We start from the raw sequence: 115,343 nt of genomic DNA on the forward strand, positions 1-115,343 counted from the left end.
ACCCAAAGACAAAAAACGGTTCCTCTGTGAGGAACCGCTAACAATAAATAATATTATATTCTTATACGATTCTGGTTACATGCTCTGCCTTGGCATCTAACAAGTGAGCCGATGCAGCGATTGCCATGAAGTCATTCAAAGCAATTTCAATCTGCTGCTGGCTCCGCTCGACGTATTCCTCTACTTTTTTGGTGCCACCTGTAATATTACCAATTTCCTTGGTTATTCCAGTCACACTATCACGGATCTCATTGATCGAACTCTCTACCATTGCGGATAGTTTCTTGACTTCCTTCGCCACAATATCGAATCCTCGTCCGTATTCCCCAGCATGTGCAGCCTCAATGGCGGCATTTAATGCAAGCAACTGTGTCTGTGATGAAATCTCGCGTATGGTTCGCACCACGCCCTGAATCGATCCCGCTTGTTCCTGAAGATGAGTCAGTGTCGCACGGTTAGTGGCCGACACCTCTGAGATATAGGAAATACTGGACATTAATTCCTGGCTCCGTTCAATGCCTACATCTGCCTGCCCATTCAGCTCATGTGACATCGTTTTCAGCTCATTCACTACGACTGAGATGTTATTCTGACGGTTGGTGATGTTAGTGGCGATTTTGGAGACACCCAGTATCTTCTGATTCATCTCATCGTACACCGGCATATATGTCGCTTCAAGCCATACGGAATTCCCCTTTGCATCCTTGCGTTCAACCTTATCTTGGTAGCTGACACCATTTAATATACTATTCCAAAAAGCGTCATATTCCGGGGTATTTGCAAAATTGCCGAAGCATAGTTGCTGATGCTTCATTCCATACATTTCATCTACCGTATATCCCATGGTCTGGGCAAAAACTTCATTCACATAAGTTACCCGTCGATTCAGATCGAATCGAATAATAGCCAGACTTTTCTCCATCGCCTTGATGACTAGTGCATCGGTGACAACATCTTTCTTTTCCATAGCTAATATAGGCACTTGATAACCCCCACAGTTCATTCCATAATAGATAGCCTTTAACTAGCAAAACAACAATCACAACAACATATGTATCCATCAGGTTCTAATGACTCTACTATTGATACCCAATTTGCAGCATTTTGGATCACCTGTTGTCATTTATTTTTTTATAAAAGAAACTGCTGCACTATATCCGCTGACAACCACTTATTCCATCCGTAATATGTCTTTGTATCTACTTTTACGTATCGTAACATAAAGCAAAGCAGCATACACTTCTGTATTTCTAACATTTTTTCTGTTTTTTAGTAACTGCCTGGCCGTTATATACGAGGAAAACAGGACGATTCATCGCGCATCGCCCTGTTTCTTAATTATTCTCATCTTTATACTTTTTTTTGTGGTGTCCAGCGCTTCGCTTCACTGTGATGTGGATACTGTATACCTACTGGGTAGGAGATCAGCTCAATCAGCATCCCCCATGGCGCTCTTCCATACACAAACTCATTCCCTTCCCCGCCTTCAATATGCCCGGACAGCGCTCCAGGCTCTGTTAACAACACTCCTCCTGCTGCCTTGAAGCGTCGTGCAGCTTCCGGCATATCATCCACATACAACGCCATATGCTGTAATCCGTAATCCGATGCTCTGACTGGCTCTGATTGTACTGTATTTGCGTACTGAAATAACTCCATACTGGCGCTCTCCCCGAGCGATAACATTCGAATATGAATAACCTTTGCCCCTGAATGAAGTCCTAATTTACGCTCTGTCTCAGGCCCTTCCTGTGGCGGATCATCCGGCGTTATATGGTCATAGGCAAGTTGGGCTCCAAAAGCCTCTTGTAAAAATAGGGTCGCCTGCTCCATGTCCGGTACAGTTATTCCAATATGGTCGATACCTCTCGTAATCATGTTATCCCTTCTTTCCTTTGTGTCGCTATAATCATTACCCATTCCCCTACATGCGCCATCAAGGTCGACATCCCCAGGTGTGAAAAAATGACTAGCTCAAGCGGTAACGCTCAGCACATAAATGAACGATAGTGATCTGATAAATGATATGCAGTAACGTTTTGGACTTGCGGGACCTTCTGGCTACTCCAACGACCTTTTATAGAAAAGCCAAAGAAGAGCGCATGTTATTCATGGCTCTTCTTTGTAATGTTTTTTAGTTAGTTATAGTTACGTACCAATTGAGCCCCAAGGGTTCTCATCTCATCTAAAAATCATGTACCGTCACACATAGCTGAATCGCAATGCCAAACGGGTCCCGCACAATGCCATAACCTGGACTAAATTCATTTTGTTCGTAAGGTACCAGTACCTTCACACCCTCATGTTGCATCAGAGAATGATACAGTTGATCAATCGTATGTTTATCCTTGGATTGGATACATAATGAAGTGTTGTTCCCTAGCTGCCATGCTCTCTCCGTGTCCATTGCTTCTTCCGCAATCATGACTTTGTTAACCCCAATCTCAAGTACCGAATGTGTAATATACTCATCTTGACCAACAGGGTACTCGAAGCCCGGGTTCATCTCCTTCATCTCTTGATAACTTTTTTTGAATATGACTTTAGCGCCCAGAAACTCCTCATAAAAAGCAATGGCTGCCGCCGCATCCCCGTTCATCGACAAAAATGGTACCACTTCAAAGTTCATGTTATTGCCTCCTTGTTCCTATTGAATTACACTTATCACTATAACAACGAAAGGTGCCATACCATGGCACCATTAAGAGGGTTACATATGAAAAAATCAGAACGCATGAACCAGATGCTGCGCTATATTAATCAAAAACAACAGTTCACCCTGCAAGATCTTATGCAGGAGTTCCAGATTTCCAAACGAACAGCGATTAGAGATATCGCTTCATTGGAAGAGTTGGGTGCGCCCATCTATGTCGAATATGGACGCTACGGCGGATATCGACTGCTGCAACAGATGCAGCTGCCTCCCATTTCGTTCAATACGGGTGAGCTTCATGCCCTTTATTTTGCGATGCAGGCTCTCCGAAGCTTCTCCAGCTTACCCTTTGAGGTCTCTTTCCGTACCATTCATGAGAAATTTATGAGTGCGTTATCCGACAAGCAACGACAAAATATTGAGAATATCCAACACCGGGTTTCCTTCCGACATACGGAGCAGATCCGAGATAGTGCACATTTGGAGTTTCTGTTGATGGCTGCTGTGCAGAATATAGTGATTCAGGTTACTTACGCTAATCAGCGGATATCCCCTGATCATAGGCCATCCCCTGCGAATCTTGCAGAGTCTGAACAATCAGATCCATCATCCCGCACGTCCAACACCAGTATTCGCACCATTCAACCCATAGCACTCTATGCGAGGAAAGGCTACTGGTATTGCCAGGCTTATGATCTGCAAAAAGAAGCGTACCGGGTGTTCCGTTGTGACCGGATCATATCAGCCGAAGTGTCCGACATTGAACCTTTGGCTCACGTGATTGAGCTTCATGCACAGGATACCCATTTGTTATGGGAACCATCACCAGATGCTATTCCATTTCAATGTCGGATTGACGAAGCCGGGGTTGAACTTTTCCGGCAAGAACATTTTCCCTCTATGCAGATCATACACGTCAACGAATCGGGCAGTGAACAGGCACACATGCTTCTTGCAGGTTCGTATGAGCCTCACGAACTTAATTTCATAGTGAGATACCTCGCAGGATTCGGTAAATCCATTCGAATTATGGAACCCGACACGTTAAAAGAATCATTGCGACAGTATTATATGGACTTGTTAGATCATGTATAAAGACTATATTTTCTATACCCATTTTACTTCACATGACTTTTAGCTCCGCTTCTGGCCAACAACTTCCGTGCTCTTCTTATTGCCAATAGCTATTTGCACGATGATCTGCAGCACAATGATGATAGCCAAACCATAGAATGCTTGCACCAAGCTGCCTGTCAGGTCGTGAAGCCAACCAATTGCCAGCGGCCCAAGTGCTCCAAGAATATAACCACCAGACTGCGTCATGGCAGACCAGCTGCTGGCTTCCTGAGCATTGCTTGTCTCATCAATCGGCAGCATCAGTGCAATCGGGAATAACCCACCTGCACCAATCCCAAGAGGGATCGCCGCGAGCCACGGACTGACAGAGAGATTCAGCATCAGGACCCCTATCAATTCCAGCAACGCACATCCAACAAGCCAGAACACACGTCTTTGGTATCGGTGTACAAGCATGGGAATGAATAACGTTGAGGGCAGTGATATTAACGTAAATAACGTTTGGACGTTGCCAGCAGTCTCTTGGCTATATCCCAGACCCTGAATCGCTGGTGCAAGCCAAGCGGTTAATGAATAGAAGATCGCTGCCATCAGTCCGAAGAATAAGGTCAGCACCCATGCACGCTTGTTCTTCATTGGTAGTGGCGCATGAATGACAGACGGAGTTTGTCCGGATTGTCGATCTTTACGCGCAGACCAGGCTAACTTTAACCAGATCGGCAATGCAATGACTGCAAGTAATGTCCATGTGGCCAAAGACCCTCTCCAAGATCCACCCAGCATATGCTGGAGCGGAACGGATAATCCTACACTAATGCTGGCCCCCATCACCATCGCAGTAGAGTAGATGCCGACCATGGCTGCTACTCGGTTAGGAAAATACTGTTTAATGAAGCTGGACAACAGCGGCCCTGCCAATGCAATCCCTACACCGGACAAAAAAGAAGTAAACATCAGCAACGGAGTTGCACCCACGAACAATCGTAATCCTGTACCTATTCCAATAAAAATTAAAGCCAGTACAATAGCACCCTCGTTCCCCCACCTTCGACTTAATCTTACGGAGAACGGAGCGAATATGCCCATACATAATACCGGTAGTGTTGTTAACAGACTGGCCGTCATGCCACTCAAACCCAGATCATTCTGTATGGTACTCATCAGAGGAGATATGGAAGTAATCGGTGGTCTTAAGTTTAGTGAAGCCAGAATCAGTGCCAATACAATATAAAGTAGTTTCATTATGAATCACCTCATGGTAGTAATATCCTTACCCTCATCCAAAATCCAATTCATTAATGACATGATCTTCGAGTGGTATAAGATTAAGTATAGAATCATTAGAATGATTGAACAATACTATTATTTCTATTAAAATGATTACTAAAACCAATGATACGAGGTGATTCCCCATCGAAATTCGTCAGATGGAAAACTTTATTACCGTGTGCGAGGAGCTTCATTTTACTCGGGCGGCTGAGAAACTTGGCATATCTCAACCTACGTTGAGTCAACAAATACGTGGGTTGGAGGATGAACTTGGTGTTCCTTTGTTTGACCGTGTCGGCAAAAAAATTGTGATGACCCAGGCAGGTACCCTATTTCTGGAGCACTGTGTACAGATGATTCGGCATTTACAGAGTACCCAGGATGCGCTAGCAGAATTCCGCAATGATCAGCGGGGACGATTGGTTATCGGTGTTCTTCCATCCGATTTGGATTACCGTATCACTCCATTGCTCGTTGATTTTCATGCCCGGTTCCCCAAGGTGCAATTGAAGGTTATTTCTTCGATCTATGTCGTGAATCAAGTGTTGGAGAATGAAGTCGACATCGGTATAGAGATCACATCTGCCCCTGATGATCGGCTTGTACGCATTCCTTTGTGCAGTGAAGAATACGTACTTGTCGTTTCCGAGAATCATGATTGGGCTGACCGCAGCACGATTAAAATTCAGGAGTTACGTGATATTCAAACGGTGATGTTCCCCGAAGGATTTACCGGCAGGGAATTAGTCGATGACTATTGTCGTAAATATGGTTTTAGCCTTAATACCATCATGGAGACCAGTTCGGCAACCTCCATCATTAGTCTGGTCAAAGCCAACGTTGGAGGAACACTGCTGCCTTATCCTCTGATCCAAGCCATGAATGAACCCACGCTAAGATGCATTCGAATTACAGATGATCCACCATACCGACACTTTGAGATCATCCATCGGTCCGACCGTTACCTGACGCAATCGGCTAAGGCATTTATTGAGAAAACGATCGAGTATTTCAATCAATGATGAGTTTAGAAGGAGAGGTATTGAATTGAAAATAAGAGAAGTTAGTTTGTTGACACATCAGATCGAGGCCATGAGAGAGTTTTACGGTAGACTACTGGAGTTGGAGCTTGTGGAGGATGATACAACATTCGTTTCATTCCGTGCAGGAGACTCGGTCCTTGCATTCAAGAAGGCACCGGAGGAAGAGAATCCATACTATCATATAGCGTTTACGATTCCAACGAATACACTCGCTGATGCAAAAAAGTGGGCCCAAAACCGTAACATTCCGTTGCTTTCCAAGGATGGACAAGATCAATTTTATTTCCCCTACTGGGATGCAACAGCCTTCTATTTCTATGACCCAAGCGGCAACTTGATGGAATTCATCGCTCACCACTCACTCGATAATGCAGTCGATGAAGCTTTCGAAGCGAAGCATCTGATATGTATTAGTGAAATCGGTCTGCCTGTGGATGATGTTCCTGAGACGATGAGCACATTGAATGAGCATTATCACCTTGATCCCTTTGCGGGAGATGGAAAGAAATTCTCCCCCACAGGTAATGCAGAAGGCATGTTTATTGTGATTGATAAAAAGATGCCCTGGTTCCCAGACGGGCGGATGCCCGGTGTATTTGCCACTGAGGTGAAGGTGGAAGCTGGCAAGCCCGGTAATCTACATTTACAAAAGGGTCGGTACTCTATTGTTTCAATATGATGTAAAAATATACTGACTGAGAAGCTCAAGAGGTACGTCCCGCTCAGTACTTACCAAATCCATCCTCACACGTGATATCCGATTTAAGAAGCTCGTATAGAGTTTGTTTGGAATTCTCTAATTTTTTTTGCACCTCTTCAATTTCTGATATTCTCGCTTGGATGATGCTTGCCTGATCTTTACTTGAAAACCCATTTTTAGAGATCATCGATTGGATCTCATGAATCGTAAAGCCTACAGCCACACATTGTTTCACCACATCCAGATGCTGAATAATGCTCTGCGCATATTTCCGATAGTTATTTTGATCTCTAAGCACATGTTCATCCGTGATAATTCCTATTTTCTCATAGTACCGAATCGTGGAAATCGGAAGGTTTACACTGTTCGCTACTTCACTAATCTTCATCTAAATCGCCCCGTTTCTTCTTCTTGCTATAAAGTATACTTCATAGTTTACAATCCTCATAGTGAGACGGATGCAGATATAACCACCGATATCCTAATCTCACCAATATAGATATGAGGAGAGATCGATATGAATACAATTACCGGCCAATTCAACAAAACCAATGATTTTGATACCATCGTCTTAGAGCGCCATTCCGTTAAAGCTTACGACCCTGAAGTGAAAATCAGCCGCGAGGAGATGACCGAAATATTGGCGAAAGCTTCACGTGCCCCCTCGGCGATTAACATGCAACCGTGGCGTTTTCTTGTCATCGACAGTGCTGAAGGCAAAGAAAAGCTTGCACCACTGGCCTCTTTTAACCAGACACAGGCACTAACGTCTTCCGCTGTCATTGCCGTATTTTACGACGCTAACAATGTTGAGTACATGGAGGAGATTTTCAGCAAATCGGTGGAACTTGGATATATGCCACAAGACATCATGGATATGCAGATGCAGCAGGTACAACCTTATTATGCGAACATAACTCCAGCCGAACTGCGTGATATGAACCTCATTGACTCAGGCCTCATATCCATGCAACTCATGCTCGTTGCCCGTGCTCATGGCTATGATACGAATCCTATGGCCGGTTATGATAAAGCCCAGATTGCTGAGGCCTTCGGTCTGGATAAAGAGCGTTTCCAGCCCGTGATGTTGATTTCCATAGGTAAAGCAGCCAAAGATGGCTATCCTTCCTATCGTCTTCCGGTTGAAACGATTACGAGTTGGGCGTAACCCATAGCTTTACACATTCCTTCTTATCTAGACCACTGTTAATATAGAAAACGCGTACTTGTATTTAAATAAAAAAGAGGTCCTATGACCATATTTAATGTCATTAGGACCTCTTCTATATGCCTTCAATTTTATGTTAGTGATACAGAGATTTGCTCTTATTTAGAGATTTTATGTGGCGAGTTTTGTACGATCCGTTGTCCTACGATCCACCATCTATCCATTTCAAGAATCTATGGTTCCATATGTTTTCATAAAAAGAAATCGTTTCTTTTCCAGACATCCATGGATTATCCAAAGTGGAAGTGCCATTCTGTATCATATAGTTGTCGTATCCCAATCCATGAGCATATTTTATTGTAGCATCCATACAGTATTCAGTTTGGGCGCCACAGAACTCGATACGACTTACAGCTAATTGGTCCAATAGACTTTTCAAATTTGTTTCGTAGAACGAATTCGCATGCATTTTCTGCACAAAAAAATCTTGCTCTTGAACATCAAGATCGGCATGTATCGCCCATGGTTCTTCTCCTGGCACTAATACTTCATCACAGTGTTGAACAAATATAATCGGTTTATGTATTTCTCTATACAAAGCAATTCTTCTATTCACTCTATTCAGTAAGTTATTCAAATCATACAAATGATTTCCATCATAACAAACGCCATTTTGTAGATCAACCACGATCAACACATCCGCACATGTCTCCATCATTTTAACCTCTCTTCGTTTGCAATATGTTCATTCAACTTAGATCTATTGATGATGAAAATTCCTATAATCAGTATACTGGATAACAAAAAAAGATGATATGACCAGGTCATATCATCTTTTTAAATACCTATTTACTTGTGTTCAGTGACATTATAGTTGGTAAATGAAAAATCGTGTAATATCGCACTTTTTCAGCACTTTTACTTCAATTACAATGACATTATAGTTGGTAAATGAAATTATTCCATATTGAAAAGTTACATTATAGTTGGTAAACCCATAATAATACATTTTTTTAATAATTAAATACGCTAAATTAGGTGATTCATTGAGAAAAAAATTTGCTCATTACTCATTTAACGAAACAACATTTTAATCCGGTTTTTCGTTAAATGATACTTATAGGACATCCTTATGCGTTACTGATATAAAATATTTTACTTATTTTTAAACCAACAGGTAAGTTTACTGATATTACGTACTTGCTGTATCCTTACTCATACTCTTAAGTTCATCCCATACTCACTCAATAGCAATTCGTTCAACTCTGAAAAAGGCTCTAGTTTCCTCATCCTGAATTCTATAATCATTTGCTTCCTTTCATTTTCTTTTTTCCTTCTCCCCAAATATCTCAACATCACTATACAATTCTGGAAAGTTTACAGAGAAGTTGTCTCCTTCCTGAAGTGCTACTGAGTTTTCTAACCATTCAATTGTAGAATCAGTTGCAGCCAAGGCAGATTTTTCAAAAATATATTTTTTAGCCACACGCGCGTTGCTTCATCAATTCCACCGCAATATCCAGCCATTTCTTAACTTCTTCCGGGAATCCGTCTGTTGAATCCTTTCTATTTTCAAAGAAGAAATGACGTTTTGTGTGGAACCATTTTCATTGATCTTATTGGATTTTCCTTAGTTGGTGATAAACACGAAAAATAAATAGTCTGGAACCATTAATTAAACTAAAAAGAAAGTTGGAAACCATCTAAATAAAGTCAAAATACAGAGTTAGAAATGTCAACAATGACGATCATCGCTAGACAAGTCGTTAATTCATTTTTTTCTATTATTTTTCCTAGACTGTTTTTGTTGTTTTATCTTCTTTTTTCTTTTTCCTTTATAGGGCTGTATTCTTAAAGGATTAGCATTCTCTATACTAGTTGAGCTTTCTCGTACAGGCTTTACTTTTTTGTTCGAAAGATCAATCGGGTTACCTGTGAGAGAAAAATCTAGGAAACCTATTGGATGATTAGTATTATCGATTAACATTAATGATCTCAGATCGGGTTCTAAACTATCGTAAATATCTGCGATTGTATTAGGTTTTAGAAGGAATTCTTTGAATTCTGAAGGAGTGGGGTATTCCTTTTTCCAAAGGGAATACTCTCCTATTTTTTTTCTTGTTTCACTAATCTCAAATTGTTCCACAGTAGGGTTCACAAAATATTTAGTTAGGGAGGAGGCATCTGTGATAATAACACCATCCTTCTCTCTAGCTGTAAAATTGAAAATATTCAAACATACGACCTTAATTATCTTCATTGGGTCAGGTGGATGAATTGGTAAATCAATCGTAGCTACCTGTCTAATTTTATTCCAATCCTCTTGCAAGACCAATACTCGTCTTTTCACTTGCTCAATACCATAATTAACTTCGTGCTCAATTTGAAAAATTTCTTTAGGAGAATAAGGTCTGCGAAGACATTTCATCTCGATCAGTAGGATGTGGTCTCCAAAAGTCGCAATGAAGTCAAATTCAGCAGACTTACCATCAAAAGCATCCTCTATCTTTAATCCTCCAACGTTTACGTTAAGACTCGAATTAATTGAGAGTGCTATATTTATATAGTTTTCAAGTGCTTTACCTTTATAAGCATCATCTATTTTCCAAATACCGAATTGCTGTTCAATCATTCGAGGTAAGTTTAACTGTTTAATTAAAGCGGGTACAAAGATAATTTCCCTTTTCCCTATGTAAACTAAAGGTTGCGAAAATAAATCTGAATAATCATCTTTATTCTTTTTAGGCTGAAATATCAGCATATTGATTAGCTCACTTACGATTTCATGCTTTATACCAAACATTTCAGTGAAATTCGAAACAAATAATTCTTTTTCTATTCTAGGGGCAAGATATCTGTAACCTTCACGATTAAAATCATCAAAATTCTCATGAGTTTTCTCACTATATACAGATCCAAGTGCTTGAAGATAGGAAATAAGCAAAAAATAATTATCGAAACTTATGTTCCTATTTATACCGATAGTTTTTTGAACCCAAAAGTCTTCATCTATAAACTCAAAAGATTTAACAACGCTACTGTTTATCTTCTGATAAACTTCAACCAAACTCATTACCTTTTTAGCGTCTAAGCAAAACAAAGATCCGGGATTACTGAGATCAATGGATTTCGCAAGATCACTTTCCAAAGGGATAAGTTTATGTATCAAACTCTTATATCGGCTTTCTCTCTTAAAAAAATTCAGTTGATCCTTATAGCTATATCGAATCATCGCAGTTAATTCAAGTTTTGTATATTCTTCGTCCATTGGCTCGTAATACATATACTTTTCATCTTCAACGCTATGCTGCATAGAGTATCCCCACTCTCTATATTTCACCAACTCCCACAAGTGGTTCACCATCCCTCGATGTAACGCGAGTAGACTCATTTTTTCTATTTGTGGGATATCATATGGAGATACATCATCAACGAATTTCAAATCTTTTCCAAGTATCTTTTTTCCTTTATAGAATAAATAAGGAATGAGTGTGTTAGTCATTTCGATTCCTGCTTCAAGAGTAGACTCAATTGAGGATTTTCCATTCCCTGTATCAACGTGAGCAATATTCCGTGAGTAAAGATCAATATTATTTGACTCTTTTATAATTGCTGCATACTCAATTTCTGAAAGTCTTTGTTGATTTTCTAAAAAAACGCACAACATATGAATAGTTGTTGGTATAGGTAATTTGAGAAGCTCTGTATCCTCAAGTACTATTGTATTACTCTTGTTGTGTTTATATAGTTCAAAAATGGTTTGAATGGTGTCCATATACTGAACCATAAAACTTGTGCTATCATTATTGTTCTCATCTAGCATTTGCCCCACATGATGACATGCAGAAATAAATGTTTTTAGTATATCGTATTTATTATCAAAATCTCTTTGGAGTGGCTCTGGTAGACAATCAGCTAAAAGTATTGGTTTCATTACATTACTACTATGTTGAAGATATATTTCATAGATTATCTCTGCCGCAGTCTCAGAATCCCCACTGGTTAGAGCATTTTTTAGTATATCAAAGTCTATGTTCATAGTTCCTCCCGATAAAATAAATTCCATTACAGAACTTTTTTCCATGTAGCTAACTTTGTTTACACAATTGAAAAGTTATTCGGCATACCAACAAGAAATCGGGTCCACATTTGATTGATATAAAGACAAACCTCACCGATACAATGTCTACTCCAATTAATCCACTCAGTAAAGGTTTCTGTCGGGTGAGACAAGGTATCACGTAACCACAAGAAATAATCAATTCTATCCCTCTCCCACTGTGTCAAAGCTCCAATATGAACGGCATGGTTAGTCAGATTAGACTTAGAGCGAGGGAGTATCCATCCTTTAACCTTAACATTAAGAACATTTTGCTGATTAGACCATTTCAATATAGTATCTCTTGACGGTTCCAATTTAGCGCAAACAGAGGCTTCGTCTATTTTTCCCTCTACTACTACCGGATCTGATCCAAGCCAGGTATCATAGAGCAACCTCAATGAAGCTTCAAGCGACAATACCGCATAATGTACAGCCATAGTTAGAAATTCCCATTCGCTATAACCATGAACGTATAAGAGTCTTGCTCTCTGCATCACATCATTAATATTGGAAGGACATAAATTTGATAATTTAGAATAGTTCATCATGTCCTGAACCAGATCTTCAGACGTTAATGCTCTTGGCACATCGTAATCGTTATACATTCGAGAAGTAGCTTGTATTCGTATATCTGGTTCTCCTGTTGCCCTATTCAACTGGATAGAGTGGTAACCAATGTCATTTAAGGCTTCATCACGAATTTGCTGAAGCATCCTCATCTCATCAATAGCATAAGATTCGACTGCTTGTTCTAGTTTCGAATATGCATATCTTAGGTTGAAAAGTTCTGTCTTACTTACAACAATCCAGACAATTGATTGATGTTGATCAAACGTTTCATGCCATGTTTCACCTGCACCTTGAAGCTTTTGAAGAATAGATTCATTAGAAATCTGCGTCTCAAAGCTATAGTCTCCTTGGCCGAGCCTGAATTCCAATACAGAAAAATCATTTTGCAATTCAATAAGAATAACTGGACACGGAAATAATCTTTGAACTACTCTGTGTTTTGAAATGTTTTTTATAGATGCACTTCTATCTTTTTTTATTTTTGTTTTTATTTTTTTTAGCTCCCAATTTCTTATTTCACATAAAAATCCTTTAATATTAGAGCTTAATTTTTCACTATTAAAAAGGTTTAAATCGACCTCAGGCAGGTTTGTTTCCATTAAGACCTCCAATATTCTTATGTTTTGCGAACCCTCCACCTTAGAAGGATGCATCACTATAGAGATAATAGTGCTTCTACATAAGGGGTTCGTACTTCTGAATCGTATATATCCGCAGCCGCTCAACCAGATCTTTAGTGTATCGCGCTTGTCCAAATTTGAAGACCATAACCGAAAAGCCAATTCCTACAGATACAACAGTACCTGCACACCCTCCCCATAAGCCTTGGGCAATGATTGATAATACCAGAATCGTCAAGGAATAAGCAGCGGATCTTCCGACCCTGATTAGGCTCTCTTTGGTTCCATAACCCATTAGCTTTAGCTTGCAGAACTGGTACACTGAAAATAAGGTAATTGCCATCCCTCCCGTCACAGCCATTTTGCACATTCGGGACAGATTTTCTGTGACCATCAATCCTATATTTTTAGCTAAACCTTGAAGGGCACTCTTAGCTGCTTCGCCTATGCCTCTTACGAGAAGGTGGTTCATTACACCGAGGAATGCACTTTCTACTCCCGTCTTAGCTCCCGCTACTGCGGCAACTTTGACATTCTCAACTGAAAGTCCTGACTGTGCGAGTTTGACGGAAAACCCTATGGTAAATCCGACTCCCAGACCAATCGCAGCGGCAAGACCAATGCCTGACAACTCGTTTCTGGCCACTCGCTTTTGATTGATCATCTCTAATCGTCTGTTACGGTCAATAGGTTCACCCGTCGTCGGATTTCGGAAATCACCACCATGCATTTCTTGGTGCTCCCCCTTGCTCTTCGCAAAACGAATATTATCTGGATTTGCCTGGTCTTCCAAATGATTAGCCACATTGTTTATGTGGTGCCCTTCTGCACCGCGGACTTTACCTTCTATTAAAATCTCCTGCCTTTGTTCTTGCGACCAGTCTGTTGTCCCTTTGCCTCCCATTTGAAGCTCAGCTTTTTCGTAACTCCACGCAAAACCCACACCTTTTTGTCTTAGCGAGTCCTTAAAGGGAGAATCACTTGCCAACAGTTCATTGACCTGTTTCTGATAGTTCTGACGGCTGATGTTTAGCTCGTTAAAAATAGTATGAAACTGCTGGTTATACTCCCCGGTCGTTGTTATGGTTGAAAACGTCTGGACAGATTGAATGCCAGCAGTGAACAGACCGGTATTTACGTTGGGCAAACTTGAAAGCTGCCTGCCACCCGCGAGGGTCTGTCTGTCTAATCCCTTCCTTCCCAGGATCTGCATGATATGAACCCCCTTTACCGGAGCAATTTCTCCTTGTCGATGGAAATCTGCGTTAGCCTAAACTTGCCGTCCTCATCCAGTTTGCTGAAGATATATGAATAAATATGATTGTAGTAGACCAATGTCTCATTAAACAGACGAGCCGGATCAAATGCGAAGAGGCGGCTGGAAACCAATGTATACAACTGTTCTGTGCTCCGGGTATACATGCTTTCATTCTTCTGGAAAGAATCGAATGCAAATTTGAATTCTTTGACCGCAGTGCGGTTGTATTCGGTGTTAGATGCTATAGCCAACTTGGTCAGCTTGTCGCTGATAAGGGAAGAATATTCTTTAGTCATACGGTCATAGAGCGACTTTTGATCTCCAGTCAGTTCCTCCTTCACAAGCTGGTTCTCAATCTCAGTTAATGTGAGCAACGCTGTATCAAAGGCCTCTTGGTTACTAGCCCGCGAAAGCTCGCCTTTTAAATCAGCCAAATCCTTTAACGTAGCATTGTTTTTTGCTCGTGTCTCCCTTGCATATTTTTGCACAAGAGCGTTTTGTACAGCAGAAACCTCCCCGCGAATGATATCTAACCCCTCACGGCAAGCCTTAATAACAGCCAATTGCTTTGCATCTATGGTCGTATTTTCTGCATATACAATCAATGCGGTACTGGCCTCATCGAGAAAATAATTTCTAGTGTCCAGCTCAATGTCCCAAGCAGCAACCATACAGGCAAAGTTAAAATAACGATGGAAGAGCTCAGTATCTCCCACATTACGGTTATACAAATTTTTGATGACAGTGTGTGCATCCCAGATTTCATTGGAAGCCATCTTCTCTTCAAACAAGGTCATTTGCTCCAAACTAAACACATCCAGTCTAATCATATTCGATTCTTCTGTATTACGATTGAACCTCTCAAGTCCTCTACAACGGGATTTCATTCAAAAAAAGCTTAAACGCCTTATGTGCCTGGATGTTACGTTCGATATCACCGATATCGTCAGCTTTCACAATCTCCCGGAGCCGCGCCATATAGGCTGTCCATTCAGCATCTAAGGAGTCGGCTGCCTGATTGAAAGCCTCAGCCGTATCGTCCCAATATTTCTCGATGACCTCTTTATATTTAATTAATGCTTTCTTGGCATCGTACTCATTTACAATCTTTTTGGCTAGACTCTTCTCCCATCCGCCATTAATAAGTGAATATACCGACAAAGCTGTCAAGACGGCAATCGTAATTCCGATTAAAACAGGCCCACCAAACGCCGAAAGGGCGGTTGCTCCTACAGCTGTTCCTCCTACGGAGATTCCTAGCGCAGAGAGTAAGCTTACCCCTTGGGCAACAAGCATATAAGTCCCCAGATTACCTAAAGAGGTAGCCCACACAGCTAGCCCACCGAAATTGGTCATGCCGACCAATCCTGCGGCAAAGGACTTTGTAGCATCAAAATCGAAGTTGACATCATCCAGCCTAGCTTTCAAACGTCCACTTTTTACTTCATTCTGAAAGTACTCCAGATAGTCATTGATTTCTTTGGTCAGCTTTTCCGACTCTCCGGCCAACGTCTCATGCATCTGACTTTGCAGGGTTGATCCCAGATAACTGATTAGGATCTGGATATCCTCCTTCTTTTTCTTCAGTCCTTTGGATTTAATAATAGACACGATACTATCTGCGGAGATAAGAGCTCCGTACTTGTCAGCAAAAGTACGAATTGAAGAGGCATTGAGCGTATTAATTACTTTTAACACTTCCTGCCTACGGTTTTGATTGTCATTTGCCCTTTCTGGTTCTTTGGCCTCAATGTCGGAGAGCATCCGCTCATATCCTTCACGATGCTCAAGAATCTCCTCAAACTCATGTATCTTCAGATCGACCTCTTGGTCACATTTCTCGATTTCCGTGCGGATATACGCTTTCGCCTTTTCATTGATTACGTTAGGAATATGCTCAACGAGCGCACATAAATCATTTTCAAAAGCTTTTCTGAGCATCGGGATGTCCGTAGTATAGGTGAAGAACCTACTTCGAATAACCGATTCGTCATAATGGTGTCCTGTCGTTTCCTCCCTTTTCTCAAGAACTCTTTCAGGTAATGATTGCAATAACCGTTCGCAGCCTTTGTCGAGGACAACCGACAACGAATCGGGATTACCGCGGTCTACGGTATGAGCCTGCGAAGCAATAACAAACAAGTTAGCAAGTGGGTTGATGTCGTTCGTTGCAGCCTGCTCCACAGGTTGGAGGGACATAAGGGATTCCTTAAGGTAGTCTATATCTCCCTCACGCATGAAGCCGTTCGCAATAGACATATAGATGAGTATATCCGCATTCTTCTTGCCCTCGAAAGCCAGTATGTCGTCCTCTACACGGTCTCCAGTACCGAATCCCGGCAGGTCGACGATATCACAGTTCTTCAGAAAGTCAGAGTCCACGAATATTACGGCTGCATCGGCTTCTTGACGGCCATATTCCTCACCTTGGCGGGTACCATAATTCTTAAGAATTTCCGCGCTTCCTCCCGTTAGCTTCCATCCCCGACAATACCTTTCATCATGTAGACGGCGTTCGTCCCAGGGTGCGATATCACTATTCTCGGGGGCTGCACGGAATACCCATGCTTCTTCTTCCATATAGGACGGTCTGTCCTGAATATGCTTAATATGTACGTTTATTGCTGTTGTCGGGGTCCAGGATGTCGGCATCTTCTCAGTACCTAGAAGCGAGTTAATAAGACGGCTCTTTCCTACATCAGAGTGACCAACAATCGCTATGCGGGGCTTAGAAATAATATGGTCTATCTTCTTAAGTAGTTCTGCCATTTTGATATTGTATGTATCGCCCCACCGTCTGCGGTAGTCCGCCCCCCTCATTTCCAAATAGTCCACGATATTTCGCTTCGTGAATTCTGCTGTGCGCCAAGTGTTGTTAACTGTTAACGGCTCGGGATCTAAACGTTTAAAATTAACCAACTCATCGATCGTAGTTCCTGTGACATTTGCAATTTTGATCAGGATCTGAAGCGGTGTCTGTTCAGTCGATTGTTCCAAACGGGAGATATAATCCTGTCTAACATCGAGCAGTGTGGCAAACTCGGTCTGTGTCATCTTCAATGTGTTCTCTCGAAAACCTTTTAAGTCAAACAATCTTCCCACCCCTTGTATAAATTATAAGTATTTAAACTACCAATTAAGTAGCTAAGCTTATTATAAATTGTTTAGAAATTTTTTTACAACATAACTTTATGCATTTTCGCATATTAACATATATAAATATGCAAAATTGCATACTTTTTTAGCAAAACTACTTTGTTGTAACATGATCAAAAAGCACACTGGAAAATTACCAGTGTGCTTTGTCTATGCTCTGTTTGTGTTCTAACATTGATTGGAAGTATGTCGCTACATAATTTCTTCTTGCTTAGTCTAAGGCCATACTTACATGTATGAATCAGCTTTTAAGCTAGATTTTATCTATTAAATGCTTTTACTCTTAACATATACTTTTAAGTTCTTTCTTATACTCTTCCAATAACAACTGATTCAGCTGCGAAAAAGACTCTAATTTCTTAATCCTAGAATCTAAAATATTTCGCTTCGTGTCATTCTCATCTTGGTTCTCTCCCCAGACCAACTCTTTAAGGATTCGGGAGAAATTGTCGTCTTCCTGAATTACCATTGAATTCTCCAACCATTCAACAGTAGAATCATCAGTTGCAGCTAAGACAGATTGTTCAAACACATATTTTAACCATACGCGTGCTGCTTCATCTATTCCATCAGCAAGATCCAGCCACTTCTGAACTGCTTCAGGGACTTTGTCAGTCGTTTCCTTTCGATCTTCAAAGAAGAAGTGACGATCATTTTCAGGATCAAGATGTTCTAGTGTCCTAAGTATAGGCTCAAAATTTTCTAATGGTCTTGAACCACTAGGGAAAAATGATCTATGACTCCATAATTTTAATATCGATTCAAAGCAACGTTTTTCTGCCTCTTGCTTTTGAATACCTGAACTGGATTCGGCAATTTCAATTTGTTCCGCAATATAATGGGCAATCCAACGAGCCGCAGTATCTATACCAGGGTCTATATTAAGTTCTTTAACTATCGCTCTGCCTAAGTTCATAGTACGTTTCTGTATCTCTGAGTCTTCCATCGGCTGAGAAGACAAATAATTTGCTAACCGGTGGCTTATACGCATCAGACTCTCCCTCTCTCATATACGATTTACGTCTAAAGCTTCTTCCGATCTGAACCTCAATAATTAACTCACTTTGGAACACAGTACAAAGACTTTTTAGAAATAAGAGTGATGCTGTTAATCGGTTACCACGTCGTACAACCTCCTCATCACCATAATCATGGATAGGCGCCCAAATCTCGCAAATTAAGGCCGCTTCACTCTCATCAGCCAAAGTCCAATTTCTCTTCTCATAGTCAGAGGAAATACTCATTCTTTCGGTTACTAAATCTCCTATTTTATATGGTGGGTAGTCTACTCCGGCAGAATGTGGATCAAATTTATCTAGATACTTAAATCCTTCTTCTTGGTAGACCCAACCACTAAGTCTCAAAGTCCCCATGTCAATCTCCATTTCAGCTTCTTCAAAAGCAGGTAACTTAAAATCTTGAGGATTCGAACATGTGCTCAATGCATTTAAAAGTGATTGAGCCCCCTCCGATGAAACTAAAGAACTTGTAATATAGAAACTCTCCTCTCTATCCCTGTCTCCATCGATCCATGATCCGGAAACATTGAAACAAACTTCTTCATTCCTTACAGTCAATAAACCATCAAGGAAATCATCATTTGATATCTCTTCACTCCACTCAGGATTACTTAATTCATTTAGCCATTCCCTTCGATACAAAGGAAGAGGATCTCTGCGATCATACAACCAATACCCATCACTTCGAGTTAGGATGTGTCTGTTTAACCACGTATTCCACTCATTCTCAAACCGATCTGAACTATGATTAACAGGCATCCTTTCTAATAGCTTCGAAGCCACTGTGAGCATAGCATGGTACGAAATATAAAATTTATAATTGTCTATTTGCGGGTAACTCCCATGGCTATGATAAGTTCCTTCTCTTGAGGATCCCCACAACGAGTTTCGGGGGTCATTTATATATTTACCATCAAGTTCAATCTTCCATTCGTTAATAACAATATCGTTAGCAAGGTCTTCCACCTGCTTACCGGAAATCCCAAATACCCTTCCTAATGGTTCAAACCAGTAATTATCAAAATCATAACTATGACTAAAACTCAAATTTGTATTAATCATCTGGTTAGCATGCCAATAGCTATCTCTTGTATCCCAACGATTCTCTAATTTAATCGTTTTAAATTGACTTTTTCCAACCTTTCGAAGAGCTTCAACTTCTTCTTTTGAATATGTTCCCACATATGCATTTTCAATATTGTTAGCAACATCAGCAGCATATTTCTTTATAAGTATATGCTGTGAAGATCTCAAGGCATATTTATAGAAAATATTGCTACGCTTCGTTAGAATATGTGGGTGATCGATGGATACTCGAGCAAGTGAAATCAATAAATATAATGTTGCGTGTAAGTTATAGAAAGGGAACTTATTAGTCCCAAATGCACTAACGACATCACTTTCCATCCAGTCAATTAAGTTATCAATCTCTACCTCACAATGAGCTTCAGCAAGTCTACGGACACAATGAACCGCACGCCAACGAGTTGAAGATTTTGGAGAACCTAAAGCCGACCAAATAAAACCTGCAAATGCACTATTCATATTAACTGGCGGAATGAGGTTTTGTGACCATGTTCCATCACCATAATCAGAATTTATATGAAGTTCAAATCTTGATAAAGCGAAATCAAGTAAATTAGTTGCTTCCTCTGTTGAAACATGTTCCGTAGCAACTGCTACGAAACCAAAAAATGTAGATGTATGAGCCAAGTCACCCTGATTTGCTAAGCCTTCAATTATTCCCTTTTGAATAAAGGGTATATTTTCAATACCCAAATGTAGTTCATTAGTAAAATAATTGATTGATCCTCTTCCCAGTAGAAAAGGTGCGAATCTTTTACCAACTAATCGTAAAATATTAGACCACTCAGTTTGAATGCTTATTTTACGATGCCATTCTTTGGGTACTAACAAGAGTGCCTTCTTTATATCATAAATATCGGTTTCATCTAAATTTATAAGGACATATAAAAATGCCTTTGCTTCACTATCTGAGATTCGACTGTAGATTTCGTTCCATAATGAATCTCTATTTTGCAAAGTCCTTGGTAATCTTTTGTTTCTTTGGATAGCTTGTCTTAAGCCCATTGGTGAAACCAAGTTTAAATCATGCAGCAATTCGTACCAATTAATTGCTTCTTCATCAGATTCTTTACCGAACGAAGGACTGTATTCTTTATTCATAAAATCAATTTCTGTTGTAGTATTACTTCGATTACATGTGAGTATCTCATCTAACTGAGGACTCTCTAAAGAATACTTCGATGCTATATCAATAATTTTATTCCAAACCTCCCCTTCCACCCCATTTATTCTAAGTTCATTAATAACTGAATTAAAAATAAATTTCCGGCCATCACTGGACGTTTCCTTCTCTAGACAGAGTGTAGAAAAATCAACAATTTCGTACTCATTCATGAAGGATGATAGAGACCATGCCACCGTTGGCGCAACGTACCCTCTCGCTACAACTTCCTCAGAAAATGCTTATAGTTGATGTTCAAAACGTCCAATTTCCCTATCTCGCCACCTGCTTAGTGCAGCAATACCAGTTACAGGAGACAGTCGTATACAAGTCCTAATATATTCATCCCTGTCCCAATATTTTTCTTTACCCACATTTTCTCCGATCAGCTCAGCGCAACGTATAAATCTGTAAGCTAATTCGCTAGGTGCAAATTCCTCTACTTTTCTTTGATTAGCTAGGGACACAACGGCTTCCCATCTCTCGACGATTTCATCGCCAAATTTTGAAACAGCATCGATGGCAAAATTGAAGTAAACCGCTGAATCATCTCTATCTGAATTAAGTAGTGATCGCGCAAGATCAATGTAACAGTTTGCCCTTTCCTCTGATCCGATGTCAGAAGCAGAACGTATTACATCATAAGCATTATGCTCAAATTCTCTCTTTTGTTCAGTTAAATGGCTTAATCTATAAGCAGAACGAACTAATTTTAGATAGTCAGGAATAAACAGTTTGCTACTCTTTATATAATTTTCATAAAAGGATTTGGCTGACAATGGTTCTGGAAATTTATAAAACATTATAACATCGCAACATACTTTAGCTATTTCCGTAGATAGACTATCATACTCTCTATATCGAGCATTTGTTGCTAACCCTGACTTCTTATTCACTATCGCTACTTCATTTTCAAAATCAAGATCATGAATTGCCAAACAGCTTATTCGTAGCGTATACCAAGGTAATAATTTGTTAATAACCTTTTTTATTTCTTTTAATTCTTGTTCATCCTTGTATTCTTGACTCTCTTGAAGATTTACTGGGAGTACTTCATTAACATTAAACTCGAGTTTTGAGAGCAACATATTTTTTAATGCAAGGGCTCGCATAAAAACGGCTCGGTCTTTATTACTGTAATTGCTTGTAATAGACGATGAAATCTTTTGAGGAAAATAATGATTTAGAACTCTTACGATACTTTCTCTTGGTAGATTGTTTGCTGCGCAAGTTTCAAGAAAAGATATAAGAGATTGAAGAGCCGTGTCTTGATAAGTATTTTGTATATCTGGAATTCTAGCCCGTTTAGTGGTTAGCAAAACAAGGCAAGTACTAAGTAAATCCGAATCTGGGATATGTCCAATCTCTAAAAACTCATGTGTGAAAGCAATGATTAAATACTGATTACGTGAACCCAGTTTTGCTAACTCCTTTATAACAGTATATTCCCCAAGATCAATAAGACGTCTAAATAGTTGTCTAGAAACATGATAGATCACATTCTCCGGGTGCCATCTTGTAAGAACTTTAAAAGCTTGCTCGGCCCCATGTATATTTAAATGTGCATAAACAAGCTCCATAATTTCTTCAATTTTTAGTTCTTCATAATATGGACTATTTATTTTTTTCTTGTCTCTATTCTGGAAGTATAGTTTTAACCAATTCTCAGCAGCTCTAAGAAAGCTTCTGGCTTCTCCTTTGAAATTCTTGACTGTTGACAGCAATGCTGCGGAATATACATTCTCTGAACCTCTCCAGGAACCACCAAACAAACGACGAAAAGCAAATTCTTGTACACGTTGTTCATCTTGTAAAGGCGCAATAAGATCAATATTATTTTCAAGTAGTTCCAACTGTCGTTTATCACCAGCTACTTCTTCGCCTGCTCGCAAAGCTAATTTTATTCCCTCAACGTAGCTCTCTTTTTTCAACGCAGCCTTAAATGCAAATTGAAGACGGAATACTCGAACATTTCGCTTATCAATAGGATTGTCGGGGAGATACTGATCAGATAAAGCTAATTCGACAAGATCAGTATACTTTCCGGCTTGTAGTAACAGAGATGGCATAGCAGAAGCCACATATGAATACTCCATAGATAATGGTTTGATTTGATCAATAAAAAACTCTATTTGATCGTTCGATGCTGCATAAGTTTTTCTAAACCAAGTTTCCGTGGGCTCATCTCTAAACTGAACTGAAGAGTCAGAAAGCCATAAGGGACGACCCATATCTGCAACAAAACTTCTAATAGCTGATTCCTCCACATTAGCAGCTCTTGCTAGTATTTTCAGTGGAATAAATGGAGGTAATGTGGCAAGACCAGTACAGATAGAGTCAATTTGTTTTGTATAATTAACATGACTATCTCTTATTGAATCGATTGCAAACTTTAATTGTAACTCTATTTGTTCGTCAACAGTGGTTCCCATATACCCGAGTTTAGAGAATACTTCGGCAATCGTACTACAATTCAAGCTTAAAGCATTTGACTGTACACGTGGATTGCCACTGGTAAGCCTATGAAATTCTTCTCCATCGTCTATAGATACGTCAGCATAGTGGGACTTTAAATAAGCGATGGATTCTTCCATTGAAAATGGCTTTAACTCATGCATTTTGATATTACTAAAAGGCCGGAGTAAGTGTATACGCTCAGTTCTACAAAGCGACACGATTTTAACAGCATCAACCATCCGTTCACGGAGGAGTTCATGAACAAAGCAATGCTCGTTAAACTCTTCCGCAGCCATTTCAGCATTATCGGCTGCGTCTATTAGGATCGCAAGAACTGAATTACAGTTTGATTTCCTGATTTCCAAGGCTGCGTTTTCAATTCTTTCGAGGAACTTCCTGGATATATCTGTTTCGGAGGCTCCTGAACTCACTAGCATTGGATCACAGAGACCTTGTACAGCTAGTTCATTAACAATTTGAACAAAAGCTTGGCGATGGTGATGCCTAAATTCGCTACGGTTACGATATCGACCACCACCAAAGCAATCGTAGACAATACCCAAAGATCCAGCAGGTAGTGATTTAACTATTTGACGAGAAAAGGTCGTTTTCCCTACTCCTCCAGGAGCGTGTATGATCAAGGGAGCCGTTGATTCTAAAATGGCTTGCAACAACTCTTCATGTTGCTCTCTATGTACAATAGTTTCAAGCTCTTCAAACCCAGCTGGAGCAGGAAAAAGATCACGTTCAGAAGTTATGTTAAATTTCTCTAGTATTTCTTCACGTATAATCTCACCATTGTTACCTGGTAATGCCTTGTCACGAACTAAGCTCGTAATACTCTCTATTTCTGGATTATCAATGATTCCGGCAACCAACTGAGAAATTTCTACATGAAGTCTATACTTCTGAGTATTGTAGTCACCTTCTCCATCAATAAATTTTATACAAGAGCAAAATTTTATTAGATCTTTATCAGATAATTGAGTATATTTAGCTAGTGTATTTTTATATTTTAGACTGGCTTTTTCGCCATTAGAGATTTTCAAAACGCTATCTTTAAGATTGTGATTAATCGGTCTGTTTGTGACAATAGCAAAAATGACACCATCAATTTTTGCTGTGGAACCACTCATATCTAGGAATCTCTGAGCGAATCCTTCAAATGTTCCCTTAAGTCCACTAAGATCAAATGGATTATTTTTATGAACCGTAGTGTGTTTTAACTGATAGTATGCTACATCTTGAAATCCATCTTTCGTTAAAGAGCTAGAGTACTCAGCAACATCAATAACATACTCTCCTGCAAGTTTATTCTCCTTAGAACCCTCAACCACGATTCGATTGATTCGGGATTGGGGTGAGATTAATTGCAGACAACGACGGGCAGCCCATCGATAGTGAAAAACATCACCAGCTCTTGAGTATCTAACAAGTTCGTTCTCCATCAATTATTCCCCCGACTAAATGGTTTTTCTTCATCTAATACGTCCGAAACTTATGTGGGATCCCCTTTTGCCGTTTCACCTTCCAAAGAAAGTCACCATTTACAAAAATTCTCGCATTTTTGATATTTACAGAATATTTTTTCTCTCGTGCATCCACTAATAGAAGCTCAAATACGTATTCCTCAGCACATATTCCGTGTTCATCAATATTTAGTCTAAATGGGTCTGATGATTCAAAGCCCACCATTAAGTGTCCAACTTTTTCGGTTTTTGGTGATAACACTAATTTGAAGTCTGCACCTATAAATTTATCCAATCCATATACATGATGCCTTGAGAGTTCTATTCCTTGATCATTGCGGACATATAAGGTGCCACCAATTATCGTAATAGGCAATTCTGTTGTATTTGTTAATACAACTTCTATAGAAGCACAACCTTCTGTATCGTGTACGGCGTGTAGTGTCTGTTCAAGAAAACTTATTTCAAATTGTCCTTTGTTTAAATACATATAGTCGAAGTCACTTCGTTTAGCTATTGTATTCATACTTCCTTTACGAATTAAGCAAAGTCCCTCTTTCAATCCACTGAAGTTCTTTCTCATCATATATGGTTTATTGTCTGTTTCGTAAATTTTAAAAATACCTAACACTAGACCCTTATATTCGTATTTGAAATAATCAAACTGTATTTCGGGTTCGATATTATTTAAAACCAACTGCAAATAATTAGATGAGTCTATAAATTCTTTTGGATCAATTCCTTTTATCTCCTTGCCTTCTGGTCGATCCTTGACTCCAATAATAATGAATTTATCTCCATTATGCCGAGAATTGGCCATTGCCATTATATCCATGAGCAAATCCATACTTTTGTCTTTATGGTATTGCCTCTCTTTAAAGTCCAAGAATTCGCACTCATACCCTGATTCAATTAACTCAACAATCTTATCCATAGGCACCTCACTATACCTCTATGTACAACAAACTATATATTTACATCTTTACTGTAAAAATTCGACATCATGCAAGAAAATCCTACTTTATTCACAAAAATTCTCATGTGATAGAACTATAAAGTATATTGAAAAATTGAGAATTGATCTTGCTAATGTACTTATTCCTCTTCTCATTCACTAAGTAGTTAATAAATAATTTTCACTATTGTTCCCCCTGAAGAAAGAAATGTTCTACAGCTTTCGGGAATGTTCATTTCGATACTTTAATCTCTCTATGAATCATCACTTTATAACTCAATAAGACGTACAATGTATTTCAAAATTCAAAAAGGGGAGCCCAACTTAATGTCTCGGACTCCCTTTTTGAATATGTTGAAATTTTTAATTCAGTTGTAAAAATTTTAACCATTAAAAAGTAGGAATTTGAATATGAATTCATATGTATGTCTCGCCGGTTCAACTTCTTATCGTGGCATCAAAGACATATGAACTAACATGCTTGTTAAATTTAAAAGACAAATTCTCAGCCTGCTGATTAAAAAACTGTTTGGCGTCGTTGATTTGCATATCTGGAGTCGACTTGAGTCGGATATCAGTAGAATCCTTCCATCCATCACATAGAAACCACCCTATCAAGTACATACCGTAGTCACAATGTTGGTTCTCCATGTAACGGCTGACTAATTGTTTCTCCATTGCAGTCTTCAGTGAGCGGTTCCAGCAACCTTTTACTTCTATCATCAGCGAAATCGTTTCTTTTTGGGTCGTACACAAATCTACTTTAATATCGATCCGCTCTCCCCTTCTCCCCCCTTCGTAATCAGATCGACTTTGTTCCACTTCCCGATTGACGATGATTCCGTATTCGAGCAACTGTTCTGCTAATCGCGTTTTGATTAGATCGGAAAATTCATTTTCCGTTTTTGGAACTTGCTTGTCGTCAATTTTATTCCACATTGTGAAGATGAGCGGATTATCCGAGTGAAGCATTCTCTCGTAGTCCTCCAAAATGTCTTTGACGACTTCAATAAGTTGCTGCCCATTAATTATCGGCATTCTCTTTTTCCCGTGAACCGTCTTTATAATTGCTTCAGGCAGCGGAGGATTCCACGATTTTTTCAAGTAGTCATTGCGTATGAATGACCACACTGATTGCACATGTTCAGAATTCGGCAACTTCTTACTAAGAAATTTGATCTGTCTATAGGACTCCTCCGTTTTACGATCCTCCAACTCACGAAGTAACAGTGCCTTTAAATTATTAAATTTATAAGAGTAATCAATTTCGTTAACGTTTAGCCACTCAAACAGCTCGGCAATTGCTTCGGATGACCACCTGTCCTGAAAGGAATAGTTTCGGAATGTTGCTAAATAACGTTCGATGATGCTTTTGCCGTATTCCTTATCTTCTTGCAAGATTGGCCTCAGTAGTGCCCAACCTGCGTCTTCTGAGAAATCCATCATAATTGCCAGTGCCTCTGATGCACGTTCTCTTACTTCTACGTTGGAAGGGTTCCGTCCTTTGTCTACAAGTGACTCCACGATTTGCTTTATCGTAGGATGACGCTGCTCAAGTAAGATGCTGATGATAAGCCCGAAAGCTTCTAGATCGATCGTTTCGTCCTGCATTAGCGTTAGCACCCGCGAAGCAGTATCCTCGTCCCAACAGTTCACGAGTTGACTGATTACTGTATATCGAGCCCCCCATCCCCAAGATAACTGGCGTACGTAACGAAAAATACCGTTTAACGTCTCCACCCGGTGGAGACGATGAAACCACTTGAGGATCTCCATACCATCCATATATTGACTGATTTGTGGCTCGGTGACGGCATCTAAGCATTGATGCACAGCTTCTGGAGACAACGTTTCAAAAAACATCCTTTCATTCATAAAAACAAGCTGAATTGCATCAAGCATGTTCCTTGTGTACCCGTACTGATCTGAGTTTTCTATACTTGCAGAAGGAGTGATAATGAACTGCTTTGCTGCCAGCAGTATACGCGCCCTCAAATCCTCGTTGGCTTGTTTCCAACCTATGAATTGCGAGAAATCACTTGGATCAGAGCTGAATAAATTACTCCAATCACGAGGATTTAATTGTTTTATTAATGTGTCCCAGGCATTGGTTTGTCCACTTTCCATCCGATCTAATAGTTCCAGTGCTGCCTCTTGCTGAAAAACTGGCGGGGTAGGCGACCATTTTTCAGGTTTTTCAGTGAACTGTTCCATTTCAGGCTTACTCGCGCACTCCAGGAAATTGTTTTCTCTTAAGCTGTCCTCTAGCCTCACAATACGTTTCTTCAACTCTTCTTCGCTTTCGTCAAATTTACTCAGAAATACTTTGTACACTTCCAAATAGACAGAGGATGAATTTTTCCGATTCACATATTCCGGTGAATCAAGTATCGTATCACTAAGCGTTACTAGTTGTTCCGAGCATAATGATTGGACAATTGAACAAATATGCTCAGAAACAGTGTCTTCTCGAACGTATAAGTCGAGCATGTATTCCAACAATTCCATTAATGTCAGATGATTCGGATACAATCTTTTTAACAGGGGAAAGTACATATGATCGTACCGATAGGTATAGTTATCAAGAAAAAACTTCATCGGCCGCAACTGCTCATCTGGACATAATTTATACAGGACGGGGAATACGTCGTCTAGCAAGTCTCCATCCCAGTTGTGGAAACAATCAAGTATAGTACTTATCGTCTCGATCATATCGCTGTAATAGACAAAATTCAGAGCACATCTTTTAGCCAAATCCGAACTTGCCGGATCGCTAAGACAATTGTTTACGATATCTATGACTTCTGGAATCCTAAGCTCTTTAATGAAATCAATATCCCAATAATGCCTGGAGTAATCCGGATCCGACTTGTTGAACACCGACAAAACGAATTTTTTCTTTGTATCAACTGTTAACTGAAACCGATCGAAAAGAAACAGAAGTTCCGGCTGTTTGTCAACAAGTTCATTCAGAAAAGACTCATTAAATTCACCGAGCCAGGCGGCTGTTTGATGAAGTTGAGGAACGAATTGACCTTCAAAATCGCCGGGGTGCATAAAAAAATGTAGTAGTTGCTTTGTCTTCACTCCACTAGCATTCAAATAATAGGCGGCTAAAAACTCTTCATACGATTTGTGGGCCCACGTTAACTGCTCGGGTCCGTTATCGACGAATAGCCCTGTAGTCAGTACTTCATTCCAATCGGCTTCAGTAATCACTCTCGTGTCATATTCGCTCTGTACGTCCCGTAATTGGATGGTGCCGATCTGGTGCGCTCCTCCTTCCAAGCCAGTGTGAATGATATGTCGGTTCGTCAACATACAAACCGCTGCCAGCTTCGCTGCGTATTCCAGTTTTTGCGCCACGGATAGTCGCCCAGCAATAAACCTCTTTGCTCTTCGATCCGGGTTTACTTCCTCACAAAGCTTATAACAACCTCGATCGTATAGCTCCTTCTTGACTATCGGCTGATCGTTCCAGGTATTCAGAAGCATGTGCAGCGTAACTGGTCGGCTAGCTAACGCTTCAATTCGATGCTTTTTCACTTGAGAAACAAATGTTTGAGACGCATGCTCGTGATTAATGCTAGCTTCTTTCACGTCTTTCTCCCTGAGCGGCGCAAGTCTATAAAAATGGACGTTGCCTTTTGAGAACTTACACTCCAGATTATATTCCAAGCCACTCGGAAACGCCCCAGTTCTGCAAGCGATTCGGAGGTATAGTCTGGAAACGTCCAGTTGATCCAAAATGTCTTCCAACAAATTGCATAGAACTTGTAGTTGCATGAATCCTTCATCAAAGCTGTCAAACACCAAATATAATTTACTGTTCTGCTCTTGCTTCCACTCCGCATACTTTTCGTTGTTCATGATGCTGTTGTTTATGAATTGGTCGGTGGTAATCTTTTTTAGATCTACGAAAATTACGTATGAATTTGTATTTTCTAACTGATCTTTCATTTCAGCGAAAACGGTGCTTTTACCGCTGCCTGGCTCACCCAGCAAAATTAGACATTGCTGGTCCTGCAGTTCTGATAACGTCACCAGTTCAGGATGTTGCTGTGCCGTAAAGCTCTCATCTGGGTCAACTAGAAAACCGTCATGCAAAAAAGAGTTGGGATCTATTCCTCTTGGATAACAATAACGGGTCCAATTATATTGAGTCGTGCTCATAGTAACTCCTTTTTCATATCCATATTCTCAATCATTATGCTGAGTTTGTATTTCGACAAAAAAATGCTATCTACCTTCAAAAGACAACAAAAAGAAAACCTTGTTCCGCAAGGTTTCTTTTTGTTTAGTATGGTGAATCAAAAAGGAGCAAATGTGGGTGTATCTATAGGACTAATCCAAGTATTGAATTGAAATCAATGAAAGACATCGCTTATAAATATAATCATGGTGTCGAATTCTAAAAGTTATTTATGATTTAGTAATTTCGAAATATTCATTCTCAAATAGATCCTTATAATGAGCTTTTTGACCACTCATATCTCTAATAGTCTTACTTACCGGATGACTTATCGTGATCAGGACCATTATTTTGTTTTGACATTATTTATTTACTGATTCTTTTGATCTAACAGTTACCAATGTCACATATAAGTTATATTATAATTAAATCACTTCATTGCGCATCAATGTAAGCTTCACAACCATCACAAAGTCCGTCCTCTTCTTGGTTTAGAGTTTTATCGCATCTCATGCAAAACCCTAGTGTATTTACTTTTCCACAATTAAGGCATTCTCCGGTCTTATATCTTAACGTACTTTCTACGTCTGAATCCTCATCGCTGAAATAAACCGAATAGGATTCACAATAACGACAAGGTACACTAGCGATTTGATCTTCTGTGATTTCTGGAAAATCTGAAGATACCAAAGATGATATGTACTTTTCCATTTTAGATAATCCAGATGTGACCTCCCAGTGATCTTGAACTAAAGGCATATAAATTGTTTGCTCGTCATTATACTCTGCTTCTCCATTCGTATAATATATATCAAACATTTCCTCTTTATCATTCGTTATCACTTGAAAAGATATTGTACTTAGTTCCCCTGTAGATGAATTAATATCGGGAAAAACCCTCACTTTTATATCATCTCTTGTTATATTATGCTCAATTATGAAGATAGTGGCTTCCTCTTTAAGAGTAGTCTCAAAATATGAGATCTCCAAATCAGAGCGATAATAAAACATGTCTCTTAGGTGATCAAAAATGGTACTTAGATGTTCATGGAATTCAAAAATAATCTCACTCTCATCAAGAATACGAATACCAGTTGCTTCTTCTATATTATCTCTCCAATCATCAGCTTGTTGTCTTTCCATCACTTCTGCCTCAAATCTTATTTCTTCCATATAACTTGCTGCTTCGGTCTCCGTGTATGCATCAAACTTCTCCTCGGCTTCTGCAATCAATTTTTCGAGCTCATTCATGCTTTTATTGAACTTATCCCTTAATCTTAAATCTATAAGTTTATTATGAGCTACATGATTACGATCTGTCTTAAACTCGCTCCATAGACCACTAAATTTTCTGAAATCACACGAAAACCATGGAAGAAAATAATCTTCCCAAAAATTCTTATCTACTTCCATTTGTTCTTTCAATTCCCCTATTAATCTAGGATGTAATTTATCAATTGATTTAGTGTTAAAGAAGATACTGTTCATTAGGTTTTGGAAAATAAAAAGCCTTTCTTTTTCGTCTCGAGAAAAAACATTTATCGGTTCAACGGAATCTTCAAACGGATCCAAACTATCAGGATCGCGAAAGATGCTATTTTTCTTCATCTTATATGTCTTAAAACTCAAAATACTAATTAAATCACCTGTATCGATAGACATTAGGTTTGTATGTATATTGTCAAAACTAGGGGTTCGACGTCTATATTGGTCATTTCTTTCGTTATATTTATTGATCAAGTCAGCTGGCATATACTGCTCCCACCAGTCCCCACCGAGCTCAAAGAACATTATACTGTTTATTAGTCTTCTCAGAGAATTCTCTACATTATGTACTTTCTTATATAATTCTTCGGCAAAATGTTCAGATTGAGTATCCTCTAACCAAACACATTGCTCCCAGTCATCAATCATCTCATCTTTAATTTTTATTTTTAAATCATGTAATTCAAGATTCGATGAATCTTTAGATGGAAGAATAACATCTACTTTAAGTTGGATGGTTTCATAAGTAGCAAGGACAGTAAAGTTAACAAATAAATCCGTTTGCTTGTATTCAAAAGTCGCTTTACGTATTGTCTCTTTATTTGAATAGAACTCTAAACTATTTGAATCCAAATCTAATTTCACTTTTTCCATAATTTGTTCTGTATAGGAATAAAAATCAAAGCTCCTGCTGTTTTTCTTATTAATCATTACAAACTTTATCATCAGCTAGTTCTCCTTTTGAAAATATCCAAAATGATTATTTTAATCATCATCACAAAACTTTAATTTTCTCTTACAAACATCGCATTCTACTTGAATCACAAAACCAATGGCTGTGGGAATAAAAGTGTACGAGAACTTTGCCCCTGAAACATCAATAGGTTTACATGAATCCCATTTTTTAATTTGTTCTATCATATCATTTGTTATTTCGAATATCACGTAATTCACACTCCCAATATTGTTATTACCATCTGAGTTTAATTAAAAAACAGATCCAAAACAATACATACACTGCTCATTTAGATTGTTGTAGACTCATATTATCCCATCAAACGCTTACGCTCATGATACTGTTCCATTGTTTCGATTACCTGCTCAAGCTTCGCTCGGCTAAGAGGTAATTTTTCTCGTTTAGTGTGAATCATCGTCGTACAATGAAGCTTTTGTACTATTATTGAACGGGATATCCGACGATTGTATTTTGATTTCAATGTAGTAGCTGTTGTTTCAATATTCTGCGCTAAAATTTCATCTCTTTTTTTCCAATCTACACGCTGGTATGGCACTCTCTTATCATCATAATTTTCCCTTTGACGCTTAGGTTTGTGACGAATACTTCTTTTAGTACTTGAACAATTCTTAGCTGACTCTGAATAATTCAAGTATTTTTTGACGGTTCCGGGATCAACCCCCAATCTTCTCGCCTTTTCTCGTAAGCTCAAAACAGGATTGAAAGATAATTCATTTAACTTCTCCATCCAAACGGCACCTAGCTGCTTAATTCTTCCAACTCGGAAAATATCGTTTTCAGTTTGATCCGGCCCTCTACGTGAGTATATAAAACCACAGCTACACTGGAACGTACCAACAGGTTTGGAGGTATCCGAACACCTTGTCACACGGACAGACTCAATTACTTTGCTCCCAAAGTGGGATGCTGCTTTGTTTAAGCAGGGCCATGGACCATTACCAAAAGCATTAGCCTTACTGTACTGTTTCTTCTCCACTAGGTCCCTAGTATTCATATCTAAAAAATACTGCATTAGAATATGCCTTAAAGGATGTGTTGCATGCCGAGGTTTCCTCAACATTTTGTGCAGCCATGTACACTGGCTACCTATATCTAGAGGGCTGCCTAGATTTCTAAGATAAGTCGAACCATAGAAGGAGTTCAACTGGGGAATAAGATCCATAAATCTGATGTTTCCTCCAGTAGTTAGAAATCCCATCTCTTGAAGCTTGTATAAGTAGTATTTTCTGACTGCTCCAAGCCCCAGTGGCTTATAAGTCGTTGTAAGAAGATCAATAGATCTTTGAGCAATATTAACTTCCTTATTACTTCCCTCGAGAGCGAGCGGAATATTTTCTGGAAGTATAGATTGTAATGTTATAAACTCATGTTTCTTTCCTTTTTGTGCATAGTGAATCGAAGACTCTATAAGATAGCACTGATGTTCAACACATACCGAAACACCAGTTAGTTGATGAGAACGATGCCAGTAAGCAACACCAACCTTTAAACGATCCGCTGAAACACACTGACCACAGTACCTAAGAAAAAGAGGCCTTTCTACTCCGCTTGGAGGTAGTCCTAACCACATATAAATAGGTTGACAATTGGAGTGTACCAACGTGTAAAATATTCGATTAAATCGAGCTTCTTGAATAAAGGGACGATAATATGGAATTAGCGTGTGATGCTCCAATAAATACACAATAGGTATTGCCCTCCCTGGTATGTGATTGTTTAACGTATGAAGATAACCAGAGTAAGCAGTTGTAGCAGAAACATTTGAATTAGAAAATAGATCTAATAATGTTTTTCTATTATTTTCATTTCCAGAATTAACATGGTACCTAGCAAAAACGCTGTATAATAATTCATCCGGTAAAGGAGTGGGAAAATTTATCACTAATTTTATTCCTTTCTACATTTATTTAATTTGTTTTTCACTTCGGCTACAACCCAATCTTGAACCTTTTTTGAACAGTTTTTGTAAAGGGAAAATTTTTTTTGTATAATTTTAAGACTTGGCGTGTCATAATTTGATTGTTGTTCAAACCATTCAATAACTCTATCAATCATACGCAAACCATAATCATCCATTGTCTCTATATTAGATTCATAAAGATCCCTAGAACGAGGAAGAATCGATCTGTTATGCAAATAACGTTGGAATTTTTCTTTTGGAAGCTCTCGAAAGAATGCAGAACCGGATATTCGTGCATTTGGATTTTTACTATAAACTTTAGCTATAGCTTCCTTCAGTTCTTGGTAGATTTCGTCATCTAAAGTCTCCCTGTTTATCGTCTTAGGTAAGATTTTTCTTGCTGGGAGATGTTCTTCCATCCATTCTTTCTCTCTCTTCATAAGCCAATCATACCTGTGGATATTGTACTTTCGAATTTCTGGTCTTGTCGCCTCACGCCCTAACATTCTTATTGCTTCTAATACAGTGTCCTTACACAGTGTCATCTTATCTACTGAAGTAGCTGCGGCCTCGAAAAAGCCCATTTCTAAAACCAATTCCTCATGGATCCCCCCAGGGTAGCTGGATTTTCTTCGACGACCAGTATGCGGTCTAAGATATTTTTGCACTGTGTTTCGATTTGAAGATAGCTTTTCTCCAATTTCTCGAAGCGTCATCCCCATATCATAATATTCCTCTGCTTTCTGGATAAACAAAAATCCCCAAGTTTCAATGCTGTACCCTTCATTCTCTTCTCCATTTGGTATAGCTTTACGAGTGTAGATAAGACCACAATGAGAACAAGTAAATCTACCTGTTGCCCACTCGTGAACTCTACGTTTAATATCTGTTATAACAAGTTCATTATAGTACTGACAAATTGGATTAAGACAGAGCCAAGGACCGCAGCCGAAAGGCAGCTTTGTTGAATAACTGTCCTTGTTATTTAAAAATCTTTCTACAGAGCCTGATAAAAATCTCATTAGAAGGATGTACACAATGGTAAGACTGCCCATATATCTTTTATCAAACAATCTAGTTATGTTCTTAGTCTCCAGTATTTCATCTGTGAAAATACCTAATTGGGATAAATACAACTCACCATAAAATTTAATGAACTCACTTAGCAAGGTTCTTTTATAAATGTAGTCTCCACGAAAATGGATGTAATTGCGTTTCCCAATGTTAATCATAAATTTGAGGTGCAAAGTATCTATATCCAACTTCCGTTGACTCATTAGAGTGTTAATATCATCTAACAAATCATGATCCGCTTTGATTTTAATAGATTTCCTATCATTCAAAACATTTTGGTTACATTTGGGGCAGTCGAGATCAAATAGCATCCATGTTGCCTTTTTATCAACAAGAGTTGTTCCACATGCGTTACAAGACGTAAAAAGCTCACTTCCATGGACCATACATTGTTTTAAAAAAACGAACTGATGCATACGATGGAGATAAACGACTTGAAACTGACTAAAATCTTCTAACATACACTCGGGGCAGTATCTGCATTCATCACTAATAAACGAGTATAATGCATGTATTTTCAATTCGTTTTTCTCTGAATTTGATCCCATTCCTCTCCAAACACCCTCCTGTTTTTTTCTTGAGAGAAAGGGGCTTATAAATGGGTAAAAACTATGTTTAAGAATAATATGCTCTGCAAAATCATCCGATAATCCTAGATCTGTTAGTATACTTTCTAGGTTTTGAGGATAAATGATTCTATTAGGTACTGATTTACCTAAAAGTTCTTTTTTACTAAGCTCGAACGTTTTGGCCGATTGTAAATTATACCGGTGGACGATACTTCGGAAATCTTCATCCATATAGGTGGATGGAAAATAAACTATCTTCCCCATCTAACGTCCCCCTCAGTTTCAAATTCAATAAACTCAGTAAAGTCAGCAACAAGTCCAGCTAGCTTGAGAGCCTCTTCATTGGTTTTCTTTTGTTTATTGGCCTCATACGAAATGGAACGTATATCATCTGTCTCTAAGATTTCTTTGGTTTTCAAACTGGTTTTACGAAGCTTATTTGGTAAGATCGGCTCAACCTGCTCTTCAGTTGCTGAGTCTTTATCTGCGAGTACTTTTTGGGCGACCAGCGAATACAGGAGTTCTACATCGACTTTTACATTTCTATTCTCTAATTCAATTTGTTCTGAAAAAGCTATCGCTTTCTCAGAAGTAGTCCCCATCTTCATAGCAAAAGTACATAATTGGTCAATTAATACTTTTCGATTATTTTGGATTAAAATTAACTTATGCTCTTCAGAAAGTTGCCCATCAATCGTTATTCGATGCTGAGCATCCATGATATACTTTTTGAAAACAATCCAGTCTGGTTTCAAATCTTCATATTCAGCTGGGTCAATTTCCTCACCTTCCCGTATACGTTCGAATATAGGTTGAACAAGTCGGAAAGTCTTACTTGCTACGGACTCAAGCATCTCTAGAGTGATCGATTCTGTTTCCTCATACAAGATTACATGACACTGAATATGCATAAATAATTTTACTGCAAAATCAGGAATTCCCAATGTATGATAATACAACGCTGCTTTTAAATCAGGTGTGAGAGGAGTGAATTTTTTAGTATACTGCAGATCCCATAGCCCTTCGACAAACAATTCCCATTCTAATCCATCTTTCATACGATCTGTAATGTTCTCAGCATAACCATCCGGTATACCCCTTCTAGTGTTCGCCAAAGAATTTTTAAACAGGTACAACGCTTTAAATGTCCCAATCATGATGATGGGTATCCCGATAGAATTGGTAAGTTCGGTGATAAAATCAATCATTTTTGCCTCTCCACCAGAATGTCCTTTATGAATTCGTTGGATTTCGTCAATAACAAGCACACCTAAATTAATTTGGCCAGCTACTTTTGACATTCTTTTCGCTAGCACCTCAGCTCGACCATCCTTCTCTGCCAGATCCTCGTAATAAGAAGTGCCTAAGAGTTTATCTACAGCAAAATAGAAATTTCGACAAAGTGCACCCACAGATTTATTACTGGGGCATTCGATGTGAAGCCAAAGTACCTGCTTGCAGGCTAGATAATCTGATTTGTACCTGGTATGGTGAATTACTTGAGGTATTAAACTCAGAACTCTCTCGTAGGATTTGGATTTCCCCATTCCACTCAACCCTATATCAGCCATCTGTTGAGCTGTTTGGACATTACCCATTAAATTTTCTCCATATTCATTGATTCCAGCGGATAATATTTTATCTAATCCAATGGAAAGTTGTCTTTGGTACATGGGACTAATGGGATTTCTAGATTGATACCCAATCTTAATCATCGTATACAGGTTCCTATATTTTTCAAAATGTGATACCATCGGTTGCCAATACATCGGTTTAATTTGTTGCACAAGTTCTACTCGTTCTTCATCATCAAGTTGAGATAGGTCACCTGTAAATCGGGGTACTGAATATAACAGTTGATAAAGTTGCTCTTGCTTTAACCTTGGAGGAATAGCTTCTATGAAAGGATTGTTTTGATATGCATCTATAATTTGTGGATAATACTCTGCCTCTATTTGTCTTCCTTTAAGATATACATAACGATCCGAATCATTGTTCATCCGGTAACCGCCTCTCTTTACTTTTACTTAAAAGAAAAAGTTGCATTTTACTTAAAGGGGGATTGGAAGTATAAGATTCCTGTAACGTTGATTTAGATTCAGTACATGTGAAAATCTTTTCATCCGTTTGACGTCGGGCAGTCCAAGAAGTCTCACTACCAGTAATACGAGACTCTAGTTTTCTTTTAGCCCGTTTGTTTTTATATTTATTAGACTTAGGCAGTCCCTTTTGTCTCTCATTCATTTTTTCTCTTTCTAACTTGGTCAAATATTTAGCAGCAGCATCTAATTCGGACTCAATTTGGTAACGCTCGTTTTTTGCCATTTGTAATTTTTTCTTTTTGAAATTTAGTATAGATTTCACATCATCAATATGCATTCCTTCATATTCCTTAAATTTTGCCGTTAGACTGCATTGCACAATAGAGCCATTTTTGAGTCGAATGAAAATACTACTGGAGTTTCTAGGATCGTAGCTAACTTCAATTTGATGTTTACCCTCTATTTGTTCATCTTCGAACCAACCTTCCTTAACCCCAAGCTCACATGCATAATTTAGTTGATTCACATTAATCCCTCGTCTTGTTACAACTCCCTTTTCTTTAGGTAAGAGAACATATCGAATCAGCTCTCGAGGTTCTTCATGGAGTAAGCTTCGCTTTGCTCCCCAATTCCACATGGAAATTGGTGTTAAATCCACATTATCTCTAGCCATTTCACTGGTTACTAGAAAATCGTCACTAAGTGCTTTGCGATTATACTCCAGCACAAATAAAATAACGATCTTCGTAAATACCTCGAAGGTATAGACACTCTTTTTGGAAGGATCAAGTTCCCCTCTTTCACGATGTTCCTTATGGACCGCTCCCGGTATCAGTTCTTTCACACGTCCACAAAAGTTTCTGAATTGCTGTTCGATATACGGTTTCAGATCTGCTCGGTACGAAGGAGGATTAGCTAAGCGAACATTTAAATTCACTAAATTATTCGAATTCTTGCTCTTCATCTCTCCACGATCCCCAACCATCTTTTGAGGAAGATGTTTAGATGGCCAATCCTCTTCATGAATGCTCACTCCATATTTAGCACAGAACTCCACCTTATCCGTAGAAGCATTTTCTAACGCCATCATACTTTCTACCCAGGAATTCGTTTTAGATATATGCATTCCCGTAATTAAACGACTCATTACATCTTTGACAAAATAAACATGTGGTCTCCCAATGACTGTAAGATAATCTGAAGACAGTAAAAGCACATCAGCAGGTGTAGAATCCGTTTCATATAATGCTCCCGGATTATGAATTTCCTCAGTAGGTGAACCCAGTAAAGCTCTCGCTCTTATCTCTGCTTTTCGGTTCCCTACTTTAGCGGCCAAACGACTTTTTTTGTTATACTCTTTTTGATACCAATATCTGAATTGCTTTATTGATGGACAATTAGTCATATTTATAATAGGAACCTTAACCTCATGCTTTCTATAGAATCCTTCATTATAATGCTCTTCACACATATGTTTGTGCGTAGCAGTTAAATTCATTTTCAATGCCGAATGATATTTTTGTATAGCGGACTTAAATATTTCTTTATCTTTAGCTGTCACAATAAAGTTGTGGTCTTCTGTTTTTGGCCCTGTTTTTATGTTTATTTTCCTCTTGTCTCCAGTGACCCCTACATCGGTATAGTCATGTAATAAACCATTAATTGATTTCCCATAGAACCAATACTTTTTCAGTAGTAAATATATTGTTTTCTGTGGTTTTCCTGTTCGATCTGATTCACTTCTAATTAACTTCCCCCTTGATTCGCTCCAGAAAATTTCTGGTTCTTTATTAGCAATGGATTTTATTAAGTCAAATTTCTGGTCTCTCTCAGCTCCATATTTGTTTAAATACTCATCAGTAGGATTTAAAAACAATAGATCCGGTTCATAAGAGGAAATATTGGCTTCCTCCATCTCAAGTAAACGAAGCAGTTCTCCATAATCTCGAAAATAGGGTAATTGTAATTTACGCTTATCATCTATGTTTACTAATACCACGTATGATTGATCAGGAGAAATCCAGAGAACCCGTTCAAGCGAGATCTCCTCATGGTCATCCGAGATATACTTTTGAAAAGCAACAACAGAGTTAATATAAATCACGATTTACACCACCTATTTACTTTTTGAACGTTCAATTTGAAGAGGAGTACTCTCTCGTATCGGTTCCATCATTGAAGTTATCCATTGCTTATTAGCTAACATGTGTTTTATCATAAACATCGATGTCCCAGGCTCTACACCCAGTTGATTATCAGAGTTAAGACACTTTTTGCTTATCGACATTGTCCGACTGAGAGATTGAAGTTTATACAGTAGAGGTTCTGCTAACATGTTAACCACTTCAAGATCTATACCCGGCCTACCTTCCAATCGCTTCGCGTCGTATAACCAATCAATGTTTCGTATGAATGAAATAGGCCTCCCAACATCAAAAACAACTTTCCACTCTAAATTCAACTCTTTATAGTACTGGCGCTCAATCTCGAATAGTTCCAAAGTTCTTTTGTTCAGTTTATTAATAGGTTTGATGGTACGTGGATGCTCCTGAAGCTCACCATGTACACTCATCGTAGTAAGCATAAAATCAGTGGACATAACTACATCCTCTCCTTTATCTTGAGGATGTTTGATATTCAGCCTAGCTGCAATTTTCTGAGTAGCTTCAATGGGTGTTAGAGGGTATTGCTCCCTAATATCTACGACTTGATCAGACCAATCCTGAACAAGTAAATACTGATATTCATAATTTGAGAGTGTGTGATGTATCCGATTAGAGTGCCACCCTAAAGTACGGGTAAGCCATCCCTCTGAAGCTACTTTATTGTCATTCGCTTTGATGAAAGGAACATACTGTTCACCTCTACCTTGCCCTCGTCCATCCTTCAATCGATTAACGTGAGTCTTATTAACTGACAATTCTCACACTCTCCTTAAAAAAAGACACATAACTTTGATGTTATGTGTCCCTCTAATGGTGTATATTTTCCTCATCATATCACAGATAAATAGAATTTTTAACTCTTTTTGTAAAAACTTGTCTAATAGGCAAGTTAGATATATTCTCCTCACATCTACAACTTGTTACGATCCTTTCTCTGTCTTTTTCTTCGTGGCATCCTCTTGAGTTGTTGCATTTGTGTAAAGTATGCCTCCATATTCTTTGTATTGATTTCTACATCGTGGATACGACTACAAATAATATCTGGTTTGTTTTGATTAGGTCTTAGAATCAGTTTGTCTTCATGTACATTGTATTTAGAAATAGTTATCATCCAACCCCTAATCATCGCTTTCTCGTACCAGCGTTCCTTCAAGGCTTCTCTACAAGAGTAGTATTGATCTCGGAAACAAATCCCTTGTATTGTGACTAATGCGAACTGTTCCTGGTCCACAACTCTAACATCCATCCTGCATCCTCCCCTATCCTTTATTACTATCTTTATATCCGTATTCGGATAATTTATACAAAGTTATCGCTATATCAATTAAAGTGTTTTATTTCGCTTTCATCCCAACAGTAATTTTTATATTATCTTCCTCCGATATGGTATATAAAGGAGAGTTGATAGAGATGTATAGACACTCAGTTCAAGATCAAAAATTAAAAAAAGAATTGTACAAGATTTGCTTCGAAGATGTTACATTGCAAAATAAGCTACTCAATAAGCGTGCAAAATGGTTTGAAGGTATTTTTCTACTCTCACTAGCCAGTAGTATTATTTTACTCATGGTTTCTGGAGTGTTAATGGCTTTTTGGAACGCGGATCTAAGCCCTATGTACGGAATAACTATGGTTTCTTTATTGGTTATTTCTCTTTGTTGTATGTTAGCTACAATTTCGTCTTCTCGTATACATATCAAATCAAAGTACAAGGATTTAGCTTTTATGATTGGTAAAAATAAATTTAAACTGGATCGAGAGGTACTCTTCTCTATTCGATGTGATCAAGTTTACTATTATCTAAAAAACAATGATTACGATTATAATGCACTAGATGATCTCATTGCTTATTATTCCATTGAAGGGGAAACAATTAAAAAAAATGGATGGGTTCCTTTTGCTATTTTTACAGCTTTCATCTTTCCCTTCTGGAATGAGACAGTAAGCAAGAACTTGAATTGGGGGGAAATGGATCAAATCGTTTCTTTAATTTTATTCGCTCTTCTTCTTCCTCTTGGTGTCTGGGTGTGGAGACAGAATATTGAAATGTTCATTTTCTCTAAGTCCAATAATTATCTCGAACTTGCTAGGATTTTACGTACAGTTAAATCGTTCCCTAAGTTTTAAAAGAAGAGTTTTCTAAATGATGACCCACCTCAAAGGTGAAAGACAAATATACAATATAAAACTGCCAGAGGAGGTTGTCATTAAATCATAAGTTTTCCGCTTATTTGACTACAAGAGGCTTGAACATATAAATCTACAAATGACTCGAGTAATAATTGAGTAGTTGGAGGAGCTAGGATATCATCTTCTTATGCATTCGTTCGAAAAAGATCCGCTTATGACACTTCTAATCACATAACTCTGAAATAACTTTTATTCCTTTCGCTTCCCAGTAGAAATTTGAATATAATCGTTTGTTTTTTGGTCGATCAACACTCTTTCTTAAGATGTAGATACTTCTCCATGACAAGACTATTATTAGTTGCCGTTTAAATGTGATAATTAAAGTCACTATGTTAAATTAAAATATAGTAAATAAAATTGAAAAAGAGGGACATACATGGGCATATATGAAAGAAACTACAACTTTCTCACCACCGAAGAAAAGGAACTGTGGGAAGAAAAAAAGGAAGCAGAGAAGGTTGGGAAATTAGGGGATATAGAAATACGCAAAAGTCTATTCAGAGAATATCCAAAAGCAGCAAGGCATTTCATGAGTCTCTTTCCAAATAACTATCTAGATATTGAAGAATTGAAAAATGATTTAAAGCTTAATAATTTATGCGAAAAGTACGCCCAGATTTTAGATAGTCCTGGAACACCTGAACGAACCATCTTAAACTGGATTCGAGAAAACAAAGCGTACTTTATAATTGCCTCCATTTTGCAAAATTATAACTTCGGCCATCACGATGCGTTCATTTTTCCCGAATTCAAGTTAGGTACTACTATTCAGGTTGATTTCTTGATAATCGGAAAAAATTCAGGTGGATATGAATTTATTTTTGTTGAGTTAGAAGCAAGATATGGGAAGATAACTCTAGCGGACGGAGATTTAGGCGAATCATTTAGGAAAGGGATTAGACAGGTGAAAGACTGGGCTGATTGGTTAGAAACTTATTATTCATCGTTCCAAGAAGCTATTTTAAAGTATAAAAATCCAGAACTACCATTGCCCTTAGAGTTTATAGCACCAGATAGAACAAGGTTACATTACGTCGTTGTTGCAGGACGTCGGGCAGATTTTAATGATAAAACTTATCGTATTAAACGTCGTACAAAAACAGAGCAAAAGATCGAACTATTGCATTACGATAATCTTTTTGATTCTGCTAAGGCAGTTATTGGAAAATCAACTTATTAACTCAACTTTCGCAGCTGAATTATCAGCCTAAACCCTTGTGCGCGTAAGAATAATTCAATATCGCTAATACTATTTACATAAAATACCTCGTTTGTTTGGTAGGGACTGAACCCCTTTTGTGATACAGGGGTCAAAACACCTTGCAAGTTTAAGCAGCAAGTCTTCGGAAATTTATCTGAGACTGGTTATTTAGCTTCACTTGAATACGAATTAAGTTATAGTAGGTGAAGTAGTCTTGAACGGTCTAAAGGGCGATGGCCGTCTTTGTACACTTGAGATCTTCAAGATAGAGCGTTTCTGACTTTAGTGTGGAATGAAACGACTCAATGGGGGCATTGTCAGCGGGCGTTCCTTTACGGGACATGCTCATGGTAATGCCTTTTCCTTTTACTACAGTCTGGTAAACTTGAGAAGTATACACGCTACCTTGAGCGCTGTGGAACAGCATATTTATCCGCTATACTGTAAGCGATAATCTCTCCGTTGTACAGATCCAAAATGCTTGAAAGGTATAACATTTTATTACCGAATGACAAATAAGTAATGTCGCTCACCTGTTTTTGGAAAGGAGCTTCTGAATAAAATTTTCGCTTTAGCAAATGTTCCGCAGGTTTGCAGGTTGCCCCGTGTTCTTTCGTTTTTTCATCCTCATTCGGCACTGAAAGCCCTCGTAATGAATAATCAGCTGTATTCGTTTATGATTTATTGGACCTTCAATCCGGAGCAAGGTAGTGATTTTTCAATATCCATATCGGAACTTGTGATGAGTACAAAGCTGAATTACTTTCTCCACCATCGGATCTGGACGCTTGCTCTCCCAGACTGCCTTCCAGCGTTAGTAGGTCGCTCAAGCAATTCAAGCCATGCACAGGCCTCAGATATGGTTACTTCTTTTCAAATGGACTCGACCCAAGCGATAATCACTTATGCCTCCACCTCTTTTCCAGTTTCTTGTACTTTTTTAGCAGATCCAGTTGTTGTTTCAAAAATCGGTTTTCTGCTTTTATTTTTTCGAGTTCTGTAGTGTGTTCTGAACCTCTTCCGTAGCTATATTGCTTACCATCCGGTTGCTCTAAGCGGTGCAATTCTCCATTTCGATACCATCTCATCCACGTTTCTAATTGTGTCTTATTTCGTATTCCGAGCTTATCCATAACCACTTTCACGGGTACCACTGCCAATCGTGAATGGCTTACCATTTTAAGTAACAGACGTCACGCTGGATGCGGCTGAAATTGTACGAATCTACGGCATGCGTTGGAGTATTGAGACCTTTCTAAAGTTACAAAGAGCTATTTGAAACTGTGAACCGAATTTCAAGGACGCTCGTTTGACCAACTGATTTGCCACACGATGGTTGTATTCGGCCGCTATTTGGCGATGGCATATGAACGACGTGCAACCAGTAATGAACGGACACTGGGAGGACTCTTTTTTCTCTTTGCCGATGAGGTTCGTGATCTGGACTTCCAAACGGCGCTTCGGCACTGATGAGTTTTTTTTCGACATATCTCAAGCGAAAACGAAGAAAAGCAAGAAGAAAGTAAAACATCTTTTTTTGTAAACTGCAGGAATAGATCTCTGGTTTACCAGTTATATCAAGGGTTTATTTGGAGATTTGAGCTACGAAAGTCGAGTAATGTTTAAATAGATTACTGATCGGACGAGATGTGACTTCCAAATTTAACGACTCCCTAGGTGACTCTTAAATATATCATGGCAGCGTATCTAAAAGCGGTATAAGTAGACGAAGAGGAACCGACCTAGGGGGAATATAGAGCTCCGCTTTTTCAATCCACTGAATAAAGTTCGTTATAGTGGATAATCTAATAATAAAATTTTACTTTGGAGGTAAATTAACCATGACACGAAGTGTACTGATTCAAGACAATGATAATAACTGTGCATACTTAATAAAATCTAATGAAAAAGACCAGTATGTATACGATAATAACACTGTTATATTTTTTATGGGACCATTCGAAAATGAAGATAATGGTGGTAGTAGTGTAAACAAAAAAAATGATCTTTCCGTAATAATTCAGGATTTAGACGATGGAAAAGTGTATGCCTTTTCTAATGAGATATTACAAAAATATCGTATTGATCTTCCTCGAAATTGGGATGAACTTCCCCTAGATACGGTTGCATTTGTTTTACCTTCTTCCGATGGTATTGAAGAACTTCCTACTCAACGTAGAGCACTATTGCAAAGTAACACACCAAGATGTCCTACTGCGGATTGCTAAAATTATGGACATTAATTATCGAACCTCACCTGATGTAATTCTATTGCAAAGTCAATTCATGGAGCCTAAGACTATCTCTAGAACTCCTTGGACTCTATTTCATTGCAAAACCAAAACATCCTTTCTTGTACACAACGAGAGTATTATTGAAACTTTGACTTATGCATCAAGTGCAACAAATTTAAAAACATTAAAATCATATACTAAAACAGATAATACTCTACAAAAACTAATTGATAAGGGGATACTTATTCAAAGTGAACAAGACAAAAAGTATCATTATCAAAACATAACTGAACATTATCATAGTGCCGTTTTCGATTATCCATTCCTCGACTACAACACGCCTACTTGGATGGAGGATGATCGTAAATTGATGTCAGAGTATCTAAATCATCAACAACCTCCTTCTATTTATAAAGACCATGAAGGAAAAAGTATTGAACTACCCGAACCGAACATTAAGGATTTTGATTTATTAGGCGATATTACTCTAGAAAGTCTTTCTAATATATTATATGTAACACTTGGAAAGCTAAAGGAAAAAGACACTTACACAGGAAAGTTACTTAAAAAGACTAGTCCCTCTGGTGGAGGGCGTCACCCTGTAGAAGGTGTCCTAATTTTGAAAAAAACTCTCTCGGGTATCTCACCAGGCGTTTACGCTTATGGTGTGAAAAACCATGTCTTAATTAGATTAAATGTTAATTTTAATCTATCGATAGTACCGGAAAACGTTTTGTTTGGTCTCGTCCTTGCTATTGAACCTGAAAGGGCAATGTGGAGATATCGAGATATCCGAGCATTTAGACCAGTATTAATGGATGTAGGGCATATGGTAGAAACTTTTCACTTGGTTGTAAATTCTTTAAATATGAAAACAGAATCAATGTCGATTTCCTACGCTAATTTTATAGGAAAACAAATCGGTTTAAATTGGCTGAAGGAACCCGCTTTAAGCTTAATATTTGTAACAAAAAAAGAATCTTCCTCACATAAAAATGAATATAGAATAGATGATTCGAGAGATAAATATCTACATGAAAGCAGATATGTACTAAATCCATTCTTATGGCTAAGCTTTTATGACCGCTCTATAATATGCAACGTGTCATATCCTAAAGTTAAAAGTATACCAATATCTCCTAAAGATATTAAGCTACTAACCCAATTCATTGAACCTAGAGAAATTCATGAAATGAAAGAAGATCAAAAATTTATAGAAATTCTCAAGGAAGACGGCATTGTTGTACCAGCAGATAAAATTGTTCATAAAAAGAAAGACGTACAACTGTGGAGTGATTATGGATGGTATTTATCTTTACTAAACCATTCGTATACTATCCACTCATACAACGAAAGTATATTTGCATATCAAAGTGACGTAGTACAATTAGATAATTTAGTGGGTTCTTTATTATCAAGGGAAACCACTAGAAAATTTGTGGATATCTCAATCTCCGAAGATTCGTTTAGATATATCTCTAAGTCAGCATTTACAAATTTGCCGAATCTAAAAGCAACTGTGTTCGTGTTTATATTCAATGTGGACGGAATACAACCTGGTTTGTATCGCATGAACATGGAAAAAGGCGAATTTAAGCTAACTTTGATTGTTACAAATATATCAAGGAATGAATTACAAACTTTAACAATTGGACAAAAGCCCGCTTCCGAAGGAAATTTCACCATTGTAATCGTAAATCAAATGGACATACAGTCGTCAATGTATGAAGATCAATTAATTGAATTAGGAAGATTAGGTCAGCGCATTTGCCTTTCCGCCACAGATATTGGTCTTGGAATCTTTTTAACTCCTGCTGTATGTGATCAGACCATGTTTTCGAGATTGAAACTACAACCAGAAGTACCGTATGCTTCATATCTTTTTTCAATAGGAGTTCGAGGTGAATAATGTTGAATGATTTATTGTTAATTAAAGGCTGGTGGTACAGTGATTTAGATAAAGGTGAATCCGTTTTAGTAACAAGTCAACCGGAAAACTACTACGTTATCCTAAAAAAAGAAATGTTTTATAGACTCGAAAAGATAACCTCAAAAAGTAATTTAACACTAAAAGAATCTGTACGCCATTTAAGAAATAGAGGTGAAACCTTAAGTGAATAGTTATATAAGTTTTTTCACAATATTTGGTGTACACATCCAAGTCAGATGCAAGTATAAAAATTGCTTAGAACAAATTAAGGAGCATCTTCATAGCTATATTGATTTTGAGAATAATGGGCCAGAAATAATTTTAGATATTGATCTTGAAGAGATAGGGAAATATTTATTCCGATCAAGACCATCTAGTGAAAAAGGACCATTATTTGGTGTGAAATATCAAACTTTGCAGCAAAAAGAATTTACTGAATGGACTAGTTATAAGCCTCCTCTTCCCCCATTTGACCTTTATCCATTAAAAGATCGATTTATTGGAATTCATGCTGCATCTATTTCCAATAATAATCATAGTGCCTATTTAATTATAGGTGAATCAGGAAGTGGAAAGAGTACACTCTCCCTAAATATAGCTAAGAAACATGGATTTTCACTAATGACTGATGAATTAGCTGTTATCCATAGACGTAGTAAAGTTGTCGAGCCATTCCCTAGGCCTGTTGGATATTGGACTAACATGGATGGTAAGTTATCTAAACATAATAGACCTGCACATGAAGTGTGCTCAAATATTGAAAAAGAACCGTTACCAATCAAAAAAATTCTTTTACTTAAACCGGAGCGAAATTTACTTGAACCAATACTTTACGTTCCATCTCAAAATGAGAGTCTTAAATTCATTCTTAAACAGCATACCGACCTAGGTTCCTCTTTTGATGAAGGTATTCGAACAATAAATACATTAGTGCATCAGCTTCCTACAATGGTTCTTTCATATAATGGATATGCAGAATTAATGGATATGGCACCATATTGTGTAGATTTCTTTTTGAAATAGTCTGTTCAAATGAGACATTCCTATTGTAAGTCGACATTACATTTTTGATTCTCGACTCAACTTAGAATATAAAAATTGTTTCTGATGTATTTGAGCAGCTGACCTTCGATCCTTGGTAAGTTCCATTAAGCTATATGTGCTTCTTACATCTGATATTTTCTGTAGCTGTTGAATCTTAGGCAGAGAAAAAAATCCTCTTGCCGCGTACTCTTTTACTTTAGACATATCCACACGACCGCGACTAATAAGAGTGTCATTTCCGAGATATTTTTGAACGTGTAAAGAGCTTATCTCCGGATCGGACTGAATCAAAGAAATACTCCCGACTGGTAAGATCTCTTTTCGTTTTTCTTGTTCCAATAGTCCTTGTAGAGCTCGTTTGCGAATGATCACCCACGAGCCGAATAAATGGGTATAAATCCATTTATTTGATTTCCATTCAATCAACTGTGAGTGGATCGATTGGTTCCTCAATTTTGATTTGTATACATCATAATCAAATCCAGACTCATTCTTGATTCTTTTTGGGGAGAATCTTATATATGGTTCTTTCGGTTTACAAAGACTAGAAACGAGCAACTGTTCTTGTGGTAGCAGATCCCTCCATTTAATGTTCATAACCTGACCTAATACACCATGATTGTCGAAGCATTCCATTAATTCCTTATTGCACTTATCATATACATTCATCGAAATAAATGTACCCACAATACCTAGTTCAGTCCACTCCATTCGCCTTAAGCCCCGTTTGTTTTGATCTTCTCCTACAGATACTCGAAGTAAATCCATACATTTTTTTAGCTTTACCATTTTACTGTACTGTAAGTTCTCTACAAATTCCTCCAAAGCTTTGAAATGCACCCCCACCACTCCTTTTTATCAAGTTAGAATCATGTATTAACTATTTTCACCTTTTTAAACACATAAAAAAGAACAATCTCAATGTGATTGCTCTTAGTAGGGCGTATATCCAATTCATAATTATCTATTTCAATACCTGATCGAACTGAGTACTGCATCCAAAATATTACCCAACTGATTTATTGGCGCTCTGTAAGAACAATGCGTTTACTTTCATATAAGAACTTATAAATTGAACATCAGCCTCATGTTGTAATTCATTTAGCTTAGATAACCTAGTTTCAGATAACCTCATCGGTTGCTTCAACTGAAAATCAACACGATGTATATTCTCATTTAATAAATGGCCCGCAGTATATGCTGCACTAGTCGTTTGCAGTTGCATGGTAAGATCCACAATTCGATCACGATACCTAATAAGTGAACTCTTCTCGGCTATCTTGTTATTCACGCTATAGATATGAGACCCTGTCCCCAATGATAGCATCCTTATCGTATTCACATCATAACCAAGAACAAAAGCTTCAGCTATACCAACTAAAGCCGGATTATTAGCCCATAGTCCTCCATCAATTTTACAATCATTGCCGTCGATCGAAACAGCAGGAAAATATGTTGGAGCAGCTGAGGTTGCTAAAGCAACATCTGACATCAGATATTGGGCGTCATTAAACAGGTGTTGACAGTGTGGAGTTTTGAATACTTTGGGCGAGGCCCTACTATGCTCAACGGACGGAATACATAGCATGGTTTGAGCATCAATCATCTTGTTATCTTTAAATACCTCTGCCAGTTTTTCACGTAGCCCAGTATTCTTATATTGGTTAGTCAATATACCTCTCATACTAAACATTCTTTTCTTGAAAATGTTTTGCGCATTAGATACATAAAATGTGACTAACTCATCTGCTGGTATCCCAATAGAGAGCCCTAATGCCAATATTCCCCCGGTCGATGTTCCTACGATCATGTCAAAGTATTGATTGACGGGCATGCCTGTCTCTTTCTCAAATTTCGCTAGATATCTTGCAGGGAATATTCCTCTAATGCCACCCCCATCAAGAGATAATATGCGTAAGTTTTTCCCGTCACGTGGTATCCAACCATTACTCTTAATTTGCTCCCAGTTCACATCACAGCCCCCTACCGATTTTTCTTAAAATCTTTTCCCCTTTGGATGAATGAATGCTATGGGGAGCCTCAGGTCCCCACCAAACCCCTGTCTCTAACCAGATTTCATAGTAATATAGCCACTCACAGGTCCAAGGAATAATCGTCTTTGCAATTAGTTTATCCTTTTTATAACTCTTATCTGGTGGATAATACAGACACAAAGAATTATCATCGTATGTATGCGGGCTATTTTTTATTATTTGCGGATGTGTAATAAACACTTGAGGGTATTCAGATTTATAAACAATTTTGACTGAATAGGTTTCCTGCATATGCGTGGATATTAATCTGCCACTCCACTGTTTGGCGTCATCTTGATATTCGAACTGAGGAAAGTACTTTTTTATCCAGAAGTTTTGCAAAGCTAAGTTTAATGAGTGTACGCGTCTAGGTGGAATTCTCTTTTTTCGTTTCTTTATCATTTTTTGTTCACCCCAAAGAAACGATGCTTCGGTGAGTTAATCCCCTCTTCAGTGTTTAATAGGCCACTTGTGTTTACTAAAACAGCTCCCGCATTAATTCTAGTTGATATTGCAGATGCTTCATTGAGCTCTGTCGGGAATTTATCAAAGATAGCTTGCCACTTTTTAATACTCTCAGCTTTGTTACTCTCATCATAGGCATCCTGAACGTCATCTTTTAGAGTGGAAAGCTTTTTCTTAAATTTTTCAAGTTTTTCCTTATCCCAATCCCTTGCCAAATTTTCTTCGGTTAACGAAGGATTTTCAATAAAAACAGTATTATCAAGTTGAATATAAGAATCAAGATCAATAAGTATTTGCTTTATGGTCTCTAACAAGCTTTCGGCTACAGAATTCTTCCCAACCATACTATTTCCGATCAAAGTCGTTAATAATATCGATTTTGGAGCTGTTTGTTTACCTACCTTATGATCTCTCCAATATCTGAGTAATTTTGTAATTTTCCTAAATTGTTCATTATGATCATAGTGAACATCTCTACACCATTCTTGAAACCCTTTGGGATTAGTCTTCTTCCACTCGCCCTCTTTTTTACTAGGTATTACAATATGGTCGTTATCTGACGTCTTAGCTAAGACGATGTCCATATGAAAATCACCAGCATAATTTATACGAACACAACGATCTCTTGCTTTGATTTTATCTTTGTAACTCTCATTTGTTTTCATACGTTTAACAAGCCAATCTAATGCGTCTTTAGGAGTTATATCATCGGCTAAATCAAGCTTTAGGACAACATCAACATCAAACTCTTCTCCCTGCTTCTGAGGTCTAATTGAAGTTTCAGTAGCATAAGAACCTTGAAGAAAAAAATCAAGATACTTCTCCTTAATCTCATCATCATTCTCTAGAATACTATTCCAAGTTTCATACGCACTATCGATTCTGTCTACTCGAGTAGGATTTAATGAGATATCCCCAAGTAGTTGCTTGAAATGATCAGAAAGTTTCATAATTCCCCTCCTAAGATTCGTTTTACACACTAATTATAGTGTTTATAACACATTATAACACAATATATTGTGTTTGTACTGATGAGGAAGTGAATTTTACCCTTTCAATAAGTAACTTATTGAGGCCTGACAATAAAAAAGGATAGTGTCTGATTATTTCTCTCAGCACTACCCTCTTACTATATTATTTTATTTGAAATGTAACGCCTTAATAATCATTACTTTAAATGATATCGATGTATTTTCAGCTTAATAAAGTCTCTAATTTCATCCTGGTCACTTGGTTTTAAATTCCTATATTCTGAAATAAGTCTGACTTCACCATCTCCAAGGCCTTTACTGACAGATATATCACTGACTTGGTCAAGTCCATAAACTAACCAATAGAGATCTGTTTTAAATTGATCGTGAAGTGCCATAACAATGTCTAATGAAGGTTTATATTTATCTTGTTCCAACTCACTCAGTGTCCCCTGAGATACTTTAATGATACTAGCGAACTCAGTCTGATTTAACTTATGTAGCTTACGGATGCTTCTAATTCGTTCTCCAATAGTGGACAAATCAACACCCTCCTTAAATTAAAGAACAGTCCTGATGACATTTAATCATCAGGACTGTTTAATATTACTCTATAAGTTATTAGCTTTTATTAATCTTGATCGTCGTTTTCACTTACCAACTATAATGTCCATTTACCAACTATAATGGAAATTGTCAAACTATAATGTCAATTTACCAACTATAATGTAACTGAACAACTTGTTAAAAAATAAATTCAGAATCAACCTTACTCAACCGTTACGCTTTTCGCCAGGTTACGTGGTTTATCCACATCATGACCCAGTGCCAGGGAAGCATAGTATGCCAGCAATTGCAGCGCAACTACAGACAGAGCCGGGCTCAAGAGTGGCAACGTCTTAGGAATGGCAAACGCTTGGTCTACGGATTTCAGCAATGGTGCTACGTGCTCTTCGTACGTAATTGCCAGTACATCCGCGCCACGTGCTTTCACTTCTTTGATGTTACTCACTGTTTTCTCAAGTACGTTCTCCTGCGTTGCCAGGGCAATAACAGGAATACCGTCTTCGATCAGTGCAAGCGTACCGTGTTTCAACTCACCCGCAGCATAAGCCTCGGAGTGAATATAAGAGATCTCTTTCAGTTTCAACGATCCTTCTTGAGCTACTGCATAGTCAAGACCACGGCCGATGAAGAAGAGATGTTCATGTTTGGAGATTTGCTCTGCATATCCTTTGATTGCATCGGCTTGCTCCAACATGGATTCCACTTGCTCAGGCAATGCTTGCATCGCTGCCAGCGTGTGTGCAATCTCTTCAGCAGATTGTGTACCACGAACTTGTGCAAGGTACAGACCAAGCAAGTTGAACGCGATCAACTGTGAAGTATACGCTTTGGTAGAAGCTACAGCAATTTCAGGACCTGCCAATGTTGCGATAACATCATCTGCATCACGTGCAATGGAGCTGCCCACGACGTTTGTGATTGCAAGTACATGTGCACCATTCGATTGTGCTTCACGCAATGCAGCAAGCGTATCGGCAGTTTCACCAGATTGGCTCACTACGATGACGAGTGTATCTTTGTGCACGATTGGGGAACGGTAACGGTACTCGGAAGCCACATCTGTTTCAACCGGAATACGCACCAATTGCTCAATCACTGTACGTCCAACCAGACCTGCATGGTACGCTGTACCACATGCAATGATTTGAACGTTACGGATATTTTTAATTTGTTCTTCAGTCATTTTCAACTCAGGAAGTTGAACTTTTTTGCCTTCATTATCGATGCGACCCAGCATAGTATCACGATATGCTTTTGGTTGCTCATGAATTTCTTTCAGCATGAAGTGCTCGAATCCGCCTTTTTCTGCGGTTACAGCATCCCAATCGACACGAATCATTTCCCGAGAAATAAAGTTGCCTTCAATCGTCATCAATTCGACAGCATCATGTGTCAATACAGCCATTTCACCATCATTAAGAATGTACACGTTACGTGTATGTTCCAGAATTGCCGGGATGTCGGAACCAATGAAGTTCTCGCCTTCACCAATACCGATAATCAATGGACTTGCTTGACGCACAGCTACGAGTTTCTCAGGCTCATGCTCAGTCAACACACCCAGTGCAAATGCGCCACGCAACAACGTGATCACTTTTTGTACTGTTTTAACGATATCACCATTGTATTCACGTGCGATCAGGTGAGAGATAACCTCAGTATCTGTCTCGGAAGTGAACGTATGACCTTGAGCCATCAATTCGTCCTTCAGATCCAGGTAGTTCTCAATAATACCGTTATGCACAACAGAGAACTTCTGACTTCCATCTGTGTGTGGATGAGAGTTTTCATCCGATGGTTTACCATGAGTAGCCCAACGTGTGTGTCCGATTCCGGCATTACCTACCAGTGGTGCACCATCCAGCTTGGCTTCAAGGTTCGCAAGGCGACCCAGAGCTTTCGTGATTTGCAGACCTTCTGGTGTGAATACCGCAATACCTGCAGAATCATAACCACGATACTCGAGTTTCTTCAATCCTTCGACCAATACCGATTGAGTGTTCTTATTACCAATATATCCAACAATACCGCACATAGTTTATTTCCTCCGTTTGTATATGAATACTGTGTCACGAAGAGAAACAGGCAGAGGCGGCATATCGGAAAAATGAGTGATTGCCTAGCGTTTCATGAATACTTGGTACTTATTCAATTATCAATGATCAGAGCGACCTCGTGTCGCCCCGCTGTCATCATAAGCTGTTATGAATGCAATCATGAATGTACATCATTTTCCCGTCCGCGTACTGTTTACGCTCTTCACGCACATTCATTTGAATTTTAGTATGACTCTTGCACCTGCACCGGCGCGTTGTGTGGACAGTCACCTATCCATTTTCCGCAATCCGGTTTACGGCTCTGGTGCTTCACCGGGAGGTCCCCGCCGAACAATCCGAACACCTCCACCTCGTCAGCTTGATTGCCGTTGATCTTAATCAGCCGTTCTTCAACCTAGAAGAAATCCTGATCAACATCATCCCGCGCAACTCCAAGCTCTGGCGCTTGTGTAACTGTAACCTTACGTTCCTCACTTTCTGTGTCTGAATGACGACTCCACTCATTATATGCACGTCAGGTCCATTTTGCAATGGAGCAAAGTACCTGTGACAATTTCAGCATATTTACCCACAATCCCGACCGGATAATCGGACCTATGGTCTCATCAGGCCGGGACGCAGGAATATTAATGAATAGAGGAAATTCAAAAAGTCCGCTTTTGATTACGAATCATGCCTAATGGCATTATCAGCATCGAATATGAAATTCAGCCGAAATAAGCAGGAGGCTTACGAAGTATGTTTCCTTTGGAAACATTGTGGTTGCTCAGGTAGTTTGCCTACACTCCGCTACTTCATTTCTATCTTCATTCCATCTTCTTGGTACTGAAAACCAGACTTTTTGAACACGTACCAATCCTATACCAGTTCTTTTTGAACTACATCCGCGATTTGAGACACAAATTGTTCAAGTTCGTCTTTATCTGGTCCTTCTGCCATAACACGGATCAGAGATTCTGTCCCAGAAGCACGAACGAGCACACGCCCATTATCGCCAAGTTGTTGTTCTACTGTAGCAATAGCTTGCTCAATTGTAGAATTTCCTTCATATTTGCTCTTATCTTCAACACGCACATTCACCAATACTTGTGGGTACTGGGTCATTAGCGCTTTGAGCTCACTCAGTTTTTTACCGGAAGCCTTGAGCGTATCCACGAGTTGAATCGCAGTCAGCATGCCATCTCCCGTTGTATTGTAATCCAGGAAAATAACATGGCCAGATTGCTCTCCGCCCAGGTTGTAACCGCCGCGACGCATTTCCTCCATCACATAACGGTCACCTACTGCAGTTTTAGCTGTTTTCAGTGCAAGTTTCTCTGTTGCTTTGTAGAATCCGATGTTACTCATAACCGTTGATACAACGGTGCTGTCCTTCAACTTGCCTGCACGATTCATGGCATCACCACAGATACACAGAATGAAGTCTCCATCCACCTCAGCGCCAGTCTCATCAATAGCAATCAGACGATCTGCATCCCCGTCAAAAGCAAGACCCAGATCCGCTTTATGTTTGAGCACTTCCTGTTTCAGGTTCTCTGGATGCGTTGAGCCACATTGCTCATTAATATTCAGGCCGTTTGGCTCAGCGCCAATGGCAATGACTTCTGCACCAAGTTCACTGAATAATTTCGGTGCCAGCTCATAAGCTGCTCCGTTCGCACAGTCCAAAACAATTTTAAGACCAGAGAACGACTCATTAACCGTCGTTTTCAGGAAGTCGAGGTAACGATAACGGGATTCCTCATCCATCGTTACTGTACCTAGACCGCCACCCACTGGTCGTGGCAATTGATCTGTCTCCGCATCCATCAGCTCTTCAATCCGGTTCTCTGTCTCATCGGACAGCTTGAAGCCATCTCCCCCAAAGAACTTGATACCGTTATCCTCTACAGGATTGTGGGAAGCCGAGATCATCACACCTGCGTCAGCTTTCAGCAAACGTGCAATATATGCTACTCCGGGAGTGGATACAACGCCCAGACGAATTACATCAGCGCCAATGGACAACAGACCTGCAACCAGTGCGGATTCCAACATCAATCCCGAGATACGAGTATCCATGCCAATAACCACTTTTGGTCTTTCCACACCACCTGCAAGCACGTAACCACCACAACGTCCAATGCTGTAAGCAAGCTCTGCCGTTAACTCTTTATTGGCAACTCCTCTTACACCGTCTGTACCAAAATATTTCCCCATGATTTAACTCCTTCTATTCGCATCATATACGAGCACTAATATTATTTTTTGAGAATTTTAAAATTAGAACGTTTACGGATTCGTGCCACTTTTACTGCCAGTACCGCTGTTATTATTATTTAAATTACCTCGACTGTTTGTGTTACCCTGTTGGCCCTGATCCTGAGTATCCGTATTCGATTCCGTTTCTTCTTCATCAGGAACAGGCTCAGTTCCCCCATTTTCGACCTCGGCTGGTGAAGGGTCAGGTGCTACCGTTCCCTCGTCAGTCGGCTCTTCGCTAGGAGTAGTCGTTGTGTCTTCAGCCTTTTCGCTAATTTTGACCGTTGCACTCAGAGCATTGGACGATTCATCCAGTTTGGCAAAACGGGGCAGGTCGGCTTCAAGCTTGATCTCATGCGTTCCAACCGCAAGTCCAGCAAGATCACCTGTCAACTTGATATCCTCACTACTCAGACCCTCAAGCATGCTTGGTGAGCCTGTGAGTGTAAGGTTCAGACCGCCGCTTCGAGGCGTAACCAGCGTCCCTTCCAGTCCATTTCCCGCACCGGTAAGTGTGATGGGGACGTTCGGAAAGACTTTCGTTGTCTCCTCTGCCTCGTCAAATGGTGATATGGTTACCTTGAGCTGAATCGAACTAGGCTCGATTTTCTCAAAACCGGAAGGCGGCGTCAAGTCCACGTTAACTGTCGATGTACCCGACTGATCAAACTGGGTAAGATCAAGGGTTACTTGGTCGTAGGACTGTATACCCGCAAGCGCATCCTCAGATCCATAAACCGAGACTTCTTTCACGCTAGGCTCTACTGTGGAGAGAACCAGGCCTTCTGGTAGCTGTCCCGAATATTTGATTCTTAAGGGTATAGATGTATAGGGCTGACTGACCGGAACTCGGACTTCAACCGTTTGAGGCGTTATAATCGCGTTTTCAAGGACCTTACCTTCAGCATCGTATGCTTGAAGCTTCACTTTTTTCTGTATGACATCTTCCTTGGCATCTTTTACGCTCAGACTGCCCTGGACCTTCGCTACTGCCTCGAGTTGTCCTTCGGGCAGAGTTACCTTGACCGGCGTCGAAGGTTCAATCACGGGCGTTCCAGCGCTGTATCCGGCGGATGGTTCCCCTTCGGGTACAATATTCACATTGAAGGATTTGGTGCCCAATTTTTCTACATTCACGGTAACCATGGAAGGCTCCATACTGACTACTTCCACCCCGGATGGCAAATCAGGTACAAGCGGCAGTGTATTCGACCCATCTTTCACTTGGCTCAGATCCACCAGTACCTTGTAATCATCATTGGTAAAAATCGATGTGAGCATCGAACGCTGTCCTTTAATCTCCAACCGGACCTCATCCGTACTTAATGAAGTAAGCACATAGCTGTTGCTGTCTAATCCATAAGGTTGAACAGGCACCGTACGTTCCACAACCTTATTGGTTGTGCCTGTTGTAATCGTAGGGGTGGTTGGTACTTCATCCAGATGAATCATGAACCAGAGCAGCAGACTCACCGCAAGCGCAAGTATTTTGGCGAAGTTATTATTGTTAAACCACTTATCCATTGTTACGTCCTCCCTTCCGTTTCCAGAAGGTTGTCCAACCATTCTTTTTCAGATTGGATGTAGGGCGCAACTCCTCATACAGTTTGGCAATCAGTGATTCTTCCTTAATATCACGAACGACCTGCCCGTTCATCGCCAGTGATACTTGTCCGGTCTCCTCGGAGACAACCAAACAGATCGCATCTGCAACTTCGGTGATCCCGATGGCTGCACGATGGCGTGTCCCCAATTCTTTACTGATAAACGGATTCTCTGATAATGGCAAATAACAAGCTGCCGCCGAAATCTGTTTCCCTTGTATAATGACGGCTCCATCATGGAGCGGTGTATTTGGAATAAAGATGTTAATCATCAGCTCCGAGCTGACCAGAGAGTGCATCTTAATACCCGATTCTGTGTAATCGTTCAGACCCGTTTCACGTTCAAATACGACCAATGCGCCGATTTTACGCCGTGACAGATAATTAACAGACTTAATAATCTCACCAATTAACACCGTTAACTCTTCATCACTCGCTGCCGCTGAACGACCAAATAGCTTACCGCGTCCCAATTGCTCCAGACCACGACGCAGTTCCGGCTGAAAGATAATGAACACCGCAACGACACCAAACGTAAACATTTGGTTCATTAACCATTTGAGCGTATACAGGTTTAGCCACGTACTTAATGCCCAGATCAGCACAAGGAACAGAATTCCTTTCAGGAGCTGAACAGCACGTGTACCCCGCACAAGCAAAATCAGTTTGTACATAATATAGGTAACGATCAATATATCGATAACGTCCTTAATGGACTCTGTCCACGTTAAGTCAGCAAAATAATTCATAAGCCAGCCCCCGCTATCCCCATTGATGAGTAAACCCTGATCTCATATTAACCCATTAGGATTTTATATAATCCTTTGTCTACGCATTTTTGCATCATTCGATATATACAAAATGCTTATCTATATGTAGTAGTATGTTCTCTTTAGTATCTAGGTTATAACGTTAACGTTCAGGTTGCAAGTTACGGCAGTCTCAAACTGCACATAAACATCACATTTACCATGAATTACAAAGTTTACGTATAAAAAAAGAGTACCCCATGCAATCTGGAGGTACCCTGCTTGGTATATACCATTGAAGATTTTACCCTGTTCTAGCGATAAGCCACTTCATTTACCATATTGGTTATTTTGTACCAGACCCAGTCCAGCGCTTGATCAATACTTTTCACCTGACCCGAAATATGCGCCGTTGAAGCCTGAAACAGTTGTCCGTCGATAACCGTCAGATTGCCGTTCACATCACCATATACTTGTGCGGTTCCATTTTCTATCGTAAGATCGCCAGCAATTGACTTACCTTCAGGAACAATAACCGTGTTACCTTGAATCACGATCTGGTCCAGATTATTTCCCTTAACAACCATTTCGTTATTCTGATTCCAGAAATTCAAGGCGCTAAAGAGCATCACGACCAAAAAGAAGGCTGCCGCCGTCAGCGCGGGATGTCCTTTGACCCATTTGAGCCATATTTGCTGTCTCTTGGGCTGGGGCAGAGCATTCATAATTCGATTGGTCAGCTCATCAGAGGCAGACGGTGAATAGTGTTTCATGGCAAAGAGTAGCATTTCCGTCTGTTCCAACTCTTTAAAGCGCATGCGACAATCCGGACAGATCACCAGGTGACTTTTTAATTCAACCTTCTGGGCCGGGGACAACGACTCATCCAAACATTCATGCATTAAAGAGACGGCCGAGTTGCAATCCATATGAGAGCCAATCCTTTCTTAAATCACTTAGTCCATGAGCCATTAAAAAGCACGCATAAGACTTGCATACATTACATACGCATCCGTTTCGGATATGTTTCAAATAATTTTGCCCATATTTCAAGGCGTATAACATTTATAACTTGTATTCCAATTTTTTACGTAGAAAATCACGGCCCCGATGAACGCGTGTCTTGATCGTTGTTACGGGCATACCTGTCACGTCACTGATTTCCTGTAACGACAAGTCCTGTAAATACCTTAGAATCATAACGGACTTATACTTGGCTGGCAAACTGTCAATGGCTTCACGAATGAGCGTTTGCGTCTCTGACAGCAGTGCCTCACTCTCTGGTGTACGATCATCACTCGGAAGCATCGCATAACCATCCGATCCTTCCTGATCATTCAGTTCAGCATCCAAAGAGTATGAAGGTTTCTTTCTGCGCAGTCGGTCAATACACAGATTGGTCGCGATCCGGTAGATCCAGGTTGAAAACTTCTGGTTCGGATCATACTTCTCCATATTGCGAAACACACGCAAAAACGTCTCCTGCACAACGTCCTCAGCTTCATGACGATTGTTCAGCATCCGATATGCCAAATGAAACAGCTTGTCCTTATATAGTTCAACGATTTCTGCGAAGGCTCTCTGGTCGCCTTTAAGCACCAGTCTCACAAGCCTATTCTCCAAATTGTCCACCCTTATTCCCCCAGACATGCTGATGGGTCTTCCGTCTTCTGATACCCGTCCACACTTGTAATTCACCAATCAAATCGTAAATCAACTTTGGTCAAAAATCAAGACTGTATGACAAATATCCGCCAAAAACAGTAAAAACGGGAACTCCTGCAGGAGTCCCGTTTCATCTCTCACTCCGTGGAGTAGAGAATGGAGCTATTATTTAACAACGTAATGGGTACTTTGTTACATATAATTTTTCAGATGCAGCAGTTGAATCCTCAACCTGTATTACGCAGCCCTGCAGCGATGCCATTGATGGTCAGCAACACTTCTCTCAGCAGTTCCGTATCGTCCTCACCACGTTCACGCATATCTCTGAGCTCACTCAGAAGCTGGACCTGCATGTAGGACAACGGATCAACATAAGGGTTACGAAGACGAATGGATTCTTGAATAACTGGTACATCATCCAGAATTTCAGCTTCTCCGGTAATTTTCAGAATAAGCTCTTTTGTAAGCTTGAATTCAGATTCGATTTGTCCATATATGCGATCCCGTGCTTCCTTGTTGGAAGTCATGGCTGAGTACTCTTTGGCAATTACCAGATCTGCCTTCGCTACAGCCATCTGAACCGTATCAATCAGCGTGCGGAAGAATGGGAAGCTTGCATACATTTCTTTTAGGACAACCAGATTTTCCTCTTTATCCTGATAGAAACTTTGTAGCCCTGTTCCTGCCGCATACCATGCTGGAAGCAGATAACGACTTTGCGTCCAAGCAAATACCCAAGGGATTGCTCTCAGATCTTCGAACTTGTCGCTACCTTTCCGTTTGGACGGACGCGAACCAATATTCAGTTCACCCACCTCTGGAAGCGGTGTGGATTCCTTGAAGAAGGTAAAGAAGTCCGGATCACGGAAAATCAAATCCTGATATTTCGTCAAAGATACTTGTGAAATCTCTTTGATGATGCTGTCCCAATGACGCTCGGATTCTGATTCTTGCGGCTCAAGACCATTCAGTGCTGCTGTAATCAGTGCAGAAGTTGCCTGCTCCAGACTACGGTATGCAATTCCCTGAAGGGAGTAACGAGAAGAAATAACCTCTCCCTGCTCTGTAATCTTGATGCCTCCACCAATGGTATGTGGTGGTTGAGCAAGAATACTGCGATTGAGTGGCATGCCGCCACGTCCAAGAGCTCCGCCACGTCCATGGAAGAACTTCAACTTAACGCCGTGTTCATTACCTACAGCCGTGATCGCATTCATTGCTACACGCAGTTCCCAGTTGGCTGTAACCACTCCGCCATCCTTGTTACTGTCGGAATAACCTAGCATGATTTCATGTAGTTCATTCCGTCCTTTTACGCTTGCACGGTATACAGGAAGGTTAAATAGCTTCTGCATAATGTCCGAAGCCGCATGAAGGTCATCAATCGTTTCAAACAGCGGTACCGCTTGAAGTGTAGATACAACCTCACCATTGTTTCCTTTGGTGAATAAGCCTACTTCCTTGGCAAATACCATAACCTCCAGCAAGTCACTTGCGCCCTGTGTCATACTGATCAGGTAACTTGTGATACAGCCGGTCCCAAATTCGTTCTGGGCACGCTTAATGGTACGAAAAACATCCAGACACTCTTTGGTTCCCTCCGTGTATTGGTGATAAGGAGAAGTAAGCGGACGCGGATCATCAAGCAAACGAGCAAGCAGATCGATTTTACCGTCCTCAGTCAGACGCGCATAATCTTCTACAATGTTCATTTTCGCCAAAATCTCCGACATCGCATTTTCATGTTCCTGACTGTGCTGACGCACATCCAATGCTGCGGTATGGAAACCAAACAACTCAACTTGACGAATCATTTTGCGAATAGTTGTATCCGCTACGTAATCGGCAAAATGATGGCGCAGACTTCGATCAATAATCATCAGATCATCAATCAAATCCTGAGCGCTATGATAACGGTCAGCCTGACCTAATTTGTTCTCATCCAATACATTGTTCAACTTGGCAATCATATAGGCCAATTTGATGCGGTATGGCTCTTTTTCATTCCGCCACATATCCACTTTTTTCAACGTTACACAACTACGGTCCTGCTCAATCGACTGCACCAGCTCATCCGATACGTGGATGATGTTCGTGCTGAAGCTGAGATGGCCCATAAGTTCAATCATAATCCGTTGGTATTCACGCAAAGCGAGCTTGCGCTGCATCAACAACGTCTGCCATGTTACATCTGAAGTTACCGAAGGATTTCCATCCCGGTCTCCACCGATCCAGGAACCGAACCGCAAATACGTCGGCACATGCCAGTCATGGTCAGGGTAAAATTTGTTCAGGCAGCGTTCCAGCTCCTGATATACATCCGGAAGTACGTGGAACAACGTTTCATGAAAGTAGTACATCCCGTTCCGCACTTCATCGAGTACAGTCGGTTTGCGGTCGCGAAGTTCATCTGTCTGCCAGAGTGTAATAACCTCATTCAGCAGTTTCTCACGCAACTGTTCACGTTCACGCAACGTCAGCGTAGGATTATCAAGTAGCATGACATCTTCGGATATCCGTTTGTGGATGTCCAGAATAACCCGGCGCATGGCTTCGGTTGGATGAGCTGTCATAACGAGTTCAAGCGACAAATCGTCGAGAATCTCTTCCACCTCTGTATGAGACAATCCACGTTCCTTAAGATCCTGTACTGCTTTCTCAATCGATCCTGGCTGCACAGCGTCCCCTGCAGAACGTTCATAATCCCGTTTACGCCGGATCCGATGGTTTTGTTCAGCAATATTAACTAATTGAAAATAAATAGCGAATGCCCGAATAACCTGATGACGATTGTCCGAGTCTAATTCCTGGATCATCGTTTTGAACTCTGCATAGAGTTCTGGCAGAAATTCTGCACGCAACGATTTGCTCGTTTCCCGAATCTTCTCAACGATATCTAGAAGCTCCGTGCCGCCTTGATGGACAAGAACTTCTCCGAGTATATTGCCCAGGAACCGCACGTCTCGCCGAAGCAGGTTGTTGGATTGGCTTTTGCTGGCGGTTACCATAGTTTCAGTCATGCTTATCCTCCCATCTGATCGTTCCATTCGTACACGCAAATTTGACACCTTCATAACATCATACAATAAAATGGTACGAAAATCTTCATTTTTCTACTAGAAAAAATGGGGATTATCCCCGATTTACAGCACAAAAACACGCTTTTTTATTCATTTTCTTGTTCTGCTTCAATTAATGGTCATATGCTGTCGCATGATACCTTTTTCACATACTTTAGATAAACCTAAGGTCTCATACCTATACCTAAAAACTCATAAATATACAATTAATCTAGATATGAGTAACCGTACATGTTTATAAGGTAAAACCGCATAATTTCATTATTTGTAACCAGGTTCATACAAAGAAACATGACCGGCAAAGCAAGCTTTTGTATACTTTACCACAGTGACGCAATAAATTAAAGATGTAAATATAATTTTCTTCATAGTACAGTCTGCTTTTTAGAAAAGTTTCTTATGTATTTTGTCCTAACATACTGTAATTAAAGGATAACTTTACAGATCATTCCTACATAGTTTTCTTGTCCTCTTGGGCAGATTAATCTGTAGCTCTAAAAAAAAAGGAGGACTCAACTCAATGAAAAAAGCTACAACGATTATTGCTTCTGTGCTTCTCGTCGCCTCTTTAGCTGGTCCTGCTGCTGCTGATAATCATATGACCAAAGGAATGGACACCAACGGTTCACGTGTCCAGTCTTATCAGGACAGCAACTACATGAATCGCACAAATACCAACATGAACATGAACATGGATGGGAACTACCGCAACAATGGTGACTATCGTACGAACAGTGTTCGTGCTAACGCCGCAACAACCAATCGGGATAATGGTATGGATTGGGGCTGGCTCGGTCTGCTGGGACTCCTCGGTTTAGCAGGCATGCGTAGAAGAGTAACCGATCACAACGAGCGCTAATTAGCCAAATCCCAGCCTAACTGATGCTCTAAAAGCATCTTCTTCCCAAATAGTAAACAAAAGAGCCAAGCGACCCTATTTAGCATACAGAGGTCGTTTTGGCTCTTTATAATAAACCTGTAAAGCTACATAATATAACTGCTTCTTCGCGCATAAAAAAATAAAAAACCCTCCACATATGCGGAGAGTTTTTTATAAATAATGTAAGCGGGTGATGGGAATCGAACCCACGCTATTAGCTTGGAAGGCTAAAGTTCTACCATTGAACTACACCCGCATAATAACAATCGGGATGACACGATTTGAACATGCGACCCCCTGGTCCCAAACCAGGTGCTCTACCAAGCTGAGCTACATCCCGATATTAATGAAAATAATGGCGCGCCCTGAGAGATTCGAACTCCCGGCCTTTTGATTCGTAGTCAAACGCTCTATCCAGCTGAGCTAAGGGCGCAAATATTGGAGCGGAAGACGGGAATCGAACCCGCGACCCTCGCCTTGGCAAGGCGATGCTCTACCGCTGAGCCACTTCCGCAAATAAAGGATGCGCGTGGAGGGACTTGAACCCCCACGTCAAAGACGCTAGATCCTAAGTCTAGTGCGTCTGCCAATTCCGCCACACGCGCATATAATGGTGAGTCATGAAGGGCTCGAACCTTCGACACCCTGATTAAAAGTCAGGTGCTCTACCAACTGAGCTAATGACTCATAAAATGGCTGGGGATATAGGATTTGAACCTATGCATGACGGAGTCAAAGTCCGTTGCCTTACCGCTTGGCTAATCCCCAATAATTAGATGGTGGAGGCTGAGGGGATCGAACCCCCGACCCTCTGCTTGTAAGGCAGATGCTCTCCCAGCTGAGCTAAGCCTCCATCTATATGACCCGTAGGGGATTCGAACCCCTGTTACCTCCGTGAAAGGGAGGTGTCTTAACCCCTTGACCAACGGGCCCCATTTCCAAAGCTCTCAACCGGGATCGAACCGGTGACCTCATCCTTACCATGGATGCACTCTACCTACTGAGCTATGAGAGCAAATGGCTCCCCGAACAGGGCTCGAACCTGTGACAACTCGATTAACAGTCGAGTGCTCTACCAACTGAGCTATCAGGGAATAATATGCATTTGCAGGGCAAATGCAATTCATCGTACAACGTCCACATGCAGAGCCTGTTTTCTATGTATGATGAAAGAGTTCGCTTGGCGGCGTCCTACTCTCCCAGGACCCTGCGGTCCAAGTACCATCGGCGCTAGAGGGCTTAACGGTCGTGTTCGGGATGGGTACGTGTGGAACCCCTCCGCCATCGCCACCAAACGCGGTGCTTACATTTCAGAGATCGTTCTCTGAAAACTAGATTCGAAACGAAACATGCGAATGATCACTTGCTATTGGATAAGCCCTCGACCGATTAGTACTGGTCAGCTCCATGCATTGCTGCACTTCCACCCCCAGCCTATCTACCTCGTCGTCTTCAAGGGGTCTTACATACTGGGAAATCTCATCTTGAGGGGGGCTTCACGCTTAGATGCTTTCAGCGTTTATCCCGTCCGTACATAGCTACCCAGCGGTGCTCCTGGCGGAACAACTGGTACACCAGCGGTACGTCCATCCCGGTCCTCTCGTACTAAGGACAGCTCCTCTCAAATTTCCTACGCCCACGACAGATAGGGACCGAACTGTCTCACGACGTTCTGAACCCAGCTCGCGTACCGCTTTAATGGGCGAACAGCCCAACCCTTGGGACCTACTTCAGCCCCAGGATGCGATGAGCCGACATCGAGGTGCCAAACCTCCCCGTCGATGTGGACTCTTGGGGGAGATAAGCCTGTTATCCCCAGGGTAGCTTTTATCCGTTGAGCGATGGCCCTTCCATGCGGTACCACCGGATCACTAAGCCCGACTTTCGTCCCTGCTCGACTTGTAGGTCTCGCAGTCAAGCTCCCTTATGCCTTTGCACTCTTCGAATGATTTCCAACCATTCTGAGGGAACCTTTGGGCGCCTCCGTTACTCTTTAGGAGGCGACCGCCCCAGTCAAACTGCCCACCTGACACTGTCCCCGCACCGGATTACGGTACCAGGTTAGAACCTAGATACGATCAGGGTGGTATCCCAACGTTGCCTCCACACAAGCTGGCGCTCATGTCTCTCAGGCTCCCACCTATCCTGTACAGATCGTACCCAAATTCAATATCAAGCTGCAGTAAAGCTCCATGGGGTCTTTCCGTCTTGTCGCGGGTAACCTGCATCTTCACAGGTATTAAAATTTCACCGGATCTCTCGTTGAGACAGCGCCCAAGTCGTTACGCCATTCGTGCGGGTCAGAATTTACCTGACAAGGAATTTCGCTACCTTAGGACCGTTATAGTTACGGCCGCCGTTTACTGGGGCTTCGGTTCACAGCTTCGGATTGCTCCTAACCACTCCCCTTAACCTTCCAGCACCGGGCAGGCGTCAGCCCGTATACTTCGCCTTACGGCTTCGCACAGACCTGTGTTTTTGCTAAACAGTCGCTTGGGCCTTTTCACTGCGGCCCCCTCGTGCTATTCACACTACCGGGGCACCCCTTCTCCCGAAGTTACGGGGTCATTTTGCCGAGTTCCTTAACGAGAGTTCTTCCGCGCGCCTTAGAATACTCTTCTCGCCTACCTGTGTCGGTTTGCGGTACGGGCACCTTCACCTGGCTAGAGGCTTTTCTTGGCAGTGTGAGATCATGACCTTCGCTACTACAATTTTCGCTCCCCATCACAGCTCAGCCTTAATGATGTGCGGATTTGCCTACACATCAGCCTCACTGCTTAGACGGACATCCATCAGTCCGCGTCACTACCCTACTGCGTCCCCCCATTGCTCATAACGGCTTACGGTGGTACAGGAATTTCGACCTGTTGTCCTTCGACTACGCCTTTCGGCCTCGCCTTAGGTCCCGACTTACCCTGAGCGGACGAGCCTTCCTCAGGAACCCTTAGGCTTTCGGCGGATCAGATTCTCACTGATCTTTTCGTTACTCATACCGGCATTCTCACTTGTATAATGTCCAGCGCTCCTTACGGTACACCTTCAACCCTTATACAACGCTCCCCTACCCCTGATACATAGTATCAAGCCATAGCTTCGGTGGTGTGTTTAGCCCCGTTACATTTTCGGCGCAGAGTCACTCGACCAGTGAGCTATTACGCACTCTTTCAATGGTGGCTGCTTCTAAGCCAACATCCTGGTTGTCTGTGCAACTCCACATCCTTTCCCACTTAACACACACTTGGGGACCTTAGCTGATGGTCTGGGCTGTTTCCCTTTTGACAATGGATCTTAGCACTCACTGTCTGACTCCCGGAAGTAAGTCTATGGCATTCGGAGTTTGACTGAGCTTGGTAACCCTTGCGGGCCCCGCACCCAATCAGTGCTCTACCTCCACGACTCTGTTTTCCGAGGCTAGCCCTAAAGCTATTTCGGGGAGAACCAGCTATCTCCGAGTTCGATTGGAATTTCTCCGCTACCCCCACCTCATCCCCGCACTTTTCAACGTGCGTGGGTTCGGGCCTCCAGTGCGTGTTACCGCACCTTCACCCTGGACAGGGGTAGATCACCCGGTTTCGGGTCTACGTCCACGTACTACATCGCCCTATTCAGACTCGCTTTCGCTGCGGCTCCGGCTCTTCACCTTAACCTTGCACGGGAACGTAACTCGCCGGTTCATTCTACAAAAGGCACGCCATCACCCCTAAAACGGGCTCTGACTTTTTGTAAGCACACGGTTTCAGGTTCTATTTCACTCCCCTTCCGGGGTGCTTTTCACCTTTCCCTCACGGTACTGCTTCACTATCGGTCGCTAGGAAGTATTTAGCCTTGGCAGATGGTCCTGCCGGATTCATACGGGGTTTCACGTGCCCCGCACTACTCGGGATCCGTCTCGGAGGGAACAGACTTTCAACTACAGGGCTTTTACCTTCTTTGGCGGGCCTTTCCAGACCTCTTCGCTTAACCGGTTCCTTTGTAACTCCATGTGAGACGTCCCACAACCCCAAAGAGCAAGCTCTCTGGTTTGGGCTTCTCCGCGTTCGCTCGCCGCTACTGACGGAATCACTATTGTTTTCTCTTCCTCAGGGTACTTAGATGTTTCAGTTCCCCTGGTATGCCTCTACATAACCTATGTATTCAGTTATGAGTAACTGGAAATTACCCCAGCTGGGTTTCCCCATTCGGACACCCCCGGATCAAAGCTTGCTTACAGCTCCCCGAGGCAGTTTCGTTGTTCGCCACGTCCTTCATCGGCTCCTAGCGCCTAGGCATCCTCCGTGTGCTCTTAGTAGCTTAACCAAATTGCTCCGGTTTCGATTGCTCGCTTCCCTTGTTTTGGACTGCGTCCAAAGCCAAAAGTCGCTCCCACTCGATACCATCGCAACAGCAATTAACTACCGTTTTTATTGAAACTTGTTTACACAAGTTCAGCTAAAAAGGAATGTTCTAATTCGCATTTACTTTCGTTTCGATATCTAGTTTTCAAAGAACAAACTTGTAAAACATTTTTGGTGGAGCCAAGCGGGATCGAACCGCTGACCTCCTGCTTGCAAGGCAGGCGCTCTCCCAGCTGAGCTATGGCCCCATATAAAGTTTTAAAGGTATAGATGGTGGGCCCTGGTGGACTCGAACCACCGGCCTCACCCTTATCAGAGGTGCGCTCTAACCAACTGAGCTAAGGGCCCACATTATATATACTTTTTTCGAACCCAAAATGGGTTACGCTTGGCGGCGTTCTACTCTCCCAGGACCCTGCGGTCCAAGTACCATTGACGCTGAAGGGCTTAACGGTCGTGTTCGGGATGGGAACGTGTGGAACCCCTTCGCTATCGCCACCAAACGTTTTGAGAGTTTGAGCTCTCAAAACTGAGCAACGAGTGAGTGTTTTGCAGCTAAGCTGCGTATTTGAATGTTTCCACGCGGGAAACGATTCTCCATAGAAAGGAGGTGATCCAGCCGCACCTTCCGATACGGCTACCTTGTTACGACTTCACCCCAATCATCTATCCCACCTTCGGCGGCTGGCTCCTTGCGGTTACCCCACCGACTTCGGGTGTTATAAACTCTCGTGGTGTGACGGGCGGTGTGTACAAGACCCGGGAACGTATTCACCGCGGCATGCTGATCCGCGATTACTAGCAATTCCGACTTCATGCAGGCGAGTTGCAGCCTGCAATCCGAACTGAGACCGGCTTTTTAGGATTCGTTCCACCTCGCGGCTTCACAGCCCGTTGTACCGGCCATTGTAGTACGTGTGTAGCCCAGGTCATAAGGGGCATGATGATTTGACGTCATCCCCACCTTCCTCCGGTTTGTCACCGGCAGTCACCTTAGAGTGCCCACCCGAAGTGCTGGCAACTAAGATCAAGGGTTGCGCTCGTTGCGGGACTTAACCCAACATCTCACGACACGAGCTGACGACAACCATGCACCACCTGTCTCCTCTGTCCCGAAGGAAAGATACATCTCTGTACCGGTCAGAGGGATGTCAAGACCTGGTAAGGTTCTTCGCGTTGCTTCGAATTAAACCACATACTCCACTGCTTGTGCGGGTCCCCGTCAATTCCTTTGAGTTTCAGTCTTGCGACCGTACTCCCCAGGCGGAGTGCTTAATGTGTTAACTTCGGCACCAAGGGTATCGAAACCCCTAACACCTAGCACTCATCGTTTACGGCGTGGACTACCAGGGTATCTAATCCTGTTTGCTCCCCACGCTTTCGCGCCTCAGCGTCAGTTACAGCCCAGAGAGTCGCCTTCGCCACTGGTGTTCCTCCACATATCTACGCATTTCACCGCTACACGTGGAATTCCACTCTCCTCTTCTGCACTCAAGTCACCCAGTTTCCAGTGCGATCCGGGGTTGAGCCCCGGGATTAAACACCAGACTTAAATGACCGCCTGCGCGCGCTTTACGCCCAATAATTCCGGACAACGCTTGCCCCCTACGTATTACCGCGGCTGCTGGCACGTAGTTAGCCGGGGCTTTCTTCTCAGGTACCGTCACCTTGAGAGCAGTTACTCTCCCAAGCGTTCTTCCCTGGCAACAGAGCTTTACGATCCGAAAACCTTCATCACTCACGCGGCATTGCTCCGTCAGGCTTTCGCCCATTGCGGAAGATTCCCTACTGCTGCCTCCCGTAGGAGTCTGGGCCGTGTCTCAGTCCCAGTGTGGCCGATCACCCTCTCAGGTCGGCTACGCATCGTCGCCTTGGTGAGCCGTTACCCCACCAACTAGCTAATGCGCCGCAGGCCCATCCCCAAGTGACAGATTGCTCCGTCTTTCCAGTTTCCTTCAGGCGAAGAAAACAACTATTCGGTATTAGCTACCGTTTCCGGTAGTTGTCCCAAACTTGAGGGCAGGTTGCCTACGTGTTACTCACCCATCCGCCGCTAAGCATCAAAGAAGCAAGCTTCTTATCAACTCCGCTCGACTTGCATGTATTAGGCATGCCGCCAGCGTTCGTCCTGAGCCAGGATCAAACTCTCCAATAAAGTATTGAAAAGAGCGATAAGCTCATTTTGAATCTGACGAGATTAAAAATCTCAATTGTGCTCCAGTCGATCCAAGCCAAGGCTTGTCTCAAACTTTCGCGTTCATTCTGCAAGCAGAATGTTTACTCACTCGTTGTTCAGTTTTCAAAGATCAAACATTCAATTTAGTGCTGTTTTTCATGTTGTCGTCGTTTCAGCGGCGACTTTTATAATATATCATGTTCAAGTTCTCTTTGCAAGCATTATTTTTCGATTATTTTCAATCATTTCATTTTCATGCTTGTTTTGGCGAACCGCTCCTAAAAAAGGAACGAAAATTAATTTACCATATGAATTTAGAAAGGTCAACCCTTTTTCGACAAAAAGTATGATCCCCTCAACAATTTCACACTTTCACGGTTCAGAGGTACAGCCCCCGCTATCAAGAGCCGCACCTCACTTCAATTACTGTGAATCGAATATATGACTAGCTGCAGCATTAAGGCTTCGACTTTTTCAGCTTCCCACCCCTTGCATACTTGGACAACTCTTTTGGCGGGGCAAATCGCGCATACATGCGGAACACAGTCTTATATCGGCTCGCAATGGCGTATTTAATCTCTTGGTCAAGACGGTTATCACTCAGATCAAAAAGCATCTCATCTAATTCTTTACGCAGCACATAGTCTAGTTCCTTGCATTCCTTCTCGTTAAACAGCATACCCAGCATTAGAGTTCTCCTTTTTGTGCATAGCCTCTTTATCACACACCTTCACAAGTTCCATGCAGCACCCCGTGCATTCGCTTTTGTGAGTGCTGCTGGAACCCGTTTTATTGTTATGGTCAACTTTCTGAAAATTTATGAATGCCAACCATCACAAAATTTAACCCCTCACCAGAGTATAGGTAAGTGTGCTTTCAATAATTGCTGCAACAAGAAGCAAGATAACAACCCAGAAGGATGCCGTTAACGTCCTATTCATGAATGCTCTCCACCGGGTACCCAACGTATTTCGTTTGTCACTTCCAAGTTGTACAAGACTTTTAATAACCAGACCACCAAACTTCAGTCCGAATGCGCAAGCAATAATAATGACGGGAATCTCAATAATGCCATGCGGAAGCAGGCCTTTAACCACAATATCATAGAAAGTTGCTCCATAATTCATGGTGGTGTGCACTACAAATCCAAGGACCATCCCATTGATTAGCAGGAAGATGACAGGCAGAATACCGAAAAATATACCAGCGTAGATGACGAGCACACTTTTGATTGCATTATTAAAAAAGATAAACAGGAAGAAGTTCCACTGCACATTCCCCCCCTGCTCCAGCCGCTCACTAACTTCACGTAATCCTCCAATTTGATTCAACAACAGCTCTTCCAGTGGCCCTGTGCTCACCCATCCTGCCCCTATTCCAACAGCAAACAATACCACAGACCAGATTAATGCACTGCGGATGGAACCAAGATCTCTAAGAAATGTACTCAATTTTAACATAATAACCTCCTGTAGAATCTAAAATGATGGACAAACAAGGTGCCGTTACGAATAACTGGGGAGTACGAGCATACATTGGAGAGTAAACAAGCATTTCTTATGGGAGAGGGGCGCTTATTGAAATGAACTCGTTCTATGTATTTAGCGGCAAAAAGATTAAACGGTACCTGATTGTCCTCGTTGCTGCCATCTTTGCGATCGGTATTATTTATCTGGAGAGAGGCAATGTCTCCGTATTCTCGGAGGAAGCACCATCAGCCGTCTACAGCGTTCCAACCGAGAAGAAGGTAATTGCACTTACCTTTGACATTAGCTGGGGAGATAAACGGACAGAGCCGATTCTGAAAGTTCTTCAGGAGAATAAAGTGCAAAAGGCAACCTTTTTCCTTTCCTCCCCTTGGAGCAAGACACACCCCGAAATTGTTACTGCCATCAAAGAGGCAGGATATGAAATTGGCAGCCATGGTCACAGACATGAGAACTACAGCAGCCTGACCGAGGAAGAAATTCGCAAAGAAATTTCGACAGCTCATAGCATTTTAACCGATTTAACGGGAAAAGAACCGAAATTACTGCGTCTGCCCAACGGGGACTTTGACAAGCGAGTGCTTCAGGTAGCCAATAGTCTGAATTATCAGGTTGTTCAGTGGGATACCGACTCTTTGGATTGGAAAAACCCCGGAGTACAAACCATTGTTGATCGCGTAGTAAGCAAAGCACATCCAGGGGACATCGTACTGCTGCATGCAAGCGATTCTTCTAAACAGACTCATGAGGCACTTCCTGTCATTATCGACAAATTAAAAAATCAGGGCTATGAATTCGTAACTGTATCAGAATTGCTTAACCATTCCAGTGTGGAAGGTAAGGAAGTTCGTGATCAAGCCAGTGGTCAGTAACTGGCAGATTGCCGGATCTACAGACTCTATACGAGCTTAAAAGTTGAAAAGAGCTAACCAGGTTAGCTCTTTTTGGTATGTTTTATACTAAACGAAATTTATGCTCGACTTTCATTCAACTGTTCTGCCTTTCCACTTACGCTGGGCTTCGCTGATACATCCACAAGCCTATGCAATATCAGCATTTGGTATGCATTACATAAGAGCAAGGGTACCACAATAAATATGGTTGCCGCATTCACATCAATACGCAATACGCCAATCGTCTCCACTATGGTGACCGCAATCATGAAGAACAGTGTAGGTACAAGCGCGGAGAGATGAGTCAGCTTTACTTTAACGTAAGCGGTAACAATTGCAGCCGCCAAAATAATGATACCCAACACAATATCCGACATGCGCTCCCGGTCTCCGCCAACAAACAGGCGTAAAAACATTACGTCAAGCAGCGCTAGAACCGTTAGTACAATCTGCACGATCTGCCAACTACGCTTAGGAAATACACCTTTACCCATGTAATTCAATATCAGATATGCAAAGAAACCCATTTGTGAATACACGCTGATCATAACCCCTGATCCAAATAGGATCAAAAGATACAGAAGAAAATCATTTAATCCATTTGTTTTCTCCCCGTTCACCAGCATCATAATCAATCCTGTACCTAATGCTCCCGCTGCCCCAATAAGCAAGGCTGTCCAAAACAGGAAAAACCATTTACGTAAATTCAAATGTTTTCCACCCCCGAGTGTTTATTTTACCAACCTTCTCAGCAAAAAACCATCATTGCTCAACATATTTCACCCTTTCCCATCACATACTACATCCAGTATCTAATCAAGGAGGGATTGTACACATGAAACGGCCTTTGTGGCAGCTATGCTGTGTCGTACTGGGGCTATCCGTCATGCTTGCCGGCTGCGGTTCAGATCAGAGTTCTTCGCCTCCTCAGGGCAGTTATAAAGAGATGAAAACAATGGTTGTAGATATTTTGAAAAGTGACGAAGGCAAGAAAGCAGTGGAGGAAGCTCTTACAGGTCAGAGCTCATCCAGCGGAAACAGCAGTTCGGAAGAAGGTGGCGGTTCAGGTGGTGCTTCGGGATCCATTGGTATGAAAATGTTAATGCCTGTGCAATCTTCGGAACAAATACGTATTGCAGTAAAAGATACCATCACAGCTCCCGAATATAAGAAGGAATTCGAAAAGATCATGACTGATCCGCAGTTTGCGGGGGAATTTGCCAAGGTGATCAACGCACAAAGTAAACAACTTCATATGCAATTGATTAAAGATCCCACATATCAAAAGTCTGTTGAAGACATCATGAAGTCACCTGAGGTATCCAAAATGTTCATGGATATGACAAAGACTCCAGATTACCGTAAACAGACGATGACTGTCATGCAGGAAGTGATGCAAAACCCATTGTTCCGCATGGAAGTACTCACTTTGCTCAAGAAAGTTGTACAGGAAGAGTTGCAACCGAAAGTGGAAAGTGGCGGAAAACAGGGGGAAGAGCAAGGCGGACAGCAAGACGGTCAGGGCCAAGGTGGTAGTGATGGCGGAGATGGTGGAAGCAGTGGAGATTCGGGCAGCGGAGGTTCTTAAACAGTAGGTGTTTAATTGCGCACCACAGATACTGAAAAGCCTGCATCCAAGTGGACGCAGGCTTTACTTGTATTTATAACACCCAACCCTTAAAACTGGGATTCAATGGACCGGGCCACTTCATCGTAGATAACCCCTATACGAGAATCTGCTTTGTAAACGGAAGGTGAGAAATCAGGCTCAGAAGGATGATTATCCGGCGTGCCTAGTGGAATCTGGGCAAGCAAGCTTGTGTGCAGACTTTCCGCAAGTCTTCCCCCGCCTCCACGTCCAAAGACATAATCCTTCTCGCCGCAACGGCCACATTCATAATAAGCCATGTTCTCAACCACACCAAGCAACTCATGATCGGTCTGAATGGCCATTGCACCCGCACGTGCAGCGACAAAAGCTGCTGTTGCATGTGGCGTGGTCACAATAATTTCCTTGCTCTGTGGCAACAACTGATGCACATCCAAAGCAACATCTCCCGTACCTGGTGGCAAATCCAGTAACATATAATCCAACTCGCCCCACTGGACATCAGTAAAGAATTGACGCAACATCCGGCCGAGCATGGGTCCTCGCCAGATCACTGGATTGTTCTCCCGAATAAAGAAGCCCATGGACATCACTTTGACTCCGAAACGTTCAACCGGTTGGATAACGCCATCTTCAACGACCGGATATTCTTCAATCCCCATCATGTCAGGTACACTGAAGCCGTAGATATCCGCATCAATCAAGCCTACTTTCTTGCCTTGACGTGCCAAGGCTGCAGCGAGATTAACGGTCACCGTTGATTTACCAACGCCACCTTTACCACTGGCCACTGCAATAAAACGAACCCCTGATTCAGGACTTAACAACTCATGTCCATCCAGGCCCGCTGCGTGACCTTTTACGAGCACTTCGTCCCGATCCGGCTCTTTATCAGGTTGTCCCATATTCAGGCTCTCACGATCATGCTCAGAAGCTGCACGTACGCGAATATGTACATCCCTCAGTCCGTGCTGGGATAACAAATTACGTGCTGCATCACTCAAGGCTGTTGAATCCTCAGGTCGATTTTCCAGTGTCACTATGGTCAGAGCCACATGATTTTCTTTCACCATAATATCTCGAACCCATTCCAGTTCGGTCAGACTTACTCCCAATTGTGGTTCTTGTAATGGCTGTAATAGTTCAAGTATCTGTTCTTTTGATAACATCAGACAGCACCTCAGCTTTATCTATTGGCATGTAATTAGGTATGCTGAACCAATTATATCATTACCTTTATTATTCTGACTAACTTTTAGGCCGTTCTCCTGAGGAATATCTGAGAATCCCATTATAGATCGATGCAGCTACCTTGCGTTGATAAGCTTCATCAGCAAGCATACGTGCCTCTTCCGGATGAGAAAGGAAGCCCACTTCTACCAGTGCTGAAGGAATCTTCAGAGCCTGTAACAGGTAAACCGTGTTTACCGTTTTGGCGATTCGATCTGTATTCTCCAGATTACGAACCATCTCTTGTTGAAGCAGATTAGCCAAACCTTCGTTATCCGGATGGTTAGGTGTATAGAAAACCTGCGCTCCACTCCATCGGTTGGATGGGACACTGTTCATGTGAATGCTAATAAAGAGATCTGCTTGCTTATCCTCTATCCGCCGTACTCTTTGTTTCAGATCTTCCGTCTTTCGTTTGGAGTACCCCTTGGTGTCCGCTTCTGCCAAATCTGTGTCTATCTCTCGTGTCATAACCACCAAGGCCCCTGCCTGCTGCAAATAATCTCTCACATACAAGGCAATAGACAGGTTAATATCTTTTTCAATAACCCCCTGCTTACTTACCGCTCCTCCATCTGGACCTCCGTGCCCTGCATCAATAGCAATGACTTTGCCTGCCATCGGTAAACTCCAGTAGCCTGACGTCTTGGCAGAAGGCAGCTCATAAGACATCACCGCCACTAACATGGCCAGCAGACAGAGGCTCAGCATGACTCTTTTGATTGTTTTTAACCTAATCCAGACTACAAAGTGTTTCCCCATATTTTTACGCATAAAAAACCACCTCGTCCCTATAAATGACTCTAATCATCTATATGGGACAAGATGGACAATTATACCGCTAGGACGGGACTTGCTCCGCCATTCCTTCAATCAGCACCTCAGCTACCTCAGGACGTGTAAATTCAGGAGGAGGGCACTGACCGTCTCGGAGCAACCCACGTACTTCGGTGCCGGAAAGCGCCATATGGTGTTCCTTATCATGTGGACAAGTTTTGCTGGATGCCTAGTGCGTCTACAATCTCCATAGCGCTCTTTTGAATGTACTCATGATTCCCGCTGGACCGGATTACGTGTCTGAAAGCCGACTACTGTCTTCCAACAATTGCTCCCGTTCTTTTCCTTGCACGACACGCTGAACCAGCGTACCTCCATGTGACAGAATTGATGTCATCTTGTCAGTTCCTTGTGTATCTATTATTTATGAAGGCCACATTCCGTTTTATCATTACCAGACCAGCGTCCAGCACGAGGGTCCTCACCAGGCATAACCTGACGTGTGCAATGCTCACAGCCAATACTCGGGTAGTTCTGATCATGAAGAGGATTATACACAACGTTATTATCACGAATATATTGCCATACATCCTCTGTGGTCCAATGTGCAATCGGATTAAACTTCATCAGGCCAAATTTAGTATCATATTCAACCTTCTTGGAGTTTGCACGAGTTGGTGCTTGATCTCTACGAATACCTGTAATCCATGCATCATACTGAGAAAGAATTCGTGTTAACGGTTCGACTTTGCGAATGTTACAGCACGCATTTGGATCAGACTTCCACAATTCTTCACCGTGTTGAGCTGCCTGTTCTTCCGGAGTAATCTTAGGAGACACGCGTACAAATTCAAGGTTGTAGTTCTCTTGCATCTTATCCCGTGTTTCGTATGTTTCTTTGAAGTGGAAATCAGTATCCAAATAAAAAATATCTGTCGATGGGCTGATCTTCTGCAACATATCTACAAGTACAACATCTTCCGCACCAAAGCTACATGCAAAAGTGATATTAGGAAATGTTTCAATAGCATACCGAATAATATCCTCTGGACTCGCAAGCTCCAGTTCCTCTGCCTTCGTGCGCGCCAATTCTTCTTTCTCCAATAAGTTCATCTGCGTATTTTCCCCCATTCTGCATTTCAATACACGTTAAAGCCGACTAATCTAATATGAATTATGTTTAGTATAAATCTTTCATTGGAGATGTCAATGCCTGCCATATGGTAAAATAGATCATTTTTTTCTCTTTTTGATCGTCGCTATCGTAAATAATTTGGTTCAATTTATCCTTTTCTCTGTTCATGAGATAAAAAATGAACTTGGCCCAAGTCATTGGGCTGGGTAGAATACATTTCATAGCCTAGAAATGCTTTGCTGGTGCTGAGTTTGAACAGTTTATATCGCCAGGAAAGCATCAGATTATCAATCATCGATTAACATGAAATAAAGAGAAGAAGAAGTTATAAGGAGTTCAGCGTGACAACATATATCATATGATATGTGAGAGACTTTTATGGTTTCCATAAGAAAAACTGATGAAATTTAAAGTGAAGAATAAATTTTGAAGAGCAAACCGAATACATTCAATAAAGCAGGCTTGAGCCCTAATAGATGATTTTATAAAGAGCTGTTTTAGAACGTGTGGGAAACGATGGGAATGAGCATAGCGTATCATCATAAACGATTTATGAGGTGTAGTGAGGTTTAATAAGAAGTATTAACTCAGATATGAAAAAACTGTATTAAGGAACATTAATGAAGATATTTAACACATATGATGCGACAATGAACAGTCATGCGGACACATATGAGTGTTATGGCATAAGCGGATATATATATTATATGCAAAATCTTCATGAAGATATAAAAAAGCCTTTGGCCGAGGCCAAAGGCTTTTAATATTAACGTTTGGAGAACTGAGGTGCGCGACGAGCCGCTTTAAGACCGTATTTTTTACGCTCTTTCATACGTGGGTCACGAGTCAGGAATCCTGCTTTTTTCAGGGATGCACGGTATTCCGGATCTGCTTTGAGCAGAGCGCGGGAGATACCATGACGGATTGCGCCGGCTTGACCGGAGATTCCGCCACCATGAGCAATAACAAGAACGTCATAGTTGTTGAGCGTTTCTGTCAAGTTCAGTGGTTGTTTTACAATCAGTTTGAGTGTTTCCAAACCGAAGTATTCATTAATATCACGTTTATTGATGACAATGCGTCCTTCACCCGGTACAAGGCGAACACGTGCTACCGAATGTTTACGACGACCTGTCCCATAGTATTGTACTTGTGCCATGAAACTGTCCTCCTTTTAATTAACCGCGAAGTTCGTAAACTTCTGGTTTTTGTGCTGCATGTGGATGCTCAGTGCCTCTGTACGCTTTAAGTCTCAACTTCATTTTCTCGCCCATGCGAGTTTTAGGAAGCATACCGCGAACAGCCAATTCCAACATACGCTCAGGTTTGTTTTTAACCATCTCTTCAGCAGTAGTTACTTTCAAACCACCTGGGTGCATCGAGTGACGGTAGTATTTTTTACCTTGCATTTTCTTACCAGTCAATACGATTTTCTCAGCATTGATGATAACAACGAAATCGCCAGTGTCCACATGTGGAGTGAATTGTGGCTTGTGTTTGCCGCGAATCAAAGCAGCTGCTTCGCTCGCCAAACGTCCGAGGGTTTTGCCTTCAGCATCAATGATGTGCCATTGGCGCTCAACTTCGTTAGGCTTCGCCATGTACGTAGTACGCATGAAAAGTTCCTCCTTAAAATGTTCAAAATCATCATTTTCATTTATCTTCGTTCGTTAAGTTATAACTTTAGGTGTTGATGGATTGTAAATTTGATGTGAACCTCTTAATTGGGGCTGTGGGAAAGCCATTAAGAAAACACAACTTTTATATTACATGATAGGCGATTAAATCGCAAGTGTTAATTAAGCTTTTCACTCACCAATTTTAATCTTTTGTATATTCAAGATCCCAGAGCATTAAACCGCAGCTAACTGCAGTAGGTCCTGCAGCAGATCGATTACATGCAGCAATCATATTCGGTACATCAGAGGCTTTCCGTTTGCCCTCTCCGATCTCCAGCAGTGTTCCTACAATGATTCGAACCATATGCTGCAAAAAGCCGTTACCACTCACAAAAATGTGAATGACACCCTGATCACGCGGATGGTCTCTGCACATTGATCGGTCCACTTCAATCCATGCTTCGTATACCGAACGGACATGATTCTCTTTCTGAGACTTGCGTGAAGCAAAAGAGGTATAATCATAGGTCCCTATGAAATGTCGTAAGGCCTCCTGCATTGCCGTAATATCAAGCTTCGCATGATGATGATACTGCAGTCTTCTGTTGAATACATCCGGAAACTGATTCGCATTGACTGTGTAACGATATGTTTTCTTTTTCGCTGCATAGCGAGAATGAAAATCAGCCGAAACTTCAATCGCATCAATAACGACAATATCGGAGGGTAATCTGGAGTTGAGCGCAATACACCAACGTTCAATCGGGATCTGGGATTCCGTAGGAAAATTGAAGATCTGTCTGCGAGCGTGAACGCCTGCATCTGTTCGGCCTGAACCTGTAATTTTAACCTTCTCACCAGTTAAAGCACGAATCGCATCTTCAAGATGATCCTGAATGGTATTCCCACCCGGCTGTACTTGGAAGCCGTAATAGGCAGTGCCATCATAAGTTAACGTCATACATAAGTTCCGCATTAATACCACACCTTTGTTCCATACTATACATATCCCTATCCCGAACAGCAAAAGAAGCCCCTTACGGAGCTTCTATTACAGCACGAATTCCGAAATGAAGAGAAAAAAAGGGTTAATCCAGAATCGTTGATTCTGTCCCCTTTCCTCATCTCATCTGTTTTACGCGCGGTCTACCAGTTCCAAGTAAACCATTGGCGCTGCGTCACCACGACGAGGTCCCAGTTTCAAGATACGAGTGTATCCACCTGGACGCTCAGCGTAACGACCGGACAATTCGCTAAACAGTTTTTGGATTGCATCTTGCTCACCATCGATAGTTTCGCGGCGAACATAAGCTGCCACTTGGCGACGGGCATGAAGATCTCCCTTTTTCGCTTTAGTGATCAGTTTTTCAGCAATAGAGCGAACCTCTTTTGCTTTCGCTTCAGTTGTCTGAATGCGTTCGTATAAGAACAGGTCGGTTACCAGGTCACGGAACAAAGCTTTACGTGCGCTGGAATTACGGCCCAACTTTTGGTATGCCATTGTTTTCCCTCCTTCACTTCAAGCACTCGGCTGTCTATTCTTCTGTACGGAGTCCCAAACCAAGTTCCTCAAGCTTCTCTTGAACTTCTTCCAAAGACTTGCGTCCGAGGTTACGGACTTTCATCATGTCTTCTTCCGTTTTCGTAGTCAGCTCTTGCACGGTATTAATACCGGCACGTTTGAGGCAGTTGTAGGAACGAACAGAGAGATCCAGCTCTTCGATCGTCATTTCGAGTACTTTTTCTTTTTTGTCTTCTTCTTTTTCGACCATGATCTCTGCATCTTTCGCTTCGTCTGTAAGACCCACGAAGAGCATCAAATGCTCAGTCAAAATTTTAGCGCCAAGGCTTACAGCCTCTTCAGGACGAATACTTCCATCAGTCCAAACTTCCAACGTGAGCTTGTCATAGTTGGTCACTTGACCGACACGCGTATTTTCCACAGCGTAGTTAACGCGACTGATCGGGGTGAAGATGGAATCGACTGGGATGACGCCGATCGGCTGGTCATCGCGTTTATTCCGATCTGCCTGGACGTAGCCGCGACCGCGATTGGCAAAAATACGCATGTGAAGTCTCGAACCTGGTCCGAGCGTAGCGATGTGCAGATCCGGGTTAAGGATTTCCACATCGGAGTCAGCACGGATATCTCCAGCCGTAATTGCTCCTTCGCCTTCAGCATCAATCTCGAGCACTTTCTCCTCATCCGAATGAATCTTAAGCGACAAAGCTTTCAGGTTAAGAATAACCTCCGTAACATCTTCCATTACGCCAGGAACTGTAGCAAATTCATGCAGAACCCCATCGATTTGAACCGAAGACACTGCCGCACCCGGCAGTGACGAGAGCAAGATTCGGCGAAGCGAGTTTCCAAGCGTCGTACCGTATCCGCGCTCAAGCGGTTCTACTACGAATTTCCCATAGGTGCCATCATCGTTGACGTCTACCGTCTCAATTTTCGGCTTTTCGATTTCAATCACTGCAATACCCCTCCTTCAAAACGTCGGTCCTCTATGAAACATTTACCTTCTCTTGCGAAAACATGTAGTAGTATGCCTAAACAACCATTATTAGCAGATTGTGCCGGAAATATACCACACGCAGGGGCAAATCTCATTAGACACGACGACGTTTTGGAGGACGGCATCCGTTATGCGGGACTGGAGTTACGTCTTTGATCAGGTTAACTTCAAGACCAGCAGCTTGCAAAGAGCGGATCGCTGCTTCACGGCCTGCGCCTGGTCCTTTAACCATAACCTCAACGGCTTTCATCCCATGTTCCATTGCAGCTTTGGCAGCAGTCTCAGCAGCCATTTGTGCAGCAAACGGAGTCGATTTACGGGAACCTCTGAATCCGAGACCGCCGGAGCTTGCCCACGAAATTGCATTTCCGTGAGGATCCGTAATAGTAACGATAGTGTTATTGAAAGTGGAACGGATATGTGCCACGCCAGATTCAATATTCTTACGGTCACGACGTTTAGTACGTACGACTTTTTTCGGTTTAGCCATTTTCTCTTATCCCCCCTTATTATTTCTTCTTGTTCGCTACTGTACGACGAGGACCTTTACGAGTACGAGCATTCGTTTTCGTACGTTGTCCACGAACAGGCAGACCACGACGATGACGAACTCCACGGTAACAACCGATCTCCGTCAAACGTTTAATATTCAAAGAGATTTCTCGACGCAGGTCACCTTCTACTTTGACCTCTTTATCGATACTTTCACGCAATTTGCTGACTTCATCTTCCGTCAAATCACGAACACGAGTGTCCGGATTGATGCCTGTTGTGCTCAGAATTTTCTGGGAAGTCGTTTTACCGATTCCGAAAATATAAGTCAAGGCGATCTCAACGCGCTTATCACGTGGCAAATCCACACCAGCTATACGTGCCATTTTACGCTACACCCCCTTCTTTAACCTTGTTTTTGTTTGTGTTTCGGATTTTCACAGATAACCATAACATTCCCTTTGCGGCGAATGACTTTGCATTTTTCGCAAATCGGCTTGACCGAAGGTCTTACCTTCATGTGAATTACCTCCTCAAAGTTTTGCTAAGCAAAACCCTCTTCGTAAGCATTGACCTTGTTCTACTATTGTAAAACCGGCTTCGAAGCTTTCGCAAGTTTTGCCGGGCAAAACCCGCTTCATAAGCTTCACAGTTCATTGCAACTGTCTACTACTATTTACGGTAAGTTATGCGACCTTTTGTTAAATCATAAGGCGACAACTGAACAACTACTTTGTCTCCAGTCAAGATACGAATAAAGTGCATCCGTAGTTTTCCGGAAACGTGAGCGAGAATTTGATGACCGTTCTCAAGCTCAACCTTGAATGTTGCATTCGGTAGCGGTTCAAGAACCGTACCTTCCACTTCAATGACATCTTCCTTGGCCATTAGTCAGTCTCCTTTCTCTTCAGCTTGAATGTTGGTGGATTCCAGAAATGAATGGACCGCATAGCGGAGCTTTCCATTTGTCACCCGACCACTCTCGTTTAAACTGTTCACAACCTCGCTGCTAATCATGGGCTGGAGTTCAAGATGAAGAAGATTCTTCTTCTTGGGTTGATCAAACTTACGTTTGTCTCCATCCGCGATATATACGAACTTACTGTCCGCTATAGCAACAATTACTGCGGCTTGGTCCGCATTGCGGCCTTTACGGATCTTCACAAGTTGACCGAGCTGCGGATTAGACTGACTGTTCATGCCTCATCACCTACGCATTCAGTTTCGTGAAAATTTCCATACCATCTGGTGTAACTGCTACGGTGTGTTCAAAGTGGGCACATAACTTTCCATCAACCGTGACGACAGTCCAGTTATCTTCCAACGTTTTCACATACCGTCTTCCTACGTTAACCATCGGCTCTATGGCCAGCACCATGCCCGCTTTGAGCCGTGGTCCCCGATCGGGAAGACCATAGTTCGGAATCTGTGGTTCTTCGTGCAGATCTGCGCCTATGCCGTGACCGACATATTCACGAACAACTGAGAACCCTTCATCTTCAATATATTTCTGAATCGCATGAGATATTGTAAACAAGCGAACGTCCGGTTTTACCAGCGCCAGACCTGCGTATAACGAAGCCTCGGTAACGTCCAGAAGACGACGGGCTTCTTCGGAAATACGGCCGACCGGATAAGTCCAGGCGGAATCTCCATGATACCCCTGGTACTGCGCGCCAATGTCAAACGTAACGATATCGCCCTCGTTCAACTTGCGTTTGCCGGGAAATCCATGTACCAACTCTTCATTTACTGAAGCGCACACACTGGCAGGGAAACCGTTATAACCTTTGAAAGACGGCACAGCTCCTTGACTGCGGATATATTGATCAGCCATATGGTCAAGTTCACCAGTCGTAATACCGGGAGCGATATGCTCTGCCAAGAGACGATGCGTTTCCGCAACAATTCTCCCTGCTTCCCTCATCAAGCCCAGTTCCGTTTCGGACTTACCAATGATCATCAATTAACCTCTCAGTAAGGACACGATTTCTTGAGAAACTTGATCGATATCCTGTTCTCCGTTCACTTGACGAAGAAGACCTTTAGTCTCATAGAACGTGAGGAGTGGTGCTGTTTTGTTGATATACTCGTCCAGTCGTGTACCTACACTCTCTTCATTATCATCAGAGCGTTGATACAACTCACCAGCGCATTTATCACAAATACCTTCCTGCTTAGGCGGATTGAATACCACATGATAAGTGGAACCACAGTTTTTACAAATCCGACGACCCGTCAAACGAGCGAGTAATTTGTTGCGATCCACTTTCAGGTTGATTACATGATCGAGACCTGAGTTCAATCGGTCCAGAATGCCATCGAGCGCTTCTGCTTGTGACAGGGTTCTTGGAAATCCGTCCAAGAGGAAACCTTCTCTGCAGTCAGGCTGCTGCAAACGTTCTTCAACGATGCCAATGGTTACATCATCTGGTACAAGCAATCCTTGATCCATATATTCCTTGGCTTTCAGGCCAATGGGAGTTCCCTGTTTGATCGCTAGACGAAATGCATCGCCTGTTGAAATATGGGGAATACCGAACTCTTTCACGATGACGTCTGCTTGTGTTCCTTTTCCTGCCCCAGGAGGGCCCATGAATAGGATGTTCACGTTATGTCACTCCCTCCAAGACTACCCTACATCAACAAACAGCACAATAGGTGCCGGCAAGTAAATCTTCACTCGACCGGTACCTATTGCCTATTTATTGATAAAACCTTTGTAGTGGCGTTTGATCAATTGGCTTTCGATTTGCTTCATCGTATCCAGCGCAACACCGATAACGATCAGGAGGGATGTTCCTCCAATTTGCGCAGATTGAGGCAAACCAGAAAGTGCCCCTAAGAATACAGGCAGAACGGAAATGACTGCCAAGAAGATGGCTCCGGCCATTGTCAAACGAGTCATGACACGGGTCAGATATTTCTCGGTTGCTTTACCCGGGCGAATGCCTGGGATGTAACCGCCGTTCTTTTTCATATTATCAGCCATCTGCTGTGGATTCATCTGTACGAAAGTATAGAAGAATGTGAAACCGAAGATCATCACAACATACAGTAACATACCCAGAGGTTTGTGTGTAGTCAGATTCTGTCCGATCCACCGAGCCCAATCGTGATCTGCCCAGAAGTTAGCTATGATCGTTGGGAACATCAACAGCGATGAAGCAAAGATGACAGGGATAACACCTGCTGCATTAATTTTCAGCGGGATATGTGTATTCTGTCCACCGTACATTTTGTTACCTACGACACGTTTAGCGTACTGTACAGGAATTTTCCGAATCGCCTGCTGAATGTAAATGACCCCTATGATGATCAGCACAATAACAATTGCGATGATTACACCTTTAAGAATATTCATAAACAGTTGGTCAGGTTGGATAAAGTCAGATTCGATCGTTTGTTTGATAATATTAGGCACCGTAGATAGGATACCTGCAAAGATCAAGATCGAAATTCCGTTTCCTATGCCCTTCTCGGTGATTTGCTCACCCAGCCACATCAGGAATGAAGTACCGGCCGTAAGTACAATCGCGATCAAGATATAATCTGCAAATGTAGCGTTAGGCACCATCTCTGTATTGTACAAGCGGTTGAATCCGATCGACGTACCAAACGCTTGAATCAATGCCAGCCCGATGGTTAAATAACGGGTCAACTGTGCAGATTTCTTCTTACCTTGTTCACCTTGCTTTGCCCACTCCGCTAATTTAGGAATAACGTCCATGGAAAGCAATTGTACTATGATAGACGCAGTGATGTAAGGCACGATCCCGAGCGCAAATATCGAGAACTGGAAGAGCGCTCCACCCGAGAACGTATTGAGAAGTCCAAAAACTTCTTTACCCGCAGAATTTGTCGCTTCGAATACATCTTTATTAACTCCCGGTACGGGAACAAAGGATCCGATGCGGTAAATGATCAGTACAAAAAGGGTAAATAATACCCTTTTGCGCAGATCTTCAACCCGCCAGATATTCTTTAGGGTCTTGAACATTAAATCACCTCAGTTGTACCGCCGGCAGCTTCAATTTTCTCAATAGCAGATTGAGAAAACTTATTAGCTTTAACAGTCAGCTTCACAGTGACATCACCGTTACCCAGGATTTTGATTCCGGATTTAGCGTTTTTAACTACGCCATTCGTCATCAAGAATTCTGGAGTTACTTCAGTACCCGCAGCAAAACTGTTCAGGTCTTCAGTATTCACAACTGCATATTCTTTGCGAGTTGGGTTTACAAAACCACGTTTTGGCAAGCGACGATACAATGGATTTTGTCCACCTTCGAAGCCTGGACGTACTCCACCGCCAGAACGAGCGTTTTGTCCTTTGTGACCGCGACCTGATGTTTTACCTGTACCACTACTTGGACCGCGACCAAGACGTTTACGTTCTTTGCGGGATCCAGGAGATGGTGAAAGCTCATGTAACTTCATCGTTCGTTGCACCTCCTTAAAGATTTGTGGGATTAACCCGTTTTTAAGCTTCTACTTCTTTAACAGCAACCAAGTGGCTTACTTTGTTAATCATACCACGGATGGCAGGATTATCGTTTTGTACCACTTTGCTATTGATTTTGCGCAAACCCAATGTTTTCACAGTTGTTCTTTGCGTCTCCGGACGTCCGATCAAGCTGCGGACGAGGGTAATTTCTAATTTAGCCATGAGAATTCCCTCCTTAACCCAGAAGCTCTTCGACGGATTTTCCGCGCAGTTTAGCCACGTCTTCAGCACGCTTCAAACGGGACAAACCTTCCAAAGTCGCATTGACCATGTTCATGGAATTCGAAGAACCCAGAGATTTTGTCAAAATGTCACCTACACCAGCAAGTTCGAGAACCGCACGTACAGGACCACCAGCGATAACACCAGTACCTTCAGATGCTGGTTTCAACAGCACGCGTCCTGCGCCGAACTTACCTGTTACCAAGTGAGGAATCGATGTTCCTACGAGTGGAACGTGTACAAGGTTTTTCTTAGCGTCTTCAATACCTTTGCGAATTGCATCAGGTACTTCGCCCGCTTTACCGATACCAGCTCCAACCCAGCCGTTGCCGTCGCCGACTACAACCAGTGCGCTAAAGCTGAAACGGCGTCCGCCTTTTACTACTTTAGCTACGCGATTAATATTTACAACTCTTTCAGTCAGTTCCAAAGTATTCGGATCTACACGCAAGTCGTTAACCTCCTTTTGAAAAATATCTTAAAACTCAAGTCCTGCTTCACGAGCCGCTTCAGCCAAAGCTGCGATACGACCATGGTACAGATATCCGCTACGGTCAAATACGATGTTGGAAACACCTTTGTCTTTCGCACGTTTAGCAACGAGTTCGCCAACTTTACGAGCTGATTCAACAGATGCACCATTTTTGATGTCAGTGCTCAATTCTTTGTCTACGGTAGACGCGGAAGCGATTGTTACACCAGCAACATCATCGATGATTTGAGCATACATATGTTTACCAGAACGGAATACGTTCAAACGAGGACGTGCTGCCGTTCCTTGGATTTTCTTACGAACACGAAGGTGTCTTTTCAGACGAGCCTTATTTTTATCTGGTTTCGTAATCATCTCAAAGATTCACTCCTTTCAGGTTACCTCGCTGGCTTCAAAGCAGAAGCCACGGGGTATATTAGAAACACACGAAGCAAGCAAGCCGAAAGCCGCGCAAAGGCGGTAAGAGAAATCTTATTTCTTCTTACCGGCTTTACCTTCCTTACGGATGATACGCTCGCCTTCATATTTAATACCTTTACCTTTGTATGGCTCAGGTTCACGTACGGAACGGATTTTAGCAGCGTAAGCACCTACACGCTCTTTGTCGATTCCGCGAACGATGATTTTTGTATTCGAAGGTACTTCGAATTCAATTCCCGCTTCCGGTGTAATTTCAACCGGGTGAGAGTAACCAACGTTCAGAACGATTTTATCTCCGGATTTGCTTGCACGATATCCGACCCCAACCAATTCCAGAGATTTCGCGAATCCTTCAGTAACGCCGCTCACCATATTGTTTACAACGCTGCGCGTTGTGCCGTGCAATGAACGGTGAGTTTTGTTATCGGAAGGACGCACAACTGTGATTTCGTTATTTTCAACTGTAACCTTCATGTCTTTATGAAGCTCACGAGTCAAAGTTCCTTTTGGTCCTTTTACCGTAATAACGGTGTTGTCCAGGGTGATGTCTACACCACTTGGTACTGTGATTGGTTTGCGACCAATACGAGACATATGTTGCACCTCCTATCTTGTGACGTTATATTACCAAACGTAGCAAACGACTTCTCCGCCGGATTTCGATTGACGAGCTTCTTTGTCCGTCATGATACCTTTGGATGTCGAGATGATCGCGATTCCCAGGCCACCAAGTACACGAGGTACTTCATTGCTTTTCGTGTAAACACGAAGACCAGGTTTACTGATTCTTTTCAGACCAGTGATAACGCGCTCGTTATTTTGACCGTATTTCAGGAAAACACGGATAATCCCTTGTTTGTTATCATCGATAACTTCAGCGTCACGGATGAAACCTTCACGCTTCAGGATATCGGCGATTTGTTTTTTCATTGTCGAAGCAGGCATTTCTACCGTTTCGTGACGAACAGTGTTCGCGTTACGAATACGAGTAAGCATATCTGCAATTGGATCAGACATAGTCATTGTGAGTTAACCTCCTTCCCGTTCAGGACTTTTTACCAGCTTGCTTTTTTCACGCCAGGGATCTGGCCTTTATAAGCTAATTCACGGAAGCAAATTCTGCAAATTTTGAACTTTTGCAGGACCGAATGTGGACGTCCGCAACGCTCACAGCGTGTATATGCACGTACTTTAAACTTTGGTGTACGTTGTTGTTTAACTTTCATCGAAGTTTTTGCCACTTAGCCTGACACCTCCTAAATAATTTCGGAGAAAAGGGAGTCTTTCCAGACACCCGGAAACGTTATGCCAACATTACTTAACGAAAGGCATTCCCATTTGCGTGAGCAATTCGCGGGACTCTTCGTCTGTTTTCGCCGTTGTTACGATGACAATATCCATACCGCGGACTTTATCAACTTTATCATACTCGATCTCTGGGAAGATCAATTGCTCTTTCAGACCCAGTGTGTAGTTACCACGTCCGTCGAAAGCTTTGCTCGATACACCGCGGAAGTCGCGGACACGAGGAAGCGTAACGTTGAACAGTTTATCGAGGAAGAAGTACATACGCTCGCCGCGCAATGTTACTTTCACACCGATAGGCATATTCTCACGCAGTTTGAATCCTGCGATTGATTTTTTTGCACGAGTGATTACAGGTTTTTGACCTGCGATCAGTTGCAAATCGTTTACTGCGGAATCCAACACTTTGGAGTTTTGGACAGCGTCGCCCACACCCATGTTGATAACGATTTTCTCGATTTTCGGCACTTGCATTACCGTTGTATAGTTAAACTTCTGCATCAAAGCAGGAGCGATTTCTTGCAGGTAACGTTCTTTCATTCTTGATGCCATGAATCATAGCCCTCCTTTCTCATTCGGTTCAATTAGTCGATAATTTCTCCGGAACGTTTAGCAACGCGCACTTTCTTTCCGTTATCCAAAACTTTGTAACCTACACGGGTTACTTTTCCGCTCTTCGGATCGATGTGCATTACGTTGGAAACGTGAATCGGAGCTTCCTTCTCGATAATGCCGCCTTGCGGGTTTTGCTGGTTAGGCTTCTGGTGTTTTTTCACCATGTTAACACCTTCCACAAGGACGCGGTTCTCACGAGGATAAGCAGCGATGACACGGCCTTTTTTACCTTTGTCTTTACCGCTGATCACCATAACCGTATCTTCCTTTTTAACGTGAAGTTTGTTGTTATGGGATTCCAGAACTTTTTTCACTCTTGGCATTTCGTACACCTCCTGTTTCTAACATCACGAGATTAAAGCTTTAGATTACTTCTGGAGCCAAGGAAACGATTTTCATGAAGTCTTTATCGCGAAGTTCGCGAGCAACTGGTCCGAAAATACGTGTTCCACGTGGGCTTCTGTCGTCTTTTACAACAACCGCTGCATTTTCATCAAAACCGATGTAGGAACCGTCTTTACGACGTACAGAACGTTTCGTACGAACGACAACCGCTCTAACTACATCACCTTTTTTGACAACGCCGCCTGGTGTTGCTTGTTTAACAGAACAAACGATCAGATCACCGATTTGAGCTGTACGACGTCCCGTACCGCCGAGTACGCGGATACACATCAGTTCCTTCGCACCGGAGTTGTCAGCCACAGTCAAACGTGTAAATGGTTGAATCATTTAGTATTCCTCCTTTCAGCAGTGCTGCTGAGCATTAGATGATAACCGCTTTTTCTACGATTTCAGTAAGTCTCCAGCGTTTATCTTTCGAAAGCGGACGAGTCTCCATGATTTTCACCGTGTCACCGATTTTCGCAGTGTTTTCTTCGTCATGTGCTTTGAATTTTTTAGTAACCTTAATGCGCTTATGGTACAAGTTGTGTTTTTTGTAAGTTTCTACAGCAACAACAATTGTTTTGTCCATTTTATCGCTGACCACTTTACCAGTTTGCACTTTACGTGCGTTACGTTCTTCGCTCATTGTTGGCCTCCTTCCTGATTACGGACGGATTGTCTATCCTATCCCTAATTAACCGATTCCCAATTCTCTCTCACGGATAATGGTTTTAGCACGAGCTATTTCTTTCCGCACATCACGGATGCGAGTCGGGTTATCCAGCTGACCGGTAGCTAATTGAAAGCGGAGGTTAAAGAGTTCTTCTTTAAATCCGGCAATCTTTTGCTCGATTTCAGCAGAGGTTAGGTTGCGAAATTCACTAGCTTTCATTTGCTTCACCACCCAATTCTTCACGTTTCACGAACTTCGTTTTGATTGGCAGTTTGTGAGCGGCAAGACGCATTGCTTCGCGTGCAATTTCCTCCGGTACACCAGCAAGTTCAAACATGATCTTACCTGGTTTCACTACTGCAACCCATTTTTCTACGTTACCTTTACCGCTACCCATCCGAACCTCGAGAGGCTTTTGAGTGATTGGTTTGTCTGGGAAGATTTTGATCCAAACTTTACCACCACGTTTGATGTAACGAGTCATTGCAATACGAGCCGCTTCGATCTGACGGTTCGTAATCCAAGCCGGTTCCGTAGCTTGCAGACCGTATTCGCCAAAGTTCAGAGTCGTTCCGCCTTTAGCTTGGCCTTTCATATGTCCACGTTGTTGCTTACGGTGTTTTACGCGTTTTGGTACCAACATGATTAGTTGCCTCCTTCCTTAGCAGCTTGTTTCTTAGCCGTAGGAAGAACCTCTCCACGATAGATCCATACTTTTACGCCAATACGTCCGTAAGTAGTATGAGCCTCTGCTGTACCATAGTCAATGTCAGCACGCAGTGTGTGCAGTGGAACAGTTCCTTCGCTGTAGCCTTCAGAACGTGCGATCTCAGCACCGCCAAGACGTCCGCCTACTTGAGTTTTGATACCTTTAGCACCGGAGCGCATGGTTCTTTGAATCGCTTGTTTCAGAGCACGACGGAAAGAAACGCGACGTTCCAATTGTTGTGCAATGCTTTCAGCTACAAGAATAGCGTCCAAGTCTTGGTTTTTAATTTCAGAAATGTTGATGTGTACTTTTTTACCGCCAGCAATTTTCGTAATTTGATTACGAAGATTTTCAACTTCCGAACCACCTTTACCAATTACCATACCTGGTTTAGCAGTGTGAATCGTTACGTTTACGCGGTTAGCCGCTCTCTCAATTTCTACACGAGATAAAGCGGAGTCTTTCAATTTATTTTTCAGGAATTCACGAATTTTCACGTCTTCCATCAAAAGATCACCGAAGTCTTTGCCTGCATACCACTTAGATTCCCAGTCACGGATAATTCCGACACGGAGTCCGACTGGATTTACCTTTTGGCCCACACATTTCCCCTCCTTCTACTTCTCAGATACCACCAAAGTAATGTGGCTAGTACGTTTGTTAATACGACTTGCACGTCCCATTGCACGAGGGCGGAAACGTTTCATTGTCGGTCCTTGGTTCACGTAAGCTTGCGAGATAACCAAGTTGTTAACATCCAAAGAATAGTTATGTTCCGCATTCGCAATAGCGGAGTTAAGCAACTTCTCAACGATTGGAGAAGCGGATTTCGGAGTGTGACGGAGAATGGCAACCGCCTCACCTACTTGCTTGCCGCGAATCAAGTCAACAACGAGTTGAACTTTACGAGGAGCAATCCGGATAAACTTAGCATGTGCTTTTGCTTCCATTGTGTAACCTCCTCTCAAACATTAAAGATGTTCATTTATCTTCTTGTTTTCTTATCATCATCAGTATGGCCTTTGTACGTACGGGTTGGAGCGAACTCACCCAGTTTGTGTCCAACCATGTCCTCAGTTACATACACTGGCACGTGTTTACGACCGTCGTAAACGCCAAATGTGTGTCCGATGAATTGTGGGAAAATTGTAGAACGACGGGACCAGGTTTTGATAACGTTCTTCTTACCTGAAGCTTCCATCTCTTCTACCTTTTTGAGCATGTAGCCATCAATGAATGGCCCTTTTTTCAAACTGCGACCCATGTGGAGATCCTCCCTTCAAACGTAGCTATTATGCATCCGCAGATGCCTCACGAAGTTATGCACAGTGTGTATTACTTCGTGCGGCGGCGAATGATGTATTTATCAGAAGCTTTATTTTTCTTACGCGTTTTGTAACCAAGAGTAGGTTTACCCCATGGTGACATTGGCGATTTACGTCCGATTGGAGCACGACCTTCACCACCACCGTGTGGGTGATCGTTAGGGTTCATTACTACACCACGAACCTCAGGACGTTTACCCAACCAACGGCTACGACCGGCTTTACCGATTTTGATGAGCTCGTGGTCTTGGTTACCAACAGATCCGATTGTCGCACGGCAAACTTTCAAAATACGACGAACTTCTCCGGAAGAGAGACGAACGGATACGTATTTTTCTTCTTTACCAAGCAATTGAGCTTCTGTACCAGCAGCACGAACCAATTGTCCGCCTTTACCTGGTTTCAACTCGATGTTGTGGATAACGGTACCTACTGGAATGTTTTCGAGTGGCAGTGCGTTACCGATTTTAATGTCTGATTCAGGTCCGGAGAATACTTGATCTCCAACTTTCAAACCTTTAGGAGCGATGATATAACGCTTTTCACCATCAGCATAATGAATCAGAGCGATGTTAGATGTACGGTTCGGGTCATACTCAATCGTAGCAACGCGGCCCGGTATTCCATCTTTAGTACGTTTGAAGTCAATGATGCGGTATTTACGTTTGTGTCCACCACCATGGTGACGAACTGTAATTTTACCTTGGTTGTTGCGGCCTGCTTGTTTGCTCAACGGGGCCAACAACGATTTCTCCGGCTGATTTGTGGTGATTTCCTCAAATGTAGAAACGGACATGTTCCGTCTTGCCGGGGATGTTGGTTTATACTTTTTGATTGGCACTGGGTTTCCCTCCTTACTTCAAAAATTCAATTATACAGTTTCAAAGAACTCAAGCGTTTTGCTGTCTTTTGTCAGCGTTACAAACGCTTTTTTCCATTCGCTTGTATATCCGGAATAACGTCCGTACCGTTTTGGCTTAGCTGGAACACGAAGCGTGTTCACGTTTTTCACTTTTACGTTGAAAATAGCTTCTACTGCCTTTTTGATCTCGGTTTTGTTTGCACGGATATCGACTTCAAATACATATTTCAAGTCATTCATCATGTCAGCAGTACGTTCCGTAATAATCGGACGTTTTACAATATCACGAGGATCCTTCATTACGCGAGCACCTCCTCTACCTTCTGAACTGCTTCTTTCGTAATGATCAATTTGTCGTGCGAAAGCACGTCAAGAACATTAATGCCGTCAGCAGCTACGAATTTCACGCCTGGAATATTCCGTGCGGAAAGAGCTACATTATCATCATAGCTAGGAGCTACGATCAAAGCCTTACGTCCCACTTTGAGGTTACTCAAGATGGCTGCAAATTCTTTAGTTTTAGGCGTGCTCAACGCGAGAGCGTCCAAAACGATAATGTCATTGTCAAGCACTTTGGATGAAAGGGCTGATTTGATCGCCAAACGACGAACTTTCTTAGGCAGTTTATACGCATAGCTCCGTGGTGTTGGACCAAATACGATACCGCCGCCTTTCCATTGTGGTGAACGAATTGAACCTTGACGAGCGCGACCTGTACCTTTTTGTTTCCAAGGCTTACGTCCGCCGCCACGTACTTCAGAACGTCCTTTTACTTTGTGGGTACCTTGACGAAGGGAAGCGCGTTGCATAAGAACCGCATCGTACAGAACGTGTTGGTTCGGTTCAATTCCGAAAACCGCATCATTCAATTCTACTTCGCCTACTTGGCTACCATCTACATTGTAAACTGATACTTTTGGCATTTTGTGTTCCTCCTTTCTTCAGTGGTTATTTTTTCACCGTTTCTTTAACTTTGATGAGACTGTTTTTCGGTCCAGGAATGGAACCTTTCACGAGCAACACGTTACGCTCAGCGTCTACTTTAACTACTTCAAGACGTTGAATTGTAACTGTATCATGTCCCATGTGTCCTGGCAGGCGTTTGCCTTTAGGAACGCGGTTAGCTTGGATCGAACCCATCGAACCCGGGCCACGGTGATAACGAGAACCGTGAGACATAGGTCCAGTGCTTTGTCCCCAACGCTTGATTACGCCGGCAAAACCTTTACCTTTAGAAACACCCGTTACGTCAACGAATTCGCCTTCAGCGAAAATGTCAGCTTTCAGTTCTTGGCCAACTTCATATTCAGCGATGTTGATACCGCGAACTTCACGAACGTAGCGCTTAGGGGCAGTGTTTGCTTTTTTAGCGTGACCTGCTTCTGGCTTGTTAGCATTTTTCTCTTTCTTATCGGAGTAACCGATTTGAATTGCTTCGTAGCCATCGTTCTCAATGTCTTTCTTTTGCAAAACAACACAAGGGCCTGCTTCGATAACCGTTACTGGAACAACGTTACCTTCAGGAGTAAATACTTGAGTCATTCCGAGTTTTTTTCCTAAGATTGCTTTCATGTTGACACCTCTTTTCCTCTATACATGGTCTTTGTTGTAGCTTGTATTACAATTTAATTTCGATATCTACACCGGACGGCAGATCCAAGCGCATCAAGGCATCCACAGTTTGTGGAGTCGGGTTAACGATGTCGATCAAACGCTTATGTGTGCGTTGTTCGAATTGTTCCCGAGAATCCTTGTACTTGTGCACCGCACGAAGAATAGTAATGATTTGTTTTTCAGTAGGAAGCGGAATCGGACCGGATACACCTGCACCCGAACGTTTTGCTGTTTCAACAATTTTCTCCGCGGATTGATCAAGAATTCTGTGGTCGTAAGCTTTCAAACGAATACGAATTTTTTGCTTTGCCATTTTAGTCCCTCCTTCTATCGCCCAATTTTTTATCGGACATACTCCGTGAAAATTTTCTAGCCACTGTCCCATGGCAAAGGGGCCGGGTGTGCCAGTAACCTCTCACATCATCGCAACGTCACAGAACAACATTCATTATTATATAGAAAAGATAGGCGTATTGCAAGCATAATTAAGAAAAACATTTAAACTTATCTTTTCTGATGAAATGACTTCGTTTATTGTAGTGTTTATCTTCAATATCCAGGCTGCCTTGCCAATCCTTCTAAACTCGTAAATGATGTTCATTTTATATGACGCAGGTTCCGAAACTTTACACATAATAAAAGAGTTCTTTATCCGATGTCGGATAAAGAACTCTTCCGAAGCTTCGTTACAATACAATGTTACTCGTTCCAGTACACTGTTGCATATGCTTTATTCAGCGTTAAGCCGAATTATTTTTGGATCGATGCTACGGAACCGGCACCTACTGTACGTCCACCTTCACGAATGGAGAACTTAGTTCCTTCTTCAATCGCGATTGGGGAGATCAGGGAAACAGTAACTGTGATGTTATCACCAGGCATTACCATTTCAGTACCTTCAGGCAAGTTGATGATGCCTGTTACGTCAGTTGTACGGAAGTAGAACTGTGGACGGTAACCAGTGAAGAATGGTTTGTGACGTCCGCCCTCTTCTTTAGTCAAAACGTAGATTTGAGCTGTGAATTCTGTGTGAGGCTTAACAGAACCCGGTTTAGCCAAAACTTGGCCACGCTCGATGTTGTTACGGTCAACACCACGAAGAAGTGCTCCGATGTTGTCACCTGCTTGAGCGGAATCCAGCAATTTGCGGAACATCTCAACGCCAGTTACAACAGATTTTTTAGTTTCTTCAGTGATACCAACGATTTCGATCTCTTCGCCGACTTTAACAGTACCACGCTCTACACGGCCAGTAGCAACAGTACCACGACCAGTGATAGAGAATACGTCCTCGACAGGCATCAAGAAAGGCTTGTCAGTTTGACGCTCAGGCAGTGGGATGTAAGTGTCGATTTCTTTGAACATCTCAACGATTTTTTGAGCCCATTCGCCATCTGGGTTAGCCAGTGCTTCACGAGCAGATCCACGAGTGATTGGAGTATCGTCACCTGGGAACTCATATTCGTTAAGAAGGTCGCGAACTTCCATCTCAACCAATTCCAACAACTCTTCGTCTTCAACCATGTCACATTTGTTCAAGAATACAACAATGTAAGGTACGCCTACTTGACGGGAGAGCAAGATGTGCTCACGAGTTTGTGGCATTGGGCCGTCAGCTGCGGATACTACCAAGATAGCTCCGTCCATTTGTGCCGCGCCAGTGATCATGTTTTTAACATAGTCGGCGTGACCTGGGCAGTCTACGTGAGCGTAGTGACGAGTGTCAGTTTCGTACTCAACGTGTGCTGTGGAGATAGTGATACCGCGCTCGCGCTCTTCTGGAGCTTTGTCGATTTGGTCGAATGCTACAGCAGCACCACCGTAAGTTTTGGACAATACAGTTGTGATTGCAGCAGTCAGAGTTGTTTTACCGTGATCGACGTGACCGATAGTACCGATGTTAACGTGGGGTTTATTACGTTCGTATTTAGCCTTTGCCATTTGAACGTGGCCTCCTTAAAATTATAATTTTATGTTTTCACTGAATGAAGTGCTCCGAAATGAATTCTTATGCACTTACATCCAGTGTGAGAAAACTACTCGGTGCCTTTTGTTTTGGCAACGATTTCTTCAGCGATGCTCTTAGGAACTTCTTCATAATGAGAGAGTTCCATGGAGAACACGCCGCGTCCTTGAGTACCGGAACGAAGAGTTGTAGAGTAACCAAACATTTCAGACAAAGGTACCTTAGCACGGATGATTTGAGCTCCACTACGGGAATCCATACCTTCGATGCGGCCACGACGGGAGTTCAACATACCCATTACGTCACCCATGTACTCTTCTGGAACTGTTACTTCTACTTTCATGATAGGCTCAAGCAGAACTGGTTTACACTTGTCTTTAGCCGCTTTAAGCGCCATTGATCCGGCAATTTTAAATGCCATCTCATTGGAATCGACATCATGGTAAGATCCGTCTACGATTGTAGCCTTAACGTCAACAAGCGGGAAGCCTGCGATAACGCCGTTTTTCATTTGCTCTTCAATCCCTGACAGTGCAGGTTGAATGTATTCTCTAGGAACGGAACCACCGACAACCTTACTTTCGAACTGGCTGCCTGTACCCGGCTCGAGAGGTTCGAATTCAACCCATACGTGACCGTATTGACCACGACCACCGGATTGACGTACGAATTTACCTTCAACGCGCGCTGGAGCACGGAATGTTTCACGGTAAGCTACTTGTGGTTTACCCACAGTAGTTTCAACCTTGAACTCACGACGCATACGGTCGATGATAATATCAAGGTGAAGCTCACCCATACCTGCCAAGATAGTTTGACCTGTTTCTTCATCAGTATGAGCACGAAGAGTTGGATCCTCTTCAGTCAACTTACCGAGAGCAACACCCATTTTGTCTTGGTCAGCTTTGGTTTTAGGTTCAACGGCGATTTCGATAACCGGATCAGGGAAGTTCATTGACTCCAAGATAACCGGATTTTTCTCATCACATAGTGTATCACCTGTACCGGTATCTTTCAAACCTACGGCAGCTGCAATATCACCGGAGTAAACTTCAGTGATCTCTTGACGGCTGTTCGCATGCATTTGAAGGATACGACCGATACGCTCACGTTTGTTTTTAGTTGCATTCAATACATATGAACCGGATTGAAGAATACCGGAATATACGCGGAAGAATGTCAATTTACCAACGTAAGGGTCAGTCATGATTTTGAATGCCAATGCGGAGAATGGCTCTTCATCAGAGGACTTACGAACTGCTTCAGTTCCATCTTCAAGATGACCAGTGATTGAAGGTACATCTGTTGGAGCTGGCAAGTAGTCGATAACAGCATCCAACATCAGTTGAACACCTTTGTTACGATATGAGGATCCACAGATAACAGGGAAGATCTTAACATCTACAACACCTTTACGGAGAGCCCCTTTGATCTCTTCAATAGAGATTTCTTCGCCTTCCAGGTATTTCATTGTCAATTCTTCATCCAGTTCTGCAACACGCTCAATCAATTCATTACGGAGTTCTTCAACTTGCTCTTTAAATTCCGCAGGAATTTCTGTTTCTTCGATATTTTGACCAAGGTCATCTTTGTACATATGAGCCTTTTGTTCAACAATATCGATAATACCGATGAAATCATTTTCAGCGCCAATTGGAAGCTGAATCGCAACAGCGTTCGCTTGAAGGCGATCACGCATGTCGGATACAACGTTCAAGAAGTCAGCACCGATGATATCCATTTTGTTTACATATGCGATACGAGGTACGCCGTACTTGTCAGCCTGTCTCCATACAGTTTCAGACTGAGGCTCAACGCCTTCTTTCGCACTGAATACACCAACTGCTCCGTCCAATACACGAAGGGAACGTTCAACTTCAACAGTGAAGTCAACGTGTCCCGGGGTATCAATAATATTAACGCGGTGGCCTTTCCAAGCAGCGGTAGTCGCAGCGGAAGTAATCGTAATTCCGCGCTCCTGTTCCTGTTCCATCCAGTCCATTGTCGCAGCGCCTTCGTGTACTTCACCGATTTTGTGCGTACGTCCTGTGTAGAACAAGATCCGCTCAGTTGTCGTGGTTTTACCCGCATCAATATGAGCCATGATCCCGATATTACGTGTATTTTTTAAGGAGAACTCTCTAGCCATGAAATGGGTCTCCCTTCAAAATAGAAGTTTTTTATTGTGAACTGAATCCTACCAACGGTAGTGAGCAAACGCTTTGTTCGCTTCAGCCATTTTGTGCGTATCTTCACGTTTTTTAACGGAAGCGCCTGTGTTGTTGGAAGCGTCGATGATCTCAGCCGCCAAACGCTCTTCCATTGTTTTCTCACCGCGGTTGCGGGAGTAGTTCACGAGCCAACGTAGTCCCAGAGCAGTACGTCTCTCTGGTTTTACCTCGATTGGTACTTGGTAGTTGGCACCGCCGACACGGCGAGCTTTAACTTCCAGGACTGGCATGATATTCTTGATTGCTGCTTCAAATACTTCCATCGGGTCATTACCCGTACGTTCTTGAATCAACTTGAACGCATTATACAGAATGCTTTGAGCAACACCGCGTTTTCCGTCGAGCATGATGCGATTGATCAAACGAGTAACCAACTTAGAGTTGTATACCGGATCTGGCAACACGTCTCTTTTCGTAACTGGACCTTTGCGTGGCATGGATATCCCCCTTTCTTTCTTGTTCAGCAGACCCTGTACCTTCCAGACCTAAGCCAGAAGGCTTTCAGGTTCTCTGCTTATAATGGTTTAGGCTTTTTTAGCTTTTGGACGTTTTGCACCGTATTTCGAACGAGCTTGCATACGGTTGTTTACGCCTGCAGTATCGAGAGCTCCACGAACGATGTGATAACGAACCCCTGCAAGGTCTTTAACTTTACCTCCGCGGATCAATACCACACTGTGCTCTTGGAGGTTATGTCCGATTCCCGGGATATAAGCAGTTACCTCGAGACGGTTCGTCAAACGAACACGGGCATACTTACGAAGTGCAGAGTTTGGTTTACGTGGAGTCATTGTACCTACACGAGTGCAGACACCACGTTTTTGTGGGGCACTGATGTTAGTAGATTCACGTTTCAAAGCGTTGAATCCTTTTTGCAAAGCTGGAGATTTTGACTTCTCAACTTTTGCTTGACGTCCTTTACGAACCAGTTGATTGATAGTTGGCATGTGATTGCCACCCCCTTCCTCAAATATTCATGTTTCTTTATAAACCTCTTTTCGCTAAGTCCACAGACCCAGGCGGTTCATAAAAAGACAAATGAAAAGTTTTTGCCTTGGAGAATCCCTAAAAGTTCTCGGACAAAAACGTTCCTTACACTATCATTTTACGACAGCAGCCATAGCTGCTCCCACTCCAATCCCGCAAGCTTTGCCGAGATTTTTCATTGTATCCACTTTCGTGTACTTTACATTGTGTTGTTCACACAAGGCAATGATTTTGGAAGTGAGCTGCGGATCACTATCTTCTGCGACATAGACTTCAGAAGCCATACCTGTCTGCACCATCCGCATGGTCTGTTTGGTACCTATTTTGACATGAGCATCTTGCAAGGCTTTTTCATTAGACATTGTGCATTCCTCCGAATAGAACCATGTACAATCAGCTGCCCACGCACCTTTGATATATTAGCATCTAGCGCAAGCATTGTCAATGCTAATCCTAAAAGATTTTATAAAAGTTTACGTACATCAGGATTCGTCCGCCTGCACTATACAAGCGTCCGCCTCCTGACGTACAAAACTTTCTTCCTCTCTAAATGAGAAGAAATCTATTTAATCAACCGAAACTGGCTCGAGTTCTTCTACTGAAGATTGGCCATCTTCTGGCTCAGCAAACTTGATGCTGCGGTAACGGTGCATACCTGTACCTGCAGGGATCAATTTACCGATGATTACATTTTCCTTCAGACCGAGCAACTGATCGACTTTACCTTTGATCGCTGCATCTGTCAGTACACGTGTAGTTTCTTGGAACGAAGCCGCTGAGAGGAACGAGTCTGTTTCCAGGGATGCTTTCGTAATACCGAGCAGGATTGGTTTAGCAACCGCTGGCTCTTTATCACTAAGAATCGCAATTTTGTTAGCTCTTTCGTACTCATGCGTATCTACGAACGACCCTGGCAACAGCGTTGTATCCCCTGCATCTACGATGCGGATTTTACGCAGCATTTGACGGATCATAACTTCAACGTGTTTGTCATTGATTTCTACGCCTTGGTTACGGTATACGCGCTGTACTTCCTGCAAAATGTAGTTTTGTACGCCACGTACGCCTTTAATGCGCAGCATTTCTTTTGGATCGATGGAACCGTCTGTCAACTCATCACCAGCTTCAATTTCCATGCCTTCGCTTACGCGCACACGGGAACCGTAGGTAACAGAGTATACTTTGGACTCCGCTTCACCTTGAATTTCGATTTCACGACGATCTTTCGCTTCGCGAATCTCTTTAACTACACCATCAATTTCACTGATCGTTGCTTGACCTTTAGGATTACGAGCTTCAAACAACTCCTGGATACGCGGCAAACCTTGCGTAATATCGTCTCCGGCTACACCGCCGGTGTGGAACGTACGCATTGTCAACTGTGTTCCTGGCTCACCAATGGATTGTGCTGCAATAATACCAACTGCTTCACCGATCTCCACATGTTTACCTGTCGCAAGGTTACGACCGTAACACTTCTTGCAGACACCATGACTTGCACGGCAGCTGAGTACGGAACGGATTTGCAATTTGGTTACGCCCGCTTTGATGATTGCCTCTGCTTTGTCGGAGTCAATCAATTCATTACGACCTGCAATGATTTCTTTCGTTTCCGGATGACGAACTGTCTCGAAGCAGTATCTGCCTTCAATACGGTCATAGAGATCTTCAATAACCTCTTTACCATCCTGGATACGACTTACCGTAAAGCCTTTATCTGTACCACAATCATCATCACGCACGATTACGTCTTGGGCTACGTCTACGAGACGACGAGTCAGGTAACCTGAATCGGCTGTACGCAGGGCTGTATCCGCCAAACCTTTACGCGCTCCGTGAGTGGAGATAAAGTACTCGAGTACTGTCAGACCTTCACGGAAGTTCGATTTGATTGGGAGTTCGATGATTCGACCAGACGGGTTGGCCATCAGACCACGCATACCGCCCAATTGGGTGATTTGCGATTTGTTACCCCGTGCTTTGGAGTCTACCATCATCATGATCGAGTTGTAACGGTCCATGGACTTCATCAGAATCTCAGTGATGTCATCTTTGGATTTTGACCAGATATCAATGATACGGTCATAGCGCTCTTCATTCGTAATCAGACCACGACGGTACTGATTCGTAACGATTTGTGCTTTATCCTCAGACTGTCTAAGAATTTCAAACTTCTCAGGCGGAACGATAACATCAGATACCGCAACCGTGATACCGGCACGGGTAGAGTATGTGAATCCAAGTTGTTTGATTTTATCCAAAATAACGGCTGTTTCCGTTGTGTGATAAATTTCGAAACAACGTGCAATGATGGAACCGAGATATTCTTTGCCGACACCGCCAGCCAGAGGAGCATTCATAATAGCCTCTCTGAGGTCAGCACCTTTTTCATATACAAATGAGTGATCTGCAGTACCTTGGTACAGGTTCGCACGAGTCGCATCATTGATATACGGGAAGCTTGCCGGGAAAATTTCATTGAAGATAATTTTACCGATAGTAGTCAGCAACATTCCTTCTTGTTGCTCTTCCGTGAAGCTTGTTTTACCAAGCGCCTTAACCGGAATAGCTACACGAGCGTGCAGACCAGCAGTACCACGTTGGTATGCCGATACTGCTTCGTTCACTGTACGCAGAATCATACCTGTGCCCTTTTCTTCCTTGTTGTCCATAGTGAGGTAATAAGAACCAAGCACCATATCCTGGGAAGGAGTAACAACCGGTTTACCGTCTTTCGGGTTCAAAATGTTTCCTGATGCAAGCATCAGAATACGTGCTTCCGCTTGAGCTTCAGCGGACAACGGAACGTGCACGGCCATTTGGTCACCGTCAAAGTCGGCATTGTATGCCGTACATACGAGTGGGTGAAGACGAATTGCTTTACCTTCAACGAGAATCGGTTCAAACGCTTGAATACCGAGTCTGTGAAGCGTAGGGGCACGGTTCAACAGAACCGGATGCTCCTTGATTACTTCTTCAAGAACATCCCATACTTCAGGACTTACACGCTCAACTTTACGTTTCGCGCTCTTGATGTTGTGGGCAAGCCCTTTATTTACAAGCTCTTTCATAACGAAAGGCTTGAACAATTCAAGTGCCATATCTTTTGGCAGACCACACTGATACATTTTCAGATAAGGTCCGACAACGATAACGGAACGACCAGAATAGTCAACCCGTTTACCGAGCAAGTTCTGACGGAAACGTCCTTGTTTACCTTTCAGCATGTGGCTGAGGGATTTCAATGGACGGTTACCAGGACCCGTTACCGGGCGACCGCGACGACCATTATCGATCAATGCATCAACAGCTTCCTGCAACATCCGTTTTTCATTTTGCACGATAATATCTGGCGCGCCCAGATCAAGCAGACGTTTCAGACGGTTATTCCGGTTAATTACACGGCGATACAAGTCATTAAGGTCAGACGTTGCAAAACGTCCACCGTCCAACTGTACCATTGGACGAAGTTCCGGTGGGATAACAGGAAGTACATCCATGATCATCCACTCTGGCTTGTTGCCAGAGTTACGGAAAGCTTCGATAACTTCCAGACGTTTGATTGCACGATTACGACGTTGTCCTTGCGCAGTCCGGAGCTCTTCTTTCAGGAACTCGAGCTCTTTATCTATGTCAAGATCTTGAAGCAGTTTTTTAACCGCTTCTGCGCCCATGCCAGCCTGGAAACCATAACCGTATTTTTCACGGTAGCTGCGGTATTCTTTCTCGGACAACAGCTGTTTTTTCTCCAGTGGAGTTTCTCCTGGATCCGTTACAACATATGATGCAAAGTAGATAATCTCTTCAAGAGATCTTGGAGACATATCCAGAGCAAGACCCATACGGCTCGGAATACCTTTGAAGTACCAGATATGCGATACCGGAGCAGCGAGCTCAATATGGCCCATCCGTTCACGACGTACTTTCGCACGTGTTACTTCAACGCCACAACGATCACAGACAACGCCTTTATAACGAACGCGTTTGTATTTACCGCAATGACATTCCCAGTCTTTTGTAGGGCCAAAAATCTTTTCGCAGAACAGCCCTTCTTTTTCCGGTTTCAACGTACGATAGTTGATCGTTTCCGGTTTTTTCACTTCTCCGCGGGACCAAGAACGAATTTTCTCTGGGGAAGCAAGCCCGATCTTCATGTATTCGAAATTGTTGACGTCCAACAAGGAGCAACCCTCCTTAACCAATTCCTGTAATCTAGGTTACGCCCTCTCCGGCCGAAGCCGGAGCAAGACGCGAGCCTGATGAAAAACGCCGGTCATCATGCGCTCGAAGCGAATTATTCCGCTCCGACCTCTGTACCCTCAAGGTTGAGGCTGAGCTTATCGCTCGCAGCGTCATCTTCATCGTCCATTTCTCTCATTTCAATCTCTTGCTCATCTTCACTCAAAATCTTAACGTCCATACCCAAGCTTTGCAGCTCTTTGATCAATACTTTGAATGATTCAGGAACACCTGGTTCAGGAACATTCTCGCCCTTAACAATGGATTCATATGTTTTAACCCGACCAACAACATCATCGGATTTAACAGTCAAGATTTCTTGCAGTGTATAAGCAGCACCGTACGCCTCAAGCGCCCATACTTCCATCTCCCCGAAACGCTGTCCACCAAATTGGGCTTTACCACCCAATGGCTGTTGCGTAACAAGTGAGTAAGGACCCGTGGAACGGGCATGGATTTTATCATCAACCATGTGTGCCAATTTGATCATGTGCATGACACCAACGGTAACTTCACGTTCAAATTCTTCACCTGTACGACCATCATACAGGACGGTTTTACCATTACGTTGCATTCCTGCTTCTTCCATCGTATCGAAGACATCATACTCCTTCGCTCCGTCGAATACAGGAGTTGCTACGTGAATACCCAGTTGCATTGCGGCCATACCCAAGTGAACCTCAAGTACTTGACCGATATTCATCCGGGACGGTACGCCCAGTGGGTTAAGAACGATCTGAACCGGTGTACCATCTGGCAGGAAAGGCATATCTTCTTCCGGCAAGATGCGGGCCACGACCCCTTTGTTACCATGACGTCCGGCCATTTTATCACCCTCGGAAATTTTCCGTTTTTGAGCGATATATACACGAACGAGTTGGTTAACACCTGGAGGCAGTTCATCACCGTTTTCACGGGTAAATACTTTCACGTCTACTACGATACCGTCGGTACCATGTGGTACACGCAAGGAAGTATCACGTACTTCACGTGCTTTCTCACCAAAGATCGCATGCAGGAGACGTTCTTCTGCTGTCAGCTCTGTTACACCTTTAGGTGTTACTTTACCAACCAGAATGTCGCCAGCACTGATCTCAGCACCGATGCGGATAATACCGCGCTCATCCAAGTTACGCAACGCTTCTTCCCCAACGTTAGGGATGTCACGTGTGATCTCTTCAGGTCCGAGCTTGGTATCACGTGCTTCAGACTCATACTCCTCGATATGGATGGATGTGTATACATCTTCCTTAACGAGTTTTTCACTGAGCAAGATCGCATCCTCGTAGTTGTAACCTTCCCAAGTCATGAAGGCAACAACAACGTTACGTCCCAGAGCCAATTCACCCATTTCCGTTGAAGGACCGTCAGCGAGGATATCGCCAGCTTTGACAGCAGCACCTCTTTTGACAATCGGACGCTGGTTAATGCATGTTCCTTGGTTCGAACGCATAAATTTGTGTAATTTATATTTAACGATATCGCCTTTAACTTCCTGACCGTCCACTTCTTCAACACGACGGAGCCAAATCTCGTTCGCAGAAGAACGTTCAATAATTCCGTCATAATCGGAGACAATACATACACCAGAGTCTTTTGCAGCTTTGTGCTCCATACCTGTTCCTACAAGTGGTGCTTTAGGAATCAAGAGTGGAACCGCCTGCCGCTGCATGTTAGATCCCATGAGTGCACGGTTGGAGTCATCGTTCTCAAGGAACGGGATAAGCGCTGTAGCGACGGATACAACCTGTTTAGGAGATACGTCCATGTAGTCAACTCGCTCACTCGGCATCGTAAGGATGTTATCCGACTGTTTGTTGTAACGTACAATGATCGCTTCTTCTTCAAATGTACCGTCTTCGTTCAACTTCGCATTCGCTTGCGCGATGACATAGTTGTCCTCTTCATCCGCTGTCAGGTAATCAATTTGCTCGGTCACAATACCTGTCTTCGGATCAACCCAACGATATGGAGCTTCAATGAAGCCATATTCATTCACACGGGCGAACGTTGACAAGGAGTTGATCAAACCGATGTTTGGTCCCTCTGGAGTCTCGATCGGACACATACGGCCATAGTGGGATGGATGGACGTCACGCACTTCCATACCTGCGCGCTCACGCGTCAAACCACCGGGTCCGAGTGCGGACAAACGACGTTTATGTGTCAACTCACCCAGCGGGTTCGTTTGATCCATAAACTGTGACAATTGAGAACTACCAAAGAACTCTTTAATGGATGCAATAACAGGACGTATATTGATCAATGCCTGTGGTGTAATGACGTTGGCATCCTGAATGGACATTCTCTCACGAACCACACGCTCCATACGGGACAAACCGATACGGAACTGGTTCTGCAGGAGTTCACCCACTGAACGCAAACGACGGTTACCCAGATGATCGATATCATCCGTGCTACCAATTCCCTGCAGAAGGTTAAGGAAATAACTGATGGACGAAATAATATCCGCCGGAGTCACGTTTTTAACGGACTTGTCAATGTTTGCATTGGCAATCAGTTTAACAACTTTACCATCTTCAGTTGGTGAGAATACATCAATCGTTTGCATAGGGATATCATTGGCATCCAAAACGCCGTTACCCACGTGATACGTGCGGAATCCAACGCTTTTCTCCAGATACGGCATGATTTCATCCAACAAACGACGATCAACCATTTGGCCTGCTTCAGCAATGATTTCACCTGTTTCAGCGTCAACAAGTGATTCAGCCAAGCGTTGGTTAAACAAACGGTTTTTGATGTGAAGTTTTTTATTCATTTTGTAACGACCTACATTAGCAAGGTCATAACGTTTTGGATCAAAGAAACGTGCTACGAGCAAGCTTTTCGCATTATCCAATGTTGGTGGCTCGCCCGGACGAAGACGCTCGTAGATCTCAATGAGTGCTTTCTCCGTGGAATCCGTGTTGTCTTTGTCCAGTGTGTTGCGGATATATTCGTCATTACCGAGCAGATCCAGAATCTCAGCATCTGTGCCAAAACCAAGTGAACGCAGGAGAACCGTAACCGGTATTTTACGTGTACGGTCGATCCGGACGTAAACAACATCCTTCGCGTCCATCTCCAGTTCGAGCCAAGCGCCGCGGTTAGGAATAACTGTAGCGGTATACGTTTTTTTGGCGTTTTTATCTACTTTGGTACTGAAGTAAACGCTAGGAGAGCGAACCAACTGGCTGACAATAACCCGTTCCGCACCATTAATAATAAATGTGCCCGTGTTGGTCATCAGCGGGAAATCTCCCATGAATACTTCCTGCTCTTTGACTTCGCCGGTTTCCTTATTAATGAGCCGGACTTTGACCCGAAGCGGTGCTGCATAAGTAACGTCACGCTCTTTCGCGTCATCTACTGTATACTTCGGTTCACCGAGACTGTAATCGATAAATTCCAAAATCAAGTTGCCTGTGAAATCCTGGATCGGCGAGATATCCTGGAACATTTCGCGCAACCCTTCCTCCAAAAACCAATCATATGATTTTTGTTGGATTTCAATCAGGTTAGGAACTTCGAGTATCTCGTTAATTCGTGCATAACTGCGCCGAGTGCGTCGACCATATTGAACAAGATGTCCTGCCAACTTAAACTCACCCCTCAATGTCTACTCACTTTAAAAATTTCGTTGCGAACCTCTGTTTGTAACCTTATAATGGTACACATACAGAGCAAAGCAATGCATCCACAAATAAAGAAAAGCCCTTACTCGAAATGTCGTTCGAAAAAAGAGCAACTTTGATCGGCGGATGTCTTTCCAAAACATTCTTATCCCCAGTTTGCCCAAAATGTACATATTATACGCCAAACGTAGGCATAATAAGCCCGTTCGGCGTAAAAAAAGGTTGACATTTTTAGTTAGCTAAAGCCAAGTAGGGCATCTTAATACTGACATTTTACAATAATACCACGACCTGAATTTCAAGTCAATAGTCCTATTGCAAAAAAAATGATCCCCTGCTTACTTTACAAACTCGGATTCAGCTTTTAGTAGAATCCTCTTCCGATTTCATCGCTTTGAAAATCCGGTAGCCTTTATCCTTCGTCACTTCTTCCACTCTTCCAAACAAAGATTCCAACTTCGCTTTTGCTGATGGAGCCCCTTGTTTCTTCTGAATGACAATCCACAACGAACCACCTACCTTCAGATGACGATGTGCCTGTTCGAAAATAGTATGAACCGTCTCTTTCCCAGCCCGTATAGGCGGATTGGTTAAGATAACGTCAAAATCTTGCTTTTTTACTTCAGCCAGTAGATTACTTTGCAATACGGTAACATTGTTAATCCCGTTCGCTTTTGCATTTTCCATGGAAAGTTCAACGGCTCTCTCGTTGATATCGATCATGGTGACATGTCCGTCCGGTACAAGTTTGGCTGCTGTAAGACCCATCGGTCCATATCCACAACCCACATCGAGAACATGAGCCCCTGATGGCAACTCTATCGCATCAATCAATACTCTGCTGCCATAATCGATTCCGTTTTTGGAAAACACACCGGCGTCCGTCACGAATCGCAGACTGAATCCGCGAAGAATCGCTTCAGTTGCTCTGCGATCATGCGCTACTTGCGGTTTGTCCGAATAATAATGATTGGACATGTCCTCACTCACTTTCCATTTACAATTACAGCAACAAACCCCTTGATATAAGTCAAGGGGTTTGTTGTTTTGTTCATCTAGCTTATAAAAGCTAAATTATTTAACTTCGATTGTAGCGCCAGCTTCTTCAAGCTTAGCTTTAACCGCTTCTGCTTCTTCTTTAGCAACTTTTTCTTTCAATGCTTTTGGAGCGTTGTCAACCAGTTCTTTTGCTTCTTTCAGGCCAAGACCTGTGATTTCGCGAACTGCTTTGATAACGTTGATTTTGGAAGCACCAGCGTTAGTCAAGATTACGTCGAACTCGGATTGCTCAGCTTCAGCAGAAGCAGCGCCTGCACCTGCAGCAGCTACTGGAGCTGCAGCAGTTACGCCGAATTCTTCTTCGATTGCTTTAACAAGATCGTTCAATTCCAGTACAGTCATGCCTTTGATTGCTTCCAAGATTTGCTCTTTACTCATGAGTGAACCTCCATATATAATATTATTTTTTTAATTCATTTGCCGCCTAAGCAGCGTTCAGATCAAGTTGCTTACGCGCCTTGCTCTTCTTTTTCTGCAACTGCTTTAACCGCAAGCGCGAAGTTGCGCACTGGCGCTTGAAGCACGCTGAGGAGCATGGAAAGGAGTCCATCGCGGGATGGCAATTCTGCCAACGCCTTAACTTCTTGTACTCCGATTACGCGACCTTCTACGATAGCACCTTTCAATTCCAGTGCATCGTTCTTTTTCGCGAAGTCGTTCAGAATTTTAGCGGGAGCCACAACGTCGTCTGCGCTGAATGCAATTGCAGTAGGACCTGTAAGAACACTATCGAGTTCTGTCAGTTCTGCTGCTGCAGCTGCACGGCGAAGCAACGAGTTTTTCAGCACTTGGAATTCGATCCCTGCTTCACGAAGTTGCTTACGCAACTCAGTTACTTGGGCAACGTTCAATCCGCGATAGTCAACAACAACAGTTGTAACGCTCTCGCGCAATTTTGCTGTTACTGCATCAACGGACTCTTGTTTTGCTTGAATCACTTTTGCGTTTGCCAATCTGTACACCTCCTGGTCAAATTTATCCCATTAAGAAAAGCCTCCGTAGAATCACGAAGGCTTGATATATACTCATCATCGATTTGCATCGTTCTAAGTTCTATAATCACACCTCGGCAGGAAATTAAGCCTAATGGCACCTACTGTCTACGGCAAGCATATTCAAATGTCAACGGTCAGTCACTCGGACTCACAACTTTTATATCTTATCAAAAACAGGACAAGCCTGTCAAGAGATATTATCTAAAAGCTGCTGCGTTCACGCGTGCTCCAGGGCCCATCGTGGAAGAAAGACTAACATTCTTCAGATAAACACCTTTTGCTGCCGCTGGTTTAGCACGATTCAGAGCTTCCATGAGAGCTTTGAAGTTCTCATTAAGTTGCTCAGAAGAGAAAGAAGCTTTACCAATCGGTGCATGAATTTGACCTGCACGATCCAGACGATATTCGATTTTACCGGCTTTAATTTCTTGAACAGCCTTAGTTACATCGAAAGTTACCGTTCCGGCTTTAGGGTTAGGCATCAGACCTTTACCGCCGAGCAGTCGGCCCAATTTACCTACTTCACTCATCATATCTGGTGTCGCTACGCAGACGTCGAATTCGAACCAGCCTTGTTGGATTTTGTTGATCATGTCTGCATCACCAACATAGTCCGCGCCAGCCGCTTCCGCTTCTTTCGCTTTGTCACCTTTTGCAAATACCAATACGCGTTGTGTTTTACCTGTGCCGTGTGGCAAGACAACAACACCACGTACAGCCTGGTCTTGCTTACGAGGGTCTACACCCAAACGAACTGCCGCTTCGATTGTTTCATCGAATTTTGCAGTAGCTGCCTTTTTCACAAGCTCTACAGCTTCTGAAGGCTCGTAAGTTGCTTCGCTGTCAATCAGCTTAGCAGCTTCCAGGTATTTTTTACCGTGTTTAGCCATGTTTTATTCCTCCTTTGTGGTGTTAGCGGATATACCTCCCACATCAACCGGTCGCGAATCGACCGGTTTTACGAAGCCATGTTTCTTATGAAAATTAGTCTTCGATGGTGATACCCATGCTGCGGGCAGTACCTTCGACCATACGCATAGCGGACTCAACGTCTGCTGCATTCAGGTCAGGCATTTTTGTTTCTGCGATTTGACGAACCGCATCACGTTTAACAGTAGCAACTTTTTTCTTGTTCGGTTCTCCGGATCCTTTTTCAACTTTAGCTGCCACTTTCAACAGAACTGCTGCTGGTGGAGTTTTAGTGATGAAAGTAAAGGAACGGTCCTCGAATACAGAAATTTCAACTGGAATAATCAATCCTGCTTGATCAGCTGTACGAGCGTTGAATTCTTTACAGAATGCCATGATGTTGACACCTGCTTGACCCAAAGCTGGACCTACTGGTGGCGCTGGATTTGCTTTACCTGCTGGAATCTGCAGTTTTACCATTTTGATTACCTTTTTTGCCATGATTGACACCTCCTTGCAAAATAGTGGTTAACGGGCCTTGCAGCCCTCCCACAAGAAACTTGAAGAAACTATATCTTCTCCACTTGCGTATATTCCAACTCAAGCGGTGTTTCCCGTCCAAACATGTTTACGTGCACTTTCAACTTGCTTTTGTCTACCAAAATTTCTTCCACGGAGCCTACGAAATTCGCAAAAGGACCGACTTTAATACGCACGGATTCCTTAATATCGAACTCAATTTTCGGCTTAGGTTCAACCATGCCCATGTGCTTCAGAATTTGTTCCACTTCTTCAGGCAACAAAGCAGTTGGTTTGGACCCAGAACCTGTCGAACCGACAAATCCTGTAACACCTGGTGTGTTGCGAACAACATACCAAGAATCATCCGTCTGTACCATTTCCACCAAGACATAACCCGGGTAAACTTTACGCATAACGGTTTTTTTCTTACCGTCCTTGTTTACCACTTCTTCTTCCATAGGAACAAGAACGCGGAATATCTTGTCTTCCATGCCCATAGACTCGACGCGTTTTTCCAAATTGGCCTTGACCTTGTTCTCATACCCTGAATAGGTATGAACGACGTACCATCTTTTTTCCATATCAAGCCACCGGAACCCTTCTTAAATAATCGCTTCGATCACAAAGGAGATGCCAATGTCAATGACCCAAAAAAACAGCGTCATAACCACAACAGTACCAAGTACGATCAATGTGTAGTTGGTCAGCTCTTTACGATTAGGCCAGCGAACTTTTTTAAGTTCAGCCCAGCTTTCTGAGAAAAAGGAAATCAGAGATTTGAAACTTCGTTTCACGCCGACACCTCCAAAAACTATCTGGTTTCGCGATGAGAAGTCTGCTCGTTACAAAACTTGCAAAATTTCTTCATCTCCATGCGGTCGGGGTGATTACGCTTGTTTTTTGTCGTAGTGTAATTTCTTTGTTTGCAGTTAGTACAAGCCAAAGTAATAATTACCCGCATGATGTACACCTCCCGAAGACTTCCACATTCAAGCAGAGTCTCTAAATTGATCCTGAAAAAAAGCCATAAATTTAGGCCTACCTAAAACACTTTATCACAAGGGTATAACCATGTCAATGAAAGAATAGCCTTTCATTCATTGGGTATTACTTCCGTACAACGTACATTCGTTTCGCATCTCTGTTTTTCTCTTCTCCTATACGGACCGAGCGATTACTAGTATAAACATTCTTTGATTTTATAAACTTGAGACAGTAAAAAAAGACTCAAACACCGAGCCTTTTCCATCAACGACAACATGTGTTCAATTATCTCGAACTTCCAGGTACTTTTCAAGTTTGCGCTTGACGCGCTGAAGTGCATTATCAATGGACTTCACATGTCTGTCCAAATCTACTGCAATCTCTTGATAAGATCTCCCGTCCAGATACAACATCAATACTTTACGCTCCAGATCACTTAGAATCTCGGACATTTTATCTTCCAGGCCCACAAACTCTTCCTGATTGATGATTAATTCTTCCGGATCACTGACCTGGGTTCCACAAATCACATCGAGTAACGTACGATCAGACTCTTCGTCATAAATGGGCTTGTCCAGAGATACATAAGAATTAAGCGGAATATGCTTCTGACGTGTTGCTGTCTTAATCGCCGTGATAATCTGTCTTGTAATACACAGTTCAGCAAAAGCCTTGAATGAAGCCAGCTTGTCCCCTTTAAAATCTCGAATGGATTTATAGAGGCCAATCATTCCTTCTTGAATAATATCTTCCCGGTCTGCCCCAATCAGAAAATAAGATCTAGCCTTGGCGCGTACAAAGTTACGATACTTGTTAATCAAAAACTCTAACGCTTCGCTTTCGCCTTCACGGAAAGCTTCGACAATGTCTTCGTCACTTTGGTAATCATACTTAGATAACATGATATCTTTGAGGTCGACACTCACAGACAATCCCTCCGGCTGCAACGCAAGGTACCCCGTTACTCTACTCTATGAAATATAGGATCAGTATATATGATGGTACCTCACACCGTCAACCACGCTCTGCCTAAAAAAGAACATCAATAACATAAATGTCAAGAGTTTCAATATTCTAATTTTTGTAAAAACGAACTGTTATTCCCGGCGCCACCGCTCAAACTCTTTCAATACATCCGGACTCAACTTGCCCCCGAGTGTATTACGCGTGGTCTTCGCCTGATCTTCTTCCAGTCGTTTTTTTAATTCTTTTTCGTTCTGCTCAACCTCAATGAGCAGTTCCCTTGCAGATACGCGTAGCGCTCCCTGTCCGAAAATGACATGTTGCTCTACCATATCGCTCGTAGCCACATAGATTTGGCGTCTTCGCATGCTTAGTTCCCGAACGAGTCTCTCAATGCATTCGTCTGCCGTCTCTTTTTCCTTTGTAAAATATATCTGCACTTTGCTCTGTGTAAAGGATTTACCGAGTCCAGGCACGAGGTAGGCGTCAAACACAACAATGACTCGCCGGCCGGAGAAAGCCTGATAGTCGGCAAGACGAAAAAGAAGCCTGTTGCGCGCCTCTTCTAGCCCACTTTCTGCCAGT

Annotated in this window: 105 protein-coding genes, 13 tRNA genes, 4 rRNA genes, 3 pseudogenes and 1 other annotated feature (1 of these 126 only partly in view); of the genes and pseudogenes, 14 read left to right on the plus strand and 111 right to left on the minus strand. The window is 42.3% G+C overall.

Annotated features, from left to right (window positions below; translation table 11 throughout):
* Positions 1 to 61 precede the first annotated feature (61 nt).
* The 3 genes from NLBNIHML_RS13295 to NLBNIHML_RS13305 all read right to left on the minus strand — a co-directional run bounded on the left by NLBNIHML_RS13295 (position 62) and on the right by NLBNIHML_RS13305 (position 2,629).
* Positions 62 to 982, minus strand: coding sequence for a methyl-accepting chemotaxis protein (locus tag NLBNIHML_RS13295; protein ID WP_339257540.1), 921 nt, complete (start codon positions 980 to 982; stop codon positions 62 to 64).
* 368 nt (positions 983 to 1,350) lie between these two features.
* Complete coding sequence (locus NLBNIHML_RS13300; RefSeq protein ID WP_494354525.1) at positions 1,351 to 1,878, minus strand: VOC family protein; 528 nt, start codon at positions 1,876 to 1,878, stop codon at positions 1,351 to 1,353.
* 307 nt (positions 1,879 to 2,185) lie between these two features.
* A complete protein-coding gene (locus NLBNIHML_RS13305) occupies positions 2,186 to 2,629 on the minus strand; it encodes a VOC family protein (RefSeq protein ID WP_494354526.1) in 444 nt (147 codons plus the stop codon).
* Between the two features lie 87 nt (positions 2,630 to 2,716).
* Between NLBNIHML_RS13305 and NLBNIHML_RS13310 the strand changes: the two genes are divergently transcribed.
* Positions 2,717 to 3,748: a helix-turn-helix transcriptional regulator gene (locus NLBNIHML_RS13310; protein ID WP_339257545.1), complete on the plus strand. Its 1,032-nt coding sequence runs from the start codon at positions 2,717 to 2,719 to the stop codon at positions 3,746 to 3,748.
* Between the two features lie 39 nt (positions 3,749 to 3,787).
* Here NLBNIHML_RS13310 and NLBNIHML_RS13315 read toward each other — a convergent pair whose 3' ends face one another.
* A complete protein-coding gene (locus NLBNIHML_RS13315) occupies positions 3,788 to 4,972 on the minus strand; it encodes a CynX/NimT family MFS transporter (protein WP_494354527.1) in 1,185 nt (394 codons plus the stop codon).
* 185 nt (positions 4,973 to 5,157) lie between these two features.
* Between NLBNIHML_RS13315 and NLBNIHML_RS13320 the strand changes: the two genes are divergently transcribed.
* Together NLBNIHML_RS13320 and NLBNIHML_RS13325 are read left to right on the plus strand one after the other, a co-directional pair.
* On the plus strand, positions 5,158 to 6,021 hold the full coding sequence (locus NLBNIHML_RS13320; RefSeq protein WP_494354528.1) for a LysR family transcriptional regulator: 864 nt from the start codon (positions 5,158 to 5,160) through the stop codon (positions 6,019 to 6,021).
* A 25-nt stretch (positions 6,022 to 6,046) separates the two neighbouring features.
* Complete coding sequence (locus NLBNIHML_RS13325) at positions 6,047 to 6,721, plus strand: VOC family protein (protein WP_339257550.1); 675 nt, start codon at positions 6,047 to 6,049, stop codon at positions 6,719 to 6,721.
* Between the two features lie 43 nt (positions 6,722 to 6,764).
* On the opposite strand, the gene NLBNIHML_RS13330 is transcribed toward NLBNIHML_RS13325, so the two are convergent.
* Complete coding sequence (locus NLBNIHML_RS13330) at positions 6,765 to 7,130, minus strand: MerR family transcriptional regulator (RefSeq protein WP_472476209.1); 366 nt, start codon at positions 7,128 to 7,130, stop codon at positions 6,765 to 6,767.
* Between the two features lie 129 nt (positions 7,131 to 7,259).
* Between NLBNIHML_RS13330 and NLBNIHML_RS13335 the strand changes: the two genes are divergently transcribed.
* A complete protein-coding gene (locus tag NLBNIHML_RS13335; protein WP_339237960.1) occupies positions 7,260 to 7,910 on the plus strand; it encodes a nitroreductase family protein in 651 nt (216 codons plus the stop codon).
* A 202-nt stretch (positions 7,911 to 8,112) separates the two neighbouring features.
* On the opposite strand, the gene NLBNIHML_RS13340 is transcribed toward NLBNIHML_RS13335, so the two are convergent.
* The 18 genes from NLBNIHML_RS13340 to NLBNIHML_RS13425 form a co-directional block, all read right to left on the minus strand.
* Entirely contained in the window at positions 8,113 to 8,625 is a 513-nt protein-coding gene (locus NLBNIHML_RS13340) for a cysteine hydrolase family protein (RefSeq protein WP_494354708.1), read from the minus strand.
* Between the two features lie 603 nt (positions 8,626 to 9,228).
* Positions 9,229 to 9,396: a hypothetical protein gene (locus tag NLBNIHML_RS13345; RefSeq protein ID WP_494354529.1), complete on the minus strand. Its 168-nt coding sequence runs from the start codon at positions 9,394 to 9,396 to the stop codon at positions 9,229 to 9,231.
* A 285-nt stretch (positions 9,397 to 9,681) separates the two neighbouring features.
* Positions 9,682 to 11,976: a hypothetical protein gene (locus NLBNIHML_RS13350; protein ID WP_494354530.1), complete on the minus strand. Its 2,295-nt coding sequence runs from the start codon at positions 11,974 to 11,976 to the stop codon at positions 9,682 to 9,684.
* 32 nt (positions 11,977 to 12,008) lie between these two features.
* Positions 12,009 to 13,181: a hypothetical protein gene (locus NLBNIHML_RS13355; RefSeq protein WP_494354531.1), complete on the minus strand. Its 1,173-nt coding sequence runs from the start codon at positions 13,179 to 13,181 to the stop codon at positions 12,009 to 12,011.
* A gap of 76 nt (positions 13,182 to 13,257) precedes the next feature.
* Entirely contained in the window at positions 13,258 to 14,415 is a 1,158-nt protein-coding gene (locus tag NLBNIHML_RS13360; RefSeq protein ID WP_494354532.1) for a hypothetical protein, read from the minus strand.
* A gap of 14 nt (positions 14,416 to 14,429) precedes the next feature.
* Positions 14,430 to 15,290 carry a hypothetical protein gene (locus NLBNIHML_RS13365; protein WP_494354533.1) on the minus strand — a complete coding sequence of 287 codons (861 nt, stop codon included), beginning with the start codon at positions 15,288 to 15,290 and terminating at the stop codon, positions 14,430 to 14,432.
* 40 nt (positions 15,291 to 15,330) lie between these two features.
* Positions 15,331 to 17,553 (minus strand): dynamin family protein, encoded by a 2,223-nt coding sequence (locus NLBNIHML_RS13370; protein WP_494354534.1) that lies wholly within the window; start codon positions 17,551 to 17,553, stop codon positions 15,331 to 15,333.
* Positions 17,554 to 17,899: 346 nt separating this feature from the next.
* Positions 17,900 to 18,532: an RNA polymerase alpha/RpoL/Rpb11 family protein gene (locus tag NLBNIHML_RS13375; protein WP_494354535.1), complete on the minus strand. Its 633-nt coding sequence runs from the start codon at positions 18,530 to 18,532 to the stop codon at positions 17,900 to 17,902.
* Complete coding sequence (locus NLBNIHML_RS13380; RefSeq protein WP_494354536.1) at positions 18,507 to 21,056, minus strand: hypothetical protein; 2,550 nt, start codon at positions 21,054 to 21,056, stop codon at positions 18,507 to 18,509. The genes NLBNIHML_RS13375 and NLBNIHML_RS13380 overlap by 26 nt, the downstream gene beginning before the upstream one ends.
* A gap of 69 nt (positions 21,057 to 21,125) precedes the next feature.
* Positions 21,126 to 24,788, minus strand: coding sequence for a hypothetical protein (locus NLBNIHML_RS13385; RefSeq protein ID WP_494354537.1), 3,663 nt, complete (start codon positions 24,786 to 24,788; stop codon positions 21,126 to 21,128).
* 34 nt (positions 24,789 to 24,822) lie between these two features.
* A complete protein-coding gene (locus NLBNIHML_RS13390) occupies positions 24,823 to 25,743 on the minus strand; it encodes an AlbA family DNA-binding domain-containing protein (protein ID WP_494354538.1) in 921 nt (306 codons plus the stop codon).
* Between the two features lie 459 nt (positions 25,744 to 26,202).
* Complete coding sequence (locus NLBNIHML_RS13395) at positions 26,203 to 29,937, minus strand: NACHT domain-containing protein (RefSeq protein WP_494354539.1); 3,735 nt, start codon at positions 29,935 to 29,937, stop codon at positions 26,203 to 26,205.
* A 454-nt stretch (positions 29,938 to 30,391) separates the two neighbouring features.
* Complete coding sequence (locus NLBNIHML_RS13400) at positions 30,392 to 32,167, minus strand: hypothetical protein (RefSeq protein WP_494354540.1); 1,776 nt, start codon at positions 32,165 to 32,167, stop codon at positions 30,392 to 30,394.
* A 320-nt stretch (positions 32,168 to 32,487) separates the two neighbouring features.
* Positions 32,488 to 34,080 (minus strand): TnsD family Tn7-like transposition protein, encoded by a 1,593-nt coding sequence (locus tag NLBNIHML_RS13405; protein WP_494354541.1) that lies wholly within the window; start codon positions 34,078 to 34,080, stop codon positions 32,488 to 32,490.
* A 5-nt stretch (positions 34,081 to 34,085) separates the two neighbouring features.
* Entirely contained in the window at positions 34,086 to 36,005 is a 1,920-nt protein-coding gene (locus tag NLBNIHML_RS13410; protein WP_494354542.1) for a TnsD family Tn7-like transposition protein, read from the minus strand.
* The gene (locus tag NLBNIHML_RS13415; RefSeq protein WP_494354543.1) at positions 35,993 to 37,741 is read right to left on the minus strand and encodes an ATP-binding protein; all 1,749 of its coding nucleotides are present in this window, start codon (positions 37,739 to 37,741) and stop codon (positions 35,993 to 35,995) included. Before NLBNIHML_RS13415 ends, NLBNIHML_RS13410 begins: the two co-directional genes overlap by 13 nt.
* Complete coding sequence (locus NLBNIHML_RS13420) at positions 37,731 to 39,887, minus strand: TnsB C-terminal domain-containing protein (RefSeq protein WP_494354544.1); 2,157 nt, start codon at positions 39,885 to 39,887, stop codon at positions 37,731 to 37,733. The genes NLBNIHML_RS13415 and NLBNIHML_RS13420 overlap by 11 nt, the downstream gene beginning before the upstream one ends.
* A 12-nt stretch (positions 39,888 to 39,899) precedes the next feature.
* Positions 39,900 to 40,703 (minus strand): TnsA endonuclease C-terminal domain-containing protein, encoded by an 804-nt coding sequence (locus tag NLBNIHML_RS13425; RefSeq protein WP_494354545.1) that lies wholly within the window; start codon positions 40,701 to 40,703, stop codon positions 39,900 to 39,902.
* A 655-nt stretch (positions 40,704 to 41,358) separates the two neighbouring features.
* Between NLBNIHML_RS13425 and NLBNIHML_RS13430 the strand changes: the two genes are divergently transcribed.
* Positions 41,359 to 42,075: a hypothetical protein gene (locus NLBNIHML_RS13430; RefSeq protein ID WP_494354546.1), complete on the plus strand. Its 717-nt coding sequence runs from the start codon at positions 41,359 to 41,361 to the stop codon at positions 42,073 to 42,075.
* A gap of 439 nt (positions 42,076 to 42,514) precedes the next feature.
* Positions 42,515 to 43,318, plus strand: a complete 804-nt coding sequence (locus tag NLBNIHML_RS13435) for a Shedu anti-phage system protein SduA domain-containing protein (RefSeq protein WP_494354547.1) — start codon at positions 42,515 to 42,517, stop codon at positions 43,316 to 43,318.
* Positions 43,319 to 43,466: 148 nt separating this feature from the next.
* Here NLBNIHML_RS13435 and NLBNIHML_RS13440 read toward each other — a convergent pair.
* Positions 43,467 to 44,517: pseudogene (locus tag NLBNIHML_RS13440) on the minus strand (IS3 family transposase).
* Here NLBNIHML_RS13440 and NLBNIHML_RS13445 point away from each other — a divergent pair.
* The 5 genes and pseudogenes from NLBNIHML_RS13445 to NLBNIHML_RS13465 form a co-directional block, all read left to right on the plus strand.
* Positions 44,498 to 44,895 (plus strand): annotated as a pseudogene (locus NLBNIHML_RS13445) (IS4 family transposase); the annotation flags it as partial. The pseudogenes NLBNIHML_RS13440 and NLBNIHML_RS13445 sit on opposite strands and share 20 nt — an antisense overlap.
* 285 nt (positions 44,896 to 45,180) lie before the next feature.
* Positions 45,181 to 45,567, plus strand: coding sequence for a hypothetical protein (locus tag NLBNIHML_RS13450; RefSeq protein WP_494354548.1), 387 nt, complete (start codon positions 45,181 to 45,183; stop codon positions 45,565 to 45,567).
* Positions 45,568 to 45,571: 4 nt separating this feature from the next.
* The gene (locus NLBNIHML_RS13455; RefSeq protein ID WP_494354549.1) at positions 45,572 to 47,482 is read left to right on the plus strand and encodes a nitroreductase family protein; all 1,911 of its coding nucleotides are present in this window, start codon (positions 45,572 to 45,574) and stop codon (positions 47,480 to 47,482) included.
* Positions 47,482 to 47,694, plus strand: a complete 213-nt coding sequence (locus NLBNIHML_RS13460; RefSeq protein WP_494354550.1) for a hypothetical protein — start codon at positions 47,482 to 47,484, stop codon at positions 47,692 to 47,694. Before NLBNIHML_RS13455 ends, NLBNIHML_RS13460 begins: the two co-directional genes overlap by 1 nt.
* Positions 47,687 to 48,526: a hypothetical protein gene (locus NLBNIHML_RS13465; RefSeq protein ID WP_494354551.1), complete on the plus strand. Its 840-nt coding sequence runs from the start codon at positions 47,687 to 47,689 to the stop codon at positions 48,524 to 48,526. The genes NLBNIHML_RS13460 and NLBNIHML_RS13465 overlap by 8 nt, the downstream gene beginning before the upstream one ends.
* A 36-nt stretch (positions 48,527 to 48,562) precedes the next feature.
* Here NLBNIHML_RS13465 and NLBNIHML_RS13470 read toward each other — a convergent pair whose 3' ends face one another.
* From NLBNIHML_RS13470 to ppc, 12 genes are all read right to left on the minus strand, one after another.
* Positions 48,563 to 49,387 (minus strand): hypothetical protein, encoded by an 825-nt coding sequence (locus NLBNIHML_RS13470; protein ID WP_494354552.1) that lies wholly within the window; start codon positions 49,385 to 49,387, stop codon positions 48,563 to 48,565.
* 166 nt (positions 49,388 to 49,553) lie between these two features.
* Positions 49,554 to 50,519 carry a CBASS cGAMP-activated phospholipase gene (locus tag NLBNIHML_RS13475; RefSeq protein ID WP_494354553.1) on the minus strand — a complete coding sequence of 322 codons (966 nt, stop codon included), beginning with the start codon at positions 50,517 to 50,519 and terminating at the stop codon, positions 49,554 to 49,556.
* A gap of 1 nt (position 50,520) precedes the next feature.
* Positions 50,521 to 50,982: a type II CBASS E2 protein gene (locus NLBNIHML_RS13480; protein WP_494354554.1), complete on the minus strand. Its 462-nt coding sequence runs from the start codon at positions 50,980 to 50,982 to the stop codon at positions 50,521 to 50,523.
* Positions 50,979 to 51,995, minus strand: coding sequence for an SMODS domain-containing nucleotidyltransferase (locus tag NLBNIHML_RS13485; protein WP_494354555.1), 1,017 nt, complete (start codon positions 51,993 to 51,995; stop codon positions 50,979 to 50,981). Before NLBNIHML_RS13485 ends, NLBNIHML_RS13480 begins: the two co-directional genes overlap by 4 nt.
* A gap of 218 nt (positions 51,996 to 52,213) precedes the next feature.
* Entirely contained in the window at positions 52,214 to 52,558 is a 345-nt protein-coding gene (locus NLBNIHML_RS13490; protein WP_494354556.1) for a helix-turn-helix domain-containing protein, read from the minus strand.
* Between the two features lie 227 nt (positions 52,559 to 52,785).
* Entirely contained in the window at positions 52,786 to 54,618 is a 1,833-nt protein-coding gene (gene glmS / locus NLBNIHML_RS13495; RefSeq protein ID WP_338588635.1) for a glutamine--fructose-6-phosphate transaminase (isomerizing), read from the minus strand.
* Between the two features lie 880 nt (positions 54,619 to 55,498).
* On the minus strand, positions 55,499 to 56,839 hold the full coding sequence (glmM, locus tag NLBNIHML_RS13500) for a phosphoglucosamine mutase (protein WP_494354557.1): 1,341 nt from the start codon (positions 56,837 to 56,839) through the stop codon (positions 55,499 to 55,501).
* A gap of 72 nt (positions 56,840 to 56,911) precedes the next feature.
* Positions 56,912 to 58,405 carry a CdaR family protein gene (locus NLBNIHML_RS13505; protein ID WP_494354558.1) on the minus strand — a complete coding sequence of 498 codons (1,494 nt, stop codon included), beginning with the start codon at positions 58,403 to 58,405 and terminating at the stop codon, positions 56,912 to 56,914.
* A complete protein-coding gene (cdaA, locus tag NLBNIHML_RS13510) occupies positions 58,398 to 59,234 on the minus strand; it encodes a diadenylate cyclase CdaA (protein ID WP_017692119.1) in 837 nt (278 codons plus the stop codon). Before cdaA ends, NLBNIHML_RS13505 begins: the two co-directional genes overlap by 8 nt.
* Before the next feature lie 314 nt (positions 59,235 to 59,548).
* Positions 59,549 to 60,163 (minus strand): zf-HC2 domain-containing protein, encoded by a 615-nt coding sequence (locus NLBNIHML_RS13515; RefSeq protein ID WP_339237968.1) that lies wholly within the window; start codon positions 60,161 to 60,163, stop codon positions 59,549 to 59,551.
* 136 nt (positions 60,164 to 60,299) lie between these two features.
* A complete protein-coding gene (gene sigW, locus NLBNIHML_RS13520) occupies positions 60,300 to 60,866 on the minus strand; it encodes an RNA polymerase sigma factor SigW (protein WP_264933311.1) in 567 nt (188 codons plus the stop codon).
* Positions 60,867 to 61,126: 260 nt separating this feature from the next.
* Positions 61,127 to 63,919, minus strand: a complete 2,793-nt coding sequence (gene ppc, locus NLBNIHML_RS13525) for a phosphoenolpyruvate carboxylase (protein WP_339237973.1) — start codon at positions 63,917 to 63,919, stop codon at positions 61,127 to 61,129.
* Positions 63,920 to 64,499: 580 nt separating this feature from the next.
* On the opposite strand from ppc, the gene NLBNIHML_RS13530 reads away from it, so the two are divergent.
* A complete protein-coding gene (locus NLBNIHML_RS13530) occupies positions 64,500 to 64,838 on the plus strand; it encodes a WGxxGxxG family protein (RefSeq protein WP_339237975.1) in 339 nt (112 codons plus the stop codon).
* Between the two features lie 206 nt (positions 64,839 to 65,044).
* On the opposite strand, the gene NLBNIHML_RS13535 is transcribed toward NLBNIHML_RS13530, so the two are convergent.
* The 19 genes from NLBNIHML_RS13535 to NLBNIHML_RS13625 form a co-directional block, all read right to left on the minus strand.
* Positions 65,045 to 65,115: transfer RNA gene (locus NLBNIHML_RS13535), tRNA-Gly, on the minus strand.
* A 10-nt stretch (positions 65,116 to 65,125) separates the two neighbouring features.
* A tRNA-Pro gene (locus tag NLBNIHML_RS13540) sits at positions 65,126 to 65,199 on the minus strand.
* A 16-nt stretch (positions 65,200 to 65,215) separates the two neighbouring features.
* A tRNA-Arg gene (locus NLBNIHML_RS13545) sits at positions 65,216 to 65,292 on the minus strand.
* 6 nt (positions 65,293 to 65,298) lie between these two features.
* Positions 65,299 to 65,373, minus strand: a tRNA-Gly gene (locus NLBNIHML_RS13550).
* A gap of 10 nt (positions 65,374 to 65,383) precedes the next feature.
* Positions 65,384 to 65,464, minus strand: a tRNA-Leu gene (locus NLBNIHML_RS13555).
* A 6-nt stretch (positions 65,465 to 65,470) separates the two neighbouring features.
* Positions 65,471 to 65,546, minus strand: a tRNA-Lys gene (locus NLBNIHML_RS13560).
* 6 nt (positions 65,547 to 65,552) lie between these two features.
* A tRNA-Gln gene (locus tag NLBNIHML_RS13565) sits at positions 65,553 to 65,627 on the minus strand.
* A gap of 9 nt (positions 65,628 to 65,636) precedes the next feature.
* Positions 65,637 to 65,712: transfer RNA gene (locus NLBNIHML_RS13570), tRNA-Val, on the minus strand.
* A gap of 7 nt (positions 65,713 to 65,719) precedes the next feature.
* Positions 65,720 to 65,791, minus strand: a tRNA-Glu gene (locus NLBNIHML_RS13575).
* Positions 65,792 to 65,801: 10 nt separating this feature from the next.
* A tRNA-Thr gene (locus tag NLBNIHML_RS13580) sits at positions 65,802 to 65,874 on the minus strand.
* A 3-nt stretch (positions 65,875 to 65,877) separates the two neighbouring features.
* Positions 65,878 to 65,953: transfer RNA gene (locus NLBNIHML_RS13585), tRNA-Asn, on the minus strand.
* An 84-nt stretch (positions 65,954 to 66,037) separates the two neighbouring features.
* A 5S ribosomal RNA gene (rrf, locus tag NLBNIHML_RS13590) occupies positions 66,038 to 66,154 on the minus strand.
* A 74-nt stretch (positions 66,155 to 66,228) separates the two neighbouring features.
* Positions 66,229 to 69,155, minus strand: a 23S ribosomal RNA gene (locus NLBNIHML_RS13595).
* Between the two features lie 210 nt (positions 69,156 to 69,365).
* Positions 69,366 to 69,441, minus strand: a tRNA-Ala gene (locus tag NLBNIHML_RS13600).
* Positions 69,442 to 69,464: 23 nt separating this feature from the next.
* Positions 69,465 to 69,541 (minus strand) — tRNA-Ile (locus NLBNIHML_RS13605).
* Between the two features lie 38 nt (positions 69,542 to 69,579).
* A 5S ribosomal RNA gene (rrf, locus tag NLBNIHML_RS13610) occupies positions 69,580 to 69,696 on the minus strand.
* Positions 69,697 to 69,796: 100 nt separating this feature from the next.
* Positions 69,797 to 71,348, minus strand: a 16S ribosomal RNA gene (locus NLBNIHML_RS13615).
* Together the 16S, 23S and 5S rRNA genes with 13 tRNA genes alongside form the textbook arrangement of a ribosomal RNA operon.
* A 478-nt stretch (positions 71,349 to 71,826) precedes the next feature.
* The gene (locus NLBNIHML_RS13620; RefSeq protein WP_017692114.1) at positions 71,827 to 72,057 is read right to left on the minus strand and encodes a hypothetical protein; all 231 of its coding nucleotides are present in this window, start codon (positions 72,055 to 72,057) and stop codon (positions 71,827 to 71,829) included.
* 154 nt (positions 72,058 to 72,211) lie between these two features.
* The gene (locus tag NLBNIHML_RS13625) at positions 72,212 to 72,829 is read right to left on the minus strand and encodes a stage II sporulation protein M (protein WP_494354559.1); all 618 of its coding nucleotides are present in this window, start codon (positions 72,827 to 72,829) and stop codon (positions 72,212 to 72,214) included.
* A gap of 122 nt (positions 72,830 to 72,951) precedes the next feature.
* Between NLBNIHML_RS13625 and pdaB the strand changes: the two genes are divergently transcribed.
* A complete protein-coding gene (gene pdaB / locus NLBNIHML_RS13630; protein ID WP_036607219.1) occupies positions 72,952 to 73,728 on the plus strand; it encodes a polysaccharide deacetylase family sporulation protein PdaB in 777 nt (258 codons plus the stop codon).
* A gap of 98 nt (positions 73,729 to 73,826) precedes the next feature.
* On the opposite strand, the gene NLBNIHML_RS13635 is transcribed toward pdaB, so the two are convergent.
* Complete coding sequence (locus NLBNIHML_RS13635; RefSeq protein WP_339257558.1) at positions 73,827 to 74,459, minus strand: KinB-signaling pathway activation protein; 633 nt, start codon at positions 74,457 to 74,459, stop codon at positions 73,827 to 73,829.
* Positions 74,460 to 74,584: 125 nt separating this feature from the next.
* On the opposite strand from NLBNIHML_RS13635, the gene gerD reads away from it, so the two are divergent.
* Positions 74,585 to 75,337, plus strand: a complete 753-nt coding sequence (gerD, locus tag NLBNIHML_RS13640) for a spore germination lipoprotein GerD (RefSeq protein WP_339237981.1) — start codon at positions 74,585 to 74,587, stop codon at positions 75,335 to 75,337.
* Positions 75,338 to 75,426: 89 nt separating this feature from the next.
* Here the strand turns inward: gerD and NLBNIHML_RS13645 are convergent, their stop codons facing one another.
* From NLBNIHML_RS13645 to NLBNIHML_RS13915, 55 genes and pseudogenes are all read right to left on the minus strand, one after another.
* Complete coding sequence (locus NLBNIHML_RS13645) at positions 75,427 to 76,527, minus strand: Mrp/NBP35 family ATP-binding protein (protein ID WP_339237983.1); 1,101 nt, start codon at positions 76,525 to 76,527, stop codon at positions 75,427 to 75,429.
* A gap of 79 nt (positions 76,528 to 76,606) precedes the next feature.
* A complete protein-coding gene (gene cwlD, locus NLBNIHML_RS13650) occupies positions 76,607 to 77,362 on the minus strand; it encodes an N-acetylmuramoyl-L-alanine amidase CwlD (protein ID WP_339257562.1) in 756 nt (251 codons plus the stop codon).
* A 67-nt stretch (positions 77,363 to 77,429) separates the two neighbouring features.
* Positions 77,430 to 77,594: pseudogene (gene sat / locus NLBNIHML_RS13655) on the minus strand (sulfate adenylyltransferase); the annotation flags it as partial.
* Between the two features lie 191 nt (positions 77,595 to 77,785).
* A complete protein-coding gene (locus tag NLBNIHML_RS13660) occupies positions 77,786 to 78,478 on the minus strand; it encodes a phosphoadenylyl-sulfate reductase (RefSeq protein ID WP_339237987.1) in 693 nt (230 codons plus the stop codon).
* A 788-nt stretch (positions 78,479 to 79,266) separates the two neighbouring features.
* On the minus strand, positions 79,267 to 79,659 hold the full coding sequence (gene rpsI, locus NLBNIHML_RS13665; RefSeq protein ID WP_017692105.1) for a 30S ribosomal protein S9: 393 nt from the start codon (positions 79,657 to 79,659) through the stop codon (positions 79,267 to 79,269).
* Positions 79,660 to 79,678: 19 nt separating this feature from the next.
* Positions 79,679 to 80,116 (minus strand): 50S ribosomal protein L13, encoded by a 438-nt coding sequence (gene rplM, locus NLBNIHML_RS13670; protein ID WP_024633564.1) that lies wholly within the window; start codon positions 80,114 to 80,116, stop codon positions 79,679 to 79,681.
* 205 nt (positions 80,117 to 80,321) lie between these two features.
* The gene (gene truA / locus NLBNIHML_RS13675; RefSeq protein ID WP_494354560.1) at positions 80,322 to 81,095 is read right to left on the minus strand and encodes a tRNA pseudouridine(38-40) synthase TruA; all 774 of its coding nucleotides are present in this window, start codon (positions 81,093 to 81,095) and stop codon (positions 80,322 to 80,324) included.
* Positions 81,096 to 81,254: 159 nt separating this feature from the next.
* Entirely contained in the window at positions 81,255 to 81,620 is a 366-nt protein-coding gene (rplQ, locus tag NLBNIHML_RS13680; protein ID WP_017692102.1) for a 50S ribosomal protein L17, read from the minus strand.
* Positions 81,621 to 81,654: 34 nt separating this feature from the next.
* The gene (locus NLBNIHML_RS13685) at positions 81,655 to 82,599 is read right to left on the minus strand and encodes a DNA-directed RNA polymerase subunit alpha (protein WP_017692101.1); all 945 of its coding nucleotides are present in this window, start codon (positions 82,597 to 82,599) and stop codon (positions 81,655 to 81,657) included.
* Between the two features lie 136 nt (positions 82,600 to 82,735).
* Positions 82,736 to 83,131, minus strand: coding sequence for a 30S ribosomal protein S11 (gene rpsK / locus NLBNIHML_RS13690; RefSeq protein ID WP_017692100.1), 396 nt, complete (start codon positions 83,129 to 83,131; stop codon positions 82,736 to 82,738).
* 19 nt (positions 83,132 to 83,150) lie between these two features.
* Positions 83,151 to 83,519 carry a 30S ribosomal protein S13 gene (gene rpsM, locus NLBNIHML_RS13695; protein WP_062329455.1) on the minus strand — a complete coding sequence of 123 codons (369 nt, stop codon included), beginning with the start codon at positions 83,517 to 83,519 and terminating at the stop codon, positions 83,151 to 83,153.
* Positions 83,520 to 83,539: 20 nt separating this feature from the next.
* Positions 83,540 to 83,653, minus strand: a complete 114-nt coding sequence (rpmJ, locus tag NLBNIHML_RS13700; RefSeq protein ID WP_003333770.1) for a 50S ribosomal protein L36 — start codon at positions 83,651 to 83,653, stop codon at positions 83,540 to 83,542.
* A 152-nt stretch (positions 83,654 to 83,805) separates the two neighbouring features.
* The gene (infA, locus tag NLBNIHML_RS13705) at positions 83,806 to 84,021 is read right to left on the minus strand and encodes a translation initiation factor IF-1 (RefSeq protein ID WP_017692098.1); all 216 of its coding nucleotides are present in this window, start codon (positions 84,019 to 84,021) and stop codon (positions 83,806 to 83,808) included.
* A gap of 3 nt (positions 84,022 to 84,024) precedes the next feature.
* Positions 84,025 to 84,333 carry a KOW domain-containing RNA-binding protein gene (locus NLBNIHML_RS13710; protein ID WP_091039171.1) on the minus strand — a complete coding sequence of 103 codons (309 nt, stop codon included), beginning with the start codon at positions 84,331 to 84,333 and terminating at the stop codon, positions 84,025 to 84,027.
* 10 nt (positions 84,334 to 84,343) lie between these two features.
* Positions 84,344 to 85,096: a type I methionyl aminopeptidase gene (gene map, locus NLBNIHML_RS13715; RefSeq protein ID WP_036607191.1), complete on the minus strand. Its 753-nt coding sequence runs from the start codon at positions 85,094 to 85,096 to the stop codon at positions 84,344 to 84,346.
* A 3-nt stretch (positions 85,097 to 85,099) separates the two neighbouring features.
* The gene (locus tag NLBNIHML_RS13720) at positions 85,100 to 85,744 is read right to left on the minus strand and encodes an adenylate kinase (protein ID WP_339237992.1); all 645 of its coding nucleotides are present in this window, start codon (positions 85,742 to 85,744) and stop codon (positions 85,100 to 85,102) included.
* A 90-nt stretch (positions 85,745 to 85,834) separates the two neighbouring features.
* Positions 85,835 to 87,133, minus strand: coding sequence for a preprotein translocase subunit SecY (gene secY, locus NLBNIHML_RS13725; protein WP_339237994.1), 1,299 nt, complete (start codon positions 87,131 to 87,133; stop codon positions 85,835 to 85,837).
* Positions 87,133 to 87,573: a 50S ribosomal protein L15 gene (rplO, locus tag NLBNIHML_RS13730; protein ID WP_062836188.1), complete on the minus strand. Its 441-nt coding sequence runs from the start codon at positions 87,571 to 87,573 to the stop codon at positions 87,133 to 87,135. The genes secY and rplO overlap by 1 nt, the downstream gene beginning before the upstream one ends.
* 43 nt (positions 87,574 to 87,616) lie before the next feature.
* A complete protein-coding gene (rpmD, locus tag NLBNIHML_RS13735) occupies positions 87,617 to 87,802 on the minus strand; it encodes a 50S ribosomal protein L30 (RefSeq protein ID WP_017692092.1) in 186 nt (61 codons plus the stop codon).
* A gap of 13 nt (positions 87,803 to 87,815) precedes the next feature.
* On the minus strand, positions 87,816 to 88,313 hold the full coding sequence (gene rpsE, locus NLBNIHML_RS13740; RefSeq protein ID WP_017692091.1) for a 30S ribosomal protein S5: 498 nt from the start codon (positions 88,311 to 88,313) through the stop codon (positions 87,816 to 87,818).
* Between the two features lie 27 nt (positions 88,314 to 88,340).
* Positions 88,341 to 88,709, minus strand: coding sequence for a 50S ribosomal protein L18 (gene rplR, locus NLBNIHML_RS13745; protein WP_017692090.1), 369 nt, complete (start codon positions 88,707 to 88,709; stop codon positions 88,341 to 88,343).
* Between the two features lie 117 nt (positions 88,710 to 88,826).
* Positions 88,827 to 89,369 (minus strand): 50S ribosomal protein L6, encoded by a 543-nt coding sequence (gene rplF / locus NLBNIHML_RS13750; protein WP_017692089.1) that lies wholly within the window; start codon positions 89,367 to 89,369, stop codon positions 88,827 to 88,829.
* Between the two features lie 30 nt (positions 89,370 to 89,399).
* Positions 89,400 to 89,798 (minus strand): 30S ribosomal protein S8, encoded by a 399-nt coding sequence (gene rpsH, locus NLBNIHML_RS13755; RefSeq protein ID WP_017692088.1) that lies wholly within the window; start codon positions 89,796 to 89,798, stop codon positions 89,400 to 89,402.
* Positions 89,799 to 89,830: 32 nt separating this feature from the next.
* Positions 89,831 to 90,016: a type Z 30S ribosomal protein S14 gene (locus NLBNIHML_RS13760; RefSeq protein ID WP_013312154.1), complete on the minus strand. Its 186-nt coding sequence runs from the start codon at positions 90,014 to 90,016 to the stop codon at positions 89,831 to 89,833.
* A gap of 73 nt (positions 90,017 to 90,089) precedes the next feature.
* Positions 90,090 to 90,632 carry a 50S ribosomal protein L5 gene (gene rplE / locus NLBNIHML_RS13765; RefSeq protein WP_253441169.1) on the minus strand — a complete coding sequence of 181 codons (543 nt, stop codon included), beginning with the start codon at positions 90,630 to 90,632 and terminating at the stop codon, positions 90,090 to 90,092.
* A gap of 32 nt (positions 90,633 to 90,664) precedes the next feature.
* Entirely contained in the window at positions 90,665 to 91,018 is a 354-nt protein-coding gene (gene rplX / locus NLBNIHML_RS13770; protein WP_017692086.1) for a 50S ribosomal protein L24, read from the minus strand.
* Positions 91,019 to 91,058: 40 nt separating this feature from the next.
* Positions 91,059 to 91,427, minus strand: coding sequence for a 50S ribosomal protein L14 (gene rplN / locus NLBNIHML_RS13775; protein ID WP_017692085.1), 369 nt, complete (start codon positions 91,425 to 91,427; stop codon positions 91,059 to 91,061).
* A gap of 34 nt (positions 91,428 to 91,461) precedes the next feature.
* Positions 91,462 to 91,728 (minus strand): 30S ribosomal protein S17, encoded by a 267-nt coding sequence (gene rpsQ, locus NLBNIHML_RS13780; protein WP_017692084.1) that lies wholly within the window; start codon positions 91,726 to 91,728, stop codon positions 91,462 to 91,464.
* A 48-nt stretch (positions 91,729 to 91,776) separates the two neighbouring features.
* Positions 91,777 to 91,974 (minus strand): 50S ribosomal protein L29, encoded by a 198-nt coding sequence (gene rpmC, locus NLBNIHML_RS13785; protein ID WP_017692083.1) that lies wholly within the window; start codon positions 91,972 to 91,974, stop codon positions 91,777 to 91,779.
* Positions 91,964 to 92,398 carry a 50S ribosomal protein L16 gene (gene rplP / locus NLBNIHML_RS13790; protein WP_017692082.1) on the minus strand — a complete coding sequence of 145 codons (435 nt, stop codon included), beginning with the start codon at positions 92,396 to 92,398 and terminating at the stop codon, positions 91,964 to 91,966. Before rplP ends, rpmC begins: the two co-directional genes overlap by 11 nt.
* Before the next feature lie 2 nt (positions 92,399 to 92,400).
* Positions 92,401 to 93,066, minus strand: coding sequence for a 30S ribosomal protein S3 (gene rpsC, locus NLBNIHML_RS13795; RefSeq protein ID WP_339237997.1), 666 nt, complete (start codon positions 93,064 to 93,066; stop codon positions 92,401 to 92,403).
* A gap of 15 nt (positions 93,067 to 93,081) precedes the next feature.
* Entirely contained in the window at positions 93,082 to 93,414 is a 333-nt protein-coding gene (gene rplV / locus NLBNIHML_RS13800; RefSeq protein ID WP_024633583.1) for a 50S ribosomal protein L22, read from the minus strand.
* Positions 93,415 to 93,449: 35 nt separating this feature from the next.
* Positions 93,450 to 93,728 (minus strand): 30S ribosomal protein S19, encoded by a 279-nt coding sequence (gene rpsS, locus NLBNIHML_RS13805; RefSeq protein ID WP_062836183.1) that lies wholly within the window; start codon positions 93,726 to 93,728, stop codon positions 93,450 to 93,452.
* Between the two features lie 71 nt (positions 93,729 to 93,799).
* Positions 93,800 to 94,630 carry a 50S ribosomal protein L2 gene (gene rplB, locus NLBNIHML_RS13810; protein WP_017692078.1) on the minus strand — a complete coding sequence of 277 codons (831 nt, stop codon included), beginning with the start codon at positions 94,628 to 94,630 and terminating at the stop codon, positions 93,800 to 93,802.
* Positions 94,631 to 94,660: 30 nt separating this feature from the next.
* Complete coding sequence (gene rplW / locus NLBNIHML_RS13815) at positions 94,661 to 94,951, minus strand: 50S ribosomal protein L23 (protein WP_017692077.1); 291 nt, start codon at positions 94,949 to 94,951, stop codon at positions 94,661 to 94,663.
* Positions 94,951 to 95,574: a 50S ribosomal protein L4 gene (rplD, locus tag NLBNIHML_RS13820; protein ID WP_339237999.1), complete on the minus strand. Its 624-nt coding sequence runs from the start codon at positions 95,572 to 95,574 to the stop codon at positions 94,951 to 94,953. The genes rplW and rplD overlap by 1 nt, the downstream gene beginning before the upstream one ends.
* Before the next feature lie 25 nt (positions 95,575 to 95,599).
* Positions 95,600 to 96,223 carry a 50S ribosomal protein L3 gene (gene rplC, locus NLBNIHML_RS13825; RefSeq protein ID WP_053779208.1) on the minus strand — a complete coding sequence of 208 codons (624 nt, stop codon included), beginning with the start codon at positions 96,221 to 96,223 and terminating at the stop codon, positions 95,600 to 95,602.
* Between the two features lie 46 nt (positions 96,224 to 96,269).
* Positions 96,270 to 96,578 (minus strand): 30S ribosomal protein S10, encoded by a 309-nt coding sequence (rpsJ, locus tag NLBNIHML_RS13830; protein WP_017692074.1) that lies wholly within the window; start codon positions 96,576 to 96,578, stop codon positions 96,270 to 96,272.
* 437 nt (positions 96,579 to 97,015) lie between these two features.
* Positions 97,016 to 98,206, minus strand: a complete 1,191-nt coding sequence (tuf, locus tag NLBNIHML_RS13835; protein ID WP_062836181.1) for an elongation factor Tu — start codon at positions 98,204 to 98,206, stop codon at positions 97,016 to 97,018.
* A gap of 95 nt (positions 98,207 to 98,301) precedes the next feature.
* Positions 98,302 to 100,380 carry an elongation factor G gene (gene fusA / locus NLBNIHML_RS13840; RefSeq protein ID WP_339238003.1) on the minus strand — a complete coding sequence of 693 codons (2,079 nt, stop codon included), beginning with the start codon at positions 100,378 to 100,380 and terminating at the stop codon, positions 98,302 to 98,304.
* Positions 100,381 to 100,428: 48 nt separating this feature from the next.
* Positions 100,429 to 100,899 carry a 30S ribosomal protein S7 gene (gene rpsG, locus NLBNIHML_RS13845; RefSeq protein ID WP_018753997.1) on the minus strand — a complete coding sequence of 157 codons (471 nt, stop codon included), beginning with the start codon at positions 100,897 to 100,899 and terminating at the stop codon, positions 100,429 to 100,431.
* An 87-nt stretch (positions 100,900 to 100,986) separates the two neighbouring features.
* Entirely contained in the window at positions 100,987 to 101,409 is a 423-nt protein-coding gene (rpsL, locus tag NLBNIHML_RS13850; protein ID WP_017692070.1) for a 30S ribosomal protein S12, read from the minus strand.
* A 153-nt stretch (positions 101,410 to 101,562) separates the two neighbouring features.
* On the minus strand, positions 101,563 to 101,811 hold the full coding sequence (locus tag NLBNIHML_RS13855; RefSeq protein WP_047841123.1) for a ribosomal L7Ae/L30e/S12e/Gadd45 family protein: 249 nt from the start codon (positions 101,809 to 101,811) through the stop codon (positions 101,563 to 101,565).
* 204 nt (positions 101,812 to 102,015) lie between these two features.
* Positions 102,016 to 105,630, minus strand: a complete 3,615-nt coding sequence (gene rpoC / locus NLBNIHML_RS13860) for a DNA-directed RNA polymerase subunit beta' (protein WP_339238005.1) — start codon at positions 105,628 to 105,630, stop codon at positions 102,016 to 102,018.
* Positions 105,631 to 105,743: 113 nt separating this feature from the next.
* Positions 105,744 to 109,289: a DNA-directed RNA polymerase subunit beta gene (gene rpoB, locus NLBNIHML_RS13865; protein WP_091039164.1), complete on the minus strand. Its 3,546-nt coding sequence runs from the start codon at positions 109,287 to 109,289 to the stop codon at positions 105,744 to 105,746.
* A gap of 394 nt (positions 109,290 to 109,683) precedes the next feature.
* Entirely contained in the window at positions 109,684 to 110,304 is a 621-nt protein-coding gene (locus NLBNIHML_RS13870; protein WP_339257568.1) for a class I SAM-dependent methyltransferase, read from the minus strand.
* Positions 110,305 to 110,400: 96 nt separating this feature from the next.
* Entirely contained in the window at positions 110,401 to 110,763 is a 363-nt protein-coding gene (gene rplL, locus NLBNIHML_RS13875) for a 50S ribosomal protein L7/L12 (protein ID WP_278298116.1), read from the minus strand.
* Between the two features lie 71 nt (positions 110,764 to 110,834).
* Positions 110,835 to 111,338, minus strand: coding sequence for a 50S ribosomal protein L10 (gene rplJ / locus NLBNIHML_RS13880; RefSeq protein WP_278298115.1), 504 nt, complete (start codon positions 111,336 to 111,338; stop codon positions 110,835 to 110,837).
* Between the two features lie 24 nt (positions 111,339 to 111,362).
* Positions 111,363 to 111,509 (minus strand) — a sequence feature (ribosomal protein L10 leader region).
* A 68-nt stretch (positions 111,510 to 111,577) separates the two neighbouring features.
* Positions 111,578 to 112,270: a 50S ribosomal protein L1 gene (rplA, locus tag NLBNIHML_RS13885; protein WP_017692063.1), complete on the minus strand. Its 693-nt coding sequence runs from the start codon at positions 112,268 to 112,270 to the stop codon at positions 111,578 to 111,580.
* 94 nt (positions 112,271 to 112,364) lie between these two features.
* Entirely contained in the window at positions 112,365 to 112,790 is a 426-nt protein-coding gene (rplK, locus tag NLBNIHML_RS13890; protein ID WP_017692062.1) for a 50S ribosomal protein L11, read from the minus strand.
* Positions 112,791 to 112,858: 68 nt separating this feature from the next.
* Entirely contained in the window at positions 112,859 to 113,392 is a 534-nt protein-coding gene (gene nusG, locus NLBNIHML_RS13895) for a transcription termination/antitermination protein NusG (protein WP_024633599.1), read from the minus strand.
* 21 nt (positions 113,393 to 113,413) lie between these two features.
* The gene (secE, locus tag NLBNIHML_RS13900; RefSeq protein WP_017692060.1) at positions 113,414 to 113,605 is read right to left on the minus strand and encodes a preprotein translocase subunit SecE; all 192 of its coding nucleotides are present in this window, start codon (positions 113,603 to 113,605) and stop codon (positions 113,414 to 113,416) included.
* Positions 113,606 to 113,622: 17 nt separating this feature from the next.
* Positions 113,623 to 113,772, minus strand: coding sequence for a 50S ribosomal protein L33 (rpmG, locus tag NLBNIHML_RS13905; RefSeq protein WP_072735843.1), 150 nt, complete (start codon positions 113,770 to 113,772; stop codon positions 113,623 to 113,625).
* 304 nt (positions 113,773 to 114,076) lie between these two features.
* Positions 114,077 to 114,721 carry an RNA polymerase sporulation sigma factor SigH gene (gene sigH / locus NLBNIHML_RS13910; protein ID WP_017692059.1) on the minus strand — a complete coding sequence of 215 codons (645 nt, stop codon included), beginning with the start codon at positions 114,719 to 114,721 and terminating at the stop codon, positions 114,077 to 114,079.
* A gap of 171 nt (positions 114,722 to 114,892) precedes the next feature.
* Positions 114,893 to 115,343 carry the 3' portion of an NYN domain-containing protein gene (locus tag NLBNIHML_RS13915; RefSeq protein ID WP_036607162.1) on the minus strand. The gene runs 71 nt beyond the window's last position, so only the last 451 of its 522 coding nucleotides appear in the window; its start codon lies beyond the right edge, outside the window; its stop codon occupies positions 114,893 to 114,895.

It is taken from the genome of Paenibacillus sp. JNU01 (assembly GCF_059130585.1).

Excerpts from the sequence above, each read along its gene's own strand:
- NLBNIHML_RS13300 (WP_494354525.1), bottom strand. The coding sequence starts at position 1,878 with ATGATTACGAGAGGTATCGACCATATTGGAATAACTGTACCGGACATG.
- NLBNIHML_RS13305 (WP_494354526.1), bottom strand. The coding sequence starts at position 2,629 with ATGAACTTTGAAGTGGTACCATTTTTGTCGATGAACGGGGATGCGGCG.
- NLBNIHML_RS13310 (WP_339257545.1), top strand. The coding sequence starts at position 2,717 with ATGAAAAAATCAGAACGCATGAACCAGATGCTGCGCTATATTAATCAA.
- NLBNIHML_RS13315 (WP_494354527.1), bottom strand. The coding sequence starts at position 4,972 with ATGAAACTACTTTATATTGTATTGGCACTGATTCTGGCTTCACTAAAC.
- NLBNIHML_RS13320 (WP_494354528.1), top strand. The coding sequence starts at position 5,158 with ATGGAAAACTTTATTACCGTGTGCGAGGAGCTTCATTTTACTCGGGCG.
- NLBNIHML_RS13330 (WP_472476209.1), bottom strand. The coding sequence starts at position 7,130 with ATGAAGATTAGTGAAGTAGCGAACAGTGTAAACCTTCCGATTTCCACG.
- NLBNIHML_RS13335 (WP_339237960.1), top strand. The coding sequence starts at position 7,260 with ATGAATACAATTACCGGCCAATTCAACAAAACCAATGATTTTGATACC.
- NLBNIHML_RS13340 (WP_494354708.1), bottom strand. The coding sequence starts at position 8,625 with ATGGAGACATGTGCGGATGTGTTGATCGTGGTTGATCTACAAAATGGC.
- NLBNIHML_RS13350 (WP_494354530.1), bottom strand. The coding sequence starts at position 11,976 with ATGGAATTTATTTTATCGGGAGGAACTATGAACATAGACTTTGATATA.
- NLBNIHML_RS13355 (WP_494354531.1), bottom strand. The coding sequence starts at position 13,181 with ATGGAAACAAACCTGCCTGAGGTCGATTTAAACCTTTTTAATAGTGAA.
- NLBNIHML_RS13360 (WP_494354532.1), bottom strand. The coding sequence starts at position 14,415 with ATGCAGATCCTGGGAAGGAAGGGATTAGACAGACAGACCCTCGCGGGT.
- NLBNIHML_RS13365 (WP_494354533.1), bottom strand. The coding sequence starts at position 15,290 with ATGATTAGACTGGATGTGTTTAGTTTGGAGCAAATGACCTTGTTTGAA.
- NLBNIHML_RS13375 (WP_494354535.1), bottom strand. The coding sequence starts at position 18,532 with ATGAACTTAGGCAGAGCGATAGTTAAAGAACTTAATATAGACCCTGGT.
- NLBNIHML_RS13380 (WP_494354536.1), bottom strand. The coding sequence starts at position 21,056 with ATGAATGAGTACGAAATTGTTGATTTTTCTACACTCTGTCTAGAGAAG.
- NLBNIHML_RS13385 (WP_494354537.1), bottom strand. The coding sequence starts at position 24,788 with ATGGAGAACGAACTTGTTAGATACTCAAGAGCTGGTGATGTTTTTCAC.
- NLBNIHML_RS13390 (WP_494354538.1), bottom strand. The coding sequence starts at position 25,743 with ATGGATAAGATTGTTGAGTTAATTGAATCAGGGTATGAGTGCGAATTC.
- NLBNIHML_RS13395 (WP_494354539.1), bottom strand. The coding sequence starts at position 29,937 with ATGAGCACGACTCAATATAATTGGACCCGTTATTGTTATCCAAGAGGA.
- NLBNIHML_RS13400 (WP_494354540.1), bottom strand. The coding sequence starts at position 32,167 with ATGATAAAGTTTGTAATGATTAATAAGAAAAACAGCAGGAGCTTTGAT.
- NLBNIHML_RS13410 (WP_494354542.1), bottom strand. The coding sequence starts at position 36,005 with ATGGGGAAGATAGTTTATTTTCCATCCACCTATATGGATGAAGATTTC.
- NLBNIHML_RS13415 (WP_494354543.1), bottom strand. The coding sequence starts at position 37,741 with ATGAACAATGATTCGGATCGTTATGTATATCTTAAAGGAAGACAAATA.
- NLBNIHML_RS13430 (WP_494354546.1), top strand. The coding sequence starts at position 41,359 with ATGTATAGACACTCAGTTCAAGATCAAAAATTAAAAAAAGAATTGTAC.
- NLBNIHML_RS13435 (WP_494354547.1), top strand. The coding sequence starts at position 42,515 with ATGGGCATATATGAAAGAAACTACAACTTTCTCACCACCGAAGAAAAG.
- NLBNIHML_RS13450 (WP_494354548.1), top strand. The coding sequence starts at position 45,181 with ATGACACGAAGTGTACTGATTCAAGACAATGATAATAACTGTGCATAC.
- NLBNIHML_RS13455 (WP_494354549.1), top strand. The coding sequence starts at position 45,572 with ATGGACATTAATTATCGAACCTCACCTGATGTAATTCTATTGCAAAGT.
- NLBNIHML_RS13460 (WP_494354550.1), top strand. The coding sequence starts at position 47,482 with ATGTTGAATGATTTATTGTTAATTAAAGGCTGGTGGTACAGTGATTTA.
- NLBNIHML_RS13480 (WP_494354554.1), bottom strand. The coding sequence starts at position 50,982 with ATGATAAAGAAACGAAAAAAGAGAATTCCACCTAGACGCGTACACTCA.
- NLBNIHML_RS13485 (WP_494354555.1), bottom strand. The coding sequence starts at position 51,995 with ATGAAACTTTCTGATCATTTCAAGCAACTACTTGGGGATATCTCATTA.
- glmS (WP_338588635.1), bottom strand. The coding sequence starts at position 54,618 with ATGTGCGGTATTGTTGGATATATTGGTAATAAGAACACTCAATCGGTA.
- glmM (WP_494354557.1), bottom strand. The coding sequence starts at position 56,839 with ATGGGGAAATATTTTGGTACAGACGGTGTAAGAGGAGTTGCCAATAAA.
- NLBNIHML_RS13505 (WP_494354558.1), bottom strand. The coding sequence starts at position 58,405 with ATGGATAAGTGGTTTAACAATAATAACTTCGCCAAAATACTTGCGCTT.
- cdaA (WP_017692119.1), bottom strand. The coding sequence starts at position 59,234 with ATGAATTATTTTGCTGACTTAACGTGGACAGAGTCCATTAAGGACGTT.
- NLBNIHML_RS13515 (WP_339237968.1), bottom strand. The coding sequence starts at position 60,163 with ATGGATTGCAACTCGGCCGTCTCTTTAATGCATGAATGTTTGGATGAG.
- ppc (WP_339237973.1), bottom strand. The coding sequence starts at position 63,919 with ATGACTGAAACTATGGTAACCGCCAGCAAAAGCCAATCCAACAACCTG.
- NLBNIHML_RS13530 (WP_339237975.1), top strand. The coding sequence starts at position 64,500 with ATGAAAAAAGCTACAACGATTATTGCTTCTGTGCTTCTCGTCGCCTCT.
- NLBNIHML_RS13620 (WP_017692114.1), bottom strand. The coding sequence starts at position 72,057 with ATGCTGGGTATGCTGTTTAACGAGAAGGAATGCAAGGAACTAGACTAT.
- NLBNIHML_RS13625 (WP_494354559.1), bottom strand. The coding sequence starts at position 72,829 with ATGTTAAAATTGAGTACATTTCTTAGAGATCTTGGTTCCATCCGCAGT.
- pdaB (WP_036607219.1), top strand. The coding sequence starts at position 72,952 with ATGAACTCGTTCTATGTATTTAGCGGCAAAAAGATTAAACGGTACCTG.
- gerD (WP_339237981.1), top strand. The coding sequence starts at position 74,585 with ATGAAACGGCCTTTGTGGCAGCTATGCTGTGTCGTACTGGGGCTATCC.
- NLBNIHML_RS13645 (WP_339237983.1), bottom strand. The coding sequence starts at position 76,527 with ATGTTATCAAAAGAACAGATACTTGAACTATTACAGCCATTACAAGAA.
- cwlD (WP_339257562.1), bottom strand. The coding sequence starts at position 77,362 with ATGCGTAAAAATATGGGGAAACACTTTGTAGTCTGGATTAGGTTAAAA.
- NLBNIHML_RS13660 (WP_339237987.1), bottom strand. The coding sequence starts at position 78,478 with ATGAACTTATTGGAGAAAGAAGAATTGGCGCGCACGAAGGCAGAGGAA.
- rpsI (WP_017692105.1), bottom strand. The coding sequence starts at position 79,659 with ATGGCACAAGTACAATACTATGGGACAGGTCGTCGTAAACATTCGGTA.
- rplM (WP_024633564.1), bottom strand. The coding sequence starts at position 80,116 with ATGCGTACTACGTACATGGCGAAGCCTAACGAAGTTGAGCGCCAATGG.
- truA (WP_494354560.1), bottom strand. The coding sequence starts at position 81,095 with ATGCGGAACTTATGTATGACGTTAACTTATGATGGCACTGCCTATTAC.
- rplQ (WP_017692102.1), bottom strand. The coding sequence starts at position 81,620 with ATGGCATACCAAAAGTTGGGCCGTAATTCCAGCGCACGTAAAGCTTTG.
- rpsK (WP_017692100.1), bottom strand. The coding sequence starts at position 83,131 with ATGGCTAAACCGAAAAAAGTCGTACGTACTAAACGTCGTGACCGTAAG.
- rpsM (WP_062329455.1), bottom strand. The coding sequence starts at position 83,519 with ATGGCACGTATAGCTGGTGTGGATTTGCCACGTGATAAGCGCGTTGAG.
- rpmJ (WP_003333770.1), bottom strand. The coding sequence starts at position 83,653 with ATGAAGGTAAGACCTTCGGTCAAGCCGATTTGCGAAAAATGCAAAGTC.
- infA (WP_017692098.1), bottom strand. The coding sequence starts at position 84,021 with ATGGCCAAGGAAGATGTCATTGAAGTGGAAGGTACGGTTCTTGAACCG.
- NLBNIHML_RS13710 (WP_091039171.1), bottom strand. The coding sequence starts at position 84,333 with ATGAACAGTCAGTCTAATCCGCAGCTCGGTCAACTTGTGAAGATCCGT.
- map (WP_036607191.1), bottom strand. The coding sequence starts at position 85,096 with ATGATCATTGGTAAGTCCGAAACGGAACTGGGCTTGATGAGGGAAGCA.
- secY (WP_339237994.1), bottom strand. The coding sequence starts at position 87,133 with ATGTTCAAGACCCTAAAGAATATCTGGCGGGTTGAAGATCTGCGCAAA.
- rplO (WP_062836188.1), bottom strand. The coding sequence starts at position 87,573 with ATGAAGTTACATGAGCTTTCACCATCTCCTGGATCCCGCAAAGAACGT.
- rpmD (WP_017692092.1), bottom strand. The coding sequence starts at position 87,802 with ATGGCTAAATTAGAAATTACCCTCGTCCGCAGCTTGATCGGACGTCCG.
- rplR (WP_017692090.1), bottom strand. The coding sequence starts at position 88,709 with ATGATTACGAAACCAGATAAAAATAAGGCTCGTCTGAAAAGACACCTT.
- rplF (WP_017692089.1), bottom strand. The coding sequence starts at position 89,369 with ATGTCTCGTATTGGTCGCAAACCAATCACAGTACCAAGTGGTGTAGAC.
- rpsH (WP_017692088.1), bottom strand. The coding sequence starts at position 89,798 with ATGACTATGTCTGATCCAATTGCAGATATGCTTACTCGTATTCGTAAC.
- rplE (WP_253441169.1), bottom strand. The coding sequence starts at position 90,632 with ATGGCATCAAGAATGAAAGAACGTTACCTGCAAGAAATCGCTCCTGCT.
- rplX (WP_017692086.1), bottom strand. The coding sequence starts at position 91,018 with ATGCCAAGAGTGAAAAAAGTTCTGGAATCCCATAACAACAAACTTCAC.
- rplN (WP_017692085.1), bottom strand. The coding sequence starts at position 91,427 with ATGATTCAACCATTTACACGTTTGACTGTGGCTGACAACTCCGGTGCG.
- rpsQ (WP_017692084.1), bottom strand. The coding sequence starts at position 91,728 with ATGAGCGAAGAACGTAACGCACGTAAAGTGCAAACTGGTAAAGTGGTC.
- rpmC (WP_017692083.1), bottom strand. The coding sequence starts at position 91,974 with ATGAAAGCTAGTGAATTTCGCAACCTAACCTCTGCTGAAATCGAGCAA.
- rplP (WP_017692082.1), bottom strand. The coding sequence starts at position 92,398 with ATGTTGGTACCAAAACGCGTAAAACACCGTAAGCAACAACGTGGACAT.
- rplV (WP_024633583.1), bottom strand. The coding sequence starts at position 93,414 with ATGGAAGCAAAAGCACATGCTAAGTTTATCCGGATTGCTCCTCGTAAA.
- rpsS (WP_062836183.1), bottom strand. The coding sequence starts at position 93,728 with ATGGGTCGCAGTTTGAAAAAAGGGCCATTCATTGATGGCTACATGCTC.
- rplW (WP_017692077.1), bottom strand. The coding sequence starts at position 94,951 with ATGAAGGATCCTCGTGATATTGTAAAACGTCCGATTATTACGGAACGT.
- rplD (WP_339237999.1), bottom strand. The coding sequence starts at position 95,574 with ATGCCAAAAGTATCAGTTTACAATGTAGATGGTAGCCAAGTAGGCGAA.
- rplC (WP_053779208.1), bottom strand. The coding sequence starts at position 96,223 with ATGAAAGCAATCTTAGGAAAAAAACTCGGAATGACTCAAGTATTTACT.
- rpsJ (WP_017692074.1), bottom strand. The coding sequence starts at position 96,578 with ATGGCAAAGCAAAAAATTCGTATTCGTTTGAAAGCTTACGACCACAGA.
- tuf (WP_062836181.1), bottom strand. The coding sequence starts at position 98,206 with ATGGCAAAGGCTAAATACGAACGTAATAAACCCCACGTTAACATCGGT.
- fusA (WP_339238003.1), bottom strand. The coding sequence starts at position 100,380 with ATGGCTAGAGAGTTCTCCTTAAAAAATACACGTAATATCGGGATCATG.
- rpsG (WP_018753997.1), bottom strand. The coding sequence starts at position 100,899 with ATGCCACGCAAAGGTCCAGTTACGAAAAGAGACGTGTTGCCAGATCCG.
- rpsL (WP_017692070.1), bottom strand. The coding sequence starts at position 101,409 with ATGCCAACTATCAATCAACTGGTTCGTAAAGGACGTCAAGCAAAAGTT.
- NLBNIHML_RS13855 (WP_047841123.1), bottom strand. The coding sequence starts at position 101,811 with ATGTCTAATGAAAAAGCCTTGCAAGATGCTCATGTCAAAATAGGTACC.
- NLBNIHML_RS13870 (WP_339257568.1), bottom strand. The coding sequence starts at position 110,304 with ATGTCCAATCATTATTATTCGGACAAACCGCAAGTAGCGCATGATCGC.
- rplL (WP_278298116.1), bottom strand. The coding sequence starts at position 110,763 with ATGAGTAAAGAGCAAATCTTGGAAGCAATCAAAGGCATGACTGTACTG.
- rplA (WP_017692063.1), bottom strand. The coding sequence starts at position 112,270 with ATGGCTAAACACGGTAAAAAATACCTGGAAGCTGCTAAGCTGATTGAC.
- rplK (WP_017692062.1), bottom strand. The coding sequence starts at position 112,790 with ATGGCAAAAAAGGTAATCAAAATGGTAAAACTGCAGATTCCAGCAGGT.
- nusG (WP_024633599.1), bottom strand. The coding sequence starts at position 113,392 with ATGGAAAAAAGATGGTACGTCGTTCATACCTATTCAGGGTATGAGAAC.
- rpmG (WP_072735843.1), bottom strand. The coding sequence starts at position 113,772 with ATGCGGGTAATTATTACTTTGGCTTGTACTAACTGCAAACAAAGAAAT.